This window comes from Nocardia uniformis NBRC 13702, assembly GCF_001613345.1.
Classification (GTDB): Bacteria; Actinomycetota; Actinomycetes; order Mycobacteriales; family Mycobacteriaceae; genus Nocardia; species Nocardia uniformis.
In genome coordinates, this window is record NZ_BDCE01000075.1 from 1 (window position 1) to 115,343 (window position 115,343).

At 66.5% G+C, this 115,343-nt stretch carries 96 protein-coding genes and 2 pseudogenes (1 of these 98 running past the window's edge); 44 read left to right on the top strand and 54 right to left on the bottom strand.

The genetic code is table 11. The features are described 5' to 3' along the window. The 6 genes from NU1_RS28345 to dop all read right to left on the bottom strand — a co-directional run. On the bottom strand, window positions 1-986 hold a 986-nt coding region (locus NU1_RS28345; RefSeq protein ID WP_067526397.1), incomplete at its 3' end, for a helix-turn-helix transcriptional regulator. A gap of 499 nt (window positions 987-1,485) precedes the next feature. Continuing rightward, on the bottom strand, window positions 1,486-2,844 hold the full coding sequence (pafA, locus tag NU1_RS28350) for a Pup--protein ligase (protein WP_218027861.1): 1,359 nt from the start codon (window positions 2,842-2,844) through the stop codon (window positions 1,486-1,488). A 300-nt stretch (window positions 2,845-3,144) separates the two neighbouring features. Further along, on the bottom strand, window positions 3,145-3,918 hold the full coding sequence (gene prcA / locus NU1_RS28355) for a proteasome subunit alpha (RefSeq protein ID WP_067526183.1): 774 nt from the start codon (window positions 3,916-3,918) through the stop codon (window positions 3,145-3,147). Continuing rightward, on the bottom strand, window positions 3,915-4,772 hold the full coding sequence (gene prcB / locus NU1_RS28360) for a proteasome subunit beta (RefSeq protein WP_067526185.1): 858 nt from the start codon (window positions 4,770-4,772) through the stop codon (window positions 3,915-3,917). The genes prcA and prcB overlap by 4 nt, the downstream gene beginning before the upstream one ends. Continuing rightward, window positions 4,769-4,963, bottom strand: coding sequence for a ubiquitin-like protein Pup (locus NU1_RS28365; RefSeq protein WP_067526187.1), 195 nt, complete (start codon window positions 4,961-4,963; stop codon window positions 4,769-4,771). The genes prcB and NU1_RS28365 overlap by 4 nt, the downstream gene beginning before the upstream one ends. Window positions 4,964-5,110: 147 nt before the next feature. Beyond that, window positions 5,111-6,610: a depupylase/deamidase Dop gene (dop, locus tag NU1_RS28370; protein WP_067526189.1), complete on the bottom strand. Its 1,500-nt coding sequence runs from the start codon at window positions 6,608-6,610 to the stop codon at window positions 5,111-5,113. Between the two features lie 140 nt (window positions 6,611-6,750). Between dop and NU1_RS28375 the strand changes: the two genes are divergently transcribed. Together NU1_RS28375 and NU1_RS28380 are read left to right on the top strand one after the other, a co-directional pair. After that, window positions 6,751-8,001, top strand: a complete 1,251-nt coding sequence (locus NU1_RS28375) for a DUF418 domain-containing protein (protein ID WP_084521876.1) — start codon at window positions 6,751-6,753, stop codon at window positions 7,999-8,001. 135 nt (window positions 8,002-8,136) lie between these two features. Then, window positions 8,137-9,360, top strand: a complete 1,224-nt coding sequence (locus NU1_RS28380; RefSeq protein WP_067526401.1) for a cation:proton antiporter — start codon at window positions 8,137-8,139, stop codon at window positions 9,358-9,360. Between the two features lie 3 nt (window positions 9,361-9,363). Here the strand turns inward: NU1_RS28380 and NU1_RS28385 are convergent, their stop codons facing one another. Both NU1_RS28385 and NU1_RS28390 read right to left on the bottom strand, forming a co-directional pair. Further along, the gene (locus NU1_RS28385; protein ID WP_067526191.1) at window positions 9,364-10,482 is read right to left on the bottom strand and encodes a tetratricopeptide repeat protein; all 1,119 of its coding nucleotides are present in this window, start codon (window positions 10,480-10,482) and stop codon (window positions 9,364-9,366) included. 57 nt (window positions 10,483-10,539) lie between these two features. Beyond that, window positions 10,540-11,256, bottom strand: a complete 717-nt coding sequence (locus tag NU1_RS28390) for a TetR/AcrR family transcriptional regulator (RefSeq protein WP_067526193.1) — start codon at window positions 11,254-11,256, stop codon at window positions 10,540-10,542. Between the two features lie 171 nt (window positions 11,257-11,427). Here NU1_RS28390 and NU1_RS28395 point away from each other — a divergent pair, with 171 nt between their 5' ends. Both NU1_RS28395 and NU1_RS28400 read left to right on the top strand, forming a co-directional pair. Continuing rightward, the gene (locus NU1_RS28395) at window positions 11,428-12,327 is read left to right on the top strand and encodes an AurF N-oxygenase family protein (RefSeq protein ID WP_067526195.1); all 900 of its coding nucleotides are present in this window, start codon (window positions 11,428-11,430) and stop codon (window positions 12,325-12,327) included. Next, window positions 12,324-14,123 (top strand): FAD-dependent oxidoreductase, encoded by a 1,800-nt coding sequence (locus tag NU1_RS28400; protein WP_067526197.1) that lies wholly within the window; start codon window positions 12,324-12,326, stop codon window positions 14,121-14,123. Before NU1_RS28395 ends, NU1_RS28400 begins: the two co-directional genes overlap by 4 nt. Before the next feature lie 8 nt (window positions 14,124-14,131). Here NU1_RS28400 and NU1_RS28405 read toward each other — a convergent pair whose 3' ends face one another. From NU1_RS28405 to NU1_RS28415, 3 genes are all read right to left on the bottom strand, one after another. Then, window positions 14,132-14,500 carry an arsenate reductase family protein gene (locus tag NU1_RS28405; protein ID WP_067526199.1) on the bottom strand — a complete coding sequence of 123 codons (369 nt, stop codon included), beginning with the start codon at window positions 14,498-14,500 and terminating at the stop codon, window positions 14,132-14,134. A 28-nt stretch (window positions 14,501-14,528) separates the two neighbouring features. After that, window positions 14,529-16,421 carry a hypothetical protein gene (locus NU1_RS42600; protein WP_067526200.1) on the bottom strand — a complete coding sequence of 631 codons (1,893 nt, stop codon included), beginning with the start codon at window positions 16,419-16,421 and terminating at the stop codon, window positions 14,529-14,531. Window positions 16,422-16,609: 188 nt separating this feature from the next. Further along, window positions 16,610-16,966: a nuclear transport factor 2 family protein gene (locus tag NU1_RS28415; RefSeq protein WP_067526201.1), complete on the bottom strand. Its 357-nt coding sequence runs from the start codon at window positions 16,964-16,966 to the stop codon at window positions 16,610-16,612. A 161-nt stretch (window positions 16,967-17,127) separates the two neighbouring features. On the opposite strand from NU1_RS28415, the gene NU1_RS28420 reads away from it, so the two are divergent. Continuing rightward, on the top strand, window positions 17,128-17,838 hold the full coding sequence (locus NU1_RS28420; RefSeq protein ID WP_245720359.1) for a peptidylprolyl isomerase: 711 nt from the start codon (window positions 17,128-17,130) through the stop codon (window positions 17,836-17,838). Window positions 17,839-17,845: 7 nt separating this feature from the next. On the opposite strand, the gene glnA is transcribed toward NU1_RS28420, so the two are convergent. Then, window positions 17,846-19,282 carry a type I glutamate--ammonia ligase gene (gene glnA, locus NU1_RS28425; protein ID WP_067526205.1) on the bottom strand — a complete coding sequence of 479 codons (1,437 nt, stop codon included), beginning with the start codon at window positions 19,280-19,282 and terminating at the stop codon, window positions 17,846-17,848. A gap of 343 nt (window positions 19,283-19,625) precedes the next feature. Here glnA and NU1_RS28430 point away from each other — a divergent pair, with 343 nt between their 5' ends. The 3 genes from NU1_RS28430 (at window position 19,626) to NU1_RS28440 (ending at window position 24,834) form a co-directional block, all read left to right on the top strand. Beyond that, window positions 19,626-21,431, top strand: coding sequence for an AMP-dependent synthetase/ligase (locus NU1_RS28430; protein WP_084521878.1), 1,806 nt, complete (start codon window positions 19,626-19,628; stop codon window positions 21,429-21,431). Window positions 21,432-21,444: 13 nt separating this feature from the next. Next, complete coding sequence (locus tag NU1_RS28435) at window positions 21,445-22,620, top strand: PucR family transcriptional regulator (protein ID WP_067526207.1); 1,176 nt, start codon at window positions 21,445-21,447, stop codon at window positions 22,618-22,620. Window positions 22,621-22,776: 156 nt separating this feature from the next. Then, window positions 22,777-24,834 carry a CocE/NonD family hydrolase gene (locus tag NU1_RS28440; protein ID WP_169815155.1) on the top strand — a complete coding sequence of 686 codons (2,058 nt, stop codon included), beginning with the start codon at window positions 22,777-22,779 and terminating at the stop codon, window positions 24,832-24,834. Between the two features lie 60 nt (window positions 24,835-24,894). Here NU1_RS28440 and NU1_RS28445 read toward each other — a convergent pair whose 3' ends face one another. Then, complete coding sequence (locus NU1_RS28445; protein ID WP_067526212.1) at window positions 24,895-25,275, bottom strand: nitroreductase family deazaflavin-dependent oxidoreductase; 381 nt, start codon at window positions 25,273-25,275, stop codon at window positions 24,895-24,897. 132 nt (window positions 25,276-25,407) lie between these two features. On the opposite strand from NU1_RS28445, the gene NU1_RS28450 reads away from it, so the two are divergent. Continuing rightward, window positions 25,408-25,917 (top strand): NUDIX hydrolase, encoded by a 510-nt coding sequence (locus NU1_RS28450; protein WP_067526407.1) that lies wholly within the window; start codon window positions 25,408-25,410, stop codon window positions 25,915-25,917. Window positions 25,918-26,248: 331 nt separating this feature from the next. Here the strand turns inward: NU1_RS28450 and NU1_RS28455 are convergent, their stop codons facing one another. The 8 genes from NU1_RS28455 to NU1_RS28490 all read right to left on the bottom strand — a co-directional run bounded on the left by NU1_RS28455 (window position 26,249) and on the right by NU1_RS28490 (window position 34,050). Further along, window positions 26,249-26,929, bottom strand: a complete 681-nt coding sequence (locus tag NU1_RS28455) for a TIGR00266 family protein (RefSeq protein WP_067526409.1) — start codon at window positions 26,927-26,929, stop codon at window positions 26,249-26,251. A gap of 115 nt (window positions 26,930-27,044) precedes the next feature. Continuing rightward, complete coding sequence (locus NU1_RS28460; protein ID WP_067526216.1) at window positions 27,045-28,181, bottom strand: ABC transporter substrate-binding protein; 1,137 nt, start codon at window positions 28,179-28,181, stop codon at window positions 27,045-27,047. Further along, the gene (locus NU1_RS28465) at window positions 28,178-28,942 is read right to left on the bottom strand and encodes an ABC transporter permease (RefSeq protein WP_067526218.1); all 765 of its coding nucleotides are present in this window, start codon (window positions 28,940-28,942) and stop codon (window positions 28,178-28,180) included. The genes NU1_RS28460 and NU1_RS28465 overlap by 4 nt, the downstream gene beginning before the upstream one ends. Then, a complete protein-coding gene (locus tag NU1_RS28470; protein ID WP_245720360.1) occupies window positions 28,939-29,766 on the bottom strand; it encodes an ABC transporter ATP-binding protein in 828 nt (275 codons plus the stop codon). Before NU1_RS28470 ends, NU1_RS28465 begins: the two co-directional genes overlap by 4 nt. 23 nt (window positions 29,767-29,789) lie before the next feature. Beyond that, on the bottom strand, window positions 29,790-30,743 hold the full coding sequence (locus NU1_RS28475) for an ABC transporter permease (RefSeq protein ID WP_067526224.1): 954 nt from the start codon (window positions 30,741-30,743) through the stop codon (window positions 29,790-29,792). Next, window positions 30,740-31,777, bottom strand: a complete 1,038-nt coding sequence (locus NU1_RS28480) for a TIGR03842 family LLM class F420-dependent oxidoreductase (protein ID WP_067526225.1) — start codon at window positions 31,775-31,777, stop codon at window positions 30,740-30,742. Before NU1_RS28480 ends, NU1_RS28475 begins: the two co-directional genes overlap by 4 nt. Window positions 31,778-31,798: 21 nt before the next feature. After that, window positions 31,799-33,214, bottom strand: a complete 1,416-nt coding sequence (gene hydA, locus NU1_RS28485; RefSeq protein WP_067526226.1) for a dihydropyrimidinase — start codon at window positions 33,212-33,214, stop codon at window positions 31,799-31,801. Beyond that, window positions 33,211-34,050 carry a nitrilase-related carbon-nitrogen hydrolase gene (locus tag NU1_RS28490; RefSeq protein WP_067526227.1) on the bottom strand — a complete coding sequence of 280 codons (840 nt, stop codon included), beginning with the start codon at window positions 34,048-34,050 and terminating at the stop codon, window positions 33,211-33,213. The genes hydA and NU1_RS28490 overlap by 4 nt, the downstream gene beginning before the upstream one ends. Before the next feature lie 121 nt (window positions 34,051-34,171). On the opposite strand from NU1_RS28490, the gene NU1_RS28495 reads away from it, so the two are divergent. Beyond that, entirely contained in the window at window positions 34,172-35,629 is a 1,458-nt protein-coding gene (locus NU1_RS28495; RefSeq protein ID WP_245720361.1) for an aminotransferase-like domain-containing protein, read from the top strand. Window positions 35,630-35,705: 76 nt separating this feature from the next. Here the strand turns inward: NU1_RS28495 and NU1_RS28500 are convergent, their stop codons facing one another. Beyond that, window positions 35,706-37,463: an ABC transporter ATP-binding protein gene (locus tag NU1_RS28500; RefSeq protein ID WP_067526229.1), complete on the bottom strand. Its 1,758-nt coding sequence runs from the start codon at window positions 37,461-37,463 to the stop codon at window positions 35,706-35,708. Between the two features lie 102 nt (window positions 37,464-37,565). Here NU1_RS28500 and NU1_RS28505 point away from each other — a divergent pair, with 102 nt between their 5' ends. Beyond that, window positions 37,566-37,997, top strand: coding sequence for a MarR family winged helix-turn-helix transcriptional regulator (locus NU1_RS28505; RefSeq protein WP_245720362.1), 432 nt, complete (start codon window positions 37,566-37,568; stop codon window positions 37,995-37,997). Between the two features lie 61 nt (window positions 37,998-38,058). On the opposite strand, the gene arc is transcribed toward NU1_RS28505, so the two are convergent. Next, window positions 38,059-39,819 (bottom strand): proteasome ATPase, encoded by a 1,761-nt coding sequence (gene arc, locus NU1_RS28510; protein ID WP_067526233.1) that lies wholly within the window; start codon window positions 39,817-39,819, stop codon window positions 38,059-38,061. A 246-nt stretch (window positions 39,820-40,065) separates the two neighbouring features. Here arc and NU1_RS28515 point away from each other — a divergent pair, with 246 nt between their 5' ends. Next, on the top strand, window positions 40,066-40,539 hold the full coding sequence (locus NU1_RS28515; protein WP_067526235.1) for a WKL family lipoprotein: 474 nt from the start codon (window positions 40,066-40,068) through the stop codon (window positions 40,537-40,539). Window positions 40,540-40,622: 83 nt separating this feature from the next. On the opposite strand, the gene NU1_RS42840 is transcribed toward NU1_RS28515, so the two are convergent. The 3 genes from NU1_RS42840 to NU1_RS28525 form a co-directional block, all read right to left on the bottom strand. Next, window positions 40,623-41,057 (bottom strand): hypothetical protein, encoded by a 435-nt coding sequence (locus NU1_RS42840; RefSeq protein ID WP_212761216.1) that lies wholly within the window; start codon window positions 41,055-41,057, stop codon window positions 40,623-40,625. Beyond that, entirely contained in the window at window positions 40,990-41,682 is a 693-nt protein-coding gene (locus NU1_RS28520) for a Gfo/Idh/MocA family protein (protein WP_212761217.1), read from the bottom strand. The genes NU1_RS42840 and NU1_RS28520 overlap by 68 nt, the downstream gene beginning before the upstream one ends. A gap of 371 nt (window positions 41,683-42,053) precedes the next feature. Next, complete coding sequence (locus tag NU1_RS28525) at window positions 42,054-42,887, bottom strand: tRNA (adenine-N1)-methyltransferase (RefSeq protein ID WP_067526238.1); 834 nt, start codon at window positions 42,885-42,887, stop codon at window positions 42,054-42,056. 239 nt (window positions 42,888-43,126) lie between these two features. Between NU1_RS28525 and NU1_RS28530 the strand changes: the two genes are divergently transcribed. Beyond that, window positions 43,127-44,023 carry a RecB family exonuclease gene (locus NU1_RS28530; RefSeq protein ID WP_067526241.1) on the top strand — a complete coding sequence of 299 codons (897 nt, stop codon included), beginning with the start codon at window positions 43,127-43,129 and terminating at the stop codon, window positions 44,021-44,023. Here NU1_RS28530 and NU1_RS28535 read toward each other — a convergent pair. From NU1_RS28535 to NU1_RS28565, 7 genes are all read right to left on the bottom strand, one after another. Continuing rightward, window positions 44,000-44,251 carry a hypothetical protein gene (locus tag NU1_RS28535; RefSeq protein ID WP_067526245.1) on the bottom strand — a complete coding sequence of 84 codons (252 nt, stop codon included), beginning with the start codon at window positions 44,249-44,251 and terminating at the stop codon, window positions 44,000-44,002. The genes NU1_RS28530 and NU1_RS28535 overlap by 24 nt on opposite strands. Before the next feature lie 128 nt (window positions 44,252-44,379). After that, window positions 44,380-45,231, bottom strand: a complete 852-nt coding sequence (gene hisG, locus NU1_RS28540) for an ATP phosphoribosyltransferase (protein ID WP_067526247.1) — start codon at window positions 45,229-45,231, stop codon at window positions 44,380-44,382. Between the two features lie 90 nt (window positions 45,232-45,321). Continuing rightward, the gene (locus tag NU1_RS28545) at window positions 45,322-45,585 is read right to left on the bottom strand and encodes a phosphoribosyl-ATP diphosphatase (protein ID WP_029923562.1); all 264 of its coding nucleotides are present in this window, start codon (window positions 45,583-45,585) and stop codon (window positions 45,322-45,324) included. 352 nt (window positions 45,586-45,937) lie between these two features. Then, entirely contained in the window at window positions 45,938-47,755 is a 1,818-nt protein-coding gene (locus NU1_RS28550; RefSeq protein ID WP_067526249.1) for a choline/carnitine O-acyltransferase, read from the bottom strand. Then, window positions 47,752-48,603, bottom strand: coding sequence for a class I SAM-dependent methyltransferase (locus NU1_RS28555; RefSeq protein ID WP_067526250.1), 852 nt, complete (start codon window positions 48,601-48,603; stop codon window positions 47,752-47,754). Before NU1_RS28555 ends, NU1_RS28550 begins: the two co-directional genes overlap by 4 nt. Window positions 48,604-48,617: 14 nt before the next feature. Next, window positions 48,618-49,526 carry a HalD/BesD family halogenase gene (locus NU1_RS28560; RefSeq protein ID WP_245720363.1) on the bottom strand — a complete coding sequence of 303 codons (909 nt, stop codon included), beginning with the start codon at window positions 49,524-49,526 and terminating at the stop codon, window positions 48,618-48,620. An 86-nt stretch (window positions 49,527-49,612) separates the two neighbouring features. Further along, window positions 49,613-50,986, bottom strand: coding sequence for an NAD(P)/FAD-dependent oxidoreductase (locus NU1_RS28565; protein ID WP_067526252.1), 1,374 nt, complete (start codon window positions 50,984-50,986; stop codon window positions 49,613-49,615). Between the two features lie 303 nt (window positions 50,987-51,289). Between NU1_RS28565 and NU1_RS43505 the strand changes: the two are divergent. Together NU1_RS43505 and NU1_RS41850 are read left to right on the top strand one after the other, a co-directional pair. Continuing rightward, window positions 51,290-51,466 (top strand): annotated as a pseudogene (locus NU1_RS43505) (histidine kinase dimerization/phosphoacceptor domain-containing protein); the annotation flags it as partial. 75 nt (window positions 51,467-51,541) lie between these two features. Next, a pseudogene (locus NU1_RS41850) lies at window positions 51,542-51,667 on the top strand (hypothetical protein); the annotation flags it as partial. A 257-nt stretch (window positions 51,668-51,924) separates the two neighbouring features. Here the strand turns inward: NU1_RS41850 and NU1_RS28575 are convergent. The 3 genes from NU1_RS28575 to metH all read right to left on the bottom strand — a co-directional run bounded on the left by NU1_RS28575 (window position 51,925) and on the right by metH (window position 57,953). Further along, window positions 51,925-52,602 (bottom strand): HAD family hydrolase, encoded by a 678-nt coding sequence (locus tag NU1_RS28575; RefSeq protein WP_067526255.1) that lies wholly within the window; start codon window positions 52,600-52,602, stop codon window positions 51,925-51,927. A gap of 25 nt (window positions 52,603-52,627) precedes the next feature. Beyond that, entirely contained in the window at window positions 52,628-54,295 is a 1,668-nt protein-coding gene (locus NU1_RS28580) for a serine/threonine-protein kinase (RefSeq protein ID WP_067526257.1), read from the bottom strand. A 79-nt stretch (window positions 54,296-54,374) separates the two neighbouring features. Next, complete coding sequence (gene metH / locus NU1_RS28585; protein ID WP_067526259.1) at window positions 54,375-57,953, bottom strand: methionine synthase; 3,579 nt, start codon at window positions 57,951-57,953, stop codon at window positions 54,375-54,377. 161 nt (window positions 57,954-58,114) lie between these two features. Between metH and NU1_RS28590 the strand changes: the two genes are divergently transcribed. Continuing rightward, window positions 58,115-59,008 carry a PAC2 family protein gene (locus NU1_RS28590; RefSeq protein WP_067526261.1) on the top strand — a complete coding sequence of 298 codons (894 nt, stop codon included), beginning with the start codon at window positions 58,115-58,117 and terminating at the stop codon, window positions 59,006-59,008. A 71-nt stretch (window positions 59,009-59,079) separates the two neighbouring features. Next, window positions 59,080-61,623 (top strand): AMP-binding protein, encoded by a 2,544-nt coding sequence (locus NU1_RS28595; protein ID WP_067526263.1) that lies wholly within the window; start codon window positions 59,080-59,082, stop codon window positions 61,621-61,623. Here the strand turns inward: NU1_RS28595 and NU1_RS40700 are convergent. After that, entirely contained in the window at window positions 61,522-61,830 is a 309-nt protein-coding gene (locus NU1_RS40700; protein ID WP_084521881.1) for a hypothetical protein, read from the bottom strand. The two genes, NU1_RS28595 and NU1_RS40700, sit on opposite strands and share 102 nt — an antisense overlap. A gap of 190 nt (window positions 61,831-62,020) precedes the next feature. On the opposite strand from NU1_RS40700, the gene NU1_RS28600 reads away from it, so the two are divergent. The 5 genes from NU1_RS28600 to NU1_RS28620 all read left to right on the top strand — a co-directional run bounded on the left by NU1_RS28600 (window position 62,021) and on the right by NU1_RS28620 (window position 72,179). Then, complete coding sequence (locus NU1_RS28600) at window positions 62,021-63,214, top strand: NsdA family TPR-like regulatory protein (RefSeq protein WP_212761304.1); 1,194 nt, start codon at window positions 62,021-62,023, stop codon at window positions 63,212-63,214. A 25-nt stretch (window positions 63,215-63,239) separates the two neighbouring features. Further along, window positions 63,240-64,031: a DUF2127 domain-containing protein gene (locus NU1_RS28605; RefSeq protein WP_067526265.1), complete on the top strand. Its 792-nt coding sequence runs from the start codon at window positions 63,240-63,242 to the stop codon at window positions 64,029-64,031. Between the two features lie 303 nt (window positions 64,032-64,334). After that, a complete protein-coding gene (locus tag NU1_RS28610) occupies window positions 64,335-66,050 on the top strand; it encodes a TIGR02677 family protein (protein WP_084521889.1) in 1,716 nt (571 codons plus the stop codon). Continuing rightward, window positions 66,050-67,441 carry a TIGR02678 family protein gene (locus tag NU1_RS28615; protein WP_067526267.1) on the top strand — a complete coding sequence of 464 codons (1,392 nt, stop codon included), beginning with the start codon at window positions 66,050-66,052 and terminating at the stop codon, window positions 67,439-67,441. Before NU1_RS28610 ends, NU1_RS28615 begins: the two co-directional genes overlap by 1 nt. A gap of 88 nt (window positions 67,442-67,529) precedes the next feature. After that, window positions 67,530-72,179 (top strand): SbcC/MukB-like Walker B domain-containing protein, encoded by a 4,650-nt coding sequence (locus NU1_RS28620; protein WP_067526269.1) that lies wholly within the window; start codon window positions 67,530-67,532, stop codon window positions 72,177-72,179. A 58-nt stretch (window positions 72,180-72,237) separates the two neighbouring features. Here NU1_RS28620 and NU1_RS28625 read toward each other — a convergent pair whose 3' ends face one another. Then, the gene (locus NU1_RS28625; RefSeq protein ID WP_067526271.1) at window positions 72,238-72,468 is read right to left on the bottom strand and encodes a hypothetical protein; all 231 of its coding nucleotides are present in this window, start codon (window positions 72,466-72,468) and stop codon (window positions 72,238-72,240) included. 40 nt (window positions 72,469-72,508) lie between these two features. Further along, window positions 72,509-72,961 carry a MarR family winged helix-turn-helix transcriptional regulator gene (locus NU1_RS28630; protein WP_067526273.1) on the bottom strand — a complete coding sequence of 151 codons (453 nt, stop codon included), beginning with the start codon at window positions 72,959-72,961 and terminating at the stop codon, window positions 72,509-72,511. A 138-nt stretch (window positions 72,962-73,099) separates the two neighbouring features. Here NU1_RS28630 and NU1_RS28635 point away from each other — a divergent pair, with 138 nt between their 5' ends. Further along, window positions 73,100-74,296 (top strand): MFS transporter, encoded by a 1,197-nt coding sequence (locus NU1_RS28635; RefSeq protein ID WP_067526275.1) that lies wholly within the window; start codon window positions 73,100-73,102, stop codon window positions 74,294-74,296. 92 nt (window positions 74,297-74,388) lie between these two features. On the opposite strand, the gene NU1_RS42375 is transcribed toward NU1_RS28635, so the two are convergent. Beyond that, window positions 74,389-74,652 carry a hypothetical protein gene (locus tag NU1_RS42375; RefSeq protein ID WP_169815156.1) on the bottom strand — a complete coding sequence of 88 codons (264 nt, stop codon included), beginning with the start codon at window positions 74,650-74,652 and terminating at the stop codon, window positions 74,389-74,391. A gap of 167 nt (window positions 74,653-74,819) precedes the next feature. After that, window positions 74,820-75,413, bottom strand: coding sequence for a M15 family metallopeptidase (locus NU1_RS28640; RefSeq protein ID WP_084521890.1), 594 nt, complete (start codon window positions 75,411-75,413; stop codon window positions 74,820-74,822). A 690-nt stretch (window positions 75,414-76,103) separates the two neighbouring features. Here NU1_RS28640 and NU1_RS28650 point away from each other — a divergent pair. Together NU1_RS28650 and NU1_RS28655 are read left to right on the top strand one after the other, a co-directional pair. Then, window positions 76,104-76,616 (top strand): hypothetical protein, encoded by a 513-nt coding sequence (locus tag NU1_RS28650; protein WP_067526279.1) that lies wholly within the window; start codon window positions 76,104-76,106, stop codon window positions 76,614-76,616. Continuing rightward, a complete protein-coding gene (locus NU1_RS28655) occupies window positions 76,574-76,915 on the top strand; it encodes a hypothetical protein (protein ID WP_067526281.1) in 342 nt (113 codons plus the stop codon). Before NU1_RS28650 ends, NU1_RS28655 begins: the two co-directional genes overlap by 43 nt. A 169-nt stretch (window positions 76,916-77,084) precedes the next feature. Here NU1_RS28655 and NU1_RS28660 read toward each other — a convergent pair whose 3' ends face one another. Then, a complete protein-coding gene (locus NU1_RS28660; RefSeq protein WP_170264183.1) occupies window positions 77,085-78,761 on the bottom strand; it encodes a fumarate hydratase in 1,677 nt (558 codons plus the stop codon). Window positions 78,762-79,035: 274 nt separating this feature from the next. Here NU1_RS28660 and NU1_RS28665 point away from each other — a divergent pair, with 274 nt between their 5' ends. From NU1_RS28665 to NU1_RS28695, 7 genes are all read left to right on the top strand, one after another. Beyond that, a complete protein-coding gene (locus NU1_RS28665; RefSeq protein ID WP_067526284.1) occupies window positions 79,036-79,566 on the top strand; it encodes a MarR family winged helix-turn-helix transcriptional regulator in 531 nt (176 codons plus the stop codon). 165 nt (window positions 79,567-79,731) lie between these two features. Continuing rightward, window positions 79,732-80,628 (top strand): STAS domain-containing protein, encoded by an 897-nt coding sequence (locus NU1_RS28670; protein WP_067526286.1) that lies wholly within the window; start codon window positions 79,732-79,734, stop codon window positions 80,626-80,628. 12 nt (window positions 80,629-80,640) lie between these two features. Continuing rightward, window positions 80,641-81,030 carry an STAS domain-containing protein gene (locus tag NU1_RS28675; RefSeq protein WP_067526289.1) on the top strand — a complete coding sequence of 130 codons (390 nt, stop codon included), beginning with the start codon at window positions 80,641-80,643 and terminating at the stop codon, window positions 81,028-81,030. Continuing rightward, a complete protein-coding gene (locus NU1_RS28680) occupies window positions 81,020-81,433 on the top strand; it encodes an ATP-binding protein (RefSeq protein ID WP_067526418.1) in 414 nt (137 codons plus the stop codon). Before NU1_RS28675 ends, NU1_RS28680 begins: the two co-directional genes overlap by 11 nt. Next, window positions 81,426-82,058 (top strand): SpoIIE family protein phosphatase, encoded by a 633-nt coding sequence (locus NU1_RS28685; protein WP_067526291.1) that lies wholly within the window; start codon window positions 81,426-81,428, stop codon window positions 82,056-82,058. The genes NU1_RS28680 and NU1_RS28685 overlap by 8 nt, the downstream gene beginning before the upstream one ends. 127 nt (window positions 82,059-82,185) lie before the next feature. Continuing rightward, a complete protein-coding gene (locus NU1_RS28690; RefSeq protein ID WP_067526293.1) occupies window positions 82,186-84,417 on the top strand; it encodes a SpoIIE family protein phosphatase in 2,232 nt (743 codons plus the stop codon). Window positions 84,418-84,612: 195 nt separating this feature from the next. After that, window positions 84,613-84,948 (top strand): STAS domain-containing protein, encoded by a 336-nt coding sequence (locus tag NU1_RS28695; protein ID WP_067526295.1) that lies wholly within the window; start codon window positions 84,613-84,615, stop codon window positions 84,946-84,948. A 90-nt stretch (window positions 84,949-85,038) separates the two neighbouring features. Here NU1_RS28695 and NU1_RS28700 read toward each other — a convergent pair whose 3' ends face one another. Then, window positions 85,039-86,076 carry an LLM class F420-dependent oxidoreductase gene (locus tag NU1_RS28700; RefSeq protein ID WP_067526297.1) on the bottom strand — a complete coding sequence of 346 codons (1,038 nt, stop codon included), beginning with the start codon at window positions 86,074-86,076 and terminating at the stop codon, window positions 85,039-85,041. Between the two features lie 282 nt (window positions 86,077-86,358). Here NU1_RS28700 and NU1_RS28705 point away from each other — a divergent pair, with 282 nt between their 5' ends. Both NU1_RS28705 and NU1_RS28710 read left to right on the top strand, forming a co-directional pair. Continuing rightward, entirely contained in the window at window positions 86,359-86,670 is a 312-nt protein-coding gene (locus NU1_RS28705) for a hypothetical protein (RefSeq protein WP_067526299.1), read from the top strand. Then, window positions 86,667-86,993, top strand: a complete 327-nt coding sequence (locus tag NU1_RS28710) for a hypothetical protein (protein ID WP_067526301.1) — start codon at window positions 86,667-86,669, stop codon at window positions 86,991-86,993. The genes NU1_RS28705 and NU1_RS28710 overlap by 4 nt, the downstream gene beginning before the upstream one ends. Here NU1_RS28710 and NU1_RS28715 read toward each other — a convergent pair whose 3' ends face one another. Next, on the bottom strand, window positions 86,994-87,914 hold the full coding sequence (locus NU1_RS28715; RefSeq protein ID WP_067526303.1) for a phosphotransferase family protein: 921 nt from the start codon (window positions 87,912-87,914) through the stop codon (window positions 86,994-86,996). Further along, window positions 87,914-89,263, bottom strand: a complete 1,350-nt coding sequence (locus NU1_RS28720) for an NsdA family TPR-like regulatory protein (protein ID WP_503826552.1) — start codon at window positions 89,261-89,263, stop codon at window positions 87,914-87,916. Before NU1_RS28720 ends, NU1_RS28715 begins: the two co-directional genes overlap by 1 nt. A 354-nt stretch (window positions 89,264-89,617) precedes the next feature. Here NU1_RS28720 and NU1_RS28725 point away from each other — a divergent pair, with 354 nt between their 5' ends. The 3 genes from NU1_RS28725 (at window position 89,618) to NU1_RS28735 (ending at window position 93,086) form a co-directional block, all read left to right on the top strand. Next, window positions 89,618-90,406: a DUF4254 domain-containing protein gene (locus NU1_RS28725; RefSeq protein ID WP_067526307.1), complete on the top strand. Its 789-nt coding sequence runs from the start codon at window positions 89,618-89,620 to the stop codon at window positions 90,404-90,406. A gap of 26 nt (window positions 90,407-90,432) precedes the next feature. Continuing rightward, entirely contained in the window at window positions 90,433-91,707 is a 1,275-nt protein-coding gene (locus tag NU1_RS28730) for a radical SAM protein (RefSeq protein ID WP_157553182.1), read from the top strand. A 368-nt stretch (window positions 91,708-92,075) separates the two neighbouring features. Beyond that, the gene (locus NU1_RS28735) at window positions 92,076-93,086 is read left to right on the top strand and encodes a radical SAM protein (protein ID WP_281221274.1); all 1,011 of its coding nucleotides are present in this window, start codon (window positions 92,076-92,078) and stop codon (window positions 93,084-93,086) included. On the opposite strand, the gene NU1_RS28740 is transcribed toward NU1_RS28735, so the two are convergent. Continuing rightward, window positions 93,083-93,958, bottom strand: coding sequence for a glycosyltransferase family 2 protein (locus NU1_RS28740; protein ID WP_067526313.1), 876 nt, complete (start codon window positions 93,956-93,958; stop codon window positions 93,083-93,085). The genes NU1_RS28735 and NU1_RS28740 overlap by 4 nt on opposite strands. 693 nt (window positions 93,959-94,651) lie before the next feature. On the opposite strand from NU1_RS28740, the gene NU1_RS28745 reads away from it, so the two are divergent. Both NU1_RS28745 and NU1_RS28750 read left to right on the top strand, forming a co-directional pair. Next, window positions 94,652-95,302 carry a cyclodeaminase/cyclohydrolase family protein gene (locus NU1_RS28745; RefSeq protein WP_067526316.1) on the top strand — a complete coding sequence of 217 codons (651 nt, stop codon included), beginning with the start codon at window positions 94,652-94,654 and terminating at the stop codon, window positions 95,300-95,302. Between the two features lie 180 nt (window positions 95,303-95,482). After that, window positions 95,483-96,232, top strand: coding sequence for a L,D-transpeptidase (locus NU1_RS28750; RefSeq protein WP_067526318.1), 750 nt, complete (start codon window positions 95,483-95,485; stop codon window positions 96,230-96,232). 80 nt (window positions 96,233-96,312) lie between these two features. Here the strand turns inward: NU1_RS28750 and NU1_RS28755 are convergent, their stop codons facing one another. Further along, window positions 96,313-97,068 (bottom strand): nuclear transport factor 2 family protein, encoded by a 756-nt coding sequence (locus tag NU1_RS28755; protein ID WP_067526320.1) that lies wholly within the window; start codon window positions 97,066-97,068, stop codon window positions 96,313-96,315. Between the two features lie 115 nt (window positions 97,069-97,183). On the opposite strand from NU1_RS28755, the gene NU1_RS28760 reads away from it, so the two are divergent. Further along, window positions 97,184-97,849 carry a TetR/AcrR family transcriptional regulator gene (locus NU1_RS28760; protein WP_067526322.1) on the top strand — a complete coding sequence of 222 codons (666 nt, stop codon included), beginning with the start codon at window positions 97,184-97,186 and terminating at the stop codon, window positions 97,847-97,849. 163 nt (window positions 97,850-98,012) lie between these two features. Here the strand turns inward: NU1_RS28760 and NU1_RS28765 are convergent, their stop codons facing one another. After that, window positions 98,013-98,861, bottom strand: coding sequence for a bifunctional 5,10-methylenetetrahydrofolate dehydrogenase/5,10-methenyltetrahydrofolate cyclohydrolase (locus NU1_RS28765; RefSeq protein ID WP_067526324.1), 849 nt, complete (start codon window positions 98,859-98,861; stop codon window positions 98,013-98,015). 208 nt (window positions 98,862-99,069) lie between these two features. On the opposite strand from NU1_RS28765, the gene NU1_RS28770 reads away from it, so the two are divergent. From NU1_RS28770 to NU1_RS28780, 3 genes are all read left to right on the top strand, one after another. Next, on the top strand, window positions 99,070-99,930 hold the full coding sequence (locus NU1_RS28770) for a YdcF family protein (RefSeq protein ID WP_084521884.1): 861 nt from the start codon (window positions 99,070-99,072) through the stop codon (window positions 99,928-99,930). 116 nt (window positions 99,931-100,046) lie between these two features. Beyond that, window positions 100,047-100,847: a putative protein N(5)-glutamine methyltransferase gene (locus NU1_RS28775; protein ID WP_157553184.1), complete on the top strand. Its 801-nt coding sequence runs from the start codon at window positions 100,047-100,049 to the stop codon at window positions 100,845-100,847. A gap of 9 nt (window positions 100,848-100,856) precedes the next feature. Continuing rightward, on the top strand, window positions 100,857-101,549 hold the full coding sequence (locus NU1_RS28780; protein WP_067526326.1) for an HAD family hydrolase: 693 nt from the start codon (window positions 100,857-100,859) through the stop codon (window positions 101,547-101,549). A 65-nt stretch (window positions 101,550-101,614) separates the two neighbouring features. Here NU1_RS28780 and NU1_RS28785 read toward each other — a convergent pair whose 3' ends face one another. Together NU1_RS28785 and NU1_RS28790 are read right to left on the bottom strand one after the other, a co-directional pair. After that, window positions 101,615-102,442 carry an SDR family NAD(P)-dependent oxidoreductase gene (locus tag NU1_RS28785; RefSeq protein ID WP_067526328.1) on the bottom strand — a complete coding sequence of 276 codons (828 nt, stop codon included), beginning with the start codon at window positions 102,440-102,442 and terminating at the stop codon, window positions 101,615-101,617. A 37-nt stretch (window positions 102,443-102,479) separates the two neighbouring features. Continuing rightward, on the bottom strand, window positions 102,480-104,051 hold the full coding sequence (locus tag NU1_RS28790) for a succinic semialdehyde dehydrogenase (protein ID WP_067526333.1): 1,572 nt from the start codon (window positions 104,049-104,051) through the stop codon (window positions 102,480-102,482). Window positions 104,052-104,179: 128 nt separating this feature from the next. Between NU1_RS28790 and NU1_RS28795 the strand changes: the two genes are divergently transcribed. Then, window positions 104,180-104,875: a TetR/AcrR family transcriptional regulator gene (locus NU1_RS28795; RefSeq protein WP_067526340.1), complete on the top strand. Its 696-nt coding sequence runs from the start codon at window positions 104,180-104,182 to the stop codon at window positions 104,873-104,875. Between the two features lie 192 nt (window positions 104,876-105,067). Here NU1_RS28795 and NU1_RS28800 read toward each other — a convergent pair whose 3' ends face one another. The 4 genes from NU1_RS28800 to recC all read right to left on the bottom strand — a co-directional run. Then, window positions 105,068-106,552, bottom strand: coding sequence for a flavin-containing monooxygenase (locus NU1_RS28800; protein WP_067526349.1), 1,485 nt, complete (start codon window positions 106,550-106,552; stop codon window positions 105,068-105,070). 537 nt (window positions 106,553-107,089) lie between these two features. Beyond that, window positions 107,090-108,976, bottom strand: a complete 1,887-nt coding sequence (recD, locus tag NU1_RS28810; RefSeq protein ID WP_067526358.1) for an exodeoxyribonuclease V subunit alpha — start codon at window positions 108,974-108,976, stop codon at window positions 107,090-107,092. A 283-nt stretch (window positions 108,977-109,259) separates the two neighbouring features. After that, the gene (locus tag NU1_RS28815) at window positions 109,260-112,526 is read right to left on the bottom strand and encodes a UvrD-helicase domain-containing protein (protein ID WP_157553188.1); all 3,267 of its coding nucleotides are present in this window, start codon (window positions 112,524-112,526) and stop codon (window positions 109,260-109,262) included. 811 nt (window positions 112,527-113,337) lie between these two features. Further along, window positions 113,338-115,343, bottom strand: the 3' portion of a protein-coding gene (gene recC, locus NU1_RS28820) for an exodeoxyribonuclease V subunit gamma (RefSeq protein WP_067526362.1). Its footprint extends 1,693 nt past the window's final position; the window shows 2,006 of its 3,699 coding nt (coding positions 1,694-3,699); its start codon lies off the right edge, out of view; its stop codon occupies window positions 113,338-113,340.

Genomic DNA, 115,343 nt, shown 5'->3' on the forward strand with positions numbered 1-115,343 from the left:
GAGACCTCCGTCTGCTCCAGCACCGACCGGAGGCGGCCGATCACATTGTCCCGCAAGTCTTCCGGAGCCAGCACCAGCGCGTCCGGGCCGAGTCCGGTAAGGAGCCGGGCCAGCCAGTCCCGGGAACGAATAGGTACTTCGACAATGGAACCGGACCGACCGCCGAGTTCGCGGTCCTCCATGATCGCGCCGAGTCGCCGGATCTCCTGACCGCGACCCTTCGCCACCCACACCGTGGCCGAACCGGTGATCGGCAGCTGGCCGGTCACAGTGGTCACGACCGCGCGAAGATCCACATCATCGGGCTTGTGTACGGCATTGACCGGCCCGTACGCGACCACCCTGTCGCCGATCCGGGAGATACGGAAGGTGCGCATGGCATTGCGGGCGTTATCGTGGCCGACCAGGTACCAGCGGCCATGGTGGGTCACCACACCCCACGGCTGCACATCACGCTCGGTGTACTCGTCCCCCGACGTCCGATGTGGGAAACGCACCGCCTGACCGGCGTCGATGGCCGCGAGGAGCTTGCCGAGCACCGGTTCGGAACCGCGGGTGCGAGCCGGGACCGCGGGTACCGAGGCCACCCCGTTCTCCGGTTCCACGTGCACACCGGCCGCGCGCAGTTTCAGCAATGCGCCCTCCACGGCATTGGCCAGCTCGGGAGACTCCCACAGCTGCACCGCCACCGCGACGGCGGCCGCCTCCGCACTGGTCAGATCGATATCGGGCAGTTCGTAGGCGTCCCGGTTGATGCGGTAACCCTCCACACTGGAAAACCGTCCGACCGGACCGATTTCCAGCGGAATCCCCAGATCGCGCAGCTCGTTCTTGTCCCGCTCGAACATTCGGCTGAACGCCTCATCGCTCGCGGACTCCTCGTATCCCGCGACACTGTCCCCAATCCGCTCAGCGGTCAGGAACTGTCGCGTCGACAGCAGCGCGATAACCAGATTCATCAACCGCTCGACCTTGGATATCGCCACCCGATAGAGAGTAGTGTGCGCGCACCACGCGCGTAGCACGACCCGGCTCGAGGGGGTGGGCATGGCCCCGGTCGTGGTCCGGGTGGACCACGACCAGACGGGCCCATCACACATCTGGCGAGCCGCCCCGTCCAGGCTCGACAACCCCTCTCACCATGACCGGTCGCATACCCCCTCGTCATTCCGGCGCGCTTTTGGCCGGAAGCCACCGCTCCAGCCGCCGACACGGTGGATCCCGGCCAAAAGCATGCCGGGATGACGGGGGGTTGCCCACCGGCCGGTCCGGTGACGACGCAATGCCCCGCCACCCAGGCCAGTGGCGACGCAGCGCCCCATCAGCCCGTCCAGTGACCATGCAGCACCCCACCAGCCCGTCCAGTGGCGACGCAGCACCCCACCAGCCCGTCCAGTGACCATGCAGCACCCCACCAGCCCGTCCGATGACGACGGAGGCCGGGTTCCCGTCGGAACCCGGCCTCGCCGCGAACTTCGCCAAGCGCTACATGGAGGCGATGAGCCGATCGACTCGCTCGTCGACCGAGCGGAACGGGTCCTTGCAGAGCACCGTGCGCTGTGCCTGGTCATTGAGCTTGAGGTGCACCCAGTCGACCGTGAAGTCGCGACCCGCTTCCTGGGCGGCGGTAATGAAATCGCCGCGCAGTTTGGCGCGGGTGGTCTGCGGCGGTGTGGTGACCGCGGCGTCGACCGCGTCGTCCTCGGTGATCCGCTTGGCCAACCCTTTGCGCTGCAGCAGGTCGAAGACGCCACGACCGCGCTTGATGTCGTGATAGGCCAGATCCAGCTGGGCGATCTTCGGATCGGACAGCTCCATGCTGTAGCGGTCCTGGTAGCGCTGGAACAGCTTGCGCTTGATCACCCAGTCGATCTCGGTATCGACCTTGGCGAAATCCTGCGCCTCGACGGCATCGAGGGTGCGACCCCACAGATCCACCACCGCGTCGACCTGCGGATCGCGATCGCGATTGCGCAGATGCTCGACGGCGCGGGCGTAGTACTCGCGCTGAATATCGAGGGCGCTGGCCTGCCGACCGCCCGCCAACCGGACCGGTCGCTTACCGGTGAGATCGTGGGAGACCTCGCGGATGGCGCGAATCGGATTGTCCAGTGCGAAGTCTCGGAAGGAGACGCCCGCCTCGATCATCTCGAGGACCAGCGAGGCCGTACCCACCTTGAGCATGGTGGTCGGCTCGGCCATATTCGAGTCGCCGACAATGACATGCAGCCGCCGGTACTTCTCGGCATCGGCGTGCGGCTCGTCGCGGGTATTGATAATGGGCCGCGACCGGGTGGTCGCCGAGGAGACGCCCTCCCAGATGTGCTCGGCACGCTGCGATAGGCAGAAGGTGGCGGCCTTCGGCGTCTGCAGCACCTTGCCCGCACCGCAGATGAGCTGGCGGGTCACCAGGAACGGCAGCAGCACATCGGAGATCCGGGAGAACTCACCGGCACGCACCACGAGGAAGTTCTCGTGGCAGCCGTAGGAGTTGCCCGCCGAATCGGTGTTGTTCTTGAACAGGTAGATATCCCCGCCGATACCCTCCTCGGCCAGCCGTTGCTCGGCGTCGATGAGCAGATCCTCCAGGACCCGCTCCCCCGCCCGATCATGGGTGACCAACTGCACCAGGCTGTCGCATTCGGCCGTCGCGTACTCTGGATGGGAACCGACATCAAGGTAGAGCCGAGCCCCGTTGCGGAGGAACACGTTCGAGCTCCGCCCCCAAGAAACCACCCGGCGGAATAGGTACCGGGCCACCTCGTCAGGACTCAACCGACGGTGACCGTGGAACGTGCACGTCACCCCGAATTCGGTCTCGATCCCCATTATTCGTCGCTGCACAGTATCGACATTACAGCCATGAACTGCTCGAAATGGGCGCTCGGACAATCCCAATGCAAACGTCTTGGCAACGATTTAGCACGGTGTGCAACGCGACACCGCCGGTTACCAGGCACAAAGCAAGTCCCCTTTGCACTCTGCTAGCCAGAGTGCAAAGCGGGCACGCGGCCATTCGGCTTGCACGCACTGCCGCGAAACACGCGGTGCGCCACAACTTCCCGGTCGTTGTACGAACGTTTGGCACGGAATGGGAAATCCGGCCGTGAGCGGTGGGCTCACGGCCGGATTCTGGTGAATTCGCTACTCCCCGGAGGGGTCGCCCGATCCCGGCTTATCCGCCGCCGCGGCGGATTTCGCATTGGGGATCTTGCCGGTGATCAGTTGTTCCAGTGCGGAGCCGGAGATGCGGCGGAAGGCCCTTCGGGGGCGGGCCTGCTCGAGGGTTGCTACCTCGAGGGAGGCGACGGCCACCGGTTTCTTGTCCTTATCGGCTTCCGGCGCGCCTTTTTGCAGTGCCTGCAATGCGACACCGACTGCCGCGTGCAGGTCCAGCCCGGGTTGGTAGGTCTCCTTCAGGGCCGTGACGATGGGTTCGGTATTGCCGCCCATCACCACGTATTCCCGTTCGTCGACAATGGAGCCGTCGAAATTGATGCGGTACAGCACCGCGTCCGGATCCTGTTCCGGGTAGCCGACCTCACCGATGCAGATCTCCACCTCGAAGGGTTTGAGCTGATCGGTGAAGATGCTGCCGAGCGAGGAGGCGTACATATTCGCCAGCGCCCGGCCGGTCACATCGCGTCGGTCGTACTGGTAGCCGCGTAGATCGGCCTGCAGAATCCCGCCGCGACGCAGGTTCTCGAACTCGTTGTACTTGCCGACCGCGGCGAAGCCGATGCGGTCGTACAGCTCACTCACCTTGTGTAGCGTCGCCGAGGGGTTCTCGGCGACGAACATCACACCTTTGTCGTACACCAGCACCACGACACTGCGGCCGCGTGCGATGCCCTTGCGCGCAAGTTCGGTCTTGTCGCGCATGATCTGTTCGGCCGACGCGTAGTACGGCAGTGTCATGCTTCGCCGCTCCCTTCCGCAGCCGCGCCGCGTTCATCCACTATCGTTCGCGTAATGCTCTTCAGCCGGTCCTCGGCCACTTCCACCGAGCCGTCGGCGTCGATGGTGATGGCGGTCGGATAGATCCCCCGCATGGTGTCGGGGCCGCCGGTGGCGGTGTCGTCGTCGGCCGCGTCGAAGAGCGATTCGACCGCGATCCGCAATGCCCGATCCTGGTCCAGTCCGCGGTGGTAGGTCTTCTTCAGCGACGATTTGGCGAACAGCGAACCGGAGCCGACGGCGGTGTAGCCGAATCGCTCCTCGCTGCGCCCGCCGACCACGTCGTAGGACACGATGCGACCGGATTTATCGGGATCCAGGGCGCTGGGGTCGTAACCCACGAGTAGCGGTACCACCGCCAGGCCCTGCATTGCCGCCGGCAGATTGTCCCGCACCATCTTCGACAGCTTGTTGGCCTTGCCGTCGAAGGTGAGCGATACGCCCTCGATCTTCTCGTAGTACTCGAGTTCCACCGCGAACAGGCGGATCATTTCGATCGCCATGCCCGCGGTGCCCGCGATACCGGCCGCCGAGTAGGTGTCGGTGATGTACACCTTCTCGATGTCCCGGCTGGCCAGCAGGTTGCCCTGGGTGGCCCGCCGGTCGCCGGCGATCAGCACACCGCCGCGGTAGGAAACCGCGACGATGGTGGTGCCGTGCGGCGCGATATCCGACGGTCCGCTCTTCGAAGGGTGCGGGCCGTCGGATCCGAATTTGTTGTCCGGCAACAATTGCGGCGCGTTGACTCGTAGATATTCGGAGAAGGAGGAGAGGGCGTACCCCGTGTGGAGACGCAAGGGGTCACCTGGTGTCACTGGCCGCCCTTCTGAACATAGGCGCGCACGAAGTCTTCCGCGTTCTCCTCGAGCACATCGTCGATCTCGTCGAGCAGGTCGTCGGTTTCCTCCGCCAGCTTCTCGCGGCGTTCCTGTCCCGCTCCGCCGTCGCCGGCGGTGCCCTCGTCCTCGTCGCCGCCACCGGCGCGTTTGGTCTGCTCTTGTGCCATAGCAGCCGACCTCCTCTGTGATCATCGGCGAGTACGGGCGTCCAACCCGTACTCGTCCCTCAACACTACCCAGCGGTGGCGACATCATGCGGGATTCGCCCGCAATGTGCCCCGGCCGCAACCCCCGTGCAATATGCCGGGAGAGCCTCAGTGCGTGAGTTGCTGTACCAGTTCGGCGGCGCTGCCGACGCCGTCGAGCAGCTTGCCCACATGTGATTTGGTGCCGCGGCGCGGTTCCAGCGTCGGAATACGCACCAGCGAATCGCCGCCCAGATCGAATATCACCGAATCCCAGCTGGCGGCGGCGATATCGGCGCCGAAGCGGCGCAGGCACTCACCGCGGAAGTAGGCGCGGGTATCGGTGGGCGGGTTGGTCATGGCGTCGACCACCTGCTGTTCGGTGACCAGGCGCTGCATGGAGCCGCGCGCCACCAGGCGGTTGTAGAGGCCCTTGTCGAGGCGCACATCCGAGTACTGCAGGTCCATGAGGTGCAGCTTCGGTGCGCCCCAATTCAGGCCCTCGCGGCTGCGCATCCCTTCCAGCAGACGGAGTTTCGCGGTCCAGTCGAGCAGGTCGGCGGTTTCCATCGGATCGCGCTCGAGCAGGTCGAGGACGTGCGCCCACTTCTCGATGACATCCTTGGCGCGCGGATCGTCATTTCCGATGCGACTGTTGTACTTTTCCACCCGATCGAGGTAGATGCGTTGCAGCGCAAGGCCGGTCAGTTCGCGGCCGTCGGCCAGCGCGACGGTGGCGCGCAGCGTCGGATCGTGGCTGATGGTGTGGACGGCGGTGACCGGGCGGGCCAGTTGCAGATCCGAGAGGTCCTCGCCCGCCTCGATGAGGTCGAGGACCAGCGCGCTGGCGCCGACCTTGAGGTAGGTCGACCATTCCGAGAGGTTGGCGTCGCCGATAATGACGTGCAGGCGCCGGTACTTGTCGGCGTCGGCGTGCGGTTCGTCGCGGGTATTGATGATGCCGCGCTTGAGGGTGGTCTCCAGGCCGACCTCGACCTCGATGTAGTCCGACCGCTGCGAGAGCTGGAATCCGGCGGTATCGCCGGATTGGCCGATACCGACGCGGCCGGAGCCGGTGATCACCTGGCGGGAGACGAAGAACGGGGTGAGACCGAGAATGATCTGGTTGAACGGGGTGTCCCGGCTCATCAGGTAGTTCTCGTGGGTGCCGTAGGACGCGCCCTTGTTGTCGATATTGTTTTTGTACAGCTGCATCCGGGGCGCGCCCGGCACGCTGGAGGCGTAGCGTGCGGCGGCCTCCATGACCCGCTCACCGGCCTTGTCCCAGATGACCGCGTCCAGGGGGTCGGTGACCTCGGGGGCGGAGTATTCCGGGTGGGCGTGGTCGACGTAGAGGCGAGCCCCGTTCGTCAGGATCATATTGGCCGCGCCCACCTCGTCGGCGTCGATGACCGGTGCGGGGCCGTTGAGCCTGCCCAGGTCGAAGCCGCGAGCGTCGCGCAACGGCGATTCCACCTCGTAGTCCCAGCGGGTGCGTTTCGCACGCGGCACACCTTCGGCCGCGGCGTAGGCGAGCACCGCCTGGGTGGACGTGAGAATCGGGTTGGCCGACGGCTCCGTAGGCGTGGAAATGCCGTACTCGACCTCGATTCCGATAATGCGCTGCATGTGGTCGAGCCTAGGCGACGGCTGCCCGGATCGGGTGCGGGTGGGTGCACCGGTATCACCGATACCCGCGACTCAGGTCGCATATCCGGTCATCCTCGCGGGCGACGCGCGAGAAGCCGGGCGGGCGAGAGAATTCGCTCATGTCCGAACCGGTTCCCGCGCAACGTTCGACGGCCGAGTCCGCTCCGGCCGCCGATTCGTCCACTGTCGTCACCGCCGACGCGAATACCGTTCCCGCCGTGCGGGTTTCCTCCCGGGTGGCCGCGCTCGACGTGCTGCGCGGTATCGCCATTCTCGGCACCCTCGGTACCAATATCTGGATCTTCACCAATGTCGAGGGACTGATCGGTTACCTCGAACGCTCCGACGAGCCGACCGGGGCGGCGATGTGGGTGGAGCGGTTTCTGCAGCAGGCGGCCCAGGGCAAGTTCCTGGGGCTGCTGACCATTATGTTCGGCATCGGTCTGGCTATTCAGCAGCGATCGGCGGCCCGGGGCGGGCGACCGTGGCCCGGGAAGTATCCGTGGCGGGCCGGACTGCTGTTCCTCGACGGTCTGCTGCACTTCCTGCTGTTCACCGAGTTCGACGTGCTCATGGGGTATGCGCTCACCGGCCTGGTCGTGGCCTATGTGCTGGCGACGAGTCCGCGCGCGCAGCGGCGCTGGTTGATCATCACCGCGAGCCTGCACATCACCGTGATGACCCTGGTCGCGGCGGCGATAGCCTTCGCACCGCAACAGGATTCGGCACCGGCCGAACCTCTCGATCCCAATCCCTATGCGGACGGGTCGTTCTGGGACCTGGTGATGTTCCGCTGGGACAGCCTGTTGCTGTTCCGAATCGAGACGATCGTCATCTTCCCGATGTCCATCGCGCTGTTCCTGGTCGGTGCCCGGCTGTTCAACGCTGGCGTATTCGAGCTCAACGGCGCGCGAATCCGTAAGCGGCTCATGATTATCGGCGCCATTGCCCTACCCCTGGATATGGCGCTCGGCATGGTGAATCCGACACTGGTCATTATTACCCGCTACGGCATCGCACCCTTCGTGGCCCTGGGTATCCTCGGGCTGGCGGCCGAGTTCTATGTGCGCCGCCCCCGCCCCGGTTTCGTCGGCCGCCGCTTCAGTGAGGTCGGCCGGATGGCCTTGAGCTGCTACATCCTGCAGAACGTGGTGGCGTCGAGTATCTGCTACGGCTGGGGCCTCGGGTTGGCCGCGCAGGTCTCCGGTAATGCTCGCGTACCCTTCACCGTCGCGGTCTACCTGGTCACCGCAGGGCTCATGCTGGTATTCGCGCACGTGTGGCTGCGCCGGTTCCAACGCGGCCCGGTGGAGTGGTTGTGGAATCGCAGCTATCAGGCCATTGCCGAACGCGGCGGCCGTCCGGCGTAATCGCGTCCTGACGTCAGTCGCACGGCGGCCGATCCCGATGCGGGATCGGCCGTCGGTCGTTCATCAGCAACCGTGTGGCGATCTGTCACCGTGTCATTGCCCGGACCGGCCCGCACCGCCGGGCAGGATAACCGGATGGCCCTTCTCGCCGAGGCCGCGGCCGATTCCACGCCGTCGGCAATTATCTCGCTGCTCCAGATCTCGGTGGCCACGGTCGTCGCGACAATCCTCGCTCGCGCATTGCGCGGGTATGTACCGGACGTGGTGTTGCTCCTGGGATTCGGTGTGCTCCTCGGCCCGCACGTCCTCGGCACCGCCGGGACCGCGGGCGGTGTGGAGCTGATCAGTCAGCTGGGGCTGGGCATGCTGTTCCTGCTGGCGGGCTATGAGCTGGATCCGCGGGTCCTGCGGGGCAAGTCGGGGCCGACGGCGTGGGTCACCTGGCTGATCAGTCTTGCCCTGGCCACCCTGGTGGTCGCCCTGGCCGCCCCGCAGGTGGGTTTCGCCGCGCATGTGGCGGTCGGTATCGCCATGACCTCCACCGCGCTGGGTACCCTGCTGCCGATCCTGAAGCAGGCCGGACTCCTGGACAGCGCCCTGGGTAGGGCGGTACTGCGCCATGGCGCAATCGGTGAGCTGGGACCGATTCTGGCCATGTCGGTGCTGCTGTCGAGTCGCAATCCGGTGGCCGCCATTGTCGTCCTGGCGCTGTTCGCCATCGCGGCCGTACTGTTCGCGGTGGTGCCCCGGCATCTCCTCGACCGGGTGCCCGATATCCGCCGCCTGCTCATCGATATGGGCGGAAGTACGGTGCAGTTGCCGGTCAGAATGGTGCTGTTACTCCTGCTGACCCTGATGGGCATTGCCGAGGTGTTCGAACTCGATGTGGTACTGGGCGCGTTCGCGGCGGGCATGATTTTGCGGATTCTGGTGCAGGACGAGGATCCGCTGATCGAATCCGACATGAACACAATCGGTTTCGGGCTGCTCATTCCGGTGTTCTTCGTGGTCTCCGGGATGGGTATCGATCCGTCCGCGATCGCCGAGAATCCCCTGCGCTGGTTGCTGTTCGTACTCGCCATCGCGGTCGCGCGCGGGGTGCCGGTGTGGGTGACCGAGAAGTACTTCTCGCACGGCACGAATCTGACCTCCGGACGCGAACGAGCGCAGCTGGCCCTGTATTCGGCGACCGGACTGCCGATTATCGTCGCGGTAACCGAGGTGGCGACCACGGCCGAACTCATCGATCAGGATGTGGCGTCGATCCTGGTGGCGGCGGGAGCGACGACGGTGCTGCTGTTCCCGCTGCTGGCCCGATTGCTCGGGCCGGGCGCGACGGACAAGGCCGCGGTCGGCTGACCGTCACAGCCAGTCGACAGCCCATCGATAGGGCCGGGGCCAGTAGAGCGGGCCCTGCGGAATCTGCTGCCCCCAATGGGTTTCGGCGGCCGCCACCCCGCGCAGCGCAGTCGGCGGCGGTGCGTCGTCGTGCAGTTCGCGCACATGCCGCCGCCAGTTGTTGATCATGTGAGGTACGAGTCGGCGGTCCCGGTCGAAGGCGTAGTCGACGCAGCGGGCCATGAGCGTGTCGACGGCCTGGGCGGCCTGGTCACGGTCGGTCGCGGCGAGCGAGTACAGATACGCCTGCAGCAGGTCGTAGCCGATCAGATCGTGGGTCGATACCTGCCCGCTCTCCAGGGCGAGGATGCCGAGCCGGGTGTGCGACTCCTCGTCGATCCAGATGGCGTGCGCTTCAGCGAGCCGATTGTCGAAAATGAGCGACATCATCAGGCCGAGTACCGATTTCGCCGCGATCAGCGGATCGGGGCGGCCGGTGGCGAAGGCGGTGCCCAGCAGTGCGCGGAAGGCCGTGGCCGCTTCCGCGGGACGCCCCGCCGCGAGGAGCGCGTCGGCAGCCTCGCCCTGCGCGCACTGTTCGGCGGGCGGCTGCTTCGCTGCCGTGACGGCGGTCGCGGTGCCGTCCGGAGACGTCCGGAGCGCGTCCATGGTTTCGCCCTCGTCGGCGAGGATCTGCGCGTATCTGGCCGCGAGATCGGCCCTTTCGATACCGCGCAGCAGCACGAAGGCCGTCTTGGCGGCCATCAGGACTTCCTCGCGGCTGCCGTGTGCGCGACGCAATTCGAGGCAGCGGTCGGCCATTCCGACCGCGATATCGGCGCGGCCGAGCTTGGTGGCCGCCTCCACGCCCATCGAATACAGGGTGGCGAGCATCCCCACCGGGATATCGGCCGGATAGCGCGCCGGGCCGTATTGCAGGACCCGTAGGGCCTGCTCGTAATCCCCGGCCGCGAACGCGGCCCGGAAACGGTAGGACACGATCCAGCCGTAATCCTGTGGGTCCGGTGCGGTGTCGAGCCCGTCGTCGAAGGCGATCAGCCTGGCCAGCGCCTCGGCCGCGCGACCATCGCGCAGCAGTTCGTTGACCTCGTTCATGACGGCGACGAAGACTTGTCGATCCATACCTGTGCTTACTCCCCTGATTCCGGCGAACCCGAATCCTAGCCGTGGCGGCCGAATTCAGCCGGTGCGCTGGGGTTCGCCGCGGGCGAGCAGATCGGCGACCAGGGTATCGCGGGTCAATGGCACGTCGAGGCTGCGCGCATTGCCCTCCATGAGGGCGAGGACCGATTCGGCGAGGATGCCCTCGACCTGTTCGGAGGTGAGATTCAACGCCGGGTCGGCGCGCCAGCTGTTCACCACACCGTCGACGAAGCCAATAATTCCGAAGGCGGTGGGGCGGGCGCGATTCGGGTCGATCCCGAAGCGGGTGAGGGTGGCGGCGAACAGGTCCGCGAGGTGCCCGCCGATGCGATCGCGCGCCCCGGCCAAGGCCTGTGACGACCCGCCCTGCGGGTCGGCGGCGGTGAGGAAGCGGTGCAGGTTGGGGTGGCGTTCCACCCAGCCGACATAGGTGCCGACCGCGCCGCGCACGGCGTCGCGGAGGGTGCCGTCGGGGTGCAGGCGCGGAAGTAGTTCGGCCAGCAGCGAATCCAGAATGTGGCGGCGAATCTGATCGTCGAGGTCGGCGCGGCCGTCGAAGTGGCGGTACACCACCGGGCGTGGGACGCGCAGCCGGTCGGCGATCTGCTGCACCGAGATCTCGATACCGTTCTGCTCGATCACGGCCAGTGCGGCATCGAGCATATCGGCGCGGCGGCGGGCCTTGTGACCGTTCCAGCGGGTACTGCGGCCGTCCGCCGCGCGCGGCGTCGCATTCGGGCTGGTCTTGGTCACCAACCAACCTTAGCGCGATTCGAATCTGCCCGAGACGACCCGTCTCACACAGTCGGTCCGAGCTGATACCCGGCCGGTCACGATCACCCCCGCCCCATTGACTGATACATGCTGTCTCACTAACCTGGATGTCACGGCTAGTATCAGAAACTTCGAGGTCGGAGAGCTGTCATGGGCAATGAGGCCGCACTTCTCCCGCAGGATTCCTTCGCGCGACGGTTGCTGACCGGATCGGTGAAGAAGTCCTACGACCCGGTGGTGGACCTGGATTGGGACGCGCCACTGGATCCGGAGAAACTCTTCCTGCCGCCGGAGGTGATCTCGCTCTTCGGCACCGAGCTGTGGGAGTCGCTGACGCCGGCGCAGCGGCGGGAGCTGTCGCGCCAGGAGCTCGCCAATGTGCTGTCGGTGGGAATCTGGTTCGAGAATCTGCTCAATCGGCTGCTGCTGCGCGAGCTGATGAACAGCGACCCCACCTCCCGGCATTCGCACTACACACTCACCGAGATGGGTGACGAGTGTCGGCACATGATGATGTTCGGGAAGGTCATCGACCGAATCGAGGCGCGACCGTACTGGCCGAATGCCGGTGGGCGCGTGCTCATCTCGAGTCTGCAGATCTTCCTGCGCGGGTCGATGGTGTGGGTGGGCGCGCTGGTCGGCGAGGAGATCTTCGACGCCGTGCAGCGGCGGACCCTCGACGATCCCGAATTGCAGCCACTGGTGGCGCGGGCCATGCGCATCCATGTCACCGAGGAGGCGCGGCATATCGGATTCGCGCGCGATGCCCTGGCCCGGCGGCGCGGCACCATGTCGAAGGCCGAACTCGCCTACACCCGTTTATGTGTCGCGGTGGCCGCGCCGCTGTTCGTATATCTGCTTACCAACCAGCACATGTATACGCGGGCGGGCCTGGATGGACGCGCCGCTCGGCGGATCGCGCGTCAGAACCCCTATGCCAAGCAGATGCTGGGGGCGGGTGCCGCGAACCTGGCGGCGTTCCTGGATAAGCAGGGCCTGATCGGCCCTGTCGGCAAGGCCATCTGGCGGCGGCGGGGGCTGATGGCATGAGTGACCGGTCTCCGGAGCAGGCCGGACCCGAGGTCGTGATCATCGGTGCGGGATTCGGTGGGCTCGGTACCGCCATCGAACTGCACCGCGCCGGGATCGGTGACTTCGTGATTCTGGAGAAGTCCGCCGAGGTCGGTGGAACCTGGTGGGAGAATACCTATCCCGGTTGCGGCTGCGATGTGATGTCGCTGCTGTACTCGTTCTCGTATGAGCCGAATCGGGATTGGACGCGCATGTTCGCCCGCCAGGAGGAGATCCTGGACTATCTGAAGCGGGTGGTGGACCGGTACGGGCTGCGGGATCGGCTGCGCTTGCGATCCGAGGTGACGGCCCTGGATTTCGACGAGAACGCCGACCGGTGGGAGGTACGCACCGCCGATGGGACGCGATATCGCCCGCGCGCCGTGGTGCTCGCCGCCGGACCACTGCACGTTCCGTCGATTCCGGATTTTCCGGGACGGGAAACGTTCGGCGGCACCAGCTTTCATTCGGCCCAGTGGGATCACCGGTTCGATCCGGCCGGTAAACGCATCGCGGTGATCGGTACCGGGGCGAGCGCGGTGCAGTTCGTGCCCGAGGTCGCACGCGACGCCGCGCGGGTGACGGTATTCCAGCGCACGCCACACTGGGTGATACCCAAGCCCGATCGGCCGCTGTCGCGGTGGGAGCGGCGGATGTTCCGGCTCCTCCCGGGTTCGCAGCGGCTCTACCGGTGGGCCATCTACTGGGCGTACGAGTCGTCGATCGTGGCGTTCATGAACCCGGATGTCATGCGGCGCTTCGAATTCCTGGCCCGATCGCACCTGCGCCGCCAGGTGCGCGATCCGCGGTTGCGGCGCGAGCTCACGCCGGACTATCGGCTGGGCTGCAAGCGAATCCTGGTATCGGACGACTACTACCCGACCCTGCAACGCGACAATGTCGACCTGGTGACCGAGCCGATCGCGCACCTGTCCCCCACCGGAATCACCACCGCCGACGGCGTTGCCCGCGAATTCGACGCGATTGTCTACGGCACCGGGTTCAAGATCGCCGACCGGTTCGCCGACCAGCACCTCGTCGGCGCGAACGGCCGTTCGCTGCAAGACGCCTGGCGCGGCGGTATGGAGGCCTTCCTCGGTGTCACCGTACACGGTTTCCCGAATCTGTTCCTCGTCATGGGACCCAATTCCGGTGGCGGAAACCAGTCCATCGTCTTCATGATCGAGGCACAGGCCCGCTATATCCGCCAATGCCTGGAACTGCTGCGCCGCACCGGCAATACCCGCCTGGAGGTGCGCGCGGGTACCCAGCACGAGTTCAACCGGCGGATTCAGGCGAAACTCGCCGGTAGCGTGTGGAATTCCGGTGGCTGCGAGAGCTGGTATCTCGATGAGCACGGCGTGAACCGCGCCGCCTGGCCGGGCTCGAGCGTCTCCTACTGGCGCGTCCTGCGCCAACCCGATCCGGGCCATTTCGATCTCACCGTGCCCGCCGATCGCGAACCCGCACACGACTATTCGGGTCCGGCGCTACTCGACGCCCCGGGCGCGGAGATACCGGTGGCGGTGACCCTGAGCGGCCATCCGGATCCGATCGACGGCCGCTACCACTGGTACGGCCGCGTCTGCGCTACCAATGGCGACGAACTTCCCGATCCGGGCCGCTCCCAGGTCTTTCTGACCCTCCCCGGCCGACATCCGACCGCGGCACGGCTGGAAGAACGCGACCCGTGGGGCAATCTACGGATTACCGGTGTCGGCGAACCGCCCTATCCCTGGGAGCAGGTGGGCGATGCGACGCCCGCCCGACTCTGAACCGCTCGTCAGCGCAGGGCGTCGAGGGACGCCTCGTCGCGCGCGAGATAGGCGCGGCCGTCCGCGGTGAGGACGATCGGGCGCTGAATCAACCTGGGATGCTCGGCGAGTGCGGTAATCCAGCGGTCCCGGTCGGCAGCGGTCCTTCGCCAGCCGGAGACACCGAGCTCCTTGGCTTCGGCCTCCGCGGTACGAGTGATATCCCACGGTTCGAGACCGAGCTTCGCCAGCACCGCACGGATTTCCGCGGCGGTGGGCGGATTGTCGAGATAACGGCGCTCGGTGTAGTTCACACCGCTCTCCTCGAGTACCGCCTTGGCGGCGCGACTCTTCGAACACTTCTGGTTGTGCCAGATCTCCGTCTGTTCGGATGCCATAAGCGCAGCCTAACCACCGCGCCCGCGGTCACAGCCAGTCGACCACCCAGCTGTGCGGGCGCATCCAGAAGAGCGGGCCCGGGGGAATCGGGTGGCCCCAGCGCTGTTCGGCCTGGTGCAGGGCGGCCAGTGCGGGCGGCGGCGGGGTGCCGTCGAAGATCTCGTGGATGTGCTGACGCCAGGTGTTGAGGATGGGGGCGACGGTGTCGGGGTCATGAGCGAAGGCGAAATCGACGCAGCGGGCCATGAGGGCGTCCACGGAATTGGCGGCGGCGACCGGATCACCGCCGCCGAGGGCGTGCAGGAACGCCTCGACCAGCGCGTAGGCAATGGCGTCGTGGACGGAGGTCTGACCGTTCTCCAGGGCCCAGATACCGAGGAAGGTGGGACCTGTCTCATCGGTCCACACCGCGTGGGCCTCGGCGGCGCGATCGTCGAAGATGAGCGCGGTGAGTAGGCCCAGAACCGATTTCCCCATGATCAGCGAATCGGGTTGGCCCTTCTCGGCGACCTCATCGATGAGGGCGCGGAAGGCGGCCGCGGCCAGGCCCGCGCGGCCGGCGGCCAGGAGCGCGTCGGCGGTTTCGCCACCGGCGACCTGATCGGCGGGTGGCTGTTTCGGGTCGGGGGCGGTGTACGCGCCCGCGGCGGGGCCGTAGTCGATGGGCTCGACCGACGGTGCTGGCGGCGGGGGAATATCGCTGGGACCGGGCAGCGATTGGGTGGCGGACAGAGTCGCTGCGTACGGCGGCGATTCCGGCGCGAGCGAGGGCAGTTCGAAGAAGAGGGTGGCGGGGTCGGCGGGCGGCTGCTGTCCCGGCGGGGGTGGTGTGACCGGCGGTTGCTGGCCGCGCGCCGGAAGCTGGCCGGGTCCCGGGAACTGACCGGGTCCCAGCGGCTGACTCGGTGCCGGTGGTTGGGGCTGCTCGAATCCGAACTCCGGGAGCTGCGCCGCGGGTGCTTCCGACCCGAACGGTGGCAGCTGATCTGCCGCCTCGCGCTCGCGGCGCGCCCGGCGGCCCAATGGCGGCTGCTGAGCCGGCGGTGGTTCCGACGCCCCCCGTTGCGCGAGCGGTGGCGGTTGACCGAAGGCTTCCTCCGACTCCGACAACGACCGTCGTGCCAACGGTGGCAGGTCACCCGACAATGATCGCGGGTCCACCGGTCCCGGCTGCCCCAGCGGCGGCTCCTGCCCGAGCCCCAACGGCTCACCGAACGGCGGGTGATCCAGCGGCGACGGTGGTTCCCCCGGGGGCAGCGCCCCCGCGAGCCGATCCTGAATCGCCGGGGAATTGTCGAGGTATTCGCGTGCCTCGCGGGCGAATTCATTGTCGACGCCGGTGAGCCAGTCGCGGCCCGACCAGAGGATATCGAAGACATCGCCGCCGACCCGGTGCTCCACCGCGGCGCAGAGAGCGTAGTAGCCGTAGGCGCGGTAATCCTCGAACTCCTCGCCCTCGCGGACCAGCAGGACCGCGTACGGGGTTGCGAGGTCATGTCTTTCGATATCGCCGAGCAGGGTGCACGCGGTCATGGCGGCCATGAGCACCTCATTGGGGGTACCGATCTGGCGACGGATGGCAATGCACTTATCGGCCATCCCCACCGCCGAATCCGCCTGCCCCAGCTGGGTGGCGGCCTCCACGGCCATGGAGTACATGGTGGCCATACTTCCGGCGGGAATATCGGCGGCGAAGCGGGCTGGACCGTTCTCGGCGATATGCAGTGCCTGCGCGAAATCGCCGGCGGCGAAGGCGGCTCGGAAGCGGTAGGACACGATCCAGCCGTAGTCCTGCTCATCGGGTTGGTCGAGCAGCATGTCGTCGAAGGTCGTGAGCCGTGCGAGCGCCGCTGTCGCCTCTCCCTGCTCCAACATGCCGCTCGCCTCGTTCATCACCGCGATGAACGCATCTCGATCCATGATCGCCTTCCCCGAATCGTGCCGAATCCCGGATCGTATGGCGCGACCCGGGATCGGCGTGGGCGGTGAGGGGAATGCCACAGTTGCCACGTCATTGGCATGACTGATAGCGAGTGCACTTGCGTAGCAAGCACACTCGCAGGTCAGCGGCGTACACACCGGATATCGGCGGTAGGCGTGCCCAGTGGTCAGGCGGGGACCTTGTCCAAGAAGCCGAGTACCCGTTCGATGCGGCCGTCAACCACGGTAATCACATCGAATCCGATCACCAGCGGCTCGGCGTCGGGTGCTCCGAGGGTCCAGGTGAAGCGCGCGGTGTTGTGATGGCCGTCCACCGGTCCGAGGCCGAATGTCAGTCCGGCGAACTGCTGTTGCGCTCCGGCCACCATCGCATCGATGGCATCGGGTCCGGTGAGCTGTACCAGCGGATCGGTGAAAGACACGTCCGCGGTGTACAACTCATCGATCAGTTGCCTGCGCTTACCCGCGTCCGATTCGTTCCAAGTCTCGATGTAGCGCTGTGCGATGTTCTCGAATTCGGTCATGCTCCAAAGCATCTTCGAGCCGGGGCATGGAGTCGATTACGCGTCGGGTAATGGTTCGGAACCGGTACTGAGCGCGAATTCGCCCCTGTTCGCGCGTTCGGATGGCAGGATCGGCGCGGATCATCCGATATGACACCGAACCAAATTAGGAGGCTTACCCGGTGAGCAGTGACGTGCAGGTTCGACGATTCGACCATCCGCGACGCACGATCGGAGTGACCTGGCTACGAGCCCTGGGCATTCTCGCCGCGGGTGCCACCCTCGCCGTCTCCACCGCCGCCGGGGTCTCGGCGGCCCCGGGCGACGCGCCCGTCGCCGGTTGCGCGATCGCCGCCGACGGTGAATCCTCGGGCGGTCAGTGGCCGAACGAGCCGGGGATGACAATCGACCAGAATGCGAACTACACCGCCACCCTGGACACCAATTGCGGACCCGTCACCATCGCGCTGGAGTCCGCTCGCGCGCCACGCACGGTGAATTCCTTCGCGTTCCTCGCCGATCAGCAGTACTACGACCACTCCCGGTGTCACCGATTGACCACGGAGGGCATCTTCGTCCTGCAGTGCGGTGACCCCACCGGCACCGGCCGTGGCGGACCCGGCTACCAGTTCGCCGATGAGAACCTCGCGGGAGCCACCTACCCGGCGGGCACCGTCGCCATGGCGAACGCGGGTCCCGATACCAATGGCAGCCAGTTCTTCCTGGTGTACCGGGACTCCCAGCTCCCCCCGAACTACACCCCGTTCGGCCGGATCACCGAGGGCCTCGACATTGTCACGATGATCGCGGACGCGGGTGTCGCCGACGGTTCCGGCGACGGCGCCCCCAGTGGTGATGTCGCCCTCGATACGGTGCTGGTCACCCGGCACTGAGCGCGATTCACACGTCGAAATACAGATCGAATTCGTAGGGGTGCGGACGGACGTTGATTTCGGCGATCTCGGTGTAGCGCTTGAGCCGTATCCAGGTCTCGATGAGGTCCTCGGTGAATACGCCACCCTGGGTGAGGTATTCGTGATCGGATTCCAGGCTGTCGATGACCGCGTCCAGGTTCAGCGGAGTCTGAGTGACCTGGGCCGATTCCTCGGGCGTCAGTTCGTAGAGATCCTTGTCGATGGGAAGGGCGGGCTCGATCTTATTGGTTATGCCGTCGAGCCCGGCCATCATCATGGCGGCGAAGGATAGGTACGGATTGCCCGAGGAATCGGGGCAGCGGAATTCGAGGCGTTTGGCATTGGCGCTGCTGCCGGTGACCGGAATACGCACGGCGGCAGAACGATTGCGCTGGGAGTACACCAGGTTGACCGGCGCTTCGAAGCCGGGCACGAGGCGCTTGTAGGAGTTCACTGTCGGGTTGGTGAACGCCAGCAGCGACGGCGCGTGGTGCAGCAGTCCGCCGATATAGTGCCGCGCCAGGTCGGACAGGCCCGCGTAACCGGCCTCGTCGTAGAACAGCGGCTGGCCGTCCCGCCATAGCGACTGGTGGACGTGCATGCCGGATCCGTTGTCCCCGAACAGCGGTTTCGGCATGAACGTCACCGTCTTGCCGGCATTCCAGGCGGTGTTCTTGATGATGTACTTGTACAGCTGCAGATCGTCGGCGGCGGCGAGCAGGGTATTGAATCGATAGTTGATCTCCGCCTGCCCCGCGGTGCCGACCTCGTGGTGGCCCTTCTCCAATTCGAATCCGGCCTCCTGCAGGTTATCGCACATGCGGTCGCGCAGATCCACCTCGTGGTCATAGGGCGCGACCGGGAAATAGCCGCCCTTGGGCCGCACCTTGTAGCCACGGTTGAGGGTGCCGTCCGGATTGCGCTCGGCGCCGGTATTCCAGCTCGCCGATTCCGAATCCACCTCGTAGAACGACGCGTTCATGGAGGTCTCGTAGCGCACGGTATCGAAGATGTAGAACTCCGCTTCCGGCCCGAAATACGCGGTATCGGCGATGGCGGTGCTGCGCAGATACTCCTCCGCCTTGCGCGCCACATTGCGCGGATCGCGACTGTAGGCGATACGCGTATGCGGATCGTGTACGAAGCAATTGATGTTCAGGGTCTTCGCGGCGCGGAACGCGTCCAGTCGCGCCGTCCGCAGATCCGGTAGCAACAGCATGTCGGATTCGTGAATCGCCTGGAACCCCCGCACCGACGATCCGTCGAAGGCGACCCCGTCCGCCACCAGTTCGGGACCGAACATGGATGCCGGTATGGAGAAGTGCTGTTGCGTACCCGGTACATCGCAGAACCGGATATCGACGTATTGGACATTCTCGGCAGCAATGAAGTCCAGAATTCCGCTGGTCGTCGGAGTGATCACCGCAGGCTCCTCGTCACTCGGTGTGCGGCCCCCCGTACAAACCTCCACGATACGACTCCGACCTACCTCGCGTACCCGAATTGGATTGTGCACCAAGATCATTCGAAGATATTGACGGCCGATCGCCGGACCGGCGCCGACGCCTCCACACGACCCGCGCCCCGGCACGCCCGTCCCCTCGGGACAGTCACACGGATTCAACCCCCGAATTGGGCATTGTGCACAAGCTCGATGCGCTACGACTGCCGGGTTGGCGGTACCGCGGAGCTCTCCGATGCGGTGTGCTGGACCACACAATCGAGGGCTCGTACGTCCTCGACCAGTCGTTAGTCAGAGGTAGGTCGTGAGTTCATCGTCGATTCCGGGTAGCGGGTCGCCGCGCACCCTTTGTGAGGCGTTCCAGTCTGTTGTCGCCAGCCATCCGGATGCGGTGGCACTGCGCACGCTCGGCGGGCAGGTGTCGATCAGCTGGCGCGAGTACGGGGAGCGAGTGCGCGCTATCGCCTCCGGATTGGCCGCGCTGGGAATCGGGCGCGGTGACACCGTCGCGCTCATGATGACCAATCGACCGGAATTCCATCTCTGCGATACGGCGATCCTGCACACCGGGGCCACGCCGTTCTCGGTGTACAACACCAATCCGGTGGATCTGCTGGTCTACCAGTTCGGCAATGCCGGGAACAAGGCGGTGATCTGTGAGCGACAGTTCGCACCACAGGTGCTCGAAGCGGTGGAAAAAGCTGCCGCGCAAGGCATTCAGGTCAACCATGTGATCTGTGTCGATGACGCTCCGGCCGGGACCATCGCCTTGACGGCGGTGCAGTCGGCACAGTCGGAGGACTTCGATTTCGACGCGTCCTGGCGGGCGGTGGAACCGGAGGACCTGCTGACCATCGTCTACACCTCCGGTACCACGGGCCCACCCAAGGGGGTGGAGCTCACCCACACCAATTTCATCGAAAATGCCCGTGTCATCGAGGAATTCGGTGAGGCCGGTCCCGAGGACCGGGTGGTGTCGTATCTACCGGACGCGCATGCGGCCAACCGTTGGTTCGCCCACTACCTGTCCATGATCACCGGCGCGCAGATCACCACCTCCCCCGATCTCAAGCAGGTCGCCGAGGCGCTGGCCGAGGTGCATCCGTCGGTATTCCTGGGCGTGCCACGGGTGTGGGTGAAGGTGAAAGCCGCACTGGAGAACCGGATCTCGGCCGAACCGCTACCCAAGCGCCTGATCGCGCAGTGGGCCATCCGGACCGGTCGCGCCCGCGCCCGCGCGGTCTCCGACGGCCGCACCCAGCACGCGCTCGATACCGCGCGCAATCGACTGGCCGAACGCCTCGTACTGTCCGGCCTGCGCGAACGCCTGGGTCTGGACCGGGTTCGCGTCGCGGTCACCGGGTCGGCACCCATCCCGCCCGATACCCACGAATTCTTTCTCGGCCTGGGCATTCCGCTGTGCGAGGGTTACGGTATGACCGAATGCACCGCTGGCGCAACGGTTTCCCGCCCGGAACGAATCAAGATCGGCACCGTGGGGACGCCGCTGCCCGGCGCGGAGGTCCGGATCGCCGACGACGGTGAGGTTCTGGTGCGGGGTAAGAATGTTATGCGTGGCTACCGCAAGGCCCCCGACAAGACCGCCGAAACCATCGACGGCGACGGCTGGCTGCACACCGGCGATATCGGCGCCTTCGACGAGGACGGGCATCTGCGCATTGTCGATCGCAAGAAGGAACTCATTATCAGCGCGGCGGGCAAGAATATGTCGCCCACCAATATCGAGAACACCATTACCGAGAACTGCCCGCTCGCGGGCACCGTGGTGGCCATCGGCGACGCGCGCCACTACAACACCGCCCTCATCTGCCTCGACCCCGATCTGGTCGCCGCCTTCGCCGAACGCCATCAGTTACCGGAGCGCGGTACCGCGGCCCTGGCCAAGGATCCGACCGTGCTGCGCGCCATCGAGGAGGGCATCGAGGCGGCGAACGCGAAGCTCTCCCGAGTCGAGCAGATCAAGCGCTTCGCGGTGCTCCCGGATGTGTGGACGCCCGGCAGCGACTGCCTCACGGCGACCGGAAAACTACGCCGCAAACCAATAGCAACTCAGTACGCGGCTACGATCGAGTCGCTGTATTCGACGTAAGGCAGATGATGTGATGCACCGGCTGACCCGGGATCGGGCGCTCGAAGAGATGTATCGGCGCGCGGCGGCGTTCCAGGACGAGACCGCCGCGAATATGCCGCCGTATACGCGGCTGCCCGCATCCCTGGTGGTCGACGGCCTGGAACGCGGGTCGAAGCTGAATATCGACCTCTTCTTCGAGTTCCTGCGCACCGGCGACACCCCCACCGAGGAGGCCACCCGCGAGGTGGTGGAAATCGCGGTGGGCCGGGTGCGCGACGGCGAACCCCTGGAGGAGGTTCTCGACCGGTACCGGATCGGCGCGGAGTTCATTTTCGGACGGGTGCGCGCGGCGGCGACGGGCGCGGAGCAGGAACTGCTGGTCGATGCCGCCCTGCCGCTGCTGCACTACATCACCCTGGTCACCGGCCGCGTCGCCACCGCGTGTGTGAGCCGGGTCAGTGACCCGCGCTGGGAGCTGCTCGAACGCCGCCGCGCCATTGCCGATGCGCTGCTGACCGGACGCGATCCGATCGAATGGGCGGATGAACCGGCCATTACGGTCCCGGATGCCTTTCTCATCGTGGTCTTCCGGCTCGGCACCACCCGTGCCGCCGATTCCAGCGAACTGCGCCACCGCATCGAAGCCATTCCGGGGGTATTCCTACGCCTGGACAGCGGCGGCTGGACGGCCCTGCTGCCGCTGCAACCCGGTGACGACGGCGAGGCCACCGCCGCCGCGCTCGCGACCCGGCTACCGACCCGCCCGGCGGATCAGCCCACCCCGTTCTGGGTGGGTATCTCCACCGCCCCCGCGCGCACCGATATTCCGGACCGCGCCGTCGAGGCACGTACCCTGGCCGAACTCGGCCGCTGCCTGTCGCGACCCGATACGGTGTGCCGTCGCTCGGACCTGCTGTTCGAATACACCATCGCCGCAAGCGGTCCCGCACGTCCGGGCCTGGCCGCCGTACTCGCCCCACTGGATCCGCAGCCGCTGCTCGCCGAAACCCTCGAGGTATTCGTGGACAGCGGTTTCAACCAGCTGGCCACCGCGCGCATGTTGAATATCCACCGCAATACGGTCACCTACCGATTGGCCAGGGTGCACGAACTCACCGGCCTGGATCCGCACCGCCCGACCGACGCCATGACGCTGTCGGCCGCCCGCATTGCCCGGCGGCTCGAATCGACATCGTTCGCGCCGTAGCCCGCTAGGGCCAAGTGCACAACAACCACCGAGCTCGTCTTGGCAATTGCCGGTAGCGCGGCCACCCGCCTGTGCGGTGTGCTGAATTCCGACGACGAGGTCACGTGGTGCGCGCTGCCCCGCGGTGGCCTCCCGAACATCCGCAGAGGTAGATCGTTGAGAATTTCGACCCGGCCGCGCAGGGGTGGCCGCTTCGTCCTCGCCGCCGCGAGTCTGACCGCCGCCGCATTGACGGTGTCGCTGGCACAGCCGGCGGCCGCCGTACCCACCGCGGGGCCCGTCCCGACCGCTCCCACCAATTTCGGGTTGCCCGCCGACTATCAGCCGACGCCCGAAAAGTACGGGGTGGGTTATGAATTGGGGCATGTGGTACCTCTCGCCGATGGCACCAAGATCCAGGCGGAGGTGCGGTACCCCACCGATCCGGCGACCGGTCAGCGCGCCGCCGGTGATTTCCCGGTGGTCGTCAACTTCACCACCTACGGCGCGCTGAGCAGTGCGCTCACCGCCGCCATTACCGGTGTGATCGACCAGTTCCAGATTCCGCTGCCCGATCAATTGCGCGATGTGCGACGAGTGATCAACCAGGCCACCAGCGCCCAGGATGTGCTGGTGCGGCGCGGCTATATCGAGGTGGTCGCCGATATCCGCGGCACCGGCGGATCCACCGGCGCGTGGAATCCGGCCTCGAAGCAGGACGGCCTCGACGGCGTGCAGCTGGTGGACTGGGCGGCGAAACTGCCCGGTTCCAATGGCAAGGTCGGCATGTACGGGTATTCGTTCCCGGCACTCACCGCCCTGCGCACCGCCGAGTCGGTCGGGCCGGACTCGCCACTGAAAGCCATTGTGCCCATGGCGATGCCGAACAATATCTTCAATGAGGTGCTCGGCCACGACGGTATGATGAGCCCGGTACTGCTCACCGCCATCTCGGTGCTGGTGCCGTATCTGAGCCTCATGGGTCCGTTCATGACGGCGGTGGTCTCCCCGCAGCTGTTCATCGAATCGCTCGTAGATCATCTCCAGGCGCTGATATCCCCCGACAGCACCATCAAACTGCTGCTCGAGGCGTACGCCGGCGGCCCACTCGCCTACGACGGCCCGTGGTGGCAGGAGCGGCGCTTCGAGACCGACCTGAACAATCTGGTCGACAAGGGCATTGCCATGTACCAGGTCGGCGGCTTCTGGGACCTGTACCAGGAGGGCCCGCTGCGCAATTACTCGCAGCTGCAGAACCTTTCGGCCGGTCGTGACCAGTTCGCGCCCATGGCGGCGGACCAGCGGGCGGACGGCCGCTACCAATTGCTCATGGGCCCTTGGTATCACGTCGGCCTCGGTGTCGGACCGGGCTCGCGCCTGGATACGAATATGATCACCCTGGCCTGGTTCGACCGGTGGCTCAAGGATATTCCCAACGGCATCGACAAGACCGATAAGCCGCTGCATGTCATCGACGCCAACAACCATGCCGCCGATACCGCGCGCTACCCGTTCGAACAGGCCGATATTCAGGAGCGCTTCTTCGACGGCGACCGGCTGACCACGCGGCAGCCGTCGGTCACCGACGCCTCGGATCGCTTGGACTACACCGGTATCGACAATATGTGCAATCGGCAGACCCTCGCCCAGTACACCGGCGGCCTGCTCGACTTCCTGTTCCGAATGTTCAATGCCTACAACCCGTGCACCGAATGGGTGCAGGAGCCGACGGCGGGCCTGAAGTACACCACCGATCCGGTGAGTGAACCGACCATGTTGGCCGGACCGGCGAGCGTGAGCCTCTATGCCTCCTCCACCGGCACCGACGCCGCCTTCCAGGTATGGCTCGATGATGTCGCACCCGACGGTTCGGTCGTGAATATCACCGGCGGTTCGCAATTGGCCAGCCAGCGCACCCTCGACGAGGACAAGACCTGGCGGGCCTCGGACGGCACCATCTACGCGCCCGAACACACCGTGCTCGAGCGGAATCAACAGCTCCTGGTTCCGGGTGAGGTCACCAAGCTGGAAATCAAGCTGCGACCCGCCTTCCACCGGCTCGAGCCGGGACACTCGCTGCGCCTGCGCATGACGAGCGGCACCTTCCCGACGACCATTCCGATCCCGACGGATCTGCCGCGCCTACTCGGCACCTCGCAGCAGATCCACCGGGACGCGGCCCGGCCGTCCAGCCTGGTGTTGCCACTGGCTCCGGCGGGCGCGTTCACCCATTGATCCCCGGGAGGCCGGGATGGTGGCACGGCCGGTCGCCGCGGCCGTGCCATCGCACCCGCCTCACTTGGCCTTGCGGGCCTGGACGAAGTATTCCGCCTTCAGCGCGACCAGTGCCTGCCGGATACCGACCGGAGCCCAGCTGGCCGAGGCATCACGGCCGACCACCGGGTCGGTCAGGGTGATGATGCGCCCGCGGGTCTCGAAGTCGAAGGTCTGCGCCGCGCGAATATTCTTGAGCCAGTCCACGTCCCGGCCGTAGGTGAGGGCGATGCGATAGCCCCCGTCACGCTCGAAGACCGCGACGGGCGCTCGGTAGGCGCGACCGGAATTGCGGCCGGTATGAATGACGATGCCGAAGCCCGGGGCGTAGCGGGCCATCACACCGAGCACCGGATTGCTGACACGCCGATTGAATCTGGCCAGGGCCTGCGGCAGCGGCATGGCTACGTCCTCTCTGACGAAAGCGGTTGTGTCCCAGAGGCTACGCCGCTCCCGCGCGGCCCGTGCGGCACCCGATCACCCCGCCAGGGATTATGAGGGGCACAACGACCGAGAGGAGCCGCCGTGGCGGAGATGATCGCCCTGTACGACGCTGTCGGTCGGGAGATCGGTGCCGAGGAGCGGTCCGTGGTGTACGCCGAAGGTCTGTGGCATGCCAGCGCGGGGGTGCTGGTGCGATCCGGTGATGGCGCCAGGGTGTACGTGCACCGCCGCACCGATACCAAGTCGGTTTTCGCCGGAATGCACGACTGTCTGGCGGGCGGGGTGGTCGAACCCGGTGAGCACCCGGCCGATACGGCGGTACGGGAGCTGGCCGAGGAGTTGGGTATCGCCATCGAATCCGGCACCGCTCGTCCGGTACCCCTGACGAGCGCGTCCTGGGACGGTGAATGGGCGGGGCGGCCGCTGCGCTGTCATCTCTTCGCCTACGAGGTGCGCTGGGACGGCCCGATTCGGCATCAGCCGGAGGAGATCGCCGATGGCTGGTGGTGGACCGATGCGCAGCTGCGTTCCCATCTCGACGATCCGGCGTGGCCGTTCGTGCCGGACACGCGCGTCTTCATCGCCGAGCTGCTGCGCTGAACTTCCGAGCGGCCCGGAAACGACGAACAGTCCACCGGGCCCGCGCGACCCGATGGACTGTTCTACCAGCCTGTGACTACTAACCGGCGCTGCCGGTGAACAGTCCCTGCACTGTCTTGATCAGAACGTCGGCCAGAAAATCTGCTGCGGATCCGGACACAGGTGTCTCCTCATCTTTGAACTGTCGAAACATGTGAAGCATTACTGATTCACATGAGCCAGAGGAGCTCTTTCGCTCAAAAAGTCACCCTGGTCGACACCAGAATCCCCGCCGGAACCGATTTCAGCTGCGATTATGCCCACTGAGTGGGACTGTGGCATGCATCACACTCTATCCCGACGATGACGTGGAGCCGACCCAAGCGGAGAAAGCGCCCGGATTTCGTGTCTGCAACAGCACCCGGCCCGGCCCGATGAAGTCGAAGACGAAACCCTCACCGGATTTCAGCGATTGCAGCGACCGGCCCGAGACCGCCCGCCGGATGGTGAAGTTCATGGCCAGGTCGTAGGCCACCACATGCCCGGTATCAATGGTCACCGGCTCGCCCGGCGCGAGGTCGATGACGTCGATGGCGCCGAATACCCCGAGCACCACCTCACCGTGCCCGTGCGCCCGCAGTCCGAAGCCGCCCTCGCCGCCGAACAGATTCGCGAATCCACCCCACTTCGCCTCGACGGTCACGCCGTGCGAGTTGGCGATCCAGCCGCCGCGACTGATGAAGTACGGCCGGTCCGGCACGAGCGGCAGGTTGAGCATGTCGCCGGGCAACGCGGGTGCGACATCCACCCAGCCGCCCTGCTGTGGCGCGGTGAATGTGGAGACGAAGAATGATTCGCCCGCCAGTACCGATCGCTTCAGCCCGGCGAGGATCCCGCCCTCGGCCTTGGCCTCCAAGGTGACTCCCGCCGAGTGCGCCACCATGGCCCCACTTTCGACCCGCATCGGCTCACCTCCGGCGAGGAAGCACCGCGCGATGGTCGATGACGGATTGTGGCGCAGTTGAACCTTCATGCCGCCGAATTTAGCAGCGAGTTCGGACCGATCCGCCCCGTACCTCGCGAACATTCGAACCGGGCGCGTCCGTTGGTGGACGCCCCGGGTTCGAGTGCGCTTCGAGACAGCCCCGCTACTTGCCGCCCTCGAGGAGTACGACCTGTTGCGGCGCATAGGAATCGCCGATGGTGTCGACGCCCTGCTGCTTCAGTAGATCCAGGGCCTCGGTCACGTACTCATTGGTATAGGCGTCGTCGTCCGGATCCTTGGTGAGTACGGTCGCGCCCTCCTGATTGCGGGTCTGCTTGGCAATGGTGACGGTGCGATCCCAGGAGACGGTGTCCACCATGCCGATTCCCTTCGGGGACGGCCAGATCAGTTTGTTCACCTCATTGATCTGCCACTGCTGGTGGCTGGCGCCGAGCGTGCTGCCCGCGGCGACGGTGATATCGCGGCACTGGTCGACATTGTCGCGGCAGAAGATCCACCCCTGCAGCGACGCGGCCAGGAATCTCACCGTCAGATCCTGGTACGAGGCATCCTTCAGCTTGTCGGTATTCGCCCAGATCGCGTCCTGGAGCATGGCGACGTCCTGGTCGTTCCAGTCGATGGTGGTGAAATCGTCTGCGGTGTAGAGCTCTCCGGTCGCCGGGTTCTCGGTCTCGAGCAGCTGGGCGTACTCGTTGTAGGACATGGCTTGGGCGGCGTCGATATCGCCCGCGAGGAAGGCGTTCATATCGAACTGCTGCTGTACCAGACGCACATCTTCGGCCGGGTCGAGTCCGGCCTGGGTCATACCCGCGAAGAGTTCGAATTCATTGCCGTAGCCCCAGTTTCCGACGGTCTTACCGCGCAGGTCTGCGGGGCCGGCGATTCCGGCGTCCTTGAACGCGACCTGGGTGGTGCCGGAGCGCTGGAAAATCTGCGCCACCTCGGTGATCCCGGCTCCGGACTCACGGGAGGCGAGGGCTTTGGGCACCCAGGCGACCGCGAAATCGGTTTGTCCCTGGGCGAGTACGGTCTGCGGAACGATATCGGTACCGCCGTCGATGATTTCGACCTCGAGGCCCTGTTCGCGGTAGAAGCCCTGCGATACCGCGGCGAGATATCCCGCGAACTGGCCCTGTTTGAACCATTGCAGCTGCAGCTTCACCCTGGTGAGGCCGTCGGGCGTGGTGGCGCTCTCGGTGGTACTACACCCGGTCAGGGCCGCCACCGCCACTGCCGCCACAGCGAGACAGGAACTCAGTTTCCTTCTGGTACTTCTCATTTGGATCTCCATACAACGGTGGTGCGGGGTCGGCGGGTGAGGTGCTCGCAGATGACGACGGCAGCGAGGAACAGCAGGCCCAGGAGCATGGCGGCGGTGACGTACGCCCAGGCGCGTGGATAGGCGGTATTGGCGGCGGCCGAGGTGATCCGGCTGCCGAGGCCGTGCTGTGGGCCGCCGAAGTATTCGGCGATGATGGCGGCGATCACCGCGCCGGGTGCGGCGATCCGCAGCCCGGTGAACAGGTGCGGCAACGCGGCGGGCAGCCGGATGGCACGGGTGACCTGCCAGCCGGAGGCGGCGTAGGAGGTCATGAGGTCGACGTGTACCCGGGGTGCCTGGCGCAGCCCTTTGATGGTGCTGACGTACAGCGGGAAGAAGACCACGATGGCGGCGACCAGGCGGCGCGGTAGGTCGGTGGTGGTCGAGTACATGGAGTTCAGCAGCGGGGCCAGCGCCACGATCGGTACGGCGGCGGCCGCCGCAGCCAGGGGGCTGAGCAGGCCGTCGATCATGCGGAATCGCACGGCGACCGTCGCCGCGACAATTCCGCACGCGACACCGACGACCAACCCGACGAGAGCGTTCTTGCCGGTGGCGATGGTGGCGTCCAAGACACCGGAGCGATTGGCGTGGAAGGCTTCCGCGATGGCGGTGGGTGCGGGCAGCAGGAAGGACGGCACCGCGGCGACGACGGTCAGCAATTGCCACAGTCCGATCAGCGTGACGCCGACGAGCAGCGGTGGGAGCCAGGATCTCATGGCCGGTCCTGTCTCACGGTCGGTTCGGTGTGGCCGGCGCGCAGTGCTCGGCGCACCGCCGCCACCGACTCGAAGAACGGTTCGGTGGCACGGATATCGGTGTCGTCGTCGGCCTCGCCGGTCGCACCGGTGTCCACGATCGCGGTAATACGGCCGGGGCGCGGTGACATGACCACCACGCGATCGGACAGGAACACCGCCTCGGGAATGGAGTGGGTGACGAAAACCACTGCGGCGCCGGTTTCTCCGGCAATCCGCAACAGCTCGCTCTGCATACGCTCGCGCGTCATCTCGTCGAGTGCGCCGAAGGGTTCGTCCATGAGCAGTAGCGGGGGTTTGCGGGCGAGTGCGCGGGCGATGGCGACGCGCTGCTGCATGCCGCCGGACAGTTCGGCCGGATAGCGGCGGGCGAAGTCGCCGAGCCCGGCCATCTCGAGTAGATGGGTACTGCGTTCGCGGCGTTGACGTTTCGGGACGCGGTGCAGCTCCAGGGGCAGTTCGACATTCTCCTGGACGGTGCGCCAGTCCAGCAGCCCGGATTGCTGGAAGGCGATGCCGTACTCCTGGTCGATGCGGGCTTGCCGGGCGGTCTTGCCGTGCACGGTGACGGTGCCGCTCGTCGGCTCTTCCAGATCGGCGACAATGCGCAGCAGGGTGGATTTGCCACAGCCGGACGGGCCGATGAGGGAGACGAATTCGCCTGCGGCGACGGTCAGCGATACGTCCTCGAGTGCGGTGACCTGCCCCGCCGAGTAGATCTTGCCGACCTTGGCCAACTCCACGGCAGCGATCGAAGCCGACTGCGCCACTGTCGAATTGGTCACAGAAGCGCCGGATAGGTGGGCGGTCAATGGGTACCTCCTGACGAGCGGCCGCCCGGCGGGCGGCTGTAGCGGCGCAGCGCCACTTCCACGAGAGCGACCAATCCGGTGATGACGACGCCGAGTAGCGCCGCGGCGAATACGGCCGCGTACAGGCGGGCGGCGTCACCGGTGGATTGCTGTGAGAACACGATGATCTGGCGACCTATCCCGCCCGCGGTGCCGGTGGAGATCTCGGCGACCACGGCGCCGATCACCGCCGCGGCGGCGGCCAACCGCAGTGCGGGTAGCAGATGCGGGACCGCGGCGGGCAGACGCAGCCGCAGCAGTGTCGCCCACCATCCGGCCGCGAAGCTGTGCAACAGCTCCACCGAAGCCTTCGACGGTGCCTGCAGGCCGCGCAGCATACCGACGGCCACCGGGAAGAACACCAGGTAGGAGGCGATGACGACAATGCTCATCCAGGGCCGCCACGGCTGCCCGGCAATAACGATCTTCCCGCCCCATCCGGCGACCAGCGGGGCCAGGGCGATGAGCGGGATGGTTTGCGAGACGACGATATACGGCAGCAGGCCGCGTTCGAGCCAGCGGAACCGTTGCATGAGAACGGCCAGTCCCACCCCGACAACGGTGCCGAGGAGTAGGGCGAGCAGGGCCAGCCCGAGGGTGAATCCCGTGGTGCGCAACAGGGTCGAGCCCACGGTGCCCGTGCCGTCCTTATCGCCCAGAACGGTGACTATCGACCAGATATGTGGCAGCGCACCGTCGGTGGTGCGTGGCAGTACGCGTTGTTCGCCGATGCTCACGCCATTCTCCGGTACGAACGCCTTCACCAGCTCCCAGACGAGCGCCACCAGACCGAAGGCGGCGAGCGGGTAGAGCACTGTGGCGGTGCGCGATCCGATCCGAGGCCGGTACCGTGCGCGCACCACACTGGGGGCGGCCGCCTCGACGACGCCGCCGTCCGGAACCGCTGTCATGTCGATCTCACCGTCGCGGTTGTCGGATGTGCCAACTGCGGTAGCACGGATTCGCCGTAGGCCTCGAGGGTCGCCGTCTTGGCGTCGTGCTGGAGGTAGACGGCGAACTGGTCGACCCCCAGCGCCTCCAGCTCACGCAATCGCGCGAGATGTTCGGCGGGGGTGCCGATGACGCAGAACCGGTCGACGATCGCATCCGGTACGAAGTCGGCATGGGTGTTCCCGGCCTGTCCGTGCTGGTTGTAGTCGTAGCCCTGACGTCCGGCGATGTATTCGGTGAGCGCCGTGGGTATCTCGCCGTCGGCTCCGTACCGCGAGACGATATCGGCGACGTGATTGCCCACCATGCCGCCGAACCAGCGGCATTGTTCCCGAGCGTGCTCGCGCCCGGCCACCGAGCCGTCGGTGATGTAGGCGGGTGCGGCCACACAGATGGTCACCTCCTTCGGATCGCGTCCGGCGCGTTCGGCGGCGGCCCGCACCCGTTGAATGGTCCAGGCCGTGATATCCGGATCGGCCAGCTGGAGGATGAATCCATCGGCCACCTCCCCGGCCAGGTCGAGGGCGCGCGGCCCGTATCCGGCCACCCACACCGGCAGGCGGGAGGCGTGCGCCCACGGAAATCGCACCGTGGTCTCACCCACCCGCGCGCTGCGACCATTACCCAATTCCCGAATGACATCGATGGATTCGCGCAGGGTCGCCACGGTGGCAGGTGTGCCGCCGAGGGTCCGCACCGCCGAATCACCGCGTCCGATCCCGCAGACCGTGCGATTGCCGAACATCTCGTTCAGTGTCGCGAAGGTCGAGGCGGTGACCGTCCAGTCCCGGGTGCAGGGATTGGTGACCATCGGCCCGACGACGACTTTGCGGGTGGTGGCGAGGATTTGGCTGTAGATGACGTACGGCTCCTGCCACAGCAGATGCGAGTCGAACGTCCACACGTGCGAGAACCCGTGCGTCTCCGCGATTCTGGCCAGTTCCACCACCCGCGACGAGGGCGGCGTACATTGCAGGACCACACCGATGTCCATAGGGCACACTCCGTTCCGGGTTCAGATGAGGTTCTGCGAGAGCGCGCGTTTCACGAACCGGCCGTGGCCGGCGCGTCCCAGATACGCACCGTTGTCGACGATCACCCGGCCGCGCGAGATGACCGTGTCGACCCGGCCGTCGATCTCGAAGCCCTCGTAGGCCGAGTAATCCATATTCATGTGATGGGTTTTGCCGACACCGATACTGGTGTGCCCGTTGGGGTCGTAGACCACGATGTCGGCATCCGCACCCGGACTGATCACACCCTTGCGCGGATACATGCCGAACATGCGGGCGGGGGTGGTACAGCAGACATCCACCCAGCGCTCCAGGGAGATCCGGCCGTCCTTGACGCCCTGGAACATGAGATCCATCCGGTGTTCGACACCGCCGATGCCATTGGGGATCTTGGAGAAGTCGCCGAGCCCGAGCTCCTTCTGATCCTTCAGACAGAACGGGCAGTGGTCGGTGGCCACACTGGTGACATCACCGGTGCGGATATAGCGCCACAGCTCATCCTGGTGGCCCTGTTCCCGGGCGCGCAGCGGTGTCGAGCACACCCATTTCGCACCCTCGAAACCCGGTGCGCCCAACTGCTCTTCGAGCGACAGGTAGAGGTACTGGGGGCAGGTCTCGCCGAATACGTTCTGGCCCCTACCGCGTGCGGTGGCGATCTGCTCCAGGGCCTGCTTGGCCGATACGTGCACCACATACAGCGGTGCGCCGGTCACCTGCGCCAGCATGATGGCGCGGTGGGTGGCCTCCTCCTCGAGCTCCCAGGGTCGTGAGGTGCCGTGGAAGTACGGGGCGGTATCGCCGCGTTGCAGGGCCTGTTCCACGAGAACATCGATGGCTATGCCGTTTTCGGCGTGCATCATCAATAGCGCGCCCAGGTCCCCGGCCTGCTGCATGGCCCGTAGGATCTGCCCGTCATCGGAGTAGAAGACCCCCGGATAGGCCATGAACAGTTTGAAACTGGTGACACCCTCCGATACCAATTCCGCCATGCCCGCGAGGGATTCGGCGTTCACATCGCCGATGATCTGGTGGAATCCGTAGTCGATGGCGCACTGCCCGGCCGCCTTGCCGTGCCATAGCGCGAGAGTGTCCTGTACCCGCTCCCCCGGCTTCTGGACGGCGAAGTCGACAATGGTGGTGGTACCGCCCCACGCCGCCGCGCGGGTTCCGGTTTCGAAGGTATCGGATGCCTCGGTGCCGCCGAACGGCAGCTGCATATGCGTATGCGCGTCCACGCCACCGGGAATCACGTATTTGCCGGTGGCGTCGATAACCGTCGCCGCGGCGGCCGGGTCGCCGAGCGCGGTGGATCCGGGTTGCAGCACGGCGACGATGGTCTCGTCGTCGACCAGGACGTCGAGTAGCTGGGATCCGGTGGCGGACACCACTGTTCCGCCCTGAATGAATATGCGGGTCATGGCTGCACCAACGGTCCGTAGGCCTCTGGGCGGCGGTCGCGGTAGAAGGCCCAGCGATCGCGCACCACCTTGATCAGATCCATATCGAGGTCGCGGATCACCAATTCCGGATCGGTATCGGAGGCCACCTCCCCGACGAACTTGCCTTCGGGATCGACGAAGTAGCTGGTGCCGTAGAAGTCGTCGTCGCCGTACTCGGATTCGACGCCGACCCGGTTGATCGCCCCGATGTAATACTCATTGGCGACCGCGGAGGCGGGCTGCTCCAGCTTCCACAGATAGCTCGACAGGCCGCGCGAGGTGGCCGACGGGTTGAAGACGATCTCCGCGCCCGCCAGGCCGAGCGCCCGCCAGCCCTCCGGGAAGTGCCGGTCGTAGCAGATATAGACACCGATCCGACCGACCGCGGTATCGAATACCGGCCATCCCAGATTGCCGGGCCGGAAGTAGAACTTCTCCCAGAACCCGTTCACCTGCGGAATGTGGTGCTTGCGGTACTTACCGAGGTAGCTGCCGTCGGCGTCGACCACCGCCGCCGTGTTGTAGAGCAGGCCCGATTGCTCCTGCTCGTAGACCGGCAGCACCATGACGATGCCCAATTCCTGTGCCAGCGCGGCGAATCGGTCCACCGTAGGACCGGGTACCGACTCCGCGTACTCATAGAACTTCGCGTCCTGGACCTGACAGAAGTACGGACCATAGAACAACTCCTGGAAACAGATCACCCGAGCCCCCTGCGCGGCGGCCTGCCGCGCATAGTCCTCGTGCGCTTTGATCATGGACTCCTTGTCGCCGGTCCAGTTCGTCTGAACCAGCGCCGCTCTCACGATTGCCATGCTTTGTGATACTGCACCCTGGACACGTCATTTGTGTTACAAACCACCGGAAACAATTTCGCGACCGTAAAAACTCGGGGGCGTCCGCGGCGCGCCCGGCCCCGCCGCGCAGAATGAACCTGTGACCGCTGAACTACGTACTCCCGACGCGCCCCCGCGCGGCGTCGCGTCGAGCGAGCTCGAGGCGGGTCTCGACAGCAATCGCGCCGATGCCATCGCAGCCGGTCTGCTCGACCGCACCGCGGCCGGTATCGCCGCCGAGGTCGGTCGCCGAATCCGGTGCGGCACACTGCCACCCGGTGAGCGTCTGCCCACCGTGCGCGATCTGGCCCGCGAGCTGAAGGTCTCCCCCGCCACCGTCAATCAGGCCTGGCGCGCCCTGGCCTCGGCGGGCGCGATCGTGTCCCGGGGTCGCGCGGGCACCTTCGTCGCGACGACCGTCCCCGCACCGCACCCCGCCGGACGCTATCAACGGCTGCATTCCCAATCCGACAGCGCTTTCCGTATCGATCTCTCCCGCGGCACCCCCGACCCCGCCCTGCTGCCCGATCTGACCTCGGCGCTGCGCGTACTCGGCGGCGACGACGCGATCGACGATCTGTCGGCCACCTACCTGGGCGAGGCCATGCTGCCCGAACTGGAGGCGACCGTGCGCACCACCTGGCCGCTGCGCGCCGAACGTTTCACGGTCCTCGATGGCGCTCTCGATGCCGTGGACCGACTCCTGGCCGCACATGTGCGGCTCGGTGATGCCGTCGCGGTGGAGAACCCGTGCTTCCCACCCTTTCTCGACCTGCTCTCCCGCATGGGCGCGCGACCCATCCCGATCGGCATGGACGATCACGGCCCACTCCCGGGCGAACTCGCCGACGCCCTCGCCCGCTACTCCCCCACCGCATTACTGCTCCAGCCGCGCGCCCAGAACCCCACCGGCGCATCACTATCCGCCCGCCGTGTCCGAGAGCTGACCGACGTACTCGCCGACCACCCACTGCTGATCATCGAAGACGACCACTCCGACGGCATCGCACATTCGCCACTGCGCTCCCTCGGCGGCCGCCTGCCCGGCCGCACCGTCCACATTCGGTCATACTCGAAATCCCATGGCGCGGACCTGCGGCTGGCCATCGCGGGTGGTCCCGCCGCCTACCTCGACCCGGTCGTGGAACGTCGCATGCTCGGCCCGGGTTGGTCCAGTCGGCTCCTGCAGCGCGTCCTGCTGCAGATGCTCACCGACGACACCGCCCGCACGACCGTGGCCACGGCCCGCACCACCTACCGGACCCGCGCCGACACCCTGCGTAGGGCACTGGCCCGCCACGGCCTGCACATCGCCCGCGGTGACGGTATCAATCTCTGGCTCCCGGTATCGGACGAGAACGCCGCCATGATCGCGCTGGCGGCCTCCGGCATCAAGGCTGCCCCCGGCGGGCCGTTCGAGGTGACCGAGCATCCACGTACCGATCACCTCCGGCTCACCACCGCCGCCCTGCGCGATGGCGATATCGCCGAGGTGGCGGCACATCTCGCGAGTGCTGCCACGGCGTCACCCACCTACCGGCGAGTTCGCCGGGCCTGAGGGGCGATATCGCCCGCCTGGTACCGGCGCGTTGTTCCACCAGCTGTCGATCAGGCCATAACCTGCCGTGTCCGGATCAGCTCACGGCCAGCACTTCATCGCGGGCCAGCAGTTCGGCGTAGAAACCATTGCGCGCCAACAGCTCCGGATGCGTTCCGCGCTCCACGACCCGGCCACGATCGAGTACCACGATCTGATCGGCGTCGCGGATGGTGGACAGCCGGTGCGCGATGGTGATGGTGGTGCGCCCGGCGGCGAGGGCATCGATCGCGGCCTGCACCTCGCGTTCGGTGCGGGTATCGAGAGCGCTGGTCGCCTCGTCGAGCACCATGATGGGCGGATTGCGCAGGATCGCCCGGGCCACCGCCAGGCGCTGCTTCTCACCACCGGAGAACCGGTAGCCACGCTCACCGACGAGAGTGTCGTAGCCATCGGGGAGGTCGGCGATGTGGTCGTGGATCTGCGCGGCGCGGGCGGCCGCGTGCAATTCCGCGTCGGTGGCGTCGGGTTTCGCGAACCGTAGGTTGTCGGCCACCGAGGCGTGCAGCAGGTACGTCTCCTGGGAGACCACCCCGACGGTCGCGGCCAGATCCGCGAAACTCAGATTCCGCACATCGATGCCGTCGATGGTCACCCGTCCCGAGGTCACGTCGTAGAGCCGGGCCACGAGATAACCGAGAGTGGTCTTCCCGGAACCGGTTTCGCCGACTATCGCCAGGCTGGTTCCGGCCGGAACGCTGATATCGATATCGTCGAGCACATTTCGGTCGGCGTCGTAGGCGAAACCCACCCGCTCGAACCGCACCGCACCGGTCACCCCGGTGGGGGGCAATACCGCTGGTTTCGCCGGTTCGACGATATCCGGTCGCAAGTCCAGGTATTCGAAGATCCGCGTGAACAACGCCAGCGAACTCTGCACCTCCACCCCCGTGGACAGCAGCATGACGGCCGGCCGCAGCAGCCCGGCCTGCAAGGTGGTGAATGCCACCAGTGTGCCGATGGATACCAGCGGGGTCCCGGCGGCGGAGGTCAGTCCGGCGGCCCAGTAGACCACCGCGGGCATGGCCGCCATCACGATGGTGATGGTCGACTGCCGCCAGCGACCCGCCATTCCGGACCGAATCTCGAGATCCACCAGTTCGCGCGATTCCCGCGCGAAATTATCGACCAGCGCCGGGGAGCGACCCATGGTGCGCCCCAGGAGAATTCCGCTGACCGAGAGCGATTCCTCGACGATCGCCGCCATACCGGCCATTTGCCGCTGCCGTTCGCCGGTGATCCGGCGGCGCTCGGATCCGACCCGACGGCTGATCCACACGAAGAACGGCAGCATGGTCAGCGACACCAGGGTCAGGCGCCAGTCCAGCGCGAACATGGCGATCACCGCGGCCAGTACCGAGGTGACATTGGCGATCAGCGAGGTCGCCGTCGAGGTGACCGTGGACTGCATACCGCCGATGTCATTGGCGATGCGCGACTGCACCTCCCCGGTGCGGGTGGTGGTGAAGAACGCCAGTGGCATCGATTGCAGGCGCGCGTAGACCGCGGTGCGCAGGTCGTGCATGACGTGCTGTCCGACCGTGGTGGACAGATAGGTCTGCCACACCCCGAATACCGAGGTGAGCACCGCGACCGCGACCATACCGAGGGCGAGCAGCGTCAGCAGTCCGGTGCGGCCGTGCGGCAGCGCGTCGTCGATAACGGCGCGCACCATGAACGGCGAGGCCACACCGACGAGCGAGGACAGGCCGACCAGCGCGGCCACCAGCGCGAGCCGGGAGCGATAGGGGCGAAACAGCCGGATGATCCGGTGAAGTTCGGATCGGGCAGCCATAGGCGCCTCCCTTCCAACAAGAACCTTCGGGCACTAACCTCTGAGCAATAACTGAGCTTGACTCATTATTGTTCCTCAAAACAATGATCTATGCTCAGAAATATGACGGAGGCAACCGAGACCGATCTGCCCGAGCTGTTCCTGCGCACCGCCAAACGCATCCGCCACGGTCAATTGGCCGACCTCGCACCCCTTGGCCTGACCCCCGCGCAGGCTCGCGCCCTGCGCATCCTCGGCCGCGCCGGCGAACCGCTGCGCATGTCCGCCCTCGCCGAACGCCTCGGCATCGTGCCCCGCTCGGCCACCACCGTCATCGACGCCCTGGAATCGGCGGACTGGGTCACCCGCGGCACCGACCCGGTCAATCGCCGCGCCGTCCTGGTGACCCTCACCGACTCCGGCGCGGCGCTGCTCACCCGCATGTCCGACGCCCGCCGCAAGGCCGCACGCGATCTGTTCGAAAACCTCTCCCCCGAGCGCCGTGAAACGTTGCGCGAGATCTTGGCCGAACTCGATTCCACCACCGCGCAGTAGCGCCGACGACAGACGAAAGGGCCGCGCTCCCAAGGGAAGCGCGGCCCGAGGCGATTGCCGATTACAGGTACTGACCCGTATTCGACTCGGTATCTATCGCCCGGCTGGCCGAGGCGTTCTTCCCGGTCACGAGCGTCCGAATGTAGACGATCCGCTCGCCCTTCTTGCCCGAGATCCGAGCCCAGTCATCGGGATTCGTGGTGTTGGGCAGGTCCTCGTTCTCGGAGAACTCGTCCACGATCGAATCGTAGAGATGCTGCAGGCGCAGACCCGGGGTGCCGGTGTCGAGCACCGACTTGATGGCGTACTTCTTGGCCCGGTCCACAATGTTCTGGATCATGGCGCCGGAGTTGAAGTCCTTGAAGTACAGGACCTCCTTGTCGCCATTGGCGTAGGTGACCTCCAGGAAGCGGTTGTCCTCGCTCTCGGCGTACATCCGATCCACGACATGCTCGATCATGGACTGCACGCACTTGTTGCGATCGCCGGGGAACTCGCCGAGATCGTCGGAGTTCAGCGGCAGCGTCTCGGTGAGGTACTTCGAGAAGATGTCCTGCGCCGCTTCGGCATCCGGGCGCTCGATCTTGATTTTCACATCGAGGCGTCCGGGTCGCAGAATGGCCGGATCGATCATGTCCTCGCGATTGGAAGCACCGATCACGATGACATTCTCGAGGCCCTCGACACCGTCGATCTCCGACAGCAGCTGCGGCACGACCGTGGTCTCCACATCGGAGGAGACACCCGAACCGCGGGTGCGGAAGATCGAGTCCATCTCATCGAAGAACACGATCACCGGGGTGCCCTCGGAGGCCTTCTCACGAGCCCGCTGGAAGATGATCCGAATGTGGCGCTCGGTCTCACCGACGAACTTGTTGAGCAGCTCCGGGCCCTTGATATTCAGGAAGAAGGACTTGGCTTCCTTGGCGTCCTCACCCCGTGCCTCGGCGATCTTCTTGGCGAGCGAATTGGCGACGGCCTTGGCGATGAGGGTCTTACCGCAACCGGGAGGACCGTAGAGCAGCACACCCTTCGGGGGTCGCAGCGCGTACTCGCGGAACAGATCCTTGTGCAGGAAGGGCAATTCCACCGCGTCGCGAATCTGCTCGATCTGCCGCGTCAGGCCGCCGATGTCGTGGTAATCGACATCCGGCACTTCCTCGAGGACGAGGTCTTCGACCTCGGCCTTGGGAATCCGCTCGAACGCGAAGCCCGCCTTGGTGTCCACCAGCAGCGAATCACCCGGGCGCAGTTTGCGAATCGGCCGATCCGGATCCTCGAAGTCGTCGACATCGACCAGCTTGGCCAGCGGCCCCGCCAGCCAGACCACCCGCTCCTCGTCGGCGTGACCGACCACGAGCGCGCGGCGGCCGTCGTCGAGAATCTCGCGCAGCGTGCCGATTTCACCGATGGCCTCGAAAACCCCCGCCTCCACGACGGTCAGCGCCTCATTGAGTCGCACGGTCTGACCGTAGGTGAGTTCATTGGTATCGATATTCGGTGAACACGTCAGGCGCATCTTGCGACCGGAGGTGAATACGTCGACCGTCTGATCGTCATACGCACCGATGAGCACGCCGTAGCCGCTCGGCGGCTGGCCGAGGCGATCTACTTCCTCGCGGAGGGCGACAAGCTGCTGACGTGCCTCCTTCAAGGTGTCCATCAGCTTGGTATTGCGAATAGTCAGCGAATCGACGCGAGATTCCAATTCCCGTGCGCGATCCGGTGTGTCGGCCAGTTGCCTCCGGAGTGCAGCGGCCTCGGCGCGTACTACCTCGAGTTCCCTCCAGGCGGCCGAATCCGAATGTTCATTGGGGCTCATGATGCTGCTCCTCCCAGTCCCGGTCTATCAACGCTACCGGGCAAGAACCGTTCTCGCTTTCCGACTCGGTTTCGTCGTGATCACATCTAGGCTGCGGTCGTTAGGGCGGACAACCATGTTAGCCTGCCCTAACCTGTTTCCGGCGAGTTAACTTTCACCGACCAAGTCGAAAGGGTGCTATCGATGCTCCTTCCTAGCAGTCGTACCCGTACCGAGGGCAACGCTTCAAGGGTCCTTCGTGTTTCCGTGGCTACCGTCGCGGCTGCGCTCGCCGTTACCGCCACCCTCGCGGGGTGCGGCTCCGATGACAAGGATTCCGGGGCCGCGACCTCTACCAGCAGTATCGCCGCGAACACCACCACCGCTACCGCGACCGACGCACCGGCACCCACCGCGGCGGCCCTGCAGGCCACGCTGACCGAGTTCGCCGATCCGGCCACACCCGCCGCGGACAAGGCGGAACTCGTGGTCGACGGCGACAAGCGCGTGGCGCTCATCGAGCAGATGAACCAGGGCCTGGCCAATTACCAGGTCACCTTCGCCGTCAGCGATGTCCAGCAGAACGGCGCCGAGGCCGACGCAAAGGTGGCGGTCACCAGCCCGCACGGCACCATGCCGGATGTGCCGATGAACTGGCAGTACACCGATGGCGCGTGGAAGATCTCCGATAAGGCCGCCTGCACCATCCTCGGTATGGCGCGCGCCGCCTGCCAGCCGTAATCCGCGGTACCGCAAGCGCATACCCGCGTACGTCCGCCCACTTTCCGACTGTCGAGACGAGGGCGCAAGCACGTCGGGCGGGCTCATCGACCGGCCACATCCGGCACGGGTACCGGTTGCGAACCCTTCGCGAGCGATCGCGCGCCCGCGACACCCACCAGCGATGCGGCGACGGCCGCGCGGACCGGGACGAGCGGGGGCGCCCCGCGCTCCGCAGTGGCGCGGAAACCTTCCAGTATCGCGACCGTGCCCTCGGCCATCCGGTCGATCGGCTCGCCGTTCACCAGGTAGCGCGGCGGGGTGCGGCGGGTCTCGCGGGTCTGCCCGTCCGGCCGCGCCCAGCCCTCCCGCCGAATCCGCACCGACCAGGCGCGTTCGCCTGGCGCACGAAGGGATTCGGCCACGCCGTGGGCGCCGCGCACCGAGACCCAACTCCAGTGGCTGTCGGCCTCACCGGCGAGAAAGCCGTGCCGGGTCAGCGCGAGTGCGCCGTTGGAGAGCCGGATGGTGAGCACCATTGCGGCGGGCCGTGATTCGCCCGGACCGACCGGAAATGCCGTGACCTCGACGGGCCACGCCTCGGACAGCGCCAGCACCCGGTGAGACGGTGTGCGTGCAGTACGCGGTCGGTGCGACGTGGCCGCGCCAGTGCGCCGGGTCGCCGATCAGTTCGGCGGTGTCCTGCGGCGAGAGACTGTGCAGGTAGTCGGCTTCGACCAGATCGATGCGGCCGAGTTCGCCCGCGGCGATCGCCTGCCGCAGCAGCCGTACATGCGGGTGGAAGACGTAATTCTCCGCGAAGGAATAGGTGGCCGTGGATTGTTCGGCCGCGTCGATGAGTCGGCGGCCTTCCGCTTCGGTGACGCAGGCGGCGGTCTCGGAGAGGACGTGGATGCCGCGCCCCAGGAACACGATGGCCAGCGGGGCGTGCGCGTCGAAGTCATTGGCCAGCACCACACCGTCGAGATTCGCGTCCAGCAATTCGGTCCAGATCGCGGTGACCCGGGCGGCCGGAAACTCCGTGTGCGCGGCGGCCAGCCGGGCCGAATCATGATCACAGACCGCTGCCACCTCGATACCGATGCGGCGCGCCCACTCGGCCATATGCAGACCGCGCAGCAATCCCACGATTCCGATACGCATCCGGCAACGTCTACTCGCGAATCCGAACGCAAACAAACCGTTTTCGGCTCGTGGCGGAACGCTCGGCCTCGGCCGCCGAACGCTCGGCGGTCCCCTGCCCGTGCCGCCGCCCGGTCGTCCCCAACCGCCCGCAGGTCGTCCCGCCCGCCCCGTCGTCCCGGCCGTTCGCGCCGTCGTCCCGGCCGTCCGCCCTGTCATCCCGGCGTGCTTTTGGCCGGGATCCACCGTTCATCCCGAGGGTGCAGTGGATTCCGGCCAAAAGCACGCCGGAATGACGGGGCTTCGCCGAAGTGGTCGGCCCGTCCCGTGCCGTCCCGTGCAGTCCCGTTCCGAGCCGACAGTTCGCGCGCTACCCCGGTTCGCGCGGAGCGTCAGCCCTTGGAGGGTTTGCGCTGCGGTTTGGGGGCGACCGCGCCGTCGGCGAGACGGCGGGCGCTCACCAGGAAGGCGGTGTGGCCCTGCATACGGTGTTCGGGGCGGACGGCGAGGCCGACCACATGCCACGGGCGGACGATCGACTCCCAGGCGCGCGGTTCGGTCCAGCAGCCCTGGCGGCGCAGCTCCTCGACGACCTCGGACAGCTGGGTGGTGGTGGCCACGTAGACGAGGAGGACACCACCGGGGACCAGCGTCTTGGAGACGGTATCGAGGACATCCCACGGCTTGAGCATGTCGAGAATGACCCGGTCGACCTGCTCACCGGAGTACTCGGCCAGGTCGGCGATGGTGAGTTCCCAGTTGGCGGGGCGTTCGCCGAAGAATTTCTCGACATTCTTCACCGCGTGCTCGGCATGGTCGTCGCGGATCTCGTAGGAGATGACCCTGCCCTCGGGGCCGACCGCGCGCAGCAGCGAACAGGTGAGCGCACCCGATCCGGCACCGGCCTCGAGCACCTTCGCACCGGGGAAGATATCGCCCTCGTGCACGATCTGTGCGGCGTCCTTGGGGTAGATGACCGCCGCACCGCGCGGCATGGACAGCACGTAGTCGGTGAGCAGCGGTCGCAGCGCCAGGTAGGGGGTGCCGTTGGCGGAGTTCACCACGCTGCCCTCGTCGGCCCCGATCAGGTCGTTGTGGGCGATCTGCCCCTTGTGGGTATGGAATTCCTTGCCTTCTTCCAGGATCACCGTGTGCTGGCGGCCCTTGGCATCGGTCAGCTGCACCCGGTCACCACTCTGGAAGGGGCCGGTCCGTCTGGCCGTCATGAATCTCCTGTTCTCAGTGCTGTCTATTCGGCAGGACCGGGGCCCTACGTGGTTACGCAGGCTGCCGCCTCCGGGCCTGACCGTTCCTGCCGAGCTGTCTATTCGGCAGGACCGGGGGCCCTACGTGGTTACGCAGGCTGCCGCCTCCGGGCCTGACCGTTCCTGCCGAGTTTTGCTGCGCGATCGCTGCGGCGATCTTCCACTGCACTCTGTCGGTGCCTGGGTTTAGCCTGCCAGGTATGTCAGTGCCCGCATCCACGGCCCCGGATTCGGCGGGCGGTATACCCGCGCCCGTCGAACCCTTCGTTGGGCGGCAGCTCGCGCTGTCACCTTCGCGGGCAGCGGATTTCAAACAGTGTCCGCTCAAATACCGGTTGCGGGCAATCGACCGGATACCGGAACCACCCTCTCGAATGGCAGTGCGCGGAACTCTGGTGCACGCGGTGCTGGAGGGCCTGTTCGGGCTGCCCGCGACCGAGCGGCAACCCGCCCGTGCGGACGCTTTGATCGAACCGGCCTGGGAGCGGCTGCGGGCGGAGCGGCCCGAGATCGCGGACCTCGTCACCGGCGGCGGCCTGGCCGCCCTGCTGGACGAGGTGCGCGAGTTGGTGCGCGTGTACTTCACGCTCGAGGATCCGACGCGGGTCGATCCCGAATCCATCGAGATCTTCGTCGAAACCGAACTCGACGACGGTTCCCCGCTGCGCGGCATTGTCGATCGCATCGATAGGGCGCCGAACGACACCCTGCATATCGTCGACTACAAGACCGGCCGCTCCCCCGCCCCCGCGTACGAGGCGCGAGCGCTGTTCCAACTGAAGTTCTACGCCCTGGTCATGCTGCACACCCGCGGCGTCGTACCCGCGCAACTGCGACTGATCTACCTCGCCGACGCCGAAATCCTCACCTACGAACCCGACGCCGACGAGCTACGCCGCTTCGAACGCATTCTCTCCGCGCTCTGGGCCGCCATCGACGCGGCCACCCGCACCGGCGACTTCCCGCCCAAACGCGGCTGGATGTGCCAGTACTGCGACTACAAGCCGCTGTGCCCGGAATTCGACGGCACCCCGCCGCCGTATCCGCATCCCACGGAATCAGCCGCGGCGGGCTCAGCTACAGAAGGCGTTGCCTGAGGCGTCCTCCCGAATCGTCGTGCCGGGTGCGCACGCCCGGACGAACCACTTGCCATCGGTGCACTCGAGGTAGCTGCCGTAGTCCCACATAACGGTCTGGCCGCGATCGTGGTCGCCGCACGGGAGCAGTTCGTCCGCGGTGGCGACCGCCGAATTCGGGATTGTCGCGACCAATACGGCGATGGCGCCGAAAAGGATTGCCGCGGCGAACTTCCGCAGAATGAACATCGAGCCTCCGAGGTGTCGTGAGAACTTATCGACCAGGACACGGATGAAGCAGGATGACGCTGCTCGAACGCTAGCAACACGCGCCCGCCGTGGATATCCACGGCGGGCGCGTGTTGCGCGTCGAAGTCTCAGAAAGCGCGGCAGGAGCGGATATCGGTGGCGAGAATGGCCTTGGCTCCGAGGTCCGCGAGCCGATCCATCAGGTCGTTGCCGTTCTTGCGCGGTACCAGTGCGCGCACGGCCACCCAATCGGGATCGGTCAGCGGGGAGACGGTCGGCGACTCCAGGCCCGGGGTGATCTTCACCGCGGCGTCGAGCAGCGTCCTGGGGCAGTCGTAGTCCAGCATCAGGTACTGCTGGGCGAAGACCACGCCCTGGATTCGGGCGACGATCTGATTGCGGGCCTTATCGCGCTGGTCGGCGCCCTTGGCCTCGATGAGCACGGCCTCGGAATCGCACAGGGTGTCACCGAAGGCGACCAGGCCGTGCTGGCGCAGGGTGCGGCCGGAGCCGACCACATCGGCGATGGCGTCGGCGACACCGAGCTGAATGGAGATCTCGACCGCACCGTCGAGGCGAATGACCTCGGCCTCGATACCGCGGGCCGCGAGGTCCTTCAGCACCAGGTTCGGGTAGGACGTGGCGATGCGCTTGTCGTAGAGGTCCTCGACCTTCCAATCGCGGCCCGCGGGGGCAGCGTAGCGGAAGGTGGAGCGGCCCATCCCGAGGGAGAGCCGTTCCTGTACGGGCGCACCGGAATCCAGGGCCAGGTCGCGTCCGGTGATGCCGAGGTCGAGCTCGCCCGAGCCCACGTAGATGGCAATGTCCTTGGGGCGCAGGAAGTAGAACTCGACCTGATTGGCGGGGTCGAGGACACTCAGTTCCTTGGATTCGGTGCGCTTGCGGTATCCGGCCTCGGCGAGAATATCGATGGCGGATTCGGAAAGTGCGCCCTTATTGGGGACGGCGACGCGAAGCATAGGGTGTCCTTTCCGGACGGGTGGTGGGGGGACGTGAGGACGGTGGACGCGTGGGATTGGGCCGTACGGCGTGTACGGCGATTCGGCGCGTCACAGATGTCGGTAAACGTCCTCGAGCCGCAGTCCGCGGCCCACCATCAGCACCTGCACCCAGTACAGGAGCTGAGAAATCTCCTCCGCGAGACTTTCATCGCTCTCGTGCTCGGCGGCCAGCCACACTTCACCGGCCTCTTCGAGCACCTTCTTGCCCTGCGCATGCACGCCAGCGTCCAAGGCGGCGACGGTGCCCGACCCCTCGGGACGGTTGACAGCACGATCCTGCAGCTCGGCGAACAGGGCTTCGAAAGATTTCACGAAGAGATATTCTCGCAGACCGCCGAGCCGTCCCGCCCCCGGCCCTGCGGCGCACGGCGAAGATTCGTTGACCGTCACTCACGCTGACTGGGATCGCGATCGCGATTCGGTCGGCTCCCTCCGTCATTCCGGCGTGTTTTTGGCCGGAATCCACACCCCACAGACGTGGATCCCGGCCAAAAGCATGCCGGGATGACGGAAGCTTCAGGGGCGGGGCGGCGTGACCGGAGTCCAGGGAGCACACCGGGATGACCAGGGCGAGAGCAGGCCCGATGACGGACGGGCGCACGATGCACCTCACCCACGAAGTTGGTGGCGCGCCCCGTCTGGCGCGCCACCGGGAAGGCGTCGCTCACGCCCGCGATGCCAACAGCTCCGCGAGTTCGTCCACTGCCGCCTGCAAGTTGTCCGCGAAAGTGTGCATTTGCGCCGCAACGGATTTCGGGGTGGCGAGGTAGAGGTTCCAGCGGTCGGGGAGCATGACGTAGGCGATGCCGATGCACTTCGGGCTGGTGGAGCCGAAGCCGAAGTATCGGATATTCACCGACGGTGCGGAGCTGGTGCTCAGGTAGTCGTCGCGGCTGATGCGCCAGCCGGGACTGTCGTAGAAGGGCATGGGTTCGGTGGCTCCCAGCTGTTCGCCGCGGCGGCGCTGGATGAGTTGCAGCTCCCACAGATGCTGTTCGGGGGCTTCGCCGCGCTGGCATTCCTTGGCGCGGGCGACATGCGCGTCGGCGGCCGCCCGCAGCGCCTGTCTGCGCCCGTCCGCGTCGACAGCCGGATCCTCCATAGCGGCAATGAAATCCAGGATTTCCGGGGTCACCACGCGCATGGCCTCGGTGCGGCCGTTGCGGAAGTGCCGGGTGGCGATGGATTCGTAGGTGGCCCCGATCATGCCCTTGCTGCGCTGATGGGCGAGCTGGTAGCTGAGCTGGGCGAAGGCGTCCGGTGAGATGCCGAGCTGTTTGGCGCGGGTGGTGCCGAAGGTGTCGAAGGACACGGTGGCGGTGGCGGTGTCGGCGGCGTACTGCGCGAAGGACGCGGCGGCGGTGGCGACCTCGCGCTTGTGGTCGGTGTCGAGCGCGAAGACGACGGGCTCGATACCGGGCATGCCCTGCGGTTGCGCCCCGGAGCGGCTGGCGTGGTCGCCGACCGGGTTCTCCAGCAGCGCGTCGACGAAGGACAGGATGGTGGTCCCATCCAATCCGCAGTGTTCGACATTGATTCCGGCCTGGCCGTCGGCGAAGACGATGAACGACACGGCCTTGTCGAACCAGCGATTGCCGCTGTCGCCGTGCAGCAGTTGATCGCAGGCGTGCAGGGCGTCGCGGGGTGCGAAATCCTCCAGGCAGATGAAGAACAGCGCCGTTTCTATGGTGTCGAGCGCGGTCGCGTTCACCGGAGCGGCACGCAGCGTGGTGCGGATGGCGGCCCAATCGGCGCGGGCCATGGTGGTGAGGTGCCCGGCGGAGGCGTTGACCGGAACCCGGCGCGCACCCGCCTTCTTGATGGCGCGCAGACCGTCGGCGATATCGCCGGGCGTGTAGGGCGTCCCGGCGGGGCCGATGACGTCCATGCGAAACATATTGCCGCGGTAGCAGACCACGATATGCCGTGCCCGCGACGGCCCCGGCCAGTCCGCGCTGTAGGGCACCCGCACGCTGTCCTGCGGATCGCCGGGAATCCGGGTCTCGGAGAACAGGAACTTGTTCTGCGCCATATTCAGTCGCTGCCCACGCGAGGTGACCGCGGGAATCTCCTCGGCGTCGAGGAGCAGCTTGTAGTTCACGGCGGCGGTCACCAGCGCGGCGGCGCGGTCGGCCTGATCGGCGGCGGTGGATTCGGCGAGGACGGTGTCGTCGCGGAACAGGAAGAAGAAGTTGGCGTTCAGGGCGATGCGATCGCGGCGACCCAGATACCGCGACGGCCAGAATTCATCCAGCCAGCTATCCACATCCGGTTCACTATCGAAGCGCTGCAGATCGGCGTGCAGGGTTCGGGCCGGGCTGTCCGGGCGCAGCATGAGTTCCACGGCGGCCGCGGTGGCGGCGTAGTCGTCACTGGTGAGCAGCGGCGCGCACCAGTGCAGGAACCGAGTGCAGCTGTCCTCCAGGGTGGGCAGCGGAACCCGGGGCAGCTGGTCGTCGTGGGCGAAGGTCGGTTCGCTCAAGGGAGTTCCTCGTGGTCGGTGGATAGCTGCGGGCGGGATAGGTAGAGCTGTGCGTAGAGCCAACCGTCGGATTCGTATCCGACGGTGTCGATGTCCTCGGCCGCCAGGGTATTCAGTACGCGGTCGCGTTCGTCCGCGGAGGCGAAGCGCCGTTGCCGATACGCGCCGGGCGCGCGTTCGGTGTGGTAGCCGAGTTCGCCGAGTCGCACGGCAATGGGGTCGAAGGAGAACATGCGTAGCACGAAATGTGCCATCCAGGGAAGCTTTCCGCCATGTGCGCGGGCGACCCGGAGCAGGGTGCGGTCGGTGATGTAGCCGACGCAGCCGGTGGAGATGACCAGATCGGCGGTGGCGAGAACGCTGCGCTGGGATTCGGTGGGGTCGCCGGATTCCAGATCGGCGTGCACGATGTCGTGCAGGATTCCGGCGGAATGGGCGTATTCGAGCGCGGGGCGAGACGCGTCCATTCCGAGGAATCCGACACCGGGAAGTTCGTCGGTGGCGAGCGCGGCCCGATCGCGCGCAATAAGTTGCTCGATGGTTTCCGTGCTTGTGTCGCAGGCACTTTCGGCATCACCGAGGTAGTGGCGCGTCAGTTCCGCCATGGTGAGGTCGTGGCGCAGCAGTGCCGCGTTCACACCGTAGGAGCAGCCGAGGTCGAGCACGGTGGGCGCGGCGATCCCGGTCGCGTCCCGATATTCGTCGATGAATTTCGCGAAATGCGGTTTCGCCAGTTCCGGTATGCAGTAATCCAATTCGGCCATTCGCGCGTAGTACTCGCGCGGATCGGGTCGGTCGTAGATGTGGTCGAACGATGCTTTTCCGGTGCTGTGCAGCGAAACCGCCATGGGCGCTCCTTTGTTCAATCCAGCAATCGATCGCCGCGCAGCGCCGCGGCGGTCTGATGATGTTCGGGCAGCACGCGCCCGAACAGTTGCCGACTGCGCTCGGCCGTGCCGATGACCCCGGCCGTCTCGCTGTAGGCGAATATCGCGGTATGGCGCTGCACCGCTCCGCGCACCGGCGATACCCGATGCAGTGCGAAGCGGCCCTGGAACAGCTGTAGATCACCCGGCCGCAGGTCGAGCCGCCGAATCAGCCTGTCCCCCTTACCTTCCAAGACATCACGAACGTCGTCGAAGTTCTCCGCGTCCCGGGTGCGGATGGCCGGGCAGTATTCGAACTCGCCACCGGCCTCGGGCAGTTTCGTCAGCATGCTGACGGTGAATTCATTGGTGTCGTAATGCCAGGGGTGCGACATACCCGGGGCGACCACGTTCAGGCACAGGCCCGCCAGCGGATCGGTGAATTCGTGCAGTTCATCGAGTTCGAAGCAGTCGGCGACGAATCGCTGGAACACCGGGCTGGTGTAGATCCGCTGGATCAGCGTGTCAGCGGGGATGAGATCCCTTGCCACAAAGGCATTTCCACGCTCCAGGACGATCCGCCCCGGATGCCCCTCCGGCAGCTCCGTATCCAGGGGGATGTTGTAGGCATTGACCCGCTCCACGGTGTAGTACGCGCGCGGGGCCAACTCCTCCCCCTCGGCCCGCAGGGTGTCCAGGTACTCCGGTCGGACGAATCCCCGCAGTACGCAACACCCGTCGGCGGCGAGCTCCGCCCGCGCATCGCGCACCGCCGCCACCCATTCCACACCGCCGGGCGCGTCCAACGGGTAGCGCCCGGTATCCACCAGATCGGTCACCGCGCCCGGCGAATTTCCGCCACCGCTCGATGAGCACGCGTCAGCTAAGCCCCCTGTCACAGCCATGCCGACCATTCTTGTCGGAGCAGCGGCCGACACGCCCGAATTTTCCGATGCGAGAATTCAACTGTTTTACTGCGCCCCAACAGAATTCATGCGAGAGTTGAACTGGGTCCACTCTCACCGTGGAGCGCCGCCCGCACTTCCTCGGCCGAAAGATAATGACCGGTCTGCTCGAAATCACCGATGGTCGGCACATTCTGACCGAGGTAGCCGATGCGCAGGAAGTCATCGCCGATGGTGCCGTGCAAGGTCCAGTCGAAGCCGGTCCGGGCCCGCGCCACGACGGTGCGCATGGCGAGCAGGTGGTAACCGCGCGCCACCGCCTGGGCGGGCAGGCCGCGCAACCCGATACCCAGCGGGCGGGCGAGCGCGTCCCAGCCACCGAGGTCGACCACCATGCCGAGATCGGAATGCCGATACGGCTTACGCGGCTTTTCCCGCAGCGTGGCAATGAGATTGGCGCCCAGGTGGCGTCCCTGCCGGATGGCGTGCTGGGCGGTGGGCGCGCACAATGTATCGCCGCCCCTGCTCAGATCGGGCACGGCGGCCACATCACCGGCAGCCCACACCCCCGATAGTCCCGGCACGGCCAGTTCGGCATCGGCGACAATACGGTCCTTCACGGTCGCCGCGCCGAGATGTCCCGCCAGCGGACTGGCCGCCACCCCCGCTGTCCACACCACGGTCCTCGTGGGTATGACCCGCCCGCTGGTGAGCGTGACCGTGTGAGCGGTCACCTCGCTCGCCGACTCCCCCGGCACGAATTCGATACCGCGTTTCGCCAGCGTCTTCTTCGCGCTCGCCCCGAGCTTCTCCCCGAGTTCGGGCATGAGCCGATTCCCGTGGGTCACCAGGTGCCACCGCACCATGGCCTCGTCCAATCGCGGAAAGTACCGCCGCGCAGCCGCTTTCGTCAACCGATTCAGCACCGCCGCAGTCTCTGTTCCCGCATATCCCGCCCCCACGATGACGAAGTTCAACCGCTCCCGGCGCTCCGCCTCATTGGTACTGATGGCCGCGAAATCCAACTGCCGCAACACATGATCGCGCAGATACATGGCCTCAGCGAGGGTCTTCATCCCGAACCCGTACTCGCGCAATCCGGACACCTCGAGAATCCGGGTAATGCTGCCCGCCGCGAGTACCAGGTGGTCGTAGTCGATCCCCTGCTCCACCCCCGAGGGCCGGCGCACCACGCAGCGCCGCGCGTCGGCATCCACCCCCACCACCATCCCCGGGGCCAATTCCGTCCGCCGCAATACCCGCCGCAATGGCACCTGCACCGACCGTGGAGTCAGCACCCCCGACGCGACCTGCGGTAGCAATGGCAGATACAGCAGCCCCGCATCCGGCCCGACCAGGCATACCTCGGCTTCCCCGGTCCGCAGCTTCCGCTCCAGGTGCCGAGCGCACTCCACCCCGGCGAACCCACCTCCGACAATGACGATCTTCGCGGGCGTCATCGGGCCACGGTAACAACGGCTCACACACAGCGGTGGGAGGCGGTGATGCCGACCGCGCCACCGGGTGTCGGCCGCATCCGGAACGGCCGAGCGAAACATGCGATCCCGGCATGCGTGTGGCCGAGATCCACACACTGTTGCCGCATGAGCTGCGCGTGGTGGATTCCCGACCACAAGCGCCGGCATGACGACGGGGACGGTGCCGCGGCGACCAATCTGGACGCGGTACTACGCGGGCGGCCGGACGTACCGCAGGTTAGGGCCGAAGCGGAATCGCACACCCGCGCGGCCGAACACAGCGCCATGGCTCGGGAACCGCATGATCTGGTCGCCCATCACATGGCGTCGATCGTGCCGCGTATCGAGGTGGCCCGGCACGTGCTCGCCGATCCCGATCCCCGGGTGATCTCGGTACTCGATGACGTCCACGGCACCGCCGCCGATGCTCTGGCCGATATCCGCCGACTGCTGGTGGCGCTGCGCGATCCCGAGCTCTGCGCGGTCGCCCTGGCGGGTTCGGATGCGTACCCCTGGAACTCGCGGCGGCGGCCGTCCTTCTGCAAGGGCCCGCCGGGCGCCCCGGATCCGAAGCTGGGCATCGAGCTCACCGATTCCGAGTACGTCGTAGTGCCGATGCGCGTGATGACCCGCATGGGCGCGGCCGCGCTGGAGATGCTCGGAATCGGCGTGGCGGCGGTTGGCCGAGAACGGTGCCGGGGTGCGGCTGGAAACTCTCGGCCATGCGGTGGAACGCGGATCGAATCTGGTCGCGCCGCTGCATATTCCGGATGATGACGACCGATTGGCGCTGCTCGTCTACACCTCGGGGAGTACCGGAGCGCCCAAGGGGGCCATCTACGGCACCGACCGCCCCTTCGTTAAGGCCCTGCATTCCGTGGGTGCGCCGATCGAAAAGGGCAGCACTTCTGCCTGGGCGCTCAGCGCACTCGGTGGGCGGCGGCAATGCCGCCGAGTTCGGCGCTGGTCAGACCGATGAGGGAGTCGCGGAAGATTCGGCCGGGGGCGTCGGGGACGGGGATTTCGCAGGGGACGACGAGGAGGGCGCAGTCGGCGGCTTCGGCGGCCTGCGCGCCGGTGTGTGAATCCTCGATGACCACACAGCGATTCGGGCTCAGACCCAGGAGTTCGGCGGCACGGTGGTAGAGGTCGGGGGCCGGTTTGCCCTGGGGGACTTCGTCGGCGCAGACGGACGTCCTGAAGTGGTGGCGGCCCAAGGTGTCCAGGCCGAATTCGGCGAGGGAGCGTTTGGTATTGGTCACCAGGGCCATGGGGATATCGGCGGCGAGCAGCATGGCCAGGGCGTCCTGCGCACCGGGCCGCCAGGGGATGACGCCGGTGGTGAACAGGTCGGTTATGCGGTGCTCGATGAAGCCCCCGGCCTCGGCGAGCGCGGCCGGGGTGGGGTCGAGACCGAGACCGTTGAACAGAATGCGCATGGCATTGGGGCCGGAGGCGCCGATGAGGGCGTGGCGGATGCCGTCGGTCATCTCGCCGCCGAGTTCGGCGGCGAGTTCACGAACGGCGAGATCCCAGAGCTTCTCCGAGTCCAGCAGTGTGCCGTCCATATCCCAGAGGACGGCGTCCGGGCGGGTCATCGGGTGAGCTCCTTCGGGGTGGATGTCAGAGGCCGGAGGCGGTGATGAGCATGCGGCCATTGCTGGATTCGACCTGGATCCAACGGTTTTCGCTGGAGGTGGAACCGTTCTTCAGGGTGTAGGTGAGTGCCACGGTGGCGCGGTTGTTCCCGGACGGGGTGACACCGCCGACGCGGACGGCGGCGATGGTGCCCCAGAACTGGGCGTAGGTATTGAAGCCACCGGTGGTCGCCTGGTACGACGGCGACAGCATCGACCACGCCCCGCTCACATTGCCGGGCAGCATGCCGTAGTAGCTCTGTACGAACGAGGCGACCGACGCCGGGGTGGGCGGTGCGACCGAGGTGGTGGTCGGTGGCACCGTGGTCGTTGTGGTGGTGGTCGTGCTGGGTTGGGCACTGGTCGTGCTGGGCGCGGCGCTGGTGCTGGGCGCGACGGTCGGGGTCGGCTGCTGAGTATCCGCCTGGCCCTGGGCTACGGCGGTGGTCGGGGCGGTGGCATCGGAGCCGCCGCCGGGCGGGGCGACCACCGAACTGCCGGTGGCGACGGGTGGATCCTCGGTGCCACCGCCACGATTCACGGTGGTGGCGATGACGGTGGCGATCAGCAGCGCGGCCACGACACCGAGACCGACCAGGGCGAACTGCCGGCGGTCGCGGCCCTTGCCACCCTGCCCGCTACCGGTCTCGAAGCTCGGCGGAAGCGGCGGCCCGGGTGTCCGCGCCGCGCTCATATCCACATGCTGGGTGGCATCATCGGCCTCACCGACCGGAACCTGGTTCCGCGACGGGGACAGGACCGTGGTCTTCGTCGACTCGTCGTCGGCGGCCGCCGACGGCAGGATCCGGGTCGGATTCGCGATCACGGGCGCACCGCGTCCCTCGGCCACCGCCTGCAGCGCCTCGTGGGCCTGCTTCATGGTGGGCCGCGAATCGGCGTCGGCACCGAGCAGTTCCATCAGCACCGGCCCGAGCGGTCCGGCGCGCCGCGGTTCGGGAACCTGCGCCCGAGCCACCGAATGCAGGACGGCCAGGGGGTTGTCACCCTCGCCGAACGGCGGCATACCCTCCACGGCCGCGTAAAGGGTGGAGCCGAGCGCGAAGACATCCGATGGCGATTCCGGATTCTCGCCGCGCGCCACCTCGGGTGAGAGGTAGGCGGGGGTCCCGGCCAGGAATCCGGTGGAGGTGACGGTCACATCGCCCACGGCGCGGGAGATACCGAAGTCGGTGATCTTCACCGTTCCGTCATCGGCGACAAGGATATTGGCGGGCTTCACATCCCGGTGCACGATGCCGGCGTCGTGCGCGGCGGCCATCGCCGCCGCCACCTTGGCCCCGATTCGGGCGACCTCGGTCGGCGGCAGCTGCCCCTTCTCCCGCATGAGCGCGGCCAGGCTGGGGGCATTGACATATTCCATGACCAGCCACGGCTGGCCGTCTTCCTCGGCGACATCGAAGACCGTGACGGCATTGGTGTGATGCAGGCGCGCCGCGATCCGCCCCTCGCGCATGGCCCGCATGCGGGCCTCCAGGGCCTGGGACCGGGATAGGCCCGGTCCCAGGATCAGCTGGTTGACCGCCACCGTGCGCCGCAATCGCACATCGGTCGCGCGCCACACGACTCCCATCGCACCGGTCCCGATCGGATCCCCGAGCCGATACCGTCCCGCAATCAGCCGGTCTGAAGTCATGTGGTTGTACCCCTCCTGCTGGCGTCACGCCGAGCCCACCGTGGGACTCTGCGTGATCTGCCCGGAAACTCTCGAAATCCTATGCGTTGAAGTACTTTGCTTCCGGATGCAGCAGTACGAACGCATCGGTCGACTGCTCCGGATGCAGTTGCAGCTCCTCCGACAGCACCACTCCGATTCGGCCCGCATCCAGCAGGTCGACCAGCTTGGCGCGATCTTCCAGGTCCGGGCAGGCCCCGTAGCCGAAGGAGTAACGTGCTCCACGGTAGCCGAGTTTGAAGTAGTCGAGCACATCGGCGGGATCGGACTCGGCGACCGAATGTCCTTCCAGCACAAGCTCTTCCCGAATGCGACGATGCCAGTATTCGGCCATCGCCTCGGTGAGCTGCACACCGATGCCGTGCACCTCCAGATAGTCGCGGTAGTTGTTCTCCGCGAACAGCACATTCGCGAAATCGGCAATGGGCTGACCCATGGTGACCAGCTGGAACGGCAGCACATCGACCTGGCCGGTCTCGCGCGCCTTCTCCCGTGAGCGAATGAAGTCGGCGATGCACAGGAACCGGTCGCGCTGCTGACGCGGGAAGGTGAACCGATAACGCTGCGGCGCATCAGGATTCGGCTCGGTGAGAACGATCACATCATCGCCCTCGGAGACCGCCGGGAAGTAGCCATACACCAGCGCGGCGTGCTGGAGCACACCTTCGGCGATCAGCCGGTCCAGCCAATACCGCAGTCGCGGCTTACCTTCGGTCTCCACCAGTTCCTCGTAGGTGGGCCCGTCTCCGGCTCGCTGACCGCGCAGCCCCCACTGGCCCAGGAATAGCGCCCGTTCGTCCAGGAGACCCGAATAATCTTGCAGCGACAGCCCCTTCACCACGCGGGTGCCCCAGAACGGCGGTACCGCGACGGGCAGGTCGGCGGCCACGTCCGAGCGCGCGGGCACCTCGACGGGAACTTCCTTGGCGCGGCGCTCTTCGGCGATGCGCTTGGAACGCTGATGCCGGGCCTTGCGTTCGGCGGCCTTCTCGCGTTCGGCAACGGCTTCCGGGCTGTCGGGGTCGGGACCGCCGCCGCGCTTGCGGGTCATGATCTCGTCCATGAGCCGCAGTCCCTCGAAAGCGTCACGCGCGTAGTGCACATCGCCCTCGTAGACCTCGGTGAGGTCGTTCTCGACATAGCCGCGGGTGAGCGCCGCACCGCCGAGTAGGACCGGGAACTGCTCGGCCACCCCCTTGGCATTGAGCTCGGCGAGGTTCTCCTTCATGATCACCGTCGACTTCACCAGCAGACCGGACATGCCGATGACATCGGCCTTCTTGTCCACGGCGGCATCGAGAATGGTCGCGATCGGCTGCTTGATCCCGAGATTGACGACCTCGTAGCCGTTATTGGACAAGATGATGTCGACCAGGTTCTTGCCGATATCGTGCACATCGCCCTTGACGGTGGCCAGCACGATGCGGCCCTTACCGCTGTCGTCGGTGGCCTCCATATGCGGTTCCAGGTGCGCCACCGCGGTCTTCATCACCTCGGCCGACTGCAGCACGAACGGCAGCTGCATCTGCCCGGAGCCGAACAGCTCACCCACGGTCTTCATACCCGACAGCAGCGTCTCATTGATGATCTTGAGCGGCGGCACCTCTTTCATCGCCTCATCGAGATCGGCTTCCAGCCCATTGCGTTCGCCGTCGACAATGCGGCGCGCGAGCCGCTCGAACAGCGGCAGCGCCGCCAATTCCTCCGCGCGCGAGGCCTTCGACGAAGCCGTCGAAACGCCCTCGAACAATTCCATCAGATGCTGCAGTGGGTCGTAGCCCTCGCTGCGGCGGTCGTAGACCAGGTCCAGGGCGGCCTTGCGCTGCTCCTCCGGAATCCGCGCCATGGGCAGGATCTTCGACGCGTGCACGATCGCCGAATCCAAACCGGCCTCGACGCATTCGTTCATGAAGACCGAGTTGAGCACCTGCCGCGCGGCCGGGTTCAAACCGAAGGAGATATTCGACAGCCCCAGCGTGGTCTGCACCTCCGGGTGTTTGCGCTTGAGCAACCGGATGGCCTCGATGGTTTCGATACCGTCGCGGCGCGACTCCTCCTGTCCGGTGCCGAGGGTGAAGGTGAGCGTATCGATAATGATGTCGCTCTCGAGCAGGCCCCAATTGCCGGTGATATCGGCGATCAGCCGCTCGGCAATCGCCACCTTGGTGTCGGCGGTGCGCGCCTGGCCTTCTTCGTCGATGGTCAACGCCACCACGGCCGCACCGTGTTCGGCTACGAGCTTCATGGTCTGCGCGAATCGTGAGTCCGGTCCGTCGCCGTCCTCGTAGTTGACCGAGTTGACCGCGCAGCGACCACCGAAGTGCTCCAAACCGGCCTGTAGCACCGGAGTTTCGGTGGAGTCGAGCATGATCGGCAGGGTGGACGCGGTCGCCAGGCGAGAAGCCAACTCCCGCATATCCTTCGCACCGTCACGGCCGACGTAGTCGACGCACAGATCGAGCATATGCGCGCCGTCACGGATCTGGTCCTTGGCGATATCGAGGCACTTCTGCCAGTCCTCGGCCAGCATGGCCTCGCGGAATGCCTTGGAGCCGTTGGCATTGGTGCGCTCGCCGATCATCATCACCGAGGCATCCTGCGCGAACGGCACCGAGGTGTAGATCGACGACACGCTCGGCTCGTGCTCGGGTACCCGCGTGGCGGGCTTCACCTCGCGCACCGCCTCGGCGACCTGCCGAATGTGTTCGGGCGTGGTGCCGCAGCAGCCACCTACGAGGGCCAGCCCGAATTCGCTGACGAACTGGCGCATGGCTACAGCCAGCTCTTCCGGTGTCAGCGGGTATTCCGCGCCATTGGCGCCCAGCACCGGCAGACCCGCGTTCGGCATGACCGAGACCGGCAGGTTCGCGTGCTTGGACAGATGCCGCAGATGCTCGCTCATCTCATCCGGGCCAGTGGCGCAGTTGAGGCCGATCATGTCGATACCCAGGGGTTCGAGCGCGGTGAGCGCGGCCCCGATCTCGGAGCCGACCAGCATGGTGCCGGTGGTCTCGACCGTCACGTGGGTAATTATCGGAATCCGGCGGCCCGCCCGCGCCATGGCGTGGCGGCTGCCGACGATCGCGGCCTTCACCTGCAACAGGTCCTGGCAGGTTTCGATGAGAATGGCGTCGGCGCCGCCGTCGAGCATTCCGAGGGCGGATTCGATGTAGGCATCGCGCAGGGTGGCGTAGGGCGCGTGGCCCAGGGTCGGCAGTTTGGTACCGGGACCCATCGACCCGAGGACATAGCGCGCAGTGCCGTCCGCGGACGGTCCCATCTCGTCGGCGACCTCACGGGCGAGGCGGGTACCGCGCTCGGAGAGATCACGAATACGGTCGGCGATGTCGTAGTCGGCCAGGTTGGGCAGGTTGCAGCCGAAGGTATTGGTCTCCACGGCGTCGGCCCCGGCCTCGAAATAGGCGCGGTGAATACTTTTCAGCACGTCGGGGCGGGTTTCGTTCAGGATTTCATTGCAACCCTCGAGTCCACGAAAGTCGTCCAGGGTTAAATCCGCGGCCTGCAACATGGTGCCCATCGCACCGTCGCCGATCACGACACGCTCGCTGAGCGTGGCGAGTAGGGTGGTATCGAACTCGGCGCGGGGGGACACAGACATGGACTCAAGAGTAGTAGGCGGGCCCGACATTCCGGGCCCCGGTGCGGTCTGTCCACGGTGTGAGACGCGGCGTGTCCGCCCGCCTCGCCGCTGAGATCGGTCGAAATCCAGGGTTGCGCGTCGCTGGCGCGTCATTCCAGCGCACACCGTAGGCTGACCGGGTGAACGCCAGTGAACCCCCGGTGCCAGCCGAGACGGACCTCCCGACCTTGCGGGATCCCATCCTCGTCGCTGCCTTCGAAGGCTGGAATGACGCCGCCGACGCCTCGAGCGGCGCGGTCGAGCACCTCGAACTGATCTGGGACGCGCAGCCGCTGGCCGAACTCGATTCCGAGGACTATTACGACTATCAGGTGAACCGTCCGACCGTCCGTCAGGTCGATGGTGTCACTCGCGAGATCGGGTGGCCGTCGGCCATGCTGTCGGTGTGCTCGCCTCCCGGTAGTGACCGCGATGTGGTGCTGCTGCGCGGGGTCGAACCGAATATGCGCTGGCGCAGTTTCTGTGACGACATTCTCGAATTCGTGGAACAGCTCAAGGTATCCACCGTGGTGATCCTGGGCGCGCTGCTGGCCGATACTCCGCACACCCGACCGGTTCCCGTCACCGGTACCGCCTATAACAAGGAGGCGGCCGAGCGGTTCAACCTCGAGCAGACCCGCTACGAGGGTCCGACCGGAATTACCGGAGTACTTCAGGACGCGTGCGTCAAGGCGGGTGTTCCGGCGGTGTCGTTCTGGGCGGCGGTACCGCACTACGTCTCCCAGCCCCCCAATCCGAAAGCCGTGATCGCACTGCTGCATCGGGTCGAGGATGTCCTCGATGTGGAGGTGCCCCTCGGTGGGCTGCCCAAGCAGGCCGAGGAGTGGGAGGAGGCGGTCAATGAAATGACCACCGGCGATGAGGAAATCGCCGAATACGTGCGCTCGCTCGAGGAACGCGGCGATGCCGAGATCGATCTCAACGAGGCCATGGCCAAGATCGACGGCGACGCCATTGCCGCCGAATTCGAGAAGTACCTGCGACGACGCGGACGCGGCAGCTTCGGTCTCTAACCGGGCACTATCGCGACACCATCCGAACGTCTCGGTGAGGGCAGCCTTGGCTCACTATTAGACTCGTCCGAATGACCACGCCCCGGATCGCCGCGCATCTGCATGGATTCGGCGACCGAATCGCGCTGGTCCACGACGGCCGCGAACTCCGATATGCGGAGTTGGCGGAGCGGGTCAGCGCCTACGCGCACGACCTCGGATCCGGTCGCCGCCTCGTCGCGTTGGCCGCCCGCAACGATTTCGGTTCGCTCATCGCCTATCTCGGCGCGCTGGAGGCCGGATGCGCGGTGCTGCTCACCGGATCGGTCACCGCCGAGCTCATCGATGTCTACGATCCGGATCTCGTGATCGAGGCCACCCAGGACGGCTCGACCCCGCGACCGCACCCGCGCCGCACCGGATCCGCGCATACCCTGCACCCGGAGCTGGCGCTGCTGCTGAGCACGTCGGGGTCCACCGGATCGCCGAAGCTGGTGCGGCTGTCGTATCGCAATGTGCTGGCCAATGCGGAGTCGATCGCCGAGTACCTGGCGATAGCGGAGACCGACCGGGCGGCCACCACATTGCCGTTCTACTACTGCTACGGGCTTTCGGTACTGCACAGCTATCTGCTGCGTGGCGCGAGCCTGCTCATGACCAGCCGGTCGGTGCTGGAACCGGAATTCTGGGACGACTTCGGCGCCCAGCGCGCCACCTCCTTCGCGGCCGTGCCCTATACCTTCGATCTCCTGGAACGGATCGGCTTCGACCGAATGGCGTTGCCGCACCTGCGCTACATCACCCAGGCCGGCGGACGGCTCGCGCCCGAGCGGGTCCGCCACTACGCCCAGCTCGGCGAGCGCACGGGCTGGGCGCTCTATGTCATGTACGGCCAGACCGAGGCGACCGCCCGAATGGCCTATCTACCACCGCGTTTAGCCGCCGAACACCCCGACTGCATCGGAATCCCCATTCCCGGCGGCACTTTCACCCTCGAACCGGTCGAGGGCGGCGACGAACTCGTCTACCACGGGCCGAATGTCATGATGGGCTACGCCGAAACGCCCGCCGAACTCGCCCTCGAGCCGCAGCTCACCCGGCTGCGCACCGGCGATCTGGCGTGTCGCACTCCCGATGGCCTCTACCGCGTCATCGGCCGTCGCAGCCGCTTCGCCAAGATCTTCGGTCTGCGCATCGACCTACAGCGCATCGAATCCGGCCTGGCCGCCGCCGGATACCCCGCCTGCTGTACCGACGACGGCGAAACCCTCGTCGCCGCGATCGAATGCGGCGATACCGCCGCCGCGGCCCGACTCGCGGCGCGACTATCCGGTCTGCCGGTCGGCGCGGTGCGAGTCGCCGCGGTGGAGTCGATTCCTCGGCTACCCAATGGAAAACCGGACTATCCGACCATTCGTCAATTGCCGGGCACGCCCGTCGCGGCGCACACCGATATCCGCACACTCTTCGCCGATGCACTCGGCCTGCACCCGGAAACCATCGATCCGCGGGCCAGCTTCGCCGACCTCGGCGGGGATTCCCTCACCTATGTGGCACTTTCGGTGCGTCTGGACCGCGCGCTCGGTCAGCTGCCGGTGAGCTGGCCCACCATGAGCGTCGCCGAACTCGAGTCACTCCCCCGGCGGCGCAATCGATTCGGCCGCTCGCTCGATACCGGCACGCTGCTGCGGGCGCTCGCCATTATCGCCGTTGTCGGTTCGCATATCGGACTATTCGTCTTGTGGGGCGGCGCGCACGTGCTGCTGGCGGTGGCGGGTTTCAACTTCGCCCGCTTCGCCGTCACCGCCGCACCCGCCGCCCAGCGGCTGCGCCGCACCCTGCGCACCACCGCCTTCATCGCCATTCCGACGGCGGTGTGGGTCGCGGCCACCCTGCCTTTCAGTGATTACTACGGCTGGCAGAATGTGCTGCTGCTCAATAAGATTCTCGGCCCGCACGACAGCGCCACGGCCGGACATCTGTGGTTCGTCGAGGTACTGGTCTACATCGTGCTCGCCTCCGCACTACTGCTACGGCTTCCGATCGCCGACCGTCTGGAACGGTTGTCGCCGTTCTGGTTCGCCACCGGACTACTCGGGGTCGCCCTGATCTTCCGGTACCGGTCATTCAACCTGTACACCCCGGACAATGTGGCCTTCTCACCATTGGCATGTTGGCTTTTCGTCCTGGGCTGGGCCGCCGCCAAGGCCACGACCCCGTGGCATCGCCTCCTACTCAGCGCGGTGGCGGTGGCCACGGTCTCCGGCTATTTCGACGAAACAGACCGGGAACGAATGATTCTCGCCGGCATCATGCTGCTCATCTGGCTGCCCTCGGTTCGGGTACCCGCGCTTATCGCGGGCACGGCGGCCGTATTGGCGGATGCGTCACTGTTCACCTACCTGGTGCACTGGCAGGTGTATCCGCTTTTCGGGCAACATCACCTGGTTGCGTTACTCGTTTCGCTCGCGGCCGGAGTGGCCGCCGCTCGACTGATGGGATTGGCCCGTGCGGTCGCGAGGACCGCGACGGGCTCAGCAGCTCTCGACGGTCAGGACCTGGGCGGCCGCCTCCTGAGCCAGCTTCGCGATGAGAATGTCTCGCGGAATCGTTTGGCCGGCAAGATGATCGAGTGACGGCACCACAACATGGTGGGCATCGGCACGCTTGAGTTCGGCGGTCAGCTCCGCGAATGCGGTGCCATCGCCAGGGGTCGATTCATGGAACGTGGCGGCGAAGCAGAAACCTGCCGAACTCGCCATATCGCACATGGCGACTTCCAGCTCATCGCTGCGGCCATCGGCCAAATCGTCACGCACGTACCCATAGATCAACGCTTCCACCCGAACCTCCGTTGGATAGGGGATCGCTGTTCTCCTGTGTGCCCACTACGAAGTGTGACGTTCTCACGAATGCAATTGCAGATGTCAACCCACTGACACTCGAATGCCCTATCCGGGTCCACCGCGCGTTAACTGGTGAGATACTACCTACGTGTCCGCTTGCGACGATCGCCCCGTATGGGCAGTCAGAATGCGTGCCGAACGCGATGCCCGGGGGTGGTCACAGGCCGATGCCGTGCGAGCGATGCGCACCAAATCCAGTCACAATCTTCCGACCGACTCGACGCTGCTTCGGAATTGGCGGCGCTGGGAATCGGGCGAATCACGCCCCGACGACTTCTACGCACCCATTATCGCGGCCGCCTTCGACACCGTGACAGCGGCCTTTTTCCCCAAGTCACGGCCCAACCGCGATGACGAAATGCTCTCTGCCACCGGTATGGACACCCTGGAGTTCATCGGACGGCTGCGCATGTCCGATGTCTCGCACGCAACCCTCGACGCCATTCGCATCACCGCCGACCGGCTGTGTTCGGAGTATCCGTGTACCGATCCGCACGAGCTGCACGCGGAGGGTTCGGCATGGTTGCGGCGAATTACCTCACTACTGGACGGTCGGCTTACTCTCGCGCAACATCGCGAGGTACTCGTACTGGCGGGCTGGGTAGCGCTCTTGGTCGGATGCGTCGATTACGACCTGGGTTGGCGGACCGCCGCCGAGGCCACCCGCCGGGCCGCACTATCCCTGGGGCAGGAAGCCGAGCATGCCGAAATTATCGGCTGGGGAATGGAAATGGCGGCGTGGTTCGCCCTGACCCAGGGCAACTATCGCGGCGCCATCGACGCGGTACAGGCCGCGTGTCCGAGTATCGGAAACCTGGGCGTGGGCGTGCAGCTGTCGGCTCAGCGGGCCAAGGCCTGGGCGCGCATCGGTGACCGCCGCGAGGTGGAAACGGCGCTCGCACAGGGCCGCTCGATATTGGACAATCTTCAGCATCCCACCAATCTGGACAATCATTTCGTGGTGGATCCACAGAAGTTCGACTTCTACGCCATGGACTGCTGCCGGGTGGCCGGCGACGATCGGCTCGCGGAAAGCTATGCCCGGCAAGTTCTCCGCAACTCCACCGCACCCGATGGCACCATTCGCAAACCCATGCGGGTGTCCGAGGCTCATCTCACCCTGGCGGTGGTCGCCGTCCGAGATGGTGATCTCGAGCTCGCCGTCGACGAGGCGATGCGCGCACTCGCCGGGAAGCGGCGGTCGCTGCCCTCACTCATGTGGATCGCGGGCGAGACCGCGCGGGAAATGATCGAACGTTTCCCCGGAGACCCCCGCACCCGCTCCTACCTCGAACAGCTGCGCGCCCTGGCCGCCAGCTGACCGACCGCCGGTTACTCTCCAGCACATGGACTTCAGCCTGTGGACCTGCGCTGGGCGAGGACACGAGACCTACGCGCCGGATGAGGCCGGACTGGCGGCGCGACTGCACGTCAGCACCCCCGCCGGGAAAGCCTGGCGCTGTCTGCGCTGCGGTGACTTCGTTATCGGCGAACCGCGGCTGCGCGGACCCGCCGACAATGCTCCCGAGGTACCGCGCGGGCGGCTGCTACGTGACCGCTACATTATGCGGGCACTCGCGGTGGAGCGGGTGGGCCGAGCGCTGGTACTGCTGCTGCTGGCCGCCGGGGTAATGAAACTGCGTGGCTCACAGGAGAAGTGGAAGGAAGCGTGGGAACGCGAGCTACCGCTGATCCAGCCCCTCGCAGATCAACTCGGCTGGAATCCGGACCATTCGAAGATCGTGCGCTGGCTGGAGACGGCCTTCACGCTCTCACCGACCACGCTGACCTGGCTGGCCGTAGCACTGCTGGCCTATGCCGGAATTCAGCTGATCGAAGCCGTCGGACTGTGGCGGGTAGCGCGCTGGGGCGAATACTTCGCAGTCATCGCAACCAGTATCTTCCTGCCCCTGGAGATCTACGAGCTCAGCGAAAAGATCACCTTCCTCCGGGTGGCGGCCCTCACGGTGAACCTCGCCGCGATCATCTGGCTGCTGTGGAGCAAGCGGCTCTTCGGACTCAACGGCGGTTCGCGGGCCTACTTCGCCGAACACCACTCGGAAAGCCTCATGACCGTCGAGCGCGCCGCCGTTGCCAGCGACCGTCCCGGCGACACCACCGCCCGTAGCCGAGGTTGAAGGGCGCCGGCACGGCCCCGTCATCCCGGCCTGCCCTGCTATCCCTGCACACTCGCCTCGTCATCCCGGCATGCTCGCCTCATCATCCCGACGGAGGGGGCCGGGCGGCATTGCGATCTCGACCCCGGTGGAGCCGAGCGGGCGCGGATTCGGGCTCAGCCGGCAATGCGTCTCGGACTCGAGGGCAGTACGCCGTGGACGGATTCGGGTTGATTCGATCGTGGCGCGCCGTACGGCGGGTGCATTGGATTGCGGGGGTGCGGCGGTATTAGTCTCTCCCCGGTGACCGAGACCGCTGCCGGATTGCTGCCCGACCCGCCCGGGGTCGGTGGAGGGGATCTGCCGCATGCCGATCGGCTCCGGCTGTTCTCCTTCGCGACCGCCGAGAAACGGGCCGACTACCTGTGGGTGTTACGAGCATTCGATACCGCGCGGGCCGCCTATGTGGTGCTGCTGCACGCCAGCGATGTGGTGGAGACGCTCGGACGTTGCCCGGGGGCTCCGGCGCTCACCACGACCGAGGTGGGGCCGCTGCTCGAGCAGTTGCACCAGTGGGGGGTGCTCGAACGCAGTTATGACGGGACACGGGCGGCCACGCTCGCCGAGTACCGCAATCGGCATTTCGTATATCAGTTCTCACAGGCCGGATATCAGGCATTCCGGGCAGTTTCGGATGTCCTGGCGGCGCGGCTCGACGAGGCGTCGCTGTCGCGGCTGGTGCTGCCGGAACTCCTCGCCGATCTGCACACCCTCGCCGAGGCCAATCGGACCGGGGACGCGCCCCGGGTGTACCGGGTGCTCAACCGGCTCGACCGGGCACTGTCGGATCTGGCCGACCGGGCCGCGCACTTCTACCTCACCCTCGGGGATCTGGTGCGCACCACGGAGGTGACGCCGGAGGCGTTCCTGGTGCACAAGGACGCACTGCTGGCCCATATGCGCGAATTCTCCATGGACCTCGCACGATTCGCGCCCCGGCTGGCCACCGCCATTCGTGAGGTCGAGGCGACCGGCGTGGACGAACTCATCGAACGCGCCGCCCGCTGCGATGAACGCGTACTGATGGATCCCGACGAGCGGCAGGCGGATTGGCGCGCCCGCTGGGCGGGTCTGCGCGGCTGGTTCCTCACCCCGGTCGATACCGAGCACGGACTCACCGAGTGCGAGCGGCTGCGCGAGGCCACCATGAGCGCCATCGCCGCCGTACTGTCGCTATTGCGCCGCGTCACCGAAACCCGCAAGGGTGGCGTGAGCCGCGAATCCGCCCTGCGCCACCTCGCGGGCTGGTTCACCGCCACCCCCACCGTCGATGCCGCCCACGCCCTCTACGACGTGGTCTTCGGCCTCGGCCGCCCCCGCCACCTCGCCATGCGCCACCCCGACGCGGATATCATCCCCGCCATCCGATCCTGGTGGGACGCACCACCTCTGGAGATCGCGCGCACCCTCGCCGAAACCGGCCGCCCACCTACACCGGGCGCGCCCGCGCGACTGCAGCGCAATGACGCCGGAATCCGCCGCCTCCGCGAGGCCCAACTCGATATCCAGCGCGCCCGCGCCCAGGCCGCCCGCTCCCTGGCCGCCGCCGATGTCCACGAGCGCGTACTCGACGAGGGCGAAACCGAAGTGCTGCTGAAACTACTGGACGCCGCCTCCACCGCGTGGGTGCCGGTGAGCGGCCGGGTCGGCGGCACCAGCGGCACCGACAATGGCGTAACCCTCACCGTCAGCGAGCATCCGGGCTCCACCATGGTGCGCACCGCCCGTGGGCTACTGCACCTCAACGGTCGACGGCTCGACGTGCGGGAAACAACGAAACGTCGTGTGGCCGAGAACAACACGGCCGCCCCCGCGGTATCAGCGAACCCTGCCGCCGCCGCAGCTCGGAGCGTGCGCGCAGAACATACTCCCACCGACGTCCACCTCGAGGAAGACGCTGGTGACGCCCCCGCGAACGGCAGTCAGGATCTGGTAGCGGGTGCGCTCGCCGCTGCTGTCGAGCAGGAGGGGCGCGACTGATGCACGCACGTTCCATCGATTCGCTGGCGCTGGACAGTTATCAGCGCGCGGCGCGAATCATTCTCGCGAACCATGTGGTGACGCGGAGCTACCCGGATCGGATTGCGCTGCCATTGATTCGGCGGTGGGCGACCGAATTGCGGGAAGATTTGGCGGAGCTGTTCGGGTATCGCCTGGAAGTCACCGAGACGACGGCGCGGTTGTTCCCTGTGTTGGATCAGCTCGACGGTGGGCGGCCCGCGCGGACCGTTGCCGAGCGGGTGTTCGATCGGCGGCGGTACGCGTATCTGGCGCTCGCGCTGGCGGCCCTGGGGCGGGCCGGGGATCAGATCACCCTGTCCGAGTTGGCCGAACAGGTCGGCGCGTACGCCGAACAGGTGGATGGTCTGGAGCTCGCACCCGATCGCGCGGGTGACCGGGACGCGTTCGTCGACGCCGTGGGGTGGTTGTCGGCGCGTGGCGCGGTCACCCTCGCCGATGGCGACGCGGGTGGATGGGCCAGCGATCCGGAGGCCGGGGAGGCGTTGTACGACATCGATCGGTCGGTGGTATTCGCGCTGTTTCGGCCGCCCCGGGCGCTGCAACACCTGCACAGTGTGAGCGGGCTACTCGGAGATGAGGCCACGGCAGCCGATACCCGGTCCCCCGCGGCGGCTTTGGCGGCGCGGCGGGTGCGACGAGCCCTGGTCGAACAACCGGTGGTGTACGCCGAGGATCTCGAAGTCGCCGAGCGGACACTGCTGGCGCAGGAGAAGCTGGTCGCAGAGGTGGAATTGCTCACCGGACTACAGGGCGAGCGGCGCGCCGAAGGTGTGGCGCTCATCGACAGCTCGGGACGGCTGTCCGATATTCGTTTCCCGAGCACCGGCACCCTCGCCCAGGTGGCATTGCTGCTGGCCGGCGAGATCGCCGACCTGGTACTGGATCTCGACAATCCGATCGCGCGCCGACCGCGGCCCGAACGGCCACTCACCGATCTGGTGGAGCAGCTCGACAGCGCCATACCCAGCAAAACGGTCTTCGCGCCACTGTCGGATACGGTCGATATCTCCGCGGCGCAGGAGGATACGGAGTTCGAGGCGGAGGAACCGGAGATCGCGGAGCATCCATTCGTCGAATCGTCCTGGATCCAGGAGACCGTGCGGGCACTGACCGACCGCTACGGCGCGACCTTCGCCGCCCAGTGGCAGGCGGATGTACCGGGACTCACCGCGGAGGTGGTGAGTCTCCTCGAACGGCTGCGACTCGTCGTGGTGGTCGACGGCGGACTGCTGATCCTGCCCGTGCTCGCCCGCTATCGAGGCGCGGTGGTCACCGTCCGCACCCGCGCCGAGAACGAACTCTTCGTAGCACCGGCCGATGTGGGTGATCCCGTGATCGCCGACGGGTGAGCGGCCGCTGACGGCGGCGCACCACAGCATTTCGATCCACAGCGCAGATACCTTGCGTGGCAATCCGACAGAAGGGACCCGGTAACCCATGGCCGACCTCATTCACGGTGGTGTGCGATTCGTCCCCACCCGAGCGGGGATCGTCAATCTGTGGGACTACCGCGACCAGGAATTCTGTTTCGCCGACGGCCGCCTGGTACTGCGCGGCCCCAATGGCTCCGGTAAGACCAAGGCCCTCGAGGTGCTGTTCCCCTTCGTCCTCGACGGACGGATCGAGCCGCGGCGACTCAACCCGTTCGCCGGCGAAGAACGCACCATGAAGTCGAATCTGCTCTACCGCAAGCAGGAATCGGCGTACTCATATGTGTGGATGGAATTCGCGCGCGGCAACTGGGACGATCCGGAGACCGTCACCGTCGGTATCGGTATGCGCGCCACCCGTTCCTCCGACAAGGTGACGCGCTGGTACTTCGTCGCCGACGGCCGTGTGGGCGTGGACTTCTCACTGCTCGGCTCCGATGACCGCCCGTTCACCCGCAAGCAGCTGGCCGAGCAGATCGGCGGCGACTCCATCTACGACCGGCCCGTGGAATATCGCGCCGCCATCGATGCCCGCATGTTCGGCCTCGGCCAACAGCGCTACGACCAGCTCATCAATCTGATTCTCACGCTGCGCCGCCCGCAGCTGGCGAAAAACCTGGACCCACGCGGACTTTCGCAGGCCCTCACCGATGGTCTGCGGCCCCTCGACGAACAACTCATTCTCGACGCCGCCCGCTCCTTCAGCGATATGGAGGAGGTCGGGCGCACCCTCGACGGTCTCATCCAGGCCGATACCGCCACCCGCGCCTTCGTCGGCGTCTATCGCAAGTACCTTGCCGTGCAAGCGAAAACCGATATCGATCAGGTGCGCACCCGCCTCGACGCCGTCACCCACGCCGCCACCGCCCTGCACGCCGCCTCCGCGCTGCGTCAGCGCCGCGAGACCGACCGCGCCGCCACCGAAACCCGCGCCGACGACGCCGACCGCGCCTACGAACAGGCCCTCGCCGACCGCGAAACCCTGCAGCGCTCCAGCGCCTACGAGGGCAAACAGCAACTCGACGACCTCGCCGACGCCGTCCGCCGCCTGGAAACCTCCAGCTCCGTCCACCGCGACAAGGCCACCAAGGCCCACCAGACGGTCAACCAGCGCGCCGAGGAATCCGAACGCGCCCAGGCCGCCGTCCAACACGCCGCCTCCGCCCTGGCCCGCGGCGAGGACGAACTGCGCTGCGCCGCCGAGGAAGCGGGTATCGAGTGGGCTTCGCTTCCCGAACAGGCCCGCGTCGAACAACTCACCACCACCGTCCGCAGCCACGCCGAGGAACGCGACGCCGACGTCCGCGCCGTCCGGCGCGCCCTCACCCTGGTCGACTCCGCCGCCACCGAACGCACTCGCGCCGAACGCGCGTCCCAGCGAGCGATAGAACTCCGTGACGCGGCTGCCGCCGAACTCGCCGAGGCCGAGGCCTCGGTAGCGTTGGCTCGCTCCAATACCGCTGCCGCCCTGCGCGAATGGTGGGAATCGCATCGCGCGGTGTACTCCCCCGTTCGCGACGGGCTGTTCGAAGCGCTCAACGAGTCCATCGCCAACGCGGGAACCGAGCATGCCGCAGCGCTCGCCCCGGCCTCGGGTGGCAAGGAACGTCGTCGGGGTGGCAAGGGCGCATCCGCCACCCCGACCGCCGCGCCAGTCGCGACCAACGTCAATCGCGCGACGGCACTGTCGAGTTCCGACGCCGCCGCAGGTGTCGACGCCATCGGTCATTCCGCCGGATCGACATCCTCCCAAGTGGCCGCAACGAGCATGTCGGCAACCGGAAAGGTCACCGCCACAGCAACCCTCGGCGCCACTTCCGCAACCGGCGAGAGCGGCGACGGCCCCGCCGCTACTCCCGCCGAAGTCCTCGCCGACTGGACGGAGCCGCTCACCGAGGATATTCGCGCCCGCCGTCACCAGGCTCGTGCGGCAGCCGAGCAGGCCAACTGCCAGGCGGCCGAACTGCGGGCCGAACGCGAGCGGGTCGCGGCCGAACGCGACGATGCCCCACCGGCTTTCGCGGCACGCACCGACGACCGCGGCGACCGCCCCGGCGCTCCGCTCTGGCGGTTGGTCCGCTTCGCCGACACCGTGACACCGGAGGCGGCGGCCGGTATCGAAGCCGCCCTACAGGCCGCGAACCTGCTCGACGGTTGGGTGTGCGCCGATTCCGCCCTGCCGGAACACAACTCGGATCAGTTCCTGACGCCATTGCCACCGCAGGACCGACCGACCGGCCGCACCCTCACCGATGTGCTGATCGTCGAGGACGATACCGACTCGCTCACCGTTCCCCGACAGGTCGTCGCCGACGTCCTGGCGTCCATCGCACTGCACGAGGCCGATTCCGGTGCGAGCGCCGGGTCACGTCGCGCCGACGACTCGGCCGCTCGCCACGATGCGGACGACACACCAAAACGACCCGATAGCGCGGAAATGGCAGCCGCGCAGGCGAGTGCGGCCACGGGTGCCGGATCACCGGGGGCGGGAAATCCGTCCGGGACATCGGCTGCCCTCACCACCGGCGCACTGGTGGCCGTCGCGACCGACGGTCACTATCGCCAGGGTGTACAGATCGGCCGCCACACCAAGGCCGACGCCGAATTCATCGGTACCACCGCGCGAGCCCATCGCCGCGAGCTGCGGCTGGCCGAGCTCGCCGCCGCCATCGAGGCGGCCGAGGAGGCCATCCGTACGGCCGAGGCCGAGACCGATGCCGCTAGCGCCGAGTTGGCGCGAATCTCCGCCGCCGCCAAGGCACTCCCCCGCACCGTCGCGGTAACCGCAGCGCTGCGGACCGTCTCCGAGGCGGCGGGCATGTTGCGGTCGCGGTCGGAGGCGGCTACCCAGTCCGAGCGCGATCTCGATCAGGCGGTGGCTGAGTTCACGGCCGCCGATAAGAAGGTACGGGCCATCGCGGCCGACCATCACACGCCCCGGGATCCGGCGGAATTGGATGCGTTGGCGGCGGCGGTGCGGCATTTCGAGAATGCGGGAACGGCGCTGCTGCGGTTGCGCGGGGACCATCAGCGCGAAAGCGAGCGGGCGCGGGAGTCCAGCGACCGGCTGCTCGAATCACGTGATCTCGCCGAGGCTTTCACCGAGGAGGCCGAGGCGGCCAAGACCGGGTACGAGGAGCAGCGGCGCAAGCTGGAGACGCTGCGCGAGGCATTGGGCGCGGGTGCGGCGGATATCGATCGCGAACTGGAGACCGCGCGCGAACGCATCGATGCCGCGCGAGCCGAACAGAAGGCGGCGCGAAAGGCCGCGCACGAGGCGATCGAGGGCGTCGGCAGCGCCGAGGGTGCCCATCGCGCCGCACATGCCGCCCTCGGCACCGCGCTCACCGAATTGCTCGCCGATGTGCGCGCTCTCGCGCCGTACGCCCGCCCGGATCTGCTGACCCTGCTGGGCGCGTCAGCGGAGAGCCGCTGGCCCAGTAGCGATGCCGCCTGGTCCACACCGGAGCAGCTGCTCTACCGCATCGAGAACCGCGAGCCGGACCAGATTCCGCAGGCGCTGCCCGATGATGTCGCCGAACTGTTCGAGAACCTGTCCACCGCAACCGCTTCGGTGCGCGCGGGCGAGGCGGCCCGCAAGTCCACCCGCAGCGCCGTCACCAGCGCGCTTCAGGAGTTCGACGCGGCCCTGGCCGCATCCCGGCAGGACTACCGCCTGCACTGGGATGCCGCCGACGGACTCACCGTGGTGCAGGTGCACGACGATCACGGTCTGTCGTCGCTGGCCGATTTCGCCGGGCGCATCGCCGGTGCGCGCAATGATCAGGAGTTGCTGCTCACTGATTCCGAGCGCCGCATCCTGGAGGACGCGCTGCTGACCGGCTTGGCCCAGCAGATTCACGAACGCACCACCGACGCACGCGAACTCATCGCCAAGATGGGCACGGAGATGAAGCAGCGCCGGATGTCGTCGGGCAATACCATCGGCGTGCACTGGGTGCTCGGTGACAATCTGTCGGAACCGGCGCGTGCGGTGTGCAAGATCCTCGACCGCGATTCCTCGGAACTGACCGCCGATGAACTCTCCACCATCCGAGCGCATTTCGCCGCCGAGATCCGCTCGGCCCGCGCCGCGCATCCGGAGCGTTCCTTCCCCGAAATCCTGGCTACCACCCTGGATTACCGCACCTGGCGCGTCTTCTCCTTCACAATCATTACCGCCGACGGCACCGAGGACCGCCTCACCGTGGCCCGCCACAGCGCGCTCTCCGGTGGCGAACAGTCGGTCTCCCTGCACCTTCCACTCTTCGCGGCAGCACACGTCATGCTGGATTCGGCCGACCCGCAGGCCCCGCGGCTACTCGCCCTGGACGAGGCGTTCGCCGGTGTCGACGACAACGGCCGCAGCGAACTCCTCGGCCTGTCGGTGCAATTCGACCTCGACCTCTTCATGACCGGCTACGACCTGTGGATCACCTACACCCATGTCCCCGCCTGCGCCCACTACGACCTGGCGCACTCCGCGGCCGAGAACACGGTCAGCGGAACACTTCTGGTGTGGGATTCCGGCGATCTGCTCGCCGAACACGACGGCACCGATCTCACCACCGCCCTCGGCTCCCCCAACCGCCGTCGCACCCCGCACACCATCGAAGGCGGCATCCCGCTCGATGAGGCGCTACTCGCCGACGCCTGAAAACCAGTAAGGGGACAGGCGATTCGCCTGTCCCCTACATCAGCGCTACCGAATCCGGTCAGTGCTCCAGTACATCACCGGCGGAGTCCCACGCCGTCATGAGTACCCGGCCGAAGCTGACGACGACCTCATCGGACCAGTATTCGATCGACCCCACGAAATCGCCGGGCTCCCCGGGCTCTCCCCACTCCACCACGAGATGGTCCTTGGCGGCCAGTTTGTGCTCGGTACCGGACGGCTCGAACCGAACGGTCAACGGCTTTTCGGGTGCGGTCACAACGATCTTCATGGCGAGTCTGCTTTCTGCGTCACCCGGCGGATTGGAGCGTTCAGGTGCTCACCGCCGGGACGCGATGGAGGAAATCGGCCAGCGGCGCGAGTTCGGGGACTTGCTCGGCCGCGGTCAGGGCCTCTTCGAGAACACGATCGTGGGTGGGCTTTGCCTGCTCGTATAGCGTGCGGCCCTTCTCGGTGACCTCGGTGTAGATGCCGCGGCGATCGTCGGGGCACAGGACACGGACCAGCAGTCCGCGATCCTCGAGGCGGTTGACCAGGCGCGTAGTGGCGCTGGGCGATAGCGCCGCGGCACGGGCCAGCTGCGAGATGCGCATATGCCAGCCGTCTTGGCGGGACAGCGCATCCAGAACAGTGAACTCGACCACGGACAATTCGTGTGCCCGCACCAGTTCACGCTCGAGGGCGGCTTCGATCAGACCGTGGAGCGCGGCGAGGGTGCGCCAGCCCGAGGCTCGGACTTCGATCGCGTCGTCGGCAATACCCATAGCCCCAGCATAGCGCCGGGTTGCAATAGTCAGCGTGTGCAACTAGTTTGATGCACACGCATTTGGTTGCACACGCGCTATATCGGCGGACGCTCGTTGGGGGCGTGCGCCGCTTGTACTGCTGAAGGGAACCCCGTTATGCCGCTCGGACTCATCGCCCTCGCACTGGGGGGATTCGGCATCGGACTCACCGAGTTCGTCATTGCCGGGCTCCTCAGCTCGGTCGCCGACGATATGGGCGTTTCGGTGCCCACGGCCGGGTACCTCATCTCCGGTTACGCACTGGCTGTGGTGGTGGGCGCGCTCGCGCTCACCCCGCTGGTAAACCACTGGGAGCCCAAGCGGGCACTACAGGTGCTCATGGTGCTGTTCACCGTCGGCAATGCCGCGTCGGCGCTCGCGCCCGGCTACGCCGCACTGCTGGGCGGGCGTGTGCTGGCCGCGCTGGCCCACGGCGCGTTCTTCGGTATCGGCGCGGTACTCGCGTCCTCGCTGGTCCACGCGGCCAAAAAGGCGGCCGCTATCTCGATCATGTTCGGCGGCTTGACAATCGCGAACGTGCTCGGCGTCCCGCTGGGTACCGTCATCGGTCAGCAGTGGGGTTGGCGCGCGACCTTCGCCGCCATCACGGTGGTCGGCCTGATCGCCCTCGCCGGAATCACCGCTTTGGTTCCCGCCACCCCCGCCGATTCCGCCGCCCGCCCCAGCCTGCGCGCCGAACTTTCGGCCTTCCGCAACCGGCAGGTCTGGTACTCCCTGCTCATGACCGTCCTCGTCTTCGGCGGCATGTTCGGCGCGTTCATGTACATCGAACCCCTGCTCACCCGCATCACCGGCTTCTCCGAAGGCGCGATCCCCTGGCTCCTGGTCCTCTTCGGCGTAGGCCTGTTCGCGGGCAACCTGTTCGGCGGCCGCTGGGCCGACCGCAACCTCACCCGCACCCTCGTCACCATGACCCTCGCCCTCGGCACCGCCATGGTCACCTTCGCCCTCCTGGCCGACAACAAGATCGCCGCGGCGGCACTGCTCCTCGCCATGGGCTTCTTCGGTTTCGGCGCCACCCCCGGCCTACAGATGCGCGTCCTCGACCACGCCACCACAGCCCCCACCATGGCCTCCTCCGCGAATATCGCCGCCTTCAACATCGGCAACTTCCTCGGCGTCTGGATCTCCGGCCTAGCCATCTCCGCCGGGTTGGGCTGGGTGTCGCCACTGTGGGTGGGTGTGGGCTTCGCGGTCCTCGGTCTGGTGGTGCTCGCGTTGGCTACCCGGGACGACCGCGGCGCGGGATCGACCGCCGCCCGGGCGGACGAACCGCAGTTGGTCGCCTCCTGAGGCGCAGCGTCCGCACACACGATGCCCGAGCGGAACTCAGGTCCGCTCGGGCATCGCACTGCACCGAATGGGCGGCGATACCCGTCGCGGGTTCAACGACCGCCGGGATGGGTCGGGAGATCCACGGGAACGACGACGGCTGGGCGGGGTTGGCTGGGTCCACTGGGCTGAGCGTAGCCGAGCCAGCCGGTGCCGATGAAGACGGCAAGCAGGATGGCGGTGGGGAGTTCGAGGAGGAGCCAGCCGGGTGGGTAGAGGGGTTCGCGGGTCGGGGGGCGGCGACGGACCGGGGGGCGTTGGTGACCGAGCCCGGAATATGTTGTCCGACTGCCGCCGTGGTTGCCGTGCCTGACCACCCAAACCTCCGAATCGGCCCCGCGCGGGCGGGGCACGTCTTTGCGTGTTCGACCATTACTCGTCATCGAGACGGCGTGCTGGCACGTGCACCAGCGCCACATTATGCCGAATGACCTGCACACACACGGGGTGAATGAGCGGACATTCCGGTGTCCGCAGGTCGGTTTCAGCGGGTGCTGGCGTCGGGTAGTCGCGGCGGGCAGGGCGCGCCGGGGAGGGTGGCGATTTCGAAATGCCACCATTCGTTGTCATAGGTGCGGCACAGACCCCAGCGGTTGCCATTGGCTTCCAGCCACCCGGCACCGGCCTGCGGACCGACATCGACCGCCATTCCGGAGACGTGGGTGGACTCCTCGGGTGGCAGCACCCACCGGCGGGCGGCGTCCGGACTGCCGTAGGTGGCAATACCGTCCTCCCACATGTGCTGCTGCTCATCGTGGGTGCGATAGCCGGAGGTGATCCACATCTCCACACCCTGGGCACGCGCCTCTTCGGCGGCCATATCGTAGGCGGCGGCCAGTACCGGATCGAGACCGTCGGTCTCGGCGGAAATCGCTTGCGCATTGGGCAGCAGGCGCACGGGGAACGCCTCCGAGGAATGGGAAACCGCCTGCACCACAGCGGATTCCGCGCGCGTCGCCCCGAAAACGAGCAGTGCTGCGGCGAACTCCGACGGAGTGGCGGGACGCACCTGCGGTGTCGCACCGGCGGCGGGCGATGCGGGAACGGCGGGCGCGGGTTCCGCCTGCGCCACGGGCATACCCATACCCGTGAGCGCGGTACCGGTCAGCAGCGCGACCACGGCACTACGCCGCATTCCGCGCCCGCTCTCGGCACCGCGAGAACCCCACTCGCCCTTGTTCATCCGCATCGGTTCACCTCCACGTATTCGTTCGGACACGTTCCTTGGATCGGACTCGCACCCGAAAACCGACGGGTTGTTGGGTCCGGGCGCGAAATCATCGCCCCAACCGTCCGCGATTCGCCTGCCGGGAGGTCCTGGACCTCGGTCTGCCCATCGCGTACATCCCGGGCATCCTATCGGTTGCGATCGGCCGCGATGTTTCGTCCGGGGCCGCGCCGGTGTGCCGGCTACCGTTTCGCCACGTCCGAGCCGACCTGCGGGAGGAGGGTGCCGTACCTGCGGTGATGCGCCCCGCGGCGGTGCCGAGCGACCGCCGGTGCCGGATGCGCACCCCCGCACGGTTCGCGATGACGGCAACCGGCGAGTCGATCCTGACGATGACCGCAGCCACAGCTGTGAACCTCACGGCAATAGCAACCGAGGCCCAGGACCTCGTGACGACCACGACCACGAATCCGTGCCATCCGAGGACCTCCGCCGCGGATCCACACGTTCCGAACCCCGCCACCACAGCTCCACGCCTTCCAAGGCTGCGACCGGATATCTGGGCCTGGCGATGACCGAACCCGAGATTCGGTCATCCTGATGACGGCAACCGAGGATTGGGGCCTCGGCGGGTATCCGGAGCGCATGGACGACGATTCATACTTTGGCTACCGCACCGGCCGACTGTCCGCCGCGACCGATGCCCTGGTCATCGATACCCGTCGCCTGGCCGAGATCTCCACGGACGGCGAGGAAGTGACCGTCGGAGCGGGCGCGACGCACTACCCGGTGCTGCGCGAACTCGCCCGTACCGGTCGCACGCTGCCGGTCGGGCAAGGTGGTGTGCCGGCACGGATCGTCTGTCCCACCGGAACCGGTGATACCGCCACCGCCGATCTCACTGCCGCCGTGGGGTTTCCCCGTCGGCCGGGGACCTACGCACCCTCGAGCATCTGGATGCGGTACTCGCTCTCGGCGGCGGTTCGTCCACCACACCGCGCTCGGACAAGATCGCCGGTTCCGACGTGGTCGCCGATCTCGCTGCCGCGGCAGCCGCCATCGTCGATCATGTGGCCGCCGGATCTCGTTCGGACACACCGGGCTATGTCCTGATCGATCCGCTCAACGGAGCGATCCGCGACACCGCGCCCGACGACACTGCCTTCCCGTGGCGACGGCACGCCGCGTCCCTGCAGTGGCTGGTGGAATCCCCCGCCGACCCGATCGCGGCCCGACGCTGGGTCACCGACGCCCACCGTGCACTGGATACCGCCACTGCTGGCGGTTACGCCAACTACGCCGAGCCGGAGACTCCGCCCGAGCGCTACTTCGCCGACAATCTGCACAGGGTGCGCATCATCGGCCGAGTGGTCGATCCGGACCGCCGCCTACGCTCGGGCCTCGGCTTCTAGGTTGACGGCGCGACGTCGGCACTGCCCCGTCATCCCGGTGTGCTTTGGCCGGGCTTCACTACTGCGGCGGTGTGGATTCCGGCCAAAAGCACGCCGGAATGACGAGCGCGGGGCAGCTGACATCGTGACCTCAACCCCGGTAACCCGGGTCCCGTTCAACTGCTCGCGATCAGACGCGTTCCTTGGATCGCGTCCGCACCCGCAGCGCGATCGGTTTCTGGGTTTCGGCGAAGAAATCATTGCCCTTGTCGTCCACGACGATGAACGCCGGGAAGTCCTCGACCTCGATCTTCCACACCGCCTCCATACCCAGCTCCGGGTATTCGAGCACCTCGACGGATTTGATGCAGTCCAGGGCGAGTCGCGCGGCGGGACCACCGATGGAACCGAGGTAGAAACCGCCGTGCTCCTTGCACGCCTTGGTGACCTGCGCGGAGCGATTGCCCTTGGCCAGCATGACGTGCGAGCCGCCCGCGGCCTGGAACTGGTCGACGTAGGAGTCCATGCGCCCGGCCGTGGTGGGCCCGAAGGAACCGGAGGCGTACCCGTCTGGGGTCTTGGCGGGTCCGGCGTAGTAGACGGCCATATCGCGCAGATAGTCGGGCATCGGCTCACCCGCGTCGAGGCGCTCCTTGATCTTGGCGTGCGCGATATCGCGCGCCACGACCAGCGGACCGGTGAGCGAAAGCCGGGTCTTCACCGGGTATTTCGACAGTTCGGCGCGGATGTCCGCCATCGGCCGGTTCAAATCGATCCGCACGACGTCGCCGCCGAGAATCTCATCGGTCTGCTCGGGCAGGTACTGCGCGGGTTCACGTTCCAGCTGTTCCAGGAATACGCCCTCGGCGGTGATCTTGGCTCGGGCCTGCCGATCCGCGGAGCAGGACACGGCAATGGCGACCGGCAGCGACGCACCATGGCGCGGCAGGCGAATCACCCGTACGTCGTGGCAGAAGTACTTACCGCCGAACTGCGCGCCGATACCGAAGGACTGGGTGAGCTCGAACACCTGCTGCTCGAGCTCGAGGTCCCGGAAGCCGTGCGCCGCCATGGATCCCTCGGTCGGCATATTGTCGAGGTAGTGGGCCGACGCGTATTTCGCGGTCTTGAGCGCGAATTCCGCACTGGTTCCGCCGATTACGACGGCCAGATGGTACGGCGGGCACGCCGCGGTACCGAGGGAGCGGATCTTCTCGTCCAGGAACTCCAGCATGCGATCCGGGTTCAGGATCGCCTTGGTCTCCTGGAACAGGAACGACTTATTGGCCGAGCCGCCACCCTTGGCCATGAACAGGAACTTGTACGCCGGATGCGCGGGATCGCCCGCGTCGGAATACAACTCGACCTGCGCGGGCAGGTTGGAGCCGGTGTTCTTCTCATCCCACATGGTGATGGGCGCGAGCTGCGAGTAGCGCAGGTTCAGCTTGGTGTAGGCGTCGTGCACGCCGCGCGAAATCCATTCGGCGTCATCGGCTCCGGTGAGCACGCCCTCGGACTTCTTACCCATCACGATGGCGGTGCCGGTGTCCTGGCACATGGGCAGGATGCCGCCCGCGGAGATATTCACGTTCTTCAGCAGATCCAAGGCCACGAAGCGGTCGTTACCACTGGACTCCGGATCGTCGATGATCTTGCGCAGCTGCGCCAGGTGCGCGGGCCGCAGGTAGTGGCTGATGTCGTGCATCGCCGCTTCGGTCAGCAGCCGCAGCGCCTCGGGCTCCACCCGCAGGAAGCTGCGCCCGCCCGCCTCGAAGGTGCTGACACCCTCGGTGGTCAGCAGCCGATACGGGGTGTCGTCGACACCGGTCGGCAGCAGATCCGAGTACAGGAAGTCAGGCGCGGTCACGAATCGCACTCCTCGAGCAGGGCTGGGAAGCCCCAGCGGCATGTTTCAAGCACCGGAAAGCCTAGACAGCGCCCACCGATGCGCCGATCTAAGGCAAGCCTTATCTGCCTGCGAACAGTCCGAGGCCCGTCCGAAACGGACCGTGATCTGCGTGAACCGGCGAATCCCTCGGCACACAACCGCGAACTGTGCGAATCGGCAAAGGTTGCACCTTCAACAGCCACGGTGTTACCTGTCCCTAATGGGAGTTGTCTGCGGTGGGGAGGGGAATAGCATGACAAGTGAACCCGGGAGTGGCACCGTGACCGAAACCCCCGAAGTCCGTTGGCTCGACGATGTCGAAGGCCGCGCGTGGCTGGGATACGTGTTCACCCGCGACCTCGTCGCCGCCGCCGTCGGGCGCGACTCCCTACGCGAATCCGATCTGACCTATGTCGAATACACCGTGCTGGCCCGCCTGGCCGACGCACCCGATCATCGACGCAGCTTCGCCGAACTCGCCGCGGTACTCGAGTGGTCGCAGAGCCGTCTCTCCCACCAGATCACCCGAATGGAGAAGCGCGGCCTGGTGGCTCGGGAGTCGATTCCCGATGATGCCCGACGCACGGCCGCCGTCCTCAGCGAGAAGGGCGCGCGGGTCCTGGAATCCGCCGCCCCCGCTCATGTGAACAGCGTCCGCCGCCACATGATCGACGTGCTGGATCGTAGCCAGCTCGCGGCCCTGGCAGATATCTACGACACATTATTGGAACACCATCGCAGGCCGTCTGCCCAGCAACAGCAGCGGAACCGGCATCCGGCCTGACGATTTCCGCGTTCAACCCGGTGTTTGGTTTCGCACCCATCGGGTATTGGGTAAGACTAGGCTCGGCAACGGCTGCTCTGTCCCGCGTTCGCACGCAGACTGACGGCAACCCGAGCGCACAGAGAGCATCCGAACCTGGCCTTAGCGAAAGGGGCAGGAGTTTCCATGTCCGACGTGTCCATCGGCCTTTCGACGGATTCGCTGCCCGCGGGTTCCGTCGACAACCTGCTGCCGCAGTTGGTCGAACACCTGCGGCAGAACCGCACCGAGTTGCGCGAGGAGTGGGCGCGTCGTATCACCGACGCCCAACTGCTGACCGCCATGACACCGGAGGAGATCTTCTCCGAAGCCACCTCCATCTTCGACAACTACGTCGAGGTACTCGAGACCGGTAGCGTCGAGGCGCTGCAGGCCTACGCCCGCGATCTTTCCGAACGCATCATCCCGAGAGGCGTCGAGACCGATGAGGTCCTCGGCATCGTGCTGTTGCTGCGAGATGTGCTGGCGCGCTCGCTGTTCGAGAAGTACCAGACGAATTTCGAGCTGCTCAACCAGGTACTCGACGCCTACGAACCGGCCGCGAACCGCATCGCCAATACCGTTGGCGTGTCGTTCGTGCAGGAGCGCGAACGCGTTATCCGCCAGCAGCAGGAGGCGATTCGCGAGCTGTCCACCCCGGTTCTCCAGGTGCGTGAACAGCTTCTCATCCTGCCCATCATCGGTGTGCTGGACTCGCAACGCGCGCGCCAGCTGACCGAACAGCTACTGCGGGCGATTCGCGCGAACCGCGCCAAGGTGGTCGTCATCGATATCACCGGTGTGCCCGCCATCGACTCGGTGGTGGCCAACCACCTGGTGCAGACCGTCGACGCCTCGGGCCTCATGGGCGCGAGCGTCATCATCACCGGCCTGTCTTCGGAGATCGCGCTCACCCTCGTCACCATCGGCCTGGATCTATCGAAGATGAACGCGGTCGGCGACCTCCAGGGCGGTATCGAAGAGGCGGAGCGGCTCCTCGGCTACGAGGTGTCGCGCGTCACCGACCGCGACATGGGAAGGTAAACCGGGCGGGCGATGCCGGTACCCATTCTGAAACAGGGCACTTACCTGATCGCGTCGGTGCAGTCCGCTCTCACCGACGCGGATACCGAACGCTTGCAAGACGATCTGATGAAGTACGTCAGCAAGTATCGCGCGCAGGGGATCATTGTCGATGTCACGGCAATCGACGTGATGGACTCCTTCGCGGCCAGATCGCTGCGTACCATCGCGCACATGACCAAGCTGCGGGGTGCGGAAACGGTCATTGTGGGTCTGCAGCCCGAGGTCGCGTTCGCCATGGTTCAGCTCGGACTCACTTTCGAGGACATGCACACCGCCCTCGATCTGGAGGAGGGGCTTGCCTGGTTGAATCACAAACTCGATACCCGCCGCCAGCGAGACGGTCGTGATCGTGGCCGCTGACTACGTGGTGATCGCGGTGAAAGAATCCAATGACATCGTCACCGCTCGTCAGGCCGGTCGGGAACTCGCGCTGGAGCACGGGTTCTCGCTGACCGACATCACCATGATCTCCACTGCCATCTCGGAGGTGGCGCGCAATATCACCAGTTACGCGGGCAGCGGCGAGATCCGACTGTCGGTGAACGAGAAGGAAGGCCGTAAGGCGCTGGTGGTGCAGGCGCAGGACCAGGGGCCCGGCATTATCGACATTCCGCGGGCGCTGGAGGACGGGTACTCCACCGGACGAGGTCTCGGACTCGGGCTGCCGGGTGCACGCCGATTGATGGACAAGCTGATCATCGATTCGACGCCGGGCCACGGCACGCTTGTGGAGATGTGGAAGTGGGTACCCCCCGGTGCGTGAGGATGGGTTCATCGGCGCGGTCGAATGGGCGGTCGCCGGGCGCGCACTACCCGGCCAGCGAGTATCAGGGGATCGATCCGTAGTGCTCGACGCCGGCGGTGGCTCAGTACTTTTCGCGGTGCTCGACGGGCTCGGACACGGTGCGGCCGCGGCCGACGCGGCGGATCGGGCGGCCCAGGTGCTCTCGGAGAATCGGGCCGAACCCCTCGATGTGCTGATGCTGCTCTGTCATCGCGCCATGGCCGATACCCGAGGGGCGGCGGTATCGCTGGCGCTGTTCGATTCCGCCGAACGACTGCAGTGGTTGGGCGTCGGCAATGTCGAATCCCGGGTTGTCGCAGCGGCTCCCGGTAAACCGGCGGTTCGGGCCTCGGCGCTGCTGGTCGGCGGCATCGTCGGCTATCTGCTGCCACCGAACCTGCAATCGCAGACCGTACCGGTGCGGCCCGGCGATCTGCTGCTCATGTCCACCGACGGCATCGTGCCCGATTACGCCGACGGAATCGATTTGGCCAAGCCGACTTCGGAGATCACGGCCGATATCTTGGCCAAGCACTCCAAGGACACCGACGACGCGCTGGTGTTGGCGGCGCGGCATCGCGGGCACACGGGGCATACGGCATGAGCGGTCAGTGCCCGGAGGCGGCAGCGTGCGTAACCACGCAGGGCCCCCGCTCCGGCCGCTGCGAGCGCAGCATGAACTGTCAGGGCCCACAGGTGGCCTCGCGCGTCCCGCGCCGGGAGGAAACAGCATGAGCGCCGTGCTGGCGGCATTCCGCGACGCCTATACCGGCGCGCTGCGCCAGCATTTGCGCGCACCCACGCAGACCACCCTCAACGAGGGATATGAGCTGGGTCGGCGGGCGCTGGTGGAGGGCGTGAGCATTCTCGACCTCACCGAGCATCACTTTCGAATACTCGAAGCGGACGACCTCGTTCCGCCGATCGACGACGAACGTTCCGATGCCGCACTGGAATTCCTGCTGCAGACCATGGCGGCCCTGGACGTGGCCACCCGCGGATTCCTCGACGGCGCCCGCCGCTACGAGGAACAGCGCACCCGCGCGGACGATCTCGCCGGACGCGACGCGTTCCGCACCGCACTGGTGGAGTCGCTGCAGGACGGATTCTTCGTTGTCGACGCGCAAGGCACTCTCGTAGAAGTGAATACGGCGTTCGGCGCGCTCACCGGCTACGGCCCCGCCGGTGTGCCCTACCCGCTCCCCCATCCGTGGTCGGTGGTCGACGGCCCCCGCTATCCGGATCTCGGCACCGACGCCGCGCGCTTCGTCATGCCCATCCAGCACCGCGACGGGCGGCGGCTGTGGTTGGCGGTGAGTACCTCGTCGTTGGTGAAACCCGAGAACGGGGAACGGATTTTCGTCGGCACCATCCGCGACGTCACCGCCGAACACGATGCGCAGGCACGCGATCAAGCGGTATCGCGACTGGCCACCGCGGTCGGCGCGTCCACCAGTGTGGTGGAGGTACTCGCCGTCGGGCTGGAGGAGTTGCGGCATACCGTCGGCGCGGAATCGGCGGTGGTCTCGGTGTGGCCCAACCGCCATACCGGACCGGAACTGTATGTCTCCGAAGACAATCCGCGCGGCGGTGAATCCCGGCAGGTTCTCGACGCCCGCGCGCGGGCACTGCTGGACCGGGCCCGACTGCGGCCGGGGCGCACCATGTTCGCCATCCCGGAGGGCGCGGCCAGTTCCGAGGGTATTGTCGCGCCGCTCGGTGAGACCAGCGATTCGGCGCTGTGGCTGCGATTCGCCGCGCCGCGCATTATCAGTCCCGGTGACTGGGCACTGTTCTCGCTCCTGGTCGGACATTTGAGTCTGGCCGTGCAGCGAGCGCGCAACTTCGACCAGGCTCGCTCCACCTCACTGACACTGCAGCGGGCCATGCTGGGCCCCATCGAACTGCCACCGCGCTTTTCGGTGCACTACGAACCCGCCCTGCCGCCGCTCGAAATCGGTGGCGACTGGTACGACGTGGTGCGTCTGGAGGACGGCACCATGGGCGTGGTGGTCGGCGACTGCGTCGGCCGTGGTTTGTCGGCGGCGGTGGTGATGGGCCAATTGCGCACGGCCGCACGCGCATTGCTGCTGCGCGGCGCTGGACCCGCACAGCTGCTGGCCGAACTCGATACCGTTGCCGCCCGCATACCGGGAGCCATGTGCACCACGGTGTGCGCGGCCATCCTCGACCCGGAGCGCGGTTTGGTGCGCTACTCCAGTGCCGGGCATATGCCGCCCGTCCTGTCCGAACCAGGAAGCAAGGGCAGGCTTTTGGAGGGCGGCCGGGCGGTACCGCTGGCGACCTTCGATCCGCCGCGCCGCCCCGAGGCCACCACCGCCATGGCTCCCGGCTCCACACTGGTGCTGTTCACCGATGGGCTGGTCGAACAGCGCGGCGTGGATATCGATGAGCGGTTCGTCGAACTCGCCGATGAATTATCCGGTGCCGCCGGGCAATTGCCGCGTGAGGTGGCCGACGCGGTGCTGTCGCGGCTGCGGCCGGTCGGCGGCTATGACGATGATGTCGCCATGGTGGTGTACCGGCAGCCGCCGAAACCGCTACATCTGGACCTTCCCGCCTCCCCCGATCAGCTATCCAGTATTCGACGGGCCCTCAAGACCTGGCTGGCCGCCACGGCCGTCCCATACGATGTGGCCACCGATATCATCGCCGCCGCCAATGAGGCGTGCAGTAACTGCATCGAACACGCCTATCTCGACGGCATTCCGGCCCGAATGGAACTGACCGCCGAAAGCGGGATCGATTCGGTCACCATCGAGGTGAACGACAGCGGCGTGTGGCGGCCACTGCCCGCCGATCCCGGCCACCGCGGGCGCGGTATCGCCATGATGCGCGCACTCACCGATCGGCTCGATATCGACCATGCGGGGCCGGGTACCCGGGTTCGGATGTCGATACGACTTCCGGCGGTGTCGTTCTCCGCGGCGAGCCGGGTGTGACCGTCAGCTGACACGATTGCGCCACCGGAATATGGTTTATCGGCCTAAATGGCACGGTAGTCGGCTTTTTCGCGTCAGCGCCGGCTACCGATCCGATGCCAATCTGGCCGACGATGCAGCGCGAAGGGACGGTTCATGGCAGATTGTTCTGATGTGACCACATCTTCCGGAGACGCGTATCCCCTCGCCGACTCAATGACCACCACGGTGTCGTTGCGCGACGAAGCGACCGTGCTCACCGTGGCCGGCGAGGTCGACCTGGCAACCGCCCCCGCGCTCGAGAACGCGATCGACACGGCCTTCGGCGGTAAACCCGCCGCCCTCGTAATCGATCTGTCCGAGGTGAGCTTCCTCGCCTCGGCAGGGATGGCGGCCCTGGTGGCCGCCCATCAGCGGGCCGGTGAGACTCGAATCGCGGTCGTCGCGGACGGTCCCGCTACCGGCCGCCAACTCAAAATGACCAATCTGGACCAGGTCTTCGCCATGTATCCCACCCTCGACCAGGCGTTGACCGCACTGCGCGGAAACTGAACCAACGCAACGGGCTCTCCGCATCGATACCGATGCGGAGAGCCCGTTCGTCATTTCGGCTCGCGGCGGCCCCCTGGCCGGGCCCGCGGATCAGACCAGTTCGCGCAGCTGCTCGATGAGCTTCACCCGTTCGGCGGGCGTGGCGGCCAGTGGCACCGTATTCAGCACCGTGACACCCGCCGCGCGGAAGGCCTCGATGCGCTCCTTCACGAAGGCGGGCGAACCGATCAGGCTGATATCGCGCACCAGATCGTCGGGCACGACCTTGGCGGCCTCTTCCTTCTTACCGGCCAGGTACAGCTCCTGGATGCGATCGGCCTCGGCGCCGTAGCCGTACTTGGTGGCGAGGGTGTGGTAGAAGTTCTTGCCCTTGGCACCCATACCGCCGATGTAGAGCGCCAGGTGCGGTTTCACGAATTCCCGCAGGGGCTCGACATTGTCGCCGATGGCCAGGGCCGGACCGGCGTACACATCCAGCTTGCCGAGCGCCGGATCGCGTTTGGCCAGACCGGCTTTCACCGAATCCCCCCATACCGCGTCGGCCTTCTCCGGCAGGAAGAAGATAGGCTGCCAGCCCTCGGCCATTTCGGCGGCGAGCTCCACGTTCTTCGGGCCGAGTGCGGCCAGCAGCACCGGAATGCGTTCGCGCACCGGGTGATTGATCAGCTTGAGCGGCTTGCCCAGTCCGGTGCCCTGCCCCTCGGGCAGCGGAATGGTGTAGTACTTGCCCTGGTGTTCGAGCCGCTCGCGACGCCACACCTTGCGGCAGATATCGAGCACCTCGCGGGTGCGGCCGATCGGCGCGTCGTAGGGCACACCGTGAAAGCCCTCGATGACCTGCGGACCGGAGGCGCCGAGGCCGAGTACGTAGCGACCGTCGGAGACGTAGTCCAGTCCGGCGGCGGTCATGGCGGTCAGCGTGGGGGTGCGGGTGTAGAGCTGCAGGATGCCCGAGGCCAGCTGTACCCGCTCGGTCTTGGCGGCCAGGTAGCCGAGCCCGCTCACCGCATCGTACGAATACGCCTCGGGCACGAATACGATGTCGAGTCCGGCTCGCTCGAGGTCGGCGACCTCGGCCGCTACCTCCTTGAAGCCATCGGTGTAATTGATCGACAGTCCGATACGCATAATCGGAAGCTTAAGGGCAGGCCGGAACGAGGTTCACTTCCCCCCTGGTGAGGGGCATGCTCGCTGATCGTGTCCCTCGCCGTCCGGGGCTGACCTCGGTCGTCCCGCAAAATTATGGCACGAATCCTGGCACTGCGCGTCCCGGATTGTCGCCACCCCGGCCCTGCGGAACTGGGTCGTACGGCGGCGCGAACTACTGATCGTTGACCCTCCCAGCCTTCAAATCGGCAACTCATCAGCAACCGATGTCAGGGTGGAGTAGACGAGCTATTACTCGCACCTATGTTCGACAACCACGGCGGTGCGCGACAGGTCCGCAGGCACGTCGACCCGCCCACCCCGGTCACCGTCGACGTCGGCCTAGCCCTACACACCGATGGACCCCCGCTGCGCGTCCGCGCCGAAGGACTCGACGTGTCCGGACGCGTCCCAGGATGGCTCTACGCCTGGGCACGCACCTCGACGGGAGACTGGCTGGGCTTCGTGCAATTCACCCTCCAGACCGGCAACCGCCTCGAGAAGCTCACCGTCCGCCAGTGGTGCTCACAACGCGCCCTCAGCCCGCGCACCGCCGACGAGGAAGCGACATCATGAACACCGACCGGGGCGACGCGATCCTCTCCGTAGTCCTCGACGTAATCGGCGAATGCGACGGCACGTTCACGCCCCGACAGGTCGTCAGCGCCGCGCGGCCACTCATCTCCCCCGCCCCGACCCTGGGCGAAGTCGAAGGCGTCTTCCAGATCCTCGAGGTGCCCGCGCTCAACGGTGTCGTAGCCGTCGGCCGCGGCATCTACCGCGCCGGCGCCACGACTGAGGTAGTCGCCGCACGACTCTCCCGCCTCGCCGCTGCCGCGCAGGACTTCGAGGACGACGACGGACCGCCGCTCATCGAATACGCCGACGACCGCTACTGACTACAGGATGCTCCAGGTAATCGGCGCATCCACGTGCAACGCTTCTATCCGCCGCAACACCTCGGCGGCAGTGTTCGATCCCGGCGCGGACTTGCGGGCATTCGTGGTGATCATGCGCAGTTCCCGCACATTCCGCAGCCACCGATAGCCGGTCCAGTCTCGGATATCGAATCCGTAGGCGCGGCAGAACCGGTCGTACTCATCGGCCGGATGGCCGAAGCGTCGACAGTGGACTTCGAGCGTGACGAGATCCCACTCGGGCGGACCGACCGCGGCGCTTTCCCAGTCACACAGAACCGCACGGCCGTGGCTGTCCTGCAACGCGTTTCGGTGGTGTGCGTCGCCGTGAATCACACCCGGTGCGAGAACGTAGCGGACCTCGGGTGCTTGCGCGGCAAGTTCGACCCGGCGAGCGTGCAGCAGGGACCGGTCCTCGGGCGAGAGGATCGGACTGCCATCAATCGAGCTGCCGATGGCGGTGAAGGTGTTGCGAATCTGCTGATCCGGCAGCGAGACCGGAGGCCGCACCGACTGCGCGTGCAGCGCCGCGAGTGGCTCGGCGAGCTTCTCAGCGTCGACGATCGCGTCACGCTGGTCCAGGTACCGCCAGAAAGTCACGGGGCAACCAGCGACGAGGACTGGTTGATCAACCTCGATCAGCCGTACCGTCGGCACCGCGCGTTGCTCGAGCCATCGCACGAGCCCTACGACATCGATGTGGTTCCAACCGGGTCTGCCGATCTTCACCACTATCGGCGCATCTGTCAGCACATAAACGGCATTGGTGTGGTGGCGCAGGAGCGATGCGCTGATGTAGTCGATGCCCGCGAGCCGACACGCAGTTTCGAGTACGACACGTGTGCGATCGGGAGTGAAGGTCGACTCGGTGAGGCGCGCGGGTTCGGTGTCCTGACGCGCCATCACGCCGACTTGGCGCTGACAAGCTCGCGCAGAGCGCCGGCCGCAGGCAGTTGCCGAAAGGCCGTGGGAAGCACATGGAGGACGTCTCGTCCGCGTGTCATCACGATGCTCGTCCGGTGCTCCTGTGGCAGATCCTCCAACACGCGAGCAGCCAATTGGCAGCCGTCCTCAGCGGAGCCATCGACGGCGTACCCGACGGCGGCGTCGAGGTGGATCAGTGCGGGGTCGATGACCACCGGGGTCGATTGGTAGAGCCGTAGTGCCTCGTCTTGGACGCGACGGGCGCGTGTCGTTTGCCCCATGTAGGTCAGTGTTCCAGACATGTACAGCAGCAGCCGCTTCGCGCTGAACCGGAATGCATCATTGCTGCTGGTGTTCTCGAGGGCGTCGGTGAGCCGTTGCGCCTGGGCCATTGCCCGTTCAGCCCCGCTGTGGTCCCCGAGCCGTGCCAGTGCGCGCGCTTCCGCCGCTGCTGCGAGCGCCTTCTCGTCACTGACGGTGTCGCACAGGATCGCCTGCGCGGTCCTGGCCAGCGATACCGACGTCGCCACATCGCCGTAGTAATAGGGCAGCATGGCGTGCTGCGCGCGGACCCGAGCACGCAACCGCAGGTTTGGGGTGTCATCCGCTGCGAGGCGTGCTGTGCCGAACCAATAGGCGGCGCGGCCGATCTCGCCCAGCTTCATCAACGCGTCGGCGGTCAACAAACCCAACACCGCCAGCTGCTCGGACAACCGCGCTTGAATGGCGGCGGGCTGGCGCTCGGAAGCAATCGTCTGCACTTCGAGCAAGTCTGGCGCGATCGCCTTCAACGCGGTCGCTGGGGCCATGGCGGTGTACTGGTGCACACGTTCCGCAACCCGCTCGTCAAGTAGCGCCACACGCGTCGGAGTAACGGTGCACTGCGACAGTGTCTGATCGACAGCAACGCGCACACAGTCGATCGTGGAGAACAGATCGAGTTCACGATCTGGAACATCGACACTCCGAACACCATCCGGCAGTACTGCCGCAGCAGGTATACGCCCCGCTTGCGCTAGCGCCGCCTCGAAACGTTGAGATTGAGCATTGTCGAGCCCGCGATAGACGTTCTCGAGCTGCTGCTTGCTACTCGGGTAGAGGTTCGCTCGCAAGCCCTCCAGCTCCCACCCCCGGACCGTTCTCTCCCCGCGGTCGACCTTCGCGGCGAACTGTTTGTAATCGCAGAGCATCGCCTCGCGAAGGCATTTGGCCTCCACCCCAGTCCAATCGAGTCCGATCATCCACTTCCCCTGTTCCCTGGCGTGAGGGCCGATCGTGGCTGTCAGATTACGCCGGGCGCCGACTGCGATGACTACAGAATGCCGCAAGAATGCCTGCTGAGTGCCTTATGAGTTCCATCCCCTCCGCGCAGGCTGAGTGAACACCCGGCGCTGACCGGTTCCAGCACTTCCCTCATCACTGGAATAGGCGCCGATCATCTGACTGCCCTGGATGATCGGCCGCCGGGTGTCCCCAACATTGCTCCTGCTAATGGGAGGCGCACCGTGCACGTATCACCGGCGATACATCAGTCCAGCCCAAGCACAGACTGCCAGCACGACCCCGGTCGTCTCGATCTGACGCGTGTACGGACATTGCTCACCGACCACGCGGGCCATGGCACAAAATGCCGCAAATTCGTTGCCGCCCTCGACTACTGCTCCAGCTCGATGGGATGACCCATGTGCACGCTTGACGAGTCGCGCGGGCATCTCATGCTGATCGATGACACAACGCGGGCGAGATCACTGCCCACCAAAGACGAACTGTTGGAAGCCTTTCGCGGGAACCACGGTGGACACCAATTGTGTCGAGCAGCGGCCGAACTGGCAGACCTCCACAAGCGGCGACGGATCGAACCCGAGTACGCGGACGAGATCGACCACTGCCGCCAGAACATCATGCGCGCAATCGACTGCTGGGTCACCGCACACACACCGACACCACATCCAGACGCACGAACGCATACCGAGACCTTCGGCAGTGTCATCGACCGCATGGCCGGAATCGCCGAACAAGCCTTCCACCTGCTGATGAACGACAACCCAGCCGGTGAAACCGTGCACCGGAAATGGTGGCAACTCGCCCAACTCGAGGATGCCTACGCCGACCTCGCTGACGAAGTTGCCCGCGGTTGGCGACGACTTCCCGAATCCGAATGTCCCGACTACCCCAACGACTCGGAGTTGCCATCGATGAGTGCAGAAGACAACGGCCCCGCCGACGAAATCTCCATTCCCACAACCGAATTGCAGCACGCAATCCAATCGGCAGCCGAGATCGCCGCCGCCGCGGGAACGCGATCCTTCGGCGTTGAACACGTACTCCTCGTACTACTCAACGACCCGCGCCGACTGCCGCTGCAACAGCTGGCGGACATGGGATTCGACCCCGTTGCCGTGCTCGCGCGGTTGACGGAATTCGCGCGCTCAGCCAACACAGAGCGGCCCGCAAACCCTGAGTCCACCTGACCCAGTAGCAATAAAGGAGTTTCACTTTGCCCAGCCACCCCGAACCGGTCGGCCATCTGCTGCGGATGGTGATCGACGCAGTCAACGAATGCAATCTGCGCTGCCACTACTGTCACCCGGGCGAAGTATGGCGACAGCAACAACTGCCGGAACAGTCAGTCCGCAGCGCACTCCTGGCCGCCGAAGAGGCCGGCATCCTCGAAGTGGTGCTCACCGGCGGTGAGATCACGCTACACAGCGATCTCCAGGCGATCCTCGAATCCACGCATCTACTCCGGCGCTGCGCGTCGACGTTGATCACTAATGCCACCAAACTCACGCCCGAAGTAATTGACTGGATGGCGGCGTCGAACCTCACCCGCGTCTGCACCAGTGTCGACGGCGCGACGAACGAAGTCCACGGCACGGCACGAGGAAAGAACTTGCCGAAAGTGCTTACTGGGCTCCGCCTACTGAAGGACACAGGCAAGCCGATCACTGTCATTACCGTTGTCCACCAACAGAACTGGCGGCACGCGATCGAACTCAGCGACTTCCTCGCCACTGAGAAGCTGGCGACGCAACACCACCTCTGCGCACCGAGCTTTTCCGGGCAAGCCCGCTCCCATTACCCGAAACTGGCGTTGAACGAAACCGAGTTCCACCAGGTTCAGCAGCTGGTCGACTCACACTTTGGCCGACTTCGAGACCACGGCCTGTACCTTACGTTCAACTCCCATTGGCCTGCTACCGGCCGCCGAACCCTCACGGTGAATCCGCGCCGCACGATCACCCTTCAGCAACTGTCCGAGCAGGTCAAAGATGTGCTCTGCAACGTCCGACCGAACGGAGAGTTCCGACTTCAAGCCGCCACGTGGGGACGTGAAATGGTCGGCAACGCCATTATAGGATCGGTTCACGCGCAACCGGTTTCACAGCTGATCGCCGCAGCCGAGTCGACATTGACGTCCGGAACTGCACGGCAACTCCCTCGAGTTGACGAAGCCCGCCACAAGTTCCAGATAGGTGCCCGCGCGAACATCGACACGACCAACATTCTGATCGGACACGGCGAGACCTCCTCCGCCGCAACGGAGATGATCCCAATCCTGAGCGTCGACGAACACTGGCTCCTCGACAATCCAGCCGACCTGGCGACTGTACGCAGCCAGCTGGTCCAAGACCGAGACAACCATCGTGTCGCGCGCCATCCGACCGGCCGAATACTGGTGTTCGATCGTCGACGTTCCCTCATCACGCTCCTGCATGAGCAGGAATGGCAGCAGGTAGAGACCGCATACGCCGCCGGGAGCAAACTGTGATCACTGCCCCAGCTGCCCACCATGCATTGCGGTTTCTGTGCAGCGATCCCACCGCAGCGCGGCTGTTCTCCGATGTACTCGAACAAGCGCCAACCGACCCTGCGATCCGCACCGCGATTGCTGGCCATCTCGCATCACCGCACACTCCGGCGACGCAACTGGCAACCTCCATCGAGGTTGATCTCCAAACAGTCTGCGCGGCCTACCATGTGATCCGCACCAACCCCCGCGTGCCAGACCTGACCGGGTCCCTGTACTACCCACATCGGATGCGATGGGGGTTCGCGGCCACGACAGTCAGCAAATGGATACGGCGCCCAGAGATTCCACACCGAATCCTCGCCCGGGAACCAGTAGTGGCCGAAACGATGGAAATCCACCCCACCCGAGGCACATGCAATTACCGCTGCCGGATGTGCCTGTGGTCCGACCAGTCCGAACTCACCTACACCACCAAGGGGTTGGACAGCGGCGGATTGATGACCGCCGCGGAGTGGACACGCGCTCTAGGAGAACTGTGCGATGCCGGTGTTCGCCGCTTAATCGTCTCTGGCGGAGGCGAAGCGTTGATCAATCCCGACCTGCCGAGCATCCTCAACACAGCCGCCGCTATCGGCTTCGAGATCCACGTTTACACAACCGGATTCGCGATCCGCGAAGGCAGTCCACTCTTCGATGCACTGCTGCGTTGCCATCGGATTCGTCTGTCCGTCCACTCCCCCGACCCAGTCACCTACGACCACATCGCGGGAACACGCCCTCAGCAGCGGGCCCTGGACAGAGTCGCTCACAACCTCACCGCCCTGCACGACGCACGCAGCGAACTGCCGAACATCGGGATCGGAATGGTGATCCAGCCCGACAATCACGACCAGATCGAAGCGATGGTCAAGTGGGCGCAAAGCCTCAGCGCCGACTGGCTGGACCTGCGCAAGGACGAAGTTGACGTCACGGCCGACCTGAGCAGCGAACAGCTGACGGAAATCCGCCACCAATTGCGCAATGTCCGAGCGAACCCCCCAGAGGGCACCCGAATCGATATCGGAGACGAACTGGTCGCCATCGCCAACAATGTGGCACAGGACAGGTCGCGAACCAGCGAATGCATGGGCCGCTGGTTCCGACCAACCATCGGGGCCTACGGCCACCTCACCCCGTGCGACCTGAAGGCCGAGCCGCGATTCGCTCGTAGTGGCTATGACCTCGGCAACGTCAAGAGTTCCCGGATTCTCGACGTCGTCGAGGTATCGAACGATCGGCATATCGCGGACGACTGCGAACAGTGCATGCCAAGCTCACGCACCGGCAACGCGATCGTCCACAAGCTGCTCGAAGACCTGAAAGCCGGAGTCGGGCTCGACGAGCAGCCGTTCGTCTAGCTGCGGCCCAGACGTTGCAGCACTGCGGTCCGCGCCACCGCCGCCAGGCCACGAGCGATCAGCCCCACCGCGACCACGGGAGCAAACGCCAACCATGGTGAGCCCTTGTGGTAGTCGCAGTAAAAACGCAATGCACTGCGGTGGTGGCTGCGCACCTTACGGAACGGTGCGGACCGCATACTGCCACCCTCGCGGTGTCGGATCTCGACATTCGGGTCCAGAACCACCCGCCATCCACCGCGGTGCATGTCCAGCGCCATCTTGGTTTCCTCGAAGTACAGGAAGTACCGGTCGTCGAAGCCGCCCACCGCGTCGAATGCTTCGCGCCGAAACAACATGCAACACCCGGAAATCCAGTCCACATCGCTGACTGTCGTGACAGTCTCACCGAAGTAGCGGCGTGTAGCGGGGTTCTGTGGCCAAAGCCCACCCAGCAGTGCGTGCGCGATACCGACAGCCAGCGACGGGAACCGTCGACCGCTGGGATACAGCGTCCCGTCCAACCTCGCGATACGCGGACCGATCATCCCGATCCGGTCGTCAGTGCTTGCCGTCTCGATCAAAGCCGCTATGGAGCCAGGCGCAAGTTTCGTATCAGGGTTAGCGACGAGAATCCACTCACCGCTCGATGCCGCAGCACCCTGGTTGATGGCCGCAGCTAGTCCTACGTTGCGGCTATTCCGGATGACAGTTCCACCGAACTCTTCGACGATGTCGACGCTGCGGTCAGTGGAGACATTGTCGACACCGATCACTTCGACCACATACGGCTCCACCGCGGAATTCAACGTCTCCAAGAATCCTGGCAGGTCTTCGGCGCTCTGGTAGGTGACGAGAGCGAGGCCAACGGTCTTCTCACCCGGGCTTGACATGGTGAGGAACCTATCAGGCTGCGTTGATGCCCTGCGCAGGAACCGATTAGGCGGACGGGTCAGCTCTTTCCGATCGGCACGCTATGTCACTCCCCATCCACGCTGTCAGTTAGCCACCACGACTGAACCCAATTGATGGGGCAGGTCAACCTGTCACCTGATCGTGCAGCAGTCCCGACGGACAGTCCGATTGTCGTCGGTTCACTGTCGAGGTCGTGGGCGAGTGTGCCGACGGCGACAGTTGGTGTTCCGGGTTCGTCGTGACAGTCCGGTGCCGGGGGTTCCGGTTGTCGGATCTGCGGGACACGGTGGCGACCCATCTGTCGGCCGTCACCCAGGACTATGAGCGGGTGAGTGCTCAGTTGGGGCATTCCGAGGGCAAACCTGTCGATGGCGCAGAAGCACTATATCGACGGCTGCGTGAAGAGGGTGGTGGTGGTGGACAACGCAGATCACCTGGAAGCGTTGAATCCCCGGATTTCGGCAGAGATTTGGGAATCGGGTGTCGAATAGTCCGTTTCCAGAGGGCGGTTTTCGGCCCGGACCTGCATAACCCCCGGTAGCACTACTGTATCGAGAGGCCGATACGCATGACCCGGACCATACCGAGTGGGTAATCCCCTGGTGCCAGCCGGTACCGTGATCGGCGAAAGCTCGCATACCGCATGACGAATTCACGGGAGGCCCACGCTCATGACTCAGGACGTCGCGCAGGACAGCACCACCTTCGGTGACTCGACACTGCGGGGGTACCTGGATCAGTTGGCCGCCAAGGTGCCCGCCCCCGGTGGCGGGGCCGTCGCCGCCCTGCACGCGGCACAGGGGGCGGCCCTGGTGGCCATGGTGGCGCGCTACACCACCCGCGCCAAGGACGCCGAGGTCCGGCCCGCCATCGACCGCATCATCGCCGCCGCCGATGCCGCCCGCGAGCGCGCCCTCGAGCTGGCCGATGCCGATGCCGCCGCCTTCACCGCCGTGGGCGCGGCCTACAAGTTGCCCAGGGACACCGATGAGCAGCTGGAGGCCCGCAATGAGGCCATTACCGCCGCCCTGCTCGACGCCGCGCGGGTTCCCGCCACCGTGGTCGCCGCGGCCGATGAGATCGTCTCGCTGGCAGCCGAACTCCTGCCCATCGGCAATCCCAATGTGGTCACCGATATCGGTGCGGCCGCCGATTGCGCCCGCGCCGCCGCCGCCAGTTCCCAGCTCAATATCGCCATCAATGTGGCCTCGCTCGGCACCGGTTCGGCCGCGGAGTTCGAGCCGGTGCTGACCGCAATCGACGAGCTCATCGCGCGCGCCGACGCCCTGCACGGCGATGTGGTCGCCGCCATCGAAAAATAGAGTTTGACCTGGCGTTTCTTCACATTTGCCCGGCGGTGTGCATTATCACCACCGGGCATTTGTGTGTAGAAGGCGCTCCGGTGGGTAGGTCACGAAGCGAGAACTTTTCTCGCTGGCCTTGATCATGAAGCCATAGGCTGTGGACTCGAAGACCACACCATCCTCGAAAGGGGTGGCACTATGCGGAACGCGATTCGCTACCTGTTCGTCGCGACCGTGGTCGCGGCACTGGCGGCATTCGGATCGGGGATCGCCGCCGCGGCGATCATCGAACCCAGTGCGCCTGCGGTGCAGGCGATCTCGCCCGGACCGGGGGAAACGGTCGGTATCGCCGCACCGGTGCGTGTGCAATTCGCCGAACCCGTCGAAAACCGGGCGCGCGCAGAACAATCCGTGAATATCCGAGCCGAGACGGCACTGGCCGGAACGTTCTCGTGGACCGGTGACCGGGAACTGACCTGGTCCCCCACCGGATTCCTGCCTGCTTCCTCGCCCATTTCCGTCTCGGTAGGCGGCGCACGCACCGAATTCAACACCAACGCCGGAGTCACGGCCGAGGGCGATATGTCGAACTACACCTTCACCGTCAGTATCGGCGGCGTACCGGTGCGGACCATGCCCGCGTCCTTCGGCAAGCCCGGCTGGGAGACACCGAGCGGAACCTTCCCGGTCATGGAGAAGTTCGCCAGCATCACCTTCGACTCCCGTACCATCGGCATCCCCCTCAACGACCCCGAGGGCTACCTCATCGAGGGCCAATGGGCCGAGCGCCTGACCTGGGGTGGAGTCTTCGTACACTCCGCACCGTGGTCGGTGGACTCCCAGGGCAATGCCAATGTGAGCCACGGGTGCATCAACCTGCCGCCGGGCGATGCCCAGTGGTACTACGAGAATGTGAGCGTCGGGGACCCGGTCTATCTCCACTGGTGACCGCCGAGCCTGTCGCTCCGGCGAGTTTTCGGCCGGAATCCACTCCTGACGAGGGGTGTGGATTCCGGCCGAAAGCATCTTCAGCGGGCAGCGCCGAAGGGCAACGCGGCGCGGGCATCGCGCAGCAGCGTCGGCAGTCGTGAGGCCTGGGTGATGGCGCGGAACTGCCAGCTGTCTTCCGCTGGCACGACTCCGGCCGATTGCAGGCCGTCGAGTAGGTCGAAGAGGGTTTCGCCCTCGTACATCAGACCATCCGGGGTGAAGTGATAGCGGTCCACCGCGCTGCATTGGACGAAGGTTCCGACGCCGTGGACGGAGGGCGCGGATTCGTCGTAGGGGTAGAACCGGAGCGATCCGTCGAAATGGCCACTTCCGATGTAGCGGATGATGGTTCGGACCGTGCCGTCCTCGGTGATGTCGATGTAGACCTGTCCGGGTAGCGGGTCGTAGCGCCAATCCGGGATGGCGTCGAAGAAGGCGAAGTTGTATTTCACGAACTCGTCGTGGCCGACCAGCACCCGCCCGAAAGTGGTCGGATCCTTGTAGCGGAGGTCGGGCGTGTACAACTCGTCATTGAGCGACATATCCCGCATGATCCAGCTCCACCAGTACTTCTTCGCCCACTCCATAATCCAGGCGATATCGATACCGAATGTCTTGTAGTGCTGGATCTTTCGCTCGAAGTCGACGAACCACCGCTGGGTCATGGCTGTCAGCTCGTCTTCGTCGAGCACGCGAACCCTGCCGCCCGCCCGATTGCCGGCCAGGAACTCCGGCAGCGGTCGCCGCAGGCGTGGCTGGGCGAGGGCTTGCTCGAACAATGATTCGTCGAACATTGTCGACTCCTTCTTCCGGAATGAAACACGCAACTGGAATCAGCTGTTTCCCGTACATGCTGACACGCCGCCGGTCTAGAATCAACCGTTTCCAGTTGATGATTCGGGAGGTGAAGTGACAGCAGATGGCCGCGGTGACGCGCCGCAGACCGCCGCGAAGCAGTGGCGGGGCCAGACCCTGGTCGACCGCTCACTCGTCCGGCGACGGCAGCTACTCCAGGCGGGCTTCGAACTGCTCGGCGAAGCCGGATGCGCCGCCGTCACCGTTCGGGCGGTGTGCCGCACGGCGCAGCTGAGCCTGCGCTACTTCTATGAGAACTTCACCGACACAGACGAATTGATCGTGACGGTCTTCCACGATTGCAATACCGAACTGGCCACCGCCCTGGCCGCCGGGCCCGGGGCCGACCTCGCCGACACGATCCGGACCGCCATCGAGGCCGCGGCCGGGTATTTCGAAGCCGATACCCGCCGGGTCCGAATCCTCTTGCGCGAGCCGCTGACCAGTGAATTGCTCGCCGCACAACGCGCCGCGGTCACGCCACCCCTGCTCGCCACCATCGCGGCCTCGCTCGGCATGGACGATTCCCTCAGCACCGACGGCGCGGAATACGCCATGTCCGCGAGCGCGCTCTCGGGGGCATTGGTCGCACTGATGCTCGACTACACCGACCGGCGTCTCGATGTCACCGCACCCCAACTCGTGGACTATGCGACGCGCCTCGTCCTGACCACCATGGCCGGACTGTCGAAGGTGCCGCTTCAGCAGCCGAGAACCTGACGGCCCGACTCTTCGTCATTCCGGCGTGCTTTTGGCCGGAATCCACACCCCCGTAACGGTGGATTCCGGCCAAAAGCATGCCGGAATGACGGGGGTGTGTCGACACCGTACGTGCGACCGCACCAGCGACCGAAACGACGCGTCCCCCGGCGAATACTATTGCTCAGCGCGCGTTTTCGGCGGCCTGGACCACGTGGCGCATGAGCAGGGCGGTGGTGACGGGACCGACACCGCCGGGGACCGGGCTGAGGGCGGCGGCTTTGCCCGTAACCGCCGGGGCGTCTACATCGCCGGTGATGGTGCCGTCCTCGCCCTCGTTGGTGCCGACGTCGATGACGATCGCGCCGTCGCGGATGTGTTCGGCCTTGATCAGGCCCGCGCGGCCTACGGCGGCGACCACGATATCGGCGGCGGAGGTGACGGCGGGCAGGTCGACGGTGCGGGAGTGGCAGACGGTGACGGTGGCGTTCTCGGCGAGCAGAAGCTGGGCGAGGGGTTTGCCGACGACGTTCGAACGGCCGACGACCGCGACATGCCTGCCGGACAGCGCGATGTCGTGTGCCTTGGCCAGTTCCACCACGGCTTCGGCGGTGGCGGGCGGGAAACCGGGCAGGCCGGTGGCGAGCAGGCCGAGGGAGAGCGGGCTGACGCCGTCCACATCCTTGGCCGAGGTGATGGCGAGGCTGACATCGTCGAGACCGACGCCCTTGGGCAGCGGGGTCTGCAGCATGATGGCGTCGACGGTCGGGTCCGCGGACAGCTGCGCGAGCTTCGCGCGAATCTCCTCCGCGCTGGCGTCGACGCCGAGATCGACGTTGTCGCAGGTGATTCCATTGCGTTCGGCGGCGCGGTTGAGCGACTTCACATACCAGGTGCTGGCCGGATCGTCATTGGCCACCACCAGCACCAGGCGCGCGGCCCCGCCGTGCTCGGCCAATGCGGCGGCGCGCTGCTTGGTATCGGAGTTGATGGCGGCGGCGAGGTCCTTGCCGATCAGCGAAGTCGTATCCACGGCTACCCACCTTAATGTGCGGGCCGGTCGCGTCCGCCCGTTCCCCTCCGTAGGCGCGGTCGAACCGCGAACCTCACCGCGGCAAATCCCGACTCGAGCCGCTGTGCGGTCGTATCGTGTCCTCATTCGGCTTCGAGCCACTAGCCAGCAAGCAGGACCAGTAAGCAGTGCGTGACCCTCGTTCGTTCGCGGAAAGGTGTCGATAGCGGTGCAGATAGCAAGGCGTTTACCCACCCTGGTCGTGGCGGCCGCGGCCGCCCTGGCCCTCCTCGGGTCTCCGGCCGCGGTCGCGGATTCCGTCCCGCTGTACAACTCAGCGCAGAGCAATTTCGTCAATGGCAATGACGGTGCCGGTCTGGAAGACCTGCGGCGACTACTCGCCGAATCACCGGATGACGCCGAGGCTTTGGCCTTGCAGTCCATCTGGTCCGATTACGCGGGTGACGTCATCGCCCGTGAGGCGGCGCTCCTGCGCCTGAACTCGGTGAATCCGCAGATGGCCGACGGTGTGCGCACCGTCTTCCGGGCCGTCGGTGCCGCCGTCGGCACCCTGCCCAATCCGATTCCGGCCATCGCGGGTCCGCAGACCGGGATTGTGGTGCTCGGCTACGGGCTGCTGCCCGACGGCACCATGCGGCCGGAACTGGTGAACCGCCTACAGGCGGCCTGGTTGCAAGCGATCGCCTCGCCACTGTCGCCCATTGTGGTGACCGGCGGCAATCCCCGGGCCGGGATTACCGAGGCCGCCGCCATGCAGGGCTGGCTGGTGGGGCATGGCATTCCGGCGAACCGGGTGCTGGCCGAACATCAGGCCGGGTCGACGGTCGGCAATGCGCTCAATGCCTCGGACATGCTGCGGGACGCGGGCGCGACCAGTGCGATTGTGGTGACTTCCCCGAACCATATTCGCCGGGCCGTGGCCGATTTCATTGTCGCGGGTATGCCGGTGGTCGGTGCCACCACCTCGCTGGAACAGCTGGTCTCCTCGCTCCCGCCGCCGAGCCGTCCCGGCCAGCGCGGGATCTATCTCGACGCGACCCGCACCTTGCTGCTGCCGTCACAGCGATAGGGACCGTTCTTCGGCCGCCGGGTGACATCACCCGGCGGCCGAGTCGTATCCACCGAACGCCGCCCGCCCCATTACCCCCGTCCGGCGCCGGTGAGCGGGCCTGCACAATGGTCCGAATGTCATCCCTGGATTCCGAGGCCCTGGTCATCCGGCTGCGCGCGGCGGGCTGTGTATTCGCCGAGGCGGAGGCCGAACTCCTACTCTCGGCGGGAGTCGACGCGGCGGAGCTGGAGTCGCTTGTCGCACAGCGAATTTCCGGAGTGCCACTGGAACATCTGCTGGGCTGGACGGAGTTTCGCGGGTTGCGGGTTGCCGTCGCACCGCATGTCTTCGTCCCACGCCAGCGCACCGGATTCCTGGTCGAACAGGCAGTCGAGCTGAGCCGGGAAACGGAATGGACCGAATCTGTGATCGCACTCGATATGTGCTGCGGCTGTGGCGCTTTGGGGCTCGCCTTCGCCACCGAGCTGACCGCCGAGGGCATCCGGGTCGAACTCACGGCAGCCGATATCGAACCGGCGGCCGTGGCCTGCGCCCGCCGCAATCTCGCACCGGTCGGCGCTTCGGTATTTGAGGGTGATCTGTTCGAGCCGCTACCGGCAAGTCTCGCCGGGCGGGTGAATATTCTGCTGGCGAATACGCCGTACGTGCCGTCGGAGGCGATCTCCCGGATGCCGCCGGAGGCCCGCGATTACGAGCCGCTGGTGGCATTGGACGGCGGCGCCGACGGTCTCGATATCTTCCGCCGGGTCGCGGCCGCCGCGCCGGCCTGGCTGGCTCCGGGCGGTTACGTGCTGGTCGAAACCAGCGAGGGGCAGGCACCGATCGCCACCGACATTCTGGTGCGCCACGGCCTGACACCGCGGGTCGCCGAATGCGATGAGCTCGGTGCGACCGTGGTGATCGGCCGCCGGTAACGTAGACGGGTGACGATTCGCGGGATTCTCTTCGATATCGATGACACCCTCATCGACTATTCGAGTGCGGCGCGATTCGGGGTACTCGAACATCTCACGGCGGAGGGCCTGCTCGATCGGTTCGCGTCCCCGGAGGCGGCGGTAGCGCTGTGGAAGCGGCTCGAGGAATACGAGTACCTGCGCTTCCTGGCGGGTGAGCTCACCCACTCCGAGCAGCAGATCGTGCGCACCACGGCGTTCCTGGCGGAGATCGGCGTGACGACCGACGATCCGAGAGCCTGGTTCGATCGCTATGTCCTACATCGCGATACCGCCTGGGTGGCCTTCCCCGACGTCCCGCCGCTTCTGCGGGCGCTGACCGGGCGGATGGCGTTCGGGGTGGTGTCCAATTCGTCACTGGCACACCAGATGTCCAAACTCCGGGCCGTCGATCTGCACGATCATTTCGGCGACGCCGTGCTCTGCTCGGCCGAATACGGCGCCCCGAAGCCGGATCCGAGCATCTTCCTGGCAGGTTGTGCGCTCCTCGGCCTGCCGCCGGAACAGGTTGCCTACGTAGGCGATCGCTACGACACCGACGGGCTCGGCGCGCGTGACGCGGGTTTGCGGGCGTTCTGGCTGGATCGTTCCGCGCTCGGGATCGCACATGATGAGGGCGTGACGGTCATCCACTCGCTCGACGCCCTGTCAACCCTCGACTGAAGCGACGAAACCGCCCCGCGCGCAGTGCCGCTCGGGCATCGCGCGCGGGGCGTTCGGCGCGGCACCTACTGGCGACCGCGGAACTCTTCCATGGAGCGGTACACACCCACGGTATTGAGGTAGAAGTCGCGGACCTTGATCGGCAGCAGGCCGGTGATAGCGCGGTTGAGGCGCGAGGTCCAGGGCATGACAACCAGGGCCGAACCCTTCTTCATCTCGGCCCAGGAGGTGTCGACGACCTCCTCCTGTTCCAGCATGGGCGTGAACCAGAAACCCTTGGCCCCGTCAAACATTCCGGTATTGATGTACGTCGGGCACACCGTGGTGACCTTGACGTGGTCATTGCCGGACTGCTCGAGTTCCAGGCGCACCGAATCCGACCAGCCCAGTGCCGCCCACTTGGAGGCGGCATAGACGCTCATGCGCGGATTCGCGACCAGTGCGGCCGAGGAGGCGATGGTCAGCACCCGCGCCTCGGTGCCGGTATTCGCCACCATGGCGGGCAGGAATTCGAGGGTGATGTACATGGGCGCAAGCGAATTGATCGCCACGGTCTTATCGATATCGGCACGGTTCTCGGTCTCCCAGAAGTAGCCGTTGCCGCGCACGATGCCCGCATTGTTGACCAGGATGTCGATACCGCCGACCTCGGCGCGCACCGCGGTTCCCGCATCCGCGATGGCCTGCTGATCGGAGACATCGACCACGTAGTGGTGAATCCTGCTGCCGCCCAGGGCCGCGAGTTCAGCGGCGGTCTCCTTGAGCGCGGTCTCGTTGATATCCCACAGCACCACATCGGCGGCGCGTTCGGTGACGGCCCGGAGCGCGAACGATTTCCCGAGCCCCATGGCGGCGCCTGTGACCAGGACCTTCTTACCCGCTACGTCTTTCATACCCTCGAGTGCCCCTCTGTCGTGGTCGGTGTGCGGATCACTTCTGCCGCAAGGTCTTCATCACGCCCAGGAACAGCGTCATGGTCTTGGCCCACAGCTGCTCCGACATGCCGGGCAGCGGCGCGATGGGCAGCCCACGCTGGACCGCGATGGTCTGGGTGTCGATGTACTTCAGCAGGCCCTCGGGCCCGTGCCGCCGACCGGTGCCCGAAATGCCCAGCCCACCGGAGGGTGCGGCGACCGAACCCCAGGCGGCGATGAAGCCTTCGTTGACATTCACCGATCCGGCCCGGACACGGGCCGCGACGGCGCGACCACGGTCGGTATCGCGGCTCCACACACTGGCATTGAGGCCGTAGGCGGTGTCATTGGCCTGGGCTACGGCCTCGTCGTCGCTGCCGACGCGGTACACGGACACGACCGGGCCGAAGGTCTCCTCGCGGTAGACGGTCATGCCGTCGCGTACGCCCTCGAGAATGGTGGGCTCGTAGAAGTACGGGCCGAGGTCGGGGCGGGCCTTACCACCGGCGCGCACCTTCGCACCCTTGGCGACCGCGTCGTCGACGTGCGCGCTGACGGTGTCGAGTTGGCGCGGGAAGGTCAGCGAGCCGATCTCGTAGGAGAAGTCGAGTTCCTTGCCGAGGGCGAGTTTCTCGGTGTTCTCCGCGAATTCGGCGATGAACCGGTCATAGACGCTGTCGTGCACATAGATGCGCTCGATCGATTCGCACAGCTGTCCGGCCGAGGCGAAGCAGGCGCGCACCGCGATCTTGGCGGCGGCGGAGATATCGGCGTCATCGAGGACGAGCAGCGGGTTCTTACCGCCCAATTCCAGGGAGTAGCCGATGAGCCGCTCCCCCGCCTGCTGGGCGATGGTGCGGCCGGTGGCGCTGGAACCGGTGTAGTCGACGTAATCGGCGCGGTTGATGACCTCGGCGCCGACCACGCGGCCGCGTCCGAGGACGGCCTGCCACAGGCCCTTGGGCAGTCCGGCACGCTCGGCGATATCGATGGCCCACAGCGCGGTCAGCGCGGTCTGGTTGTCCGGGCGCGCGATCACGGCATTGCCGGCGATGAGCGCGGGCAGGGCGTCGGAGGCGGCCAGCGCGAGGGGGTAGTTCCACGGCGAGATGACCGCGACCACGCCCTTGGGCCGGTTCAGCACCTCCACCTTGGTGAGCACAGGCATGACGCCGCGCGGGGTGCGCGGAGCAAGCAGCTTCTTGGCCTCGGCCGCGTAGTAGCGGGCGTTCACGGCGACATCGCTGACCTCGTCGAAGGCGTGCACCCGGGACTTACCGGTCTCGGTCTGCACGATATCGAGGATCACGTCCTGTTCGGCCAGAACGAGGTCGTGGATGCGGCGCAGGATGGCGACGCGGTCGGTCACCGGGGTCGTGGCCCACTCCTGCTGCGCGGCCCGCGCGGTCACGAAGGCGGCGTCGATATCGGCCGTCGAGGACTGCGGCAGGTCGACGATCTTGCGGCCGGTGGCGGGTGCGAAGACCTCCACCGAGGGGGCGCTGCCCGCGCGCGCATGGCTCAGCAATCGCTGCACGAGATCGAAGGGAAGTGCATCGGCGGCCGCGAGCTGCGGGGCAGTCGTCATTGTCGCCCTCTCTGAGGTGGGTCGCGGGAGCGCCCGCTATTTGCTGAACACCAGTGTTATATGAACAGTAGTGTTAGATTAATAGACGTGATGCACCTCATGTCAAGCGCTCCGCCGGGCACTGTGGAATGACACAGCTCTCCACCAGCGGTCCTCGACGCGGACGACCGCCGCAAACAGAGCAGCAGGCCGACCAGGTTCGCGCCCGCATCGTGCTCGCCACCTCCGAGGTGTTCGCCGAGCACGGCTCCCGGGGTTTGAATGTGGCCCGCGTGATCGAGAAGGCCGGATTGGCGCGCCCCACCTTCTACCGCTACTTCGCCAATGCCATCGAACCGCTGCACGCGCTGTTGACCATCTCCAATGACGATCTCGTCGGCGGGATCCGCGACGCCCTCGATCGCACCGAGATCCCGGTCGAGCTGGGCATCAATATGATCGAGGCGTATCTGTACTGGGCGGGAGGCCACGGGCCGATGCTGGCCCCGCTCTTCGCCGAACTCCACGATCCGGGCTCACCCGTCTCGGCCTACCGCGAACGCGCCCTCGCCGATATCCGTGCGCTGGTGCGCACCAAGTTCGCCGCCCTGGGCCGTCCCGCGCCGAGCGACCTGAATCTCGATACCGCCCTGCAGATTTGCGAATTCGTGGTCTACCGCATCTCCGCGAACGCTCCGCACGGTGAACCGACCCCGGAGGCGGTCGTGGAAGCCCGGCTGACCATGATCCGCGGGGTGCTGGTGACCCTGGGCCGACGCGAGGATGTCGAATACGCCCTGACCCTGCCGGGCGTATTCGATCCGGCCGAACCGCCGGACCGGTAGGTCGCCCGAAGCCGATGACTGTCGGCCGCACACCCATGGCCCGTGGCTGGAAAAGACCGCGCGGTCAGGGGGACATGCGGGCGGAAGTCTCTCGGGCGATGCCGCCACCAGGTCCCCCTGACCGATCGGTCTGGTCTGTGGTACCCCTGTGACGCTATCCCGAGTTTGCTGTGTTCCCTTTCGAGTCGGCTGTCAGTGGGGGGTTCGCGCTGGTTCGGACCGGTGGGCGCGTTCGAAGACCATAGCGGCGTCGGTCACCCTCCCGTAGCGCAATTTCGGGACGTCTCGCAGATAGTTCATGTGGAGCTTCCAGGGCGCGCGGTCGCCCTGTTTGGGTAGGGAATCCAGGGCGCGCAGGACGTAACCGGGTTCGAAGTCGAGGAACGGGGCCGTGCCGACGGCGGGGTCGCGAACAGGGGTGGCCTTGGCGTAGCCGCGGGAGTCCATATGCCGGAGGAGGCGGACCACGTACTCGCACACCAGGTCTGCCTTGAGCGTCCAGGAGGCGTTGGTGTAGCCGATGATGTAGGCGAAATTGGGGACGCCGGAGAGCATCATGGCCTTGTAGGCCATGGTGTCGGGCAGGGAGATGTCCTTGCCGTCGACGGACAGTTCGATGCCGCCGAAGACCAGCAGGTTCAAACCCGTTGCGGTGATGACGATATCGGCGTCGAGGCTCTGCCCGGATTCCAGGCGCAGCCCGGATTCGGTGAAGGTGTCGATACGGTCGGTGACGATATCGAGTTTGCCCTTGCGGATGGCGCGGAAGAGGTCGCCGTTGGGGACCAGGCACAGGCGTTGGTCCCACGGGTCGTAGGTGGGATTGAAGTGGGTGTCGATGTCGTAGCCCGCGGGCAGCCAGCGCTCCTGCATGCCACGAATCCAGGCGCGCATGCGCTGCGGATAGCGTTGTGAGAACTGGTAGATGGCGGTGCTGAAGGCGACATTCTTGGCGCGGGCCAGGCCGTAGGCGGCGCGGGCGGGCAGGAAACGGCGCAGGCGGTCGGCGATGGCGTCGCGTTCGGGCAGCGACATGATGTAGGAGGGGGACCGCTGCAGCATGGTGACGTGCGCGCCCTGCCCGGCCAGGGCCGGACCGAGGGTGACCGCCGTGGCCCCCGAGCCGATTATGACGACCTTCTTATCGGCCACCTCCAACTCGTCGGGCCAGTGCTGCGGGTGCACGATCTGCCCGCCGAACCGTTCGGTCCCGGTGAACTTCGGCGTGTAGCCCTGGTCGTAGCGGTAGTAGCCGGAGCAGGAGAACAAGAAATTGGCGGTGACGGTGAAGGTCTCGCCGTCATGGTCGGCGGTCACCGTCCAGCGGCTGTCCGCAGAAGACCACTCCGCGCGAATTACTTTGTGCCGGTATCGGATATTCTTCTCGATACCGTTCTCGGCGGCGGTATCGCGAACATAGGTGAGGATGGAGTCACCATCGGCGATGGCCTTATCGCCCAGCCAGGGACGGAAGCGGTAGCCGAGGGTGAACATATCGGAATCGGAGCGAATTCCGGGGTAGCGGAACAGATCCCAGGTGCCGCCGATACCGTCGCGAGCCTCCATAATGAGGTAGCTCCGCTGCGGGAACGCCCGCTGCAGGTGGTAGGCGGCTCCGATTCCGGAGAGTCCGGCTCCCACAATGAGCACATCGACGTGCTCCGGCGCACTGCCCATCGTTCAGCCCCTCATAATTCGCGCGAAACCAGCACTCACACCGGTCGGTGCCTCTGCACGCACCCGACCCCAGGGTATCCATTCGCCGGTACGAGTGGTCCCGGACGCGCGGGCTCGCACCCTTTACCCGGGTTCGCACCCCTTGTCGGTACTCCCCTCGTCTCCGGGCAGCCCGTCAGCGGGAGGAGCCGTCGACGCCGAGCAGCAGCCCAACAGTGAAATGCGCGACGGCGGTCCCGTGCGCAGCGCCTCGCGCACCGCCGACCATTCCGGCAGCATCTGCCGCACCTCGGGAAAGTCGGTCGGTCCGTCGGAGCCCACGGTCCAGCGCGACGGTGTGGCGTCCGTGGGCTCGCCGCCCGGTCCGCCGTATCACGAACTCGCCGAGGACGAAGCGCCGCAGCGCGGCGTACCGGTACGAGGCGAGCCGAAGACGAAGCAACGATCGCGTCGCAAGTCGGTCGCCGAACTACCACGGCAGCACCAGAATTCGGCGGCCACAGCCATAGCCGTCCGTGGCGCGTGCGAGTGCGGTTCTCAGACGCGCAGGCCACTTGCTCGCAGTACTCGGCGGGCGATACCGGAGCGGATGGACTCCTCCGTGCCGATGATGCGGACATGGGTGCGGGCGCGGGTGATCGCCGTGTACAGCAATTCCCGGGTGAGCAGGGTGGACTCGGGGCCGGGCAGGACCACCGAGACGGTGTCGTACTGACTGCCCTGGCTGCGGTGGATGGTCATGGCGTACACGGTGGTGACGCCCGGGAATTGGGTCGGATGCACCAGATACGGTTCGGTGCCGCGCTGTAGGGCGGCGCGCAGGGTGCCGTCGGGCGCGCGGACGATGACGCCGGTATCGCCGTTGTAGATGCGGGCCTCGTGATCATTGGCGGTGACCAGTAGCGGTTGACCCGGATACCATTGGCCCGCACCGGGATCGGTGACGACTCCGGCGCCGGTTACCCAGCTTGCGGCGAGCCGGTCCCAGCGTTCGACGCCGTACGGACCCTGGCGGTGGGCGCACAGCAGGCGGTGGGATTCCAGGGCGGTGAGGGCCGCGGTGGCGTCGCCGATGGTGGCGGCATCGGTGGCGGTCCGGGCGGCGCGCAGGACGTCGGCGCGGACATCAGTGATGTCGTCGGGGTTATGCAGTGACAGTTCGTCGCCGCCGTCGGCCAGCAGGGCGAGGGCGGCATCGGCGTCACCGGCCCGGACGGCGACGGCGAGTTCGGCGATGCGGCCACCGAAGCGGCGGCCACGGGTGAGGCGAATAATGCCGCCGCGCAGGCGTTCTCGCTCCCGCCCAGACAGGGCGTCGGGATGGGCGGCGGCAGCGGACAGATCGCCGCCGAGGACGCGTTCGAGAGCCGGATTAGCCTGTCCCAGTACGGGTCCGGCGACCAGGTCGGCGAGTACCGCGCCCGCGTCGACCGACGCCAGCTGATCCGGGTCGCCGACCAGCACCAGGCGGGCATCGGGGCGGACGGCGGGCAGTAGGCGGCTCATCATGGTGAGCGACACCATGGAGGTTTCGTCGACCACGATGACGTCGTAGGGCAGCCGGTTGAACTCATTGTGGCGGAAGCGCGAGGAGCCGCCGCGCTGCCAGCCGAGTAGGCGGTGCAGCGTGGCGGCGGTGAGTTCCGGCAGGCCGATATCCCCGGCCTGCTCGCGCACCGACTCCTGGAGGCGGGCAGCGGCTTTACCGGTGGGGGCGGCCAGGGCTATGCGCAATGCGGGCGCACCGGGGACGGCATTCTGATGGGCCACCAGCAGTGCGAGCACACGGGCGATGGTGTGGGTCTTACCGGTACCCGGGCCACCGGCGACCACCGTGGTCCACTGGGTGGCGGCGAGGGCGGCGGCCAGGCGCTGCCGGTCGGCGGGCTCTCCCGGTCCGGCGATATCCGGGAACAGCCGATCCAGTTCGCGCCGAACGAGTTCCGCGTCCACCATGGGGTGCGTTGTCGCCCGCTCGGTCAGCGCGTCGCGAATGATCTCCTCTTGCCGGAAGTAGCGATCCAGATAGAGCAGCGGCCCGGCATCGGACCCGATGGGTGCGTCGATCAACCGCAGCGGCTTGAGCGGTCCGGCCGGGCTGCCGCAGATGAGCGGACTCACCCGCAGTGCCGCGATGACAGCGTCCACATCCGGCCACGGCAGCGTCGCCGGATCGATGGCCGATTCCTCGGTTCCTTCGGCGTCCACACCGATTTCGTGCATCCGCTTCACTTCCAGGCACACCGAGCCCGAACGCACCGCACGCACCGCGAGCGCGGTCGCGAACAGCACCAGCGGCGATTCCTCCCGCCCGAGGCGGCCGAGCCGCACCGCGACATGCACATCGGCCGCCGAGAGGACACCCGCTTCGTTGAAGATGCGCAGTGGACCGGTTCCACGCTGCGCCACGGAAATCGACGTCATGCGCGGAATGCCTCCTGTATCGAGTGGATTCCGGCCGAATGGACGCCGGAGCGGGGACGTCTGGGCACGCTCACCGCGCTCACCTCAGCGGCGATGACAAGCTGACGGGAGCGTCCCACCACTCGATTGCCCCGGCCCGCACCCACGAGATCGTCATCCCGGCATGCACTCGCGAAATCGTCATCCCGGCATGCTTTTGGCCGGGATCCACCCCCATGGTGCGCCACGAGTTTCCATGGATTCCGCGCCAGGGATCGCCGATACGGCCAGGCGCTCGCCGCGATCATCGCCCCACCTCGGACTCTCCGGCGAGCAGACGCGACAGCTCCACGACCAGTTCGGCTGGCGGTTCCCAATCGAAAACGCCTGCGCCGTCGGGGGTGTCGGGGCCGATCATGCCGCGCACGAACAGGTAGCGGACGCCACCGAGGTGGCGGGTGGGGTCGTAGTCGGGCATGCGCCAGCGCAGGTAGCGGTGCAGGGCAACGGCATACAGGATGGCCTGCAAGGGGTAGTGCGAGCGCATCATCTCAGCGGCCATGCGCTCGTGGGTGTAGTGGGCGACGGTGAGGTCGCCGGTGCCGAGCCGGTTGGTCTTGTAGTCGACGATGACGAAGCGCGGGCCGGGAATGCGCAGGACCGCGTCGATACTGCCGGTGAGGTAGCCGCGCAGCGGCGTCGGGTCGAGGTCGGCGACCTGGTCGGCGTAGGCGAACAGGGGGTCGCCGGGGAGCAGGTGGCGGCGCAGGAGCGCGGCTATGTGTGGGACGGTGACGCGTTCGAATGCCGGGGTGTCGCCGCCGGTGAGGGGCAGTTCGAAGTCGAGTTCGCTGAGGCGGTCGCGGGTGGAGATATCTGCCAGGCAACCGAATCCGATGGGGGTGTGCATGACCGCGAGCAGGGACCCGGCGAGCACCTCGGGGTCGGCGTCGAACATCTGCTCGGCGACGGCGTGTGCGCAGCGGTCGCGGATTTCGGCGGCCAGGTCGGGGGCGTCGGTATCGACGTATTCGAGGACCTCGTGCACCAGGGTGCCGAATTCCGCGCCGTAGGGCAGCGTATTCATGAGTGAGGGTGCGGCGTCGGCGAGCGCGGCCTCGTCCTCGACGAGCACCGTGGGGGTTTCCGGTTCATCGGCGACGCCGCGGCCGTCCGGTTCCACGACGGGAGCGTGGTCGTGGGCTCCGGCGGTGAGCGCCGAATAGGAGGTACGCCGCCAGTCGTGGTCGAGGACGCGATCGAACCGGGCCGCGGCCAGTGCGCCGACAGGGTCGGTGCCACCGGCACCGCGCAGCTTTGCCGCGTGCACCCGGTCCGCGGTTTCCACGGCGATCACACCGTCGTTCGCGGTGGCGGCCCAGTCGGTAATCCTTTGCAGAGCAATGCGATCGGCGGGGACACCGACCTTGTCCGCCACCTCGGACCCACCGGGCTCCCGGCCGAACAGCATCCGATGCAGCGGTCCGGTGGCGGTGTTGTAGGCCGGTGCCCACCACGCCACCACCTGCGCCCCGGCGCGGGTGAGCGCGACATACAGCAGCCGCAATTCCTCCCCCGCCGCCTCGGCGTCGGCCCGCAGCTTGCGCGCCGCGTGTCCGGGCGCGTCCGGTCCACCCACATCGAGGACGCGGCGGTCCCGCAGGTCGTGGAACAGCAGTGCCGCGTTCTTGGGCAGCATCATGGAGTCCCATGCGAAGGGCAGGTAGACGACGGGGAATTCGAGCCCTTTGCTGGCGTGCACGGTGGCGATCTGCACCGAACGCGCATCGCGGTCCAGGCGTCGACTGCGGCCGGCCACCGCGCCGGAGGCGGGGTCGCGAATCCGGTCGCCGAGCCAGCGGGTGAGTGCGGTCAGGCCGAGAGATTCGCGCAGCGACGCCTCGTCGAGGAGTTGCGCGATATGGCGCAGGTCGGTGAGCCGCCGTTCGCCACCGTCGAGGGCCAGCAGGCGTGGGGCCAATCCCTTTTCGGCGGAGAGTTTTTCGAAGACCGCGGCGAATCCGGCGCGTGTGAACAGGCGAGCGCCGTCGCGCAGCTGGGCACCGAGTTGGCCGACGAGATCGGCTCCGCCGCTGTCGATCTCGGCGGCGGAGATGCCGAACAGCGCCGTCCCCGCCGCGAGGCGAACCCGGTCACCGCGGTGCGGCTGTTCGAGCGCGCGCAGTACCCACAGCCAGTCCAGGGCGGCTTCGGTGCCGAAAACGCTTGCCCCGCCGGTGAGTACCGAGGGAACGCCCGCCTTCTCCAGGGCGGCGCGCACCAGGTTCAGCTGGGTGTGGGTGCGCACCAGTACCGCGATATCGCCCGCGTCCAAGGCCCTTTCGCCCTGGGCGGTGGTGATGGTGGTCTTCGATTCGAGCAGCCGCACGATATCGGCCGCCACGTCGGTGGCCACCCGTTCGCGCTGCTTGCCGACGGCGGGGAAGCCGGATTTGTTCAGCGGCCCCGCGCCCGTGCGCGGCAGGCACCGCAGCCGCACCGGCGCAATGACCTCGGCGGGGCCGGTCAGCCGGGTCCACGGCCGGGTGGGCTCGACCGGGTTGACGGCAATCTCGGTGTGCCCCAGGGCCGCACCGCTCTGCACGTGGGCGAGCGCCCGCAGCAGCCCGGCATCGCTGCGCCAGTTGACGGTGAGTTCCTTGCGGCTGTCGGCGACCTCCACGGCGGTCAGATAGCTGAGCACCTCCGCGCCACGGAACGCGTAGATCGCCTGTTTGGGGTCACCGACGAGCACCAGGGTGGCATGCCCGTGGAACGCCCGTCGCAGAATGTCCCACTGCAGCGGATCGGTGTCCTGGAACTCGTCGACGAGGGCCACCCGGAACCGATCCCGAATACGCCGGCAGGCCTGTTCTCCGTGTTCGGAATCGGCCAGTACCCGATGCAGCAGCACCAGCAGATCATCGAAATCGCGAACACCCGACAGTTGTTTGCGCCGTGCGACTTCCTCGCGCACCGCATTGGCGAACGCGACCCGCTCGGCGGCCGGATCTTCATCGAATTCGGCCTGCGGCACCAGAATCGCCTGCCGATCCCCCACCGCCGATACCGCCAGTTCATGCGCTTCCGACGGCGAGAACGGCGCACCGTCGCGCGCGTACCGGCTCACATACAGGTCATCGGACACCGTCGAGACGAGATCCTCGATGCTCTCCACCAGGCGGGCTCCGGGATCGCGCTCCCCCGCCAGCCCGAGCTCATCGAGCATGCGCTGACAGAAACTGTGCGTGGTGGCAATGGATCCCGCGTCGAAATCCGACAGCGCCGCCAATAGTCGTTCCCGCCGCGCCGCCACCTCCCCCGCATCCGCCCGCGCCAGCAGACGAACGAGATCATCCGCCGACTCGCGCGCGGCAACGGGATCGGCCAGCCCCGCGGCGACCTCCAGGAACCGATTCCGAGTCCGCTCCTTCAACTCCTGGGTAGCGGCCCGACTGAACGTCACCAGCAGCAACTGCGAGATATCGATCCCGGCCTCGGCCACATACCGCACCGCCAACCCCACAATGGCGTACGTCTTCCCGGTCCCGGCACTGGCTTCGAGCACCATCGTCCCGGACGGCAGCGGCCCGAGCAGATCGAACCGCGACTCCGAGACCACACCGAGTGCGTTCGCAGTACGCGCTTCCTCCACCGCCCAATCATCTGCGGGGGCTTCCCCGGAAACGCGCACGTCGGATGACCCCGGCGCGTCGTCCAGTTCCAGGGCGAGCTCCGGTTCCGACGAGGGTGGGCCGAACTGCGCCTCGGCTGCCACGACAGCACCGGCAGTGGATGGGGCCGAGGCCACCGGTGCGGCCGACATCTCCATCGGCCGCGCGGTGTCGCGACCGGTCGCGGTGATCGACTCGTTAGCGGGGAGCCGAGCCACCGTGCGACCGTCCCGCGCCGCTGCCGCGGAGTCACTCCGGGTGGGGCCCGCCGCGTCGCGACTGATACCCGGTCCGGCAGTCCGGGAACCGCCGGTATCCCGATCGGCGTGCGACGCCGCCGTCGCACGCGCCGTGGCCGGGCCGAGTTCGCCCCCCGTGCCTCGATCCGCCGTTTCGGCCGCACCGGAGGTCTCGGGCGGCGCCGCGGCAGGTGCCGCACGCCGCGCGCTCACCGGTTCAGCCGATGTGGTGGTCCGGCTCCGAATATCGCCCGAACCACGCTTGTCACCGCCCGCGTCGCGGGGTGGCGATTCCGTGCGCACGGCTGGCACCTCCTCGAGCGGAAGTGCCAGCAGGTCGTCGCCATCGGTACCGGACCGCTGTGGCTCCCGCGACGCGCGAGGTCGGCGGCGGGTGGCCGGGGTGTCGGTGTCCACTACGTCGGCGAGGGAGAAGAGTTCCTCACTCATCGGCGGCTCGAGGTGGTGGTCACGGTCTCCCTTGTTTCTCGTTGGCGAGCAACGGATTCCATAGACTTCGGGCCAGTTCGCCGAAGCGGGTCGGTTCGTCGCCGCCGTATTGCGCGGGTGCGTCGGTGAGGTCGGTGAAGCGCAGGTTCGAGCCCCAGATCTGACGCAGGTAGCGATCGTTTCGTTCACCGTACGCGCCGCCGAATTCCTGTTCGGCGGATAGGGTGGCGTCCTCCGGTGACGCGCCCTTGCACCGGCGGTCGGCGTAGAGGGCCGTGGCGGCGGGGGCGATGGGGAGGGCCTCGGTGAGTCCGGTATCGCGCAGGCGGACGAGCTGGCGCAGAATATCGCGGGCGGTGGCGGCGTCGGGGGCGATGAGGACCGATTGCCAGACCGGATTTCGGAACGCGCCGCGACCGAGGGTGATGGCGCGCCAGCTCTGATGCGAGCCGCTGGCGGCGAGGGCCAGCAGGCGCACCCAGGCCGCTATGCGGTGTTTGGCGGCCAGGCGCGAGTAGGTGGTGCGCAGCAGGGCATCGTCGTGGACGTCGGGGACGGTGCCGGTGAGGCGTCGGCCCTCGCCGAGGTCCACGGCCACATCGATGGTGCGCCCGGGGATTTCGTGCATCGGTCGCGCGACGCGCGCCAGCTGGTCGACGGTGCTCTCGATATCGTCGAGGACAGCCGCGCCCATACGCGCGGGCGGCAGGGTGCCGCGCCGCCATTCGGCCGCACGCAGGACATCGGCCTCCACCCCATTGAGGCGCGCCCCCAACATGCGTTCGCCCATACTCCATTTGGTGAGCCCGTCCAGGGCGATGGGCAGCCGGTCGTCGATCTCCTCTTCCTCCTCGGGGACGCGAATCCCCAAGCGCTGCCACAGGAATGCGCGCACCGGATGTTCGACGAACGACACCAGGTCGGTGAGTTCCACATCGCCGGGTGCGGTCGGTTCCAGTGGTGCGGCGAGGAATACCGGCCGCGGCTGCTGGGGCTGGCGGGCCGCCACCGCGCCCGCGAGGGCCACCGGGTCGAAGCTGAACGGCTTCTCGGCACGGAAGTTGGCGGCGTCGAAGGGCTGCAGGGGATGGCGGGTGACGATCTCGCCCATGGCGTCACGCCCCACATGCGCGCGCACGGTGTCCAGGAGTTCGGCGAGCGGAATCGCGGGCGGCCGATGCGCACCACTGACCGGATCGGATCCGGTGTGCAACAGAATGATTCGCTCCCCCGCGGCCATAATCGCGTCGAGCAGCAGTTGCCGGTCCTCGCTGCGCGGATCGCGATCGCCGGGACACCGGTGTCGCGCCAGCACATCGTCGCCGTCGATACCGCCCGAGCGCGGGAACACCTCATCGTCGAGTCCGAGCAGCACCACCACCCGGTGCGGCACCGACCGCATGGGCACCATGCTGCATACGGTCAGCTCGCCGGTGCGGAAGTTGGCCCGGGACGCCCGCCCCGCCAGACGCGCGGACAGCAGCGCGGCGATATCGGGCAGGCGCAGTGGAACCTGCCCCGCGTATTCGAGCGCGGCGGCGATCTCGCGCCGCGCCTGCACGCCCATCCACCCTTGGCTTCTGGGCATATCGGTGAGCAGTTCCAGGGCGCGCCCCAGCACCACCGCCCACTCGCTCGCCGGTCGCTCGGCCCCCGCCGGTTCGGTCAGGGTCGGTCCGCGCAGATCCCGCAGGCAGACCGCGAGCCGATCCACGAATTCGGCGAACCGCCCGGCCAGATCGATGTCATTGCTGTCGACATCGTCGAGGGGCAGCGCCAAATCCAGCCAGTCCTCACTGGATTCACCCGCGGCCACCCCGAGCAGAATGCGATCCACGGCGGCATTGACGGTGTTCTGCGCGAAGTCGCCGAGTCCGAACGCCTGCCGCTGCCGCAGTCCGATCCCCCAGCGCGCCCCCGTTTCGGCGGCCCATTCGCGCAACCGCTCGATATCGTCGTCATCGAAACCGCAGCGGTGCCGAACCGGTTCCGCCGCAGCGAGATCGAGCACCTCGGTAACGGTGA

Bases quoted from the DNA above. Each gene is read 5' to 3' on its own strand.
- NU1_RS28705 (WP_067526299.1), top strand. From the start codon at position 86,359: ATGTTCGACAACCACGGCGGTGCGCGACAGGTCCGCAGGCACGTCGAC.
- dop (WP_067526189.1), bottom strand. From the start codon at position 6,610: ATGCAGCGCATTATCGGAATCGAGGTCGAGTACGGCATTTCCACGCCT.
- NU1_RS28605 (WP_067526265.1), top strand. From the start codon at position 63,240: ATGGACTTCAGCCTGTGGACCTGCGCTGGGCGAGGACACGAGACCTAC.
- NU1_RS28460 (WP_067526216.1), bottom strand. From the start codon at position 28,181: ATGAGAAGTACCAGAAGGAAACTGAGTTCCTGTCTCGCTGTGGCGGCA.
- recD (WP_067526358.1), bottom strand. From the start codon at position 108,976: ATGACGTCGATTTCCGTGGCGCAGCGTGGAACCGGTCCACTGCGCATC.
- NU1_RS28700 (WP_067526297.1), bottom strand. From the start codon at position 86,076: ATGCGTATCGGACTGTCGATCAATTACACCGATGGCTTCAAGGAGGTA.
- NU1_RS28525 (WP_067526238.1), bottom strand. From the start codon at position 42,887: ATGACGGCCAGACGGACCGGCCCCTTCCAGAGTGGTGACCGGGTGCAG.
- metH (WP_067526259.1), bottom strand. From the start codon at position 57,953: ATGTCTGTGTCCCCCCGCGCCGAGTTCGATACCACCCTACTCGCCACG.
- hisG (WP_067526247.1), bottom strand. From the start codon at position 45,231: ATGCTTCGCGTCGCCGTCCCCAATAAGGGCGCACTTTCCGAATCCGCC.
- NU1_RS28445 (WP_067526212.1), bottom strand. From the start codon at position 25,275: ATGCCGCTGCCGCAGGCCCTGGCCAGATTCAATCGGCGTGTCAGCAAT.
- NU1_RS28595 (WP_067526263.1), top strand. From the start codon at position 59,080: ATGACCACGCCCCGGATCGCCGCGCATCTGCATGGATTCGGCGACCGA.
- NU1_RS28790 (WP_067526333.1), bottom strand. From the start codon at position 104,051: ATGACGACTGCCCCGCAGCTCGCGGCCGCCGATGCACTTCCCTTCGAT.
- NU1_RS28455 (WP_067526409.1), bottom strand. From the start codon at position 26,929: ATGAAGGTTCAACTGCGCCACAATCCGTCATCGACCATCGCGCGGTGC.
- hydA (WP_067526226.1), bottom strand. From the start codon at position 33,214: ATGACCCGCATATTCATTCAGGGCGGAACAGTGGTGTCCGCCACCGGA.
- NU1_RS28580 (WP_067526257.1), bottom strand. From the start codon at position 54,295: ATGACTTCAGACCGGCTGATTGCGGGACGGTATCGGCTCGGGGATCCG.
- NU1_RS28775 (WP_157553184.1), top strand. From the start codon at position 100,047: ATGTCATCCCTGGATTCCGAGGCCCTGGTCATCCGGCTGCGCGCGGCG.
- NU1_RS28475 (WP_067526224.1), bottom strand. From the start codon at position 30,743: ATGACAGCGGTTCCGGACGGCGGCGTCGTCGAGGCGGCCGCCCCCAGT.
- NU1_RS28745 (WP_067526316.1), top strand. From the start codon at position 94,652: ATGACTCAGGACGTCGCGCAGGACAGCACCACCTTCGGTGACTCGACA.
- NU1_RS28565 (WP_067526252.1), bottom strand. From the start codon at position 50,986: ATGACGCCCGCGAAGATCGTCATTGTCGGAGGTGGGTTCGCCGGGGTG.
- NU1_RS28800 (WP_067526349.1), bottom strand. From the start codon at position 106,552: ATGGGCAGTGCGCCGGAGCACGTCGATGTGCTCATTGTGGGAGCCGGA.
- NU1_RS28405 (WP_067526199.1), bottom strand. From the start codon at position 14,500: ATGGCATCCGAACAGACGGAGATCTGGCACAACCAGAAGTGTTCGAAG.
- NU1_RS28690 (WP_067526293.1), top strand. From the start codon at position 82,186: ATGAGCGCCGTGCTGGCGGCATTCCGCGACGCCTATACCGGCGCGCTG.
- NU1_RS28715 (WP_067526303.1), bottom strand. From the start codon at position 87,914: ATGGCGCGTCAGGACACCGAACCCGCGCGCCTCACCGAGTCGACCTTC.
- NU1_RS28490 (WP_067526227.1), bottom strand. From the start codon at position 34,050: ATGGCAATCGTGAGAGCGGCGCTGGTTCAGACGAACTGGACCGGCGAC.
- NU1_RS28615 (WP_067526267.1), top strand. From the start codon at position 66,050: ATGCACGCACGTTCCATCGATTCGCTGGCGCTGGACAGTTATCAGCGC.
- NU1_RS28465 (WP_067526218.1), bottom strand. From the start codon at position 28,942: ATGAGATCCTGGCTCCCACCGCTGCTCGTCGGCGTCACGCTGATCGGA.
- prcA (WP_067526183.1), bottom strand. From the start codon at position 3,918: ATGACACTGCCGTACTACGCGTCGGCCGAACAGATCATGCGCGACAAG.
- NU1_RS28640 (WP_084521890.1), bottom strand. From the start codon at position 75,413: ATGCCCGTGGCGCAGGCGGAACCCGCGCCCGCCGTTCCCGCATCGCCC.
- NU1_RS28725 (WP_067526307.1), top strand. From the start codon at position 89,618: ATGTGCACGCTTGACGAGTCGCGCGGGCATCTCATGCTGATCGATGAC.
- NU1_RS28735 (WP_281221274.1), top strand. From the start codon at position 92,076: ATGGAAATCCACCCCACCCGAGGCACATGCAATTACCGCTGCCGGATG.
- NU1_RS28785 (WP_067526328.1), bottom strand. From the start codon at position 102,442: ATGAAAGACGTAGCGGGTAAGAAGGTCCTGGTCACAGGCGCCGCCATG.
- NU1_RS28400 (WP_067526197.1), top strand. From the start codon at position 12,324: ATGAGTGACCGGTCTCCGGAGCAGGCCGGACCCGAGGTCGTGATCATC.
- NU1_RS28695 (WP_067526295.1), top strand. From the start codon at position 84,613: ATGACCACCACGGTGTCGTTGCGCGACGAAGCGACCGTGCTCACCGTG.
- NU1_RS28555 (WP_067526250.1), bottom strand. From the start codon at position 48,603: ATGGCGGTTTCGCTGCACAGCACCGGAAAAGCATCGTTCGACCACATC.
- NU1_RS28625 (WP_067526271.1), bottom strand. From the start codon at position 72,468: ATGAAGATCGTTGTGACCGCACCCGAAAAGCCGTTGACCGTTCGGTTC.
- NU1_RS28670 (WP_067526286.1), top strand. From the start codon at position 79,732: ATGTCCGACGTGTCCATCGGCCTTTCGACGGATTCGCTGCCCGCGGGT.
- NU1_RS28450 (WP_067526407.1), top strand. From the start codon at position 25,408: ATGATCGCCCTGTACGACGCTGTCGGTCGGGAGATCGGTGCCGAGGAG.
- NU1_RS42840 (WP_212761216.1), bottom strand. From the start codon at position 41,057: ATGGTGCTCACCATCCGGCTCTCCAACGGCGCACTCGCGCTGACCCGG.
- NU1_RS28675 (WP_067526289.1), top strand. From the start codon at position 80,641: ATGCCGGTACCCATTCTGAAACAGGGCACTTACCTGATCGCGTCGGTG.
- NU1_RS28665 (WP_067526284.1), top strand. From the start codon at position 79,036: ATGACAAGTGAACCCGGGAGTGGCACCGTGACCGAAACCCCCGAAGTC.
- NU1_RS28385 (WP_067526191.1), bottom strand. From the start codon at position 10,482: ATGGATCGACAAGTCTTCGTCGCCGTCATGAACGAGGTCAACGAACTG.
- NU1_RS42600 (WP_067526200.1), bottom strand. From the start codon at position 16,421: ATGGATCGAGATGCGTTCATCGCGGTGATGAACGAGGCGAGCGGCATG.
- NU1_RS28505 (WP_245720362.1), top strand. From the start codon at position 37,566: ATGACGGAGGCAACCGAGACCGATCTGCCCGAGCTGTTCCTGCGCACC.
- NU1_RS28575 (WP_067526255.1), bottom strand. From the start codon at position 52,602: ATGACCCGCCCGGACGCCGTCCTCTGGGATATGGACGGCACACTGCTG.
- NU1_RS28710 (WP_067526301.1), top strand. From the start codon at position 86,667: ATGAACACCGACCGGGGCGACGCGATCCTCTCCGTAGTCCTCGACGTA.
- NU1_RS28815 (WP_157553188.1), bottom strand. From the start codon at position 112,526: ATGGTGCTCGAAGCCAGTGCCGGGACCGGGAAGACGTACGCCATTGTG.
- NU1_RS28365 (WP_067526187.1), bottom strand. From the start codon at position 4,963: ATGGCACAAGAGCAGACCAAACGCGCCGGTGGCGGCGACGAGGACGAG.
- NU1_RS28560 (WP_245720363.1), bottom strand. From the start codon at position 49,526: ATGGCTGTGACAGGGGGCTTAGCTGACGCGTGCTCATCGAGCGGTGGC.
- NU1_RS28635 (WP_067526275.1), top strand. From the start codon at position 73,100: ATGCCGCTCGGACTCATCGCCCTCGCACTGGGGGGATTCGGCATCGGA.
- NU1_RS28500 (WP_067526229.1), bottom strand. From the start codon at position 37,463: ATGGCTGCCCGATCCGAACTTCACCGGATCATCCGGCTGTTTCGCCCC.
- NU1_RS28535 (WP_067526245.1), bottom strand. From the start codon at position 44,251: ATGTTCATTCTGCGGAAGTTCGCCGCGGCAATCCTTTTCGGCGCCATC.
- NU1_RS28395 (WP_067526195.1), top strand. From the start codon at position 11,428: ATGGGCAATGAGGCCGCACTTCTCCCGCAGGATTCCTTCGCGCGACGG.
- NU1_RS28530 (WP_067526241.1), top strand. From the start codon at position 43,127: ATGTCAGTGCCCGCATCCACGGCCCCGGATTCGGCGGGCGGTATACCC.
- NU1_RS28755 (WP_067526320.1), bottom strand. From the start codon at position 97,068: ATGTTCGACGAATCATTGTTCGAGCAAGCCCTCGCCCAGCCACGCCTG.
- NU1_RS28520 (WP_212761217.1), bottom strand. From the start codon at position 41,682: ATGCGTATCGGAATCGTGGGATTGCTGCGCGGTCTGCATATGGCCGAG.
- NU1_RS28650 (WP_067526279.1), top strand. From the start codon at position 76,104: ATGACGGCAACCGAGGATTGGGGCCTCGGCGGGTATCCGGAGCGCATG.
- NU1_RS28620 (WP_067526269.1), top strand. From the start codon at position 67,530: ATGGCCGACCTCATTCACGGTGGTGTGCGATTCGTCCCCACCCGAGCG.
- NU1_RS28630 (WP_067526273.1), bottom strand. From the start codon at position 72,961: ATGGGTATTGCCGACGACGCGATCGAAGTCCGAGCCTCGGGCTGGCGC.
- NU1_RS28480 (WP_067526225.1), bottom strand. From the start codon at position 31,777: ATGGACATCGGTGTGGTCCTGCAATGTACGCCGCCCTCGTCGCGGGTG.
- NU1_RS28600 (WP_212761304.1), top strand. From the start codon at position 62,021: ATGCGTGCCGAACGCGATGCCCGGGGGTGGTCACAGGCCGATGCCGTG.
- NU1_RS28415 (WP_067526201.1), bottom strand. From the start codon at position 16,966: ATGACCGAATTCGAGAACATCGCACAGCGCTACATCGAGACTTGGAAC.
- arc (WP_067526233.1), bottom strand. From the start codon at position 39,819: ATGAGCCCCAATGAACATTCGGATTCGGCCGCCTGGAGGGAACTCGAG.
- NU1_RS28750 (WP_067526318.1), top strand. From the start codon at position 95,483: ATGCGGAACGCGATTCGCTACCTGTTCGTCGCGACCGTGGTCGCGGCA.
- NU1_RS28380 (WP_067526401.1), top strand. From the start codon at position 8,137: ATGGCCCTTCTCGCCGAGGCCGCGGCCGATTCCACGCCGTCGGCAATT.
- NU1_RS28375 (WP_084521876.1), top strand. From the start codon at position 6,751: ATGTCCGAACCGGTTCCCGCGCAACGTTCGACGGCCGAGTCCGCTCCG.
- NU1_RS28740 (WP_067526313.1), bottom strand. From the start codon at position 93,958: ATGTCAAGCCCGGGTGAGAAGACCGTTGGCCTCGCTCTCGTCACCTAC.
- NU1_RS28435 (WP_067526207.1), top strand. From the start codon at position 21,445: ATGCACCGGCTGACCCGGGATCGGGCGCTCGAAGAGATGTATCGGCGC.
- NU1_RS28795 (WP_067526340.1), top strand. From the start codon at position 104,180: ATGACACAGCTCTCCACCAGCGGTCCTCGACGCGGACGACCGCCGCAA.